Source organism: Ruegeria sp. CE6 (genome assembly GCF_056537485.1).
The window spans coordinates 113,071-208,371 of sequence record NZ_JBQFRR010000005.1; the positions used below are offsets into that span (position 1 = coordinate 113,071).

At 57.5% G+C, this 95,301-nt stretch carries 88 protein-coding genes, 3 tRNA genes and 1 pseudogene (1 of these 92 only partly in view); 60 read left to right on the forward strand and 32 right to left on the reverse strand.

Annotation, left to right across the window (positions count from 1 at the left end; translation table 11 throughout):
- A protein-coding gene (locus tag ACR0DK_RS18740; RefSeq protein WP_170398299.1) for a cytochrome c1 crosses the window boundary here: on the forward strand, positions 1-713 show its 3' portion. 73 nt of this gene lie to the left of the window's left edge; 713 of the gene's 786 nt are visible here — the last part of the coding sequence; its start codon lies beyond the left edge, outside the window; the stop codon is at positions 711-713.
- Positions 714-856: 143 nt separating this feature from the next.
- On the opposite strand, the gene mtaB is transcribed toward ACR0DK_RS18740, so the two are convergent.
- The gene (mtaB, locus tag ACR0DK_RS18745; RefSeq protein WP_223117376.1) at positions 857-2,113 is read right to left on the reverse strand and encodes a tRNA (N(6)-L-threonylcarbamoyladenosine(37)-C(2))-methylthiotransferase MtaB; all 1,257 of its coding nucleotides are present in this window, start codon (positions 2,111-2,113) and stop codon (positions 857-859) included.
- Positions 2,110-2,943: a diaminopimelate epimerase gene (dapF, locus tag ACR0DK_RS18750; protein WP_223117377.1), complete on the reverse strand. Its 834-nt coding sequence runs from the start codon at positions 2,941-2,943 to the stop codon at positions 2,110-2,112. Before dapF ends, mtaB begins: the two co-directional genes overlap by 4 nt.
- Before the next feature lie 218 nt (positions 2,944-3,161).
- Here dapF and ACR0DK_RS18755 point away from each other — a divergent pair.
- The 3 genes and pseudogenes from ACR0DK_RS18755 to ACR0DK_RS18765 all read left to right on the forward strand — a co-directional run bounded on the left by ACR0DK_RS18755 (position 3,162) and on the right by ACR0DK_RS18765 (position 6,153).
- Positions 3,162-3,237 (forward strand) — tRNA-Lys (locus tag ACR0DK_RS18755).
- A 460-nt stretch (positions 3,238-3,697) separates the two neighbouring features.
- A pseudogene (locus ACR0DK_RS18760) lies at positions 3,698-4,165 on the forward strand (CmcI family methyltransferase); the annotation flags it as partial.
- 131 nt (positions 4,166-4,296) lie between these two features.
- A complete protein-coding gene (locus tag ACR0DK_RS18765) occupies positions 4,297-6,153 on the forward strand; it encodes an SLC13 family permease (protein WP_170398548.1) in 1,857 nt (618 codons plus the stop codon).
- A 9-nt stretch (positions 6,154-6,162) separates the two neighbouring features.
- On the opposite strand, the gene ACR0DK_RS18770 is transcribed toward ACR0DK_RS18765, so the two are convergent.
- A complete protein-coding gene (locus ACR0DK_RS18770) occupies positions 6,163-7,263 on the reverse strand; it encodes a Gfo/Idh/MocA family protein (RefSeq protein WP_480588216.1) in 1,101 nt (366 codons plus the stop codon).
- A gap of 12 nt (positions 7,264-7,275) precedes the next feature.
- A complete protein-coding gene (locus tag ACR0DK_RS18775) occupies positions 7,276-7,986 on the reverse strand; it encodes a GntR family transcriptional regulator (RefSeq protein ID WP_170398311.1) in 711 nt (236 codons plus the stop codon).
- Positions 7,987-8,091: 105 nt separating this feature from the next.
- On the opposite strand from ACR0DK_RS18775, the gene ACR0DK_RS18780 reads away from it, so the two are divergent.
- From ACR0DK_RS18780 to ACR0DK_RS18805, 6 genes are read left to right on the forward strand one after another with little or no spacing between them, the layout of a single operon-like run.
- Positions 8,092-9,246, forward strand: a complete 1,155-nt coding sequence (locus tag ACR0DK_RS18780) for an LLM class flavin-dependent oxidoreductase (protein WP_480737579.1) — start codon at positions 8,092-8,094, stop codon at positions 9,244-9,246.
- Positions 9,246-10,136: an aldo/keto reductase gene (locus tag ACR0DK_RS18785; protein WP_170408178.1), complete on the forward strand. Its 891-nt coding sequence runs from the start codon at positions 9,246-9,248 to the stop codon at positions 10,134-10,136. The genes ACR0DK_RS18780 and ACR0DK_RS18785 overlap by 1 nt, the downstream gene beginning before the upstream one ends.
- Positions 10,136-10,651, forward strand: a complete 516-nt coding sequence (locus ACR0DK_RS18790; RefSeq protein ID WP_170408253.1) for a flavin reductase family protein — start codon at positions 10,136-10,138, stop codon at positions 10,649-10,651. The genes ACR0DK_RS18785 and ACR0DK_RS18790 overlap by 1 nt, the downstream gene beginning before the upstream one ends.
- A 53-nt stretch (positions 10,652-10,704) precedes the next feature.
- Positions 10,705-11,292, forward strand: a complete 588-nt coding sequence (locus ACR0DK_RS18795; protein ID WP_170398319.1) for a TRAP transporter small permease — start codon at positions 10,705-10,707, stop codon at positions 11,290-11,292.
- A complete protein-coding gene (locus ACR0DK_RS18800; RefSeq protein WP_170398321.1) occupies positions 11,293-12,582 on the forward strand; it encodes a TRAP transporter large permease in 1,290 nt (429 codons plus the stop codon). It abuts the gene before it with no gap.
- Positions 12,583-12,607: 25 nt separating this feature from the next.
- Positions 12,608-13,669 carry a TRAP transporter substrate-binding protein gene (locus ACR0DK_RS18805; protein WP_170408182.1) on the forward strand — a complete coding sequence of 354 codons (1,062 nt, stop codon included), beginning with the start codon at positions 12,608-12,610 and terminating at the stop codon, positions 13,667-13,669.
- Between the two features lie 30 nt (positions 13,670-13,699).
- On the opposite strand, the gene ACR0DK_RS18810 is transcribed toward ACR0DK_RS18805, so the two are convergent.
- Positions 13,700-14,170 (reverse strand): tetratricopeptide repeat protein, encoded by a 471-nt coding sequence (locus ACR0DK_RS18810; RefSeq protein ID WP_170408184.1) that lies wholly within the window; start codon positions 14,168-14,170, stop codon positions 13,700-13,702.
- Positions 14,171-14,185: 15 nt separating this feature from the next.
- Here ACR0DK_RS18810 and ACR0DK_RS18815 point away from each other — a divergent pair, with 15 nt between their 5' ends.
- The 3 genes from ACR0DK_RS18815 to ACR0DK_RS18825 all read left to right on the forward strand — a co-directional run bounded on the left by ACR0DK_RS18815 (position 14,186) and on the right by ACR0DK_RS18825 (position 18,087).
- Positions 14,186-15,454: a cytochrome-c peroxidase gene (locus tag ACR0DK_RS18815; protein ID WP_480737582.1), complete on the forward strand. Its 1,269-nt coding sequence runs from the start codon at positions 14,186-14,188 to the stop codon at positions 15,452-15,454.
- Positions 15,455-15,529: 75 nt separating this feature from the next.
- A complete protein-coding gene (locus ACR0DK_RS18820; RefSeq protein WP_480737584.1) occupies positions 15,530-16,915 on the forward strand; it encodes a bifunctional enoyl-CoA hydratase/phosphate acetyltransferase in 1,386 nt (461 codons plus the stop codon).
- Complete coding sequence (locus ACR0DK_RS18825; RefSeq protein WP_480737586.1) at positions 16,915-18,087, forward strand: acetate/propionate family kinase; 1,173 nt, start codon at positions 16,915-16,917, stop codon at positions 18,085-18,087. The genes ACR0DK_RS18820 and ACR0DK_RS18825 overlap by 1 nt, the downstream gene beginning before the upstream one ends.
- Positions 18,088-18,300: 213 nt before the next feature.
- Here ACR0DK_RS18825 and gph read toward each other — a convergent pair whose 3' ends face one another.
- Positions 18,301-18,963, reverse strand: a complete 663-nt coding sequence (gene gph / locus ACR0DK_RS18830; protein WP_170398355.1) for a phosphoglycolate phosphatase — start codon at positions 18,961-18,963, stop codon at positions 18,301-18,303.
- 225 nt (positions 18,964-19,188) lie between these two features.
- On the opposite strand from gph, the gene hemP reads away from it, so the two are divergent.
- Positions 19,189-19,356, forward strand: coding sequence for a hemin uptake protein HemP (hemP, locus tag ACR0DK_RS18835; RefSeq protein WP_223117384.1), 168 nt, complete (start codon positions 19,189-19,191; stop codon positions 19,354-19,356).
- On the forward strand, positions 19,353-19,829 hold the full coding sequence (locus ACR0DK_RS18840) for a hypothetical protein (protein WP_170398361.1): 477 nt from the start codon (positions 19,353-19,355) through the stop codon (positions 19,827-19,829). Before hemP ends, ACR0DK_RS18840 begins: the two co-directional genes overlap by 4 nt.
- 46 nt (positions 19,830-19,875) lie before the next feature.
- On the opposite strand, the gene ACR0DK_RS18845 is transcribed toward ACR0DK_RS18840, so the two are convergent.
- The 3 genes from ACR0DK_RS18845 to ACR0DK_RS18855 all read right to left on the reverse strand — a co-directional run bounded on the left by ACR0DK_RS18845 (position 19,876) and on the right by ACR0DK_RS18855 (position 24,729).
- Positions 19,876-22,941 (reverse strand): aminotransferase class III-fold pyridoxal phosphate-dependent enzyme, encoded by a 3,066-nt coding sequence (locus ACR0DK_RS18845; protein WP_480737589.1) that lies wholly within the window; start codon positions 22,939-22,941, stop codon positions 19,876-19,878.
- Positions 22,942-23,046: 105 nt separating this feature from the next.
- Positions 23,047-23,973, reverse strand: a complete 927-nt coding sequence (locus ACR0DK_RS18850) for an NAD(P)-dependent oxidoreductase (protein WP_480459897.1) — start codon at positions 23,971-23,973, stop codon at positions 23,047-23,049.
- Positions 23,974-24,087: 114 nt separating this feature from the next.
- A complete protein-coding gene (locus ACR0DK_RS18855; protein ID WP_480737591.1) occupies positions 24,088-24,729 on the reverse strand; it encodes a pyridoxamine 5'-phosphate oxidase family protein in 642 nt (213 codons plus the stop codon).
- Positions 24,730-24,948: 219 nt separating this feature from the next.
- Between ACR0DK_RS18855 and ACR0DK_RS18860 the strand changes: the two genes are divergently transcribed.
- Together ACR0DK_RS18860 and ACR0DK_RS18865 are read left to right on the forward strand one after the other, a co-directional pair.
- Entirely contained in the window at positions 24,949-26,106 is a 1,158-nt protein-coding gene (locus ACR0DK_RS18860) for an acyl-CoA dehydrogenase family protein (protein WP_170425647.1), read from the forward strand.
- A 216-nt stretch (positions 26,107-26,322) separates the two neighbouring features.
- Positions 26,323-27,075 (forward strand): nuclear transport factor 2 family protein, encoded by a 753-nt coding sequence (locus ACR0DK_RS18865; protein WP_170625426.1) that lies wholly within the window; start codon positions 26,323-26,325, stop codon positions 27,073-27,075.
- 7 nt (positions 27,076-27,082) lie between these two features.
- Here ACR0DK_RS18865 and ACR0DK_RS18870 read toward each other — a convergent pair whose 3' ends face one another.
- Positions 27,083-27,982, reverse strand: coding sequence for a LysR substrate-binding domain-containing protein (locus ACR0DK_RS18870; RefSeq protein WP_480737593.1), 900 nt, complete (start codon positions 27,980-27,982; stop codon positions 27,083-27,085).
- A 217-nt stretch (positions 27,983-28,199) separates the two neighbouring features.
- On the opposite strand from ACR0DK_RS18870, the gene ACR0DK_RS18875 reads away from it, so the two are divergent.
- The 3 genes from ACR0DK_RS18875 to ACR0DK_RS18885 are packed head-to-tail and all read left to right on the forward strand — an operon-like array spanning position 28,200 to position 32,736.
- Positions 28,200-30,392 (forward strand): dehydrogenase E1 component subunit alpha/beta, encoded by a 2,193-nt coding sequence (locus tag ACR0DK_RS18875; RefSeq protein ID WP_480737595.1) that lies wholly within the window; start codon positions 28,200-28,202, stop codon positions 30,390-30,392.
- Positions 30,389-31,423 (forward strand): ACP S-malonyltransferase, encoded by a 1,035-nt coding sequence (locus ACR0DK_RS18880; protein WP_480737597.1) that lies wholly within the window; start codon positions 30,389-30,391, stop codon positions 31,421-31,423. Before ACR0DK_RS18875 ends, ACR0DK_RS18880 begins: the two co-directional genes overlap by 4 nt.
- Before the next feature lie 41 nt (positions 31,424-31,464).
- Complete coding sequence (locus ACR0DK_RS18885; RefSeq protein ID WP_480737599.1) at positions 31,465-32,736, forward strand: NAD(P)/FAD-dependent oxidoreductase; 1,272 nt, start codon at positions 31,465-31,467, stop codon at positions 32,734-32,736.
- 2 nt (positions 32,737-32,738) lie between these two features.
- On the opposite strand, the gene ACR0DK_RS18890 is transcribed toward ACR0DK_RS18885, so the two are convergent.
- Positions 32,739-33,440, reverse strand: coding sequence for an SDR family oxidoreductase (locus tag ACR0DK_RS18890; protein ID WP_480737600.1), 702 nt, complete (start codon positions 33,438-33,440; stop codon positions 32,739-32,741).
- A gap of 103 nt (positions 33,441-33,543) precedes the next feature.
- On the opposite strand from ACR0DK_RS18890, the gene ACR0DK_RS18895 reads away from it, so the two are divergent.
- Positions 33,544-34,395, forward strand: a complete 852-nt coding sequence (locus ACR0DK_RS18895) for a LysR substrate-binding domain-containing protein (protein WP_480737602.1) — start codon at positions 33,544-33,546, stop codon at positions 34,393-34,395.
- Here the strand turns inward: ACR0DK_RS18895 and ACR0DK_RS18900 are convergent.
- Complete coding sequence (locus ACR0DK_RS18900) at positions 34,386-35,288, reverse strand: LysR family transcriptional regulator (RefSeq protein ID WP_480737605.1); 903 nt, start codon at positions 35,286-35,288, stop codon at positions 34,386-34,388. The genes ACR0DK_RS18895 and ACR0DK_RS18900 overlap by 10 nt on opposite strands.
- 77 nt (positions 35,289-35,365) lie before the next feature.
- On the opposite strand from ACR0DK_RS18900, the gene ACR0DK_RS18905 reads away from it, so the two are divergent.
- The 5 genes from ACR0DK_RS18905 (at position 35,366) to ACR0DK_RS18925 (ending at position 42,543) form a co-directional block, all read left to right on the forward strand.
- Entirely contained in the window at positions 35,366-38,578 is a 3,213-nt protein-coding gene (locus ACR0DK_RS18905; RefSeq protein ID WP_480737607.1) for a reductive dehalogenase, read from the forward strand.
- Between the two features lie 129 nt (positions 38,579-38,707).
- Positions 38,708-39,574, forward strand: a complete 867-nt coding sequence (locus ACR0DK_RS18910) for an FAD binding domain-containing protein (RefSeq protein WP_170398402.1) — start codon at positions 38,708-38,710, stop codon at positions 39,572-39,574.
- The gene (locus tag ACR0DK_RS18915) at positions 39,571-40,050 is read left to right on the forward strand and encodes a (2Fe-2S)-binding protein (protein WP_170408211.1); all 480 of its coding nucleotides are present in this window, start codon (positions 39,571-39,573) and stop codon (positions 40,048-40,050) included. Before ACR0DK_RS18910 ends, ACR0DK_RS18915 begins: the two co-directional genes overlap by 4 nt.
- On the forward strand, positions 40,050-42,305 hold the full coding sequence (locus tag ACR0DK_RS18920) for a xanthine dehydrogenase family protein molybdopterin-binding subunit (RefSeq protein ID WP_223117397.1): 2,256 nt from the start codon (positions 40,050-40,052) through the stop codon (positions 42,303-42,305). The genes ACR0DK_RS18915 and ACR0DK_RS18920 overlap by 1 nt, the downstream gene beginning before the upstream one ends.
- Entirely contained in the window at positions 42,298-42,543 is a 246-nt protein-coding gene (locus ACR0DK_RS18925; protein WP_170408213.1) for a MoaD/ThiS family protein, read from the forward strand. Before ACR0DK_RS18920 ends, ACR0DK_RS18925 begins: the two co-directional genes overlap by 8 nt.
- Before the next feature lie 28 nt (positions 42,544-42,571).
- On the opposite strand, the gene ACR0DK_RS18930 is transcribed toward ACR0DK_RS18925, so the two are convergent.
- A complete protein-coding gene (locus ACR0DK_RS18930) occupies positions 42,572-43,444 on the reverse strand; it encodes a LysR family transcriptional regulator (protein WP_223117398.1) in 873 nt (290 codons plus the stop codon).
- Between the two features lie 99 nt (positions 43,445-43,543).
- On the opposite strand from ACR0DK_RS18930, the gene ACR0DK_RS18935 reads away from it, so the two are divergent.
- From ACR0DK_RS18935 to ACR0DK_RS18960, 6 genes are all read left to right on the forward strand, one after another.
- The gene (locus ACR0DK_RS18935; RefSeq protein ID WP_480707415.1) at positions 43,544-44,986 is read left to right on the forward strand and encodes an aldehyde dehydrogenase family protein; all 1,443 of its coding nucleotides are present in this window, start codon (positions 43,544-43,546) and stop codon (positions 44,984-44,986) included.
- A complete protein-coding gene (locus ACR0DK_RS18940) occupies positions 44,986-45,963 on the forward strand; it encodes a membrane dipeptidase (protein ID WP_480737610.1) in 978 nt (325 codons plus the stop codon). The genes ACR0DK_RS18935 and ACR0DK_RS18940 overlap by 1 nt, the downstream gene beginning before the upstream one ends.
- A complete protein-coding gene (locus ACR0DK_RS18945; RefSeq protein WP_480737660.1) occupies positions 45,963-47,645 on the forward strand; it encodes a hypothetical protein in 1,683 nt (560 codons plus the stop codon). Before ACR0DK_RS18940 ends, ACR0DK_RS18945 begins: the two co-directional genes overlap by 1 nt.
- Positions 47,642-48,271: a DUF3726 domain-containing protein gene (locus tag ACR0DK_RS18950; protein ID WP_223117400.1), complete on the forward strand. Its 630-nt coding sequence runs from the start codon at positions 47,642-47,644 to the stop codon at positions 48,269-48,271. The genes ACR0DK_RS18945 and ACR0DK_RS18950 overlap by 4 nt, the downstream gene beginning before the upstream one ends.
- 13 nt (positions 48,272-48,284) lie before the next feature.
- A complete protein-coding gene (locus ACR0DK_RS18955) occupies positions 48,285-49,295 on the forward strand; it encodes an Ldh family oxidoreductase (RefSeq protein ID WP_223117401.1) in 1,011 nt (336 codons plus the stop codon).
- A 77-nt stretch (positions 49,296-49,372) separates the two neighbouring features.
- Entirely contained in the window at positions 49,373-51,190 is a 1,818-nt protein-coding gene (locus ACR0DK_RS18960; protein ID WP_170625441.1) for a BCCT family transporter, read from the forward strand.
- Between the two features lie 619 nt (positions 51,191-51,809).
- On the opposite strand, the gene ACR0DK_RS18965 is transcribed toward ACR0DK_RS18960, so the two are convergent.
- The 6 genes from ACR0DK_RS18965 to ACR0DK_RS18990 all read right to left on the reverse strand — a co-directional run bounded on the left by ACR0DK_RS18965 (position 51,810) and on the right by ACR0DK_RS18990 (position 57,182).
- Positions 51,810-52,424: a YidC/Oxa1 family membrane protein insertase gene (locus tag ACR0DK_RS18965; RefSeq protein ID WP_480737613.1), complete on the reverse strand. Its 615-nt coding sequence runs from the start codon at positions 52,422-52,424 to the stop codon at positions 51,810-51,812.
- 44 nt (positions 52,425-52,468) lie between these two features.
- Positions 52,469-53,917 carry a hypothetical protein gene (locus ACR0DK_RS18970; RefSeq protein WP_223117402.1) on the reverse strand — a complete coding sequence of 483 codons (1,449 nt, stop codon included), beginning with the start codon at positions 53,915-53,917 and terminating at the stop codon, positions 52,469-52,471.
- Positions 53,886-54,113 (reverse strand): hypothetical protein, encoded by a 228-nt coding sequence (locus ACR0DK_RS18975; protein WP_170398438.1) that lies wholly within the window; start codon positions 54,111-54,113, stop codon positions 53,886-53,888. Before ACR0DK_RS18975 ends, ACR0DK_RS18970 begins: the two co-directional genes overlap by 32 nt.
- Positions 54,106-55,602, reverse strand: coding sequence for a hypothetical protein (locus ACR0DK_RS18980; RefSeq protein ID WP_480737615.1), 1,497 nt, complete (start codon positions 55,600-55,602; stop codon positions 54,106-54,108). Before ACR0DK_RS18980 ends, ACR0DK_RS18975 begins: the two co-directional genes overlap by 8 nt.
- A gap of 814 nt (positions 55,603-56,416) precedes the next feature.
- Positions 56,417-57,028, reverse strand: coding sequence for a DUF6538 domain-containing protein (locus ACR0DK_RS18985; protein ID WP_170625443.1), 612 nt, complete (start codon positions 57,026-57,028; stop codon positions 56,417-56,419).
- 79 nt (positions 57,029-57,107) lie between these two features.
- Positions 57,108-57,182 (reverse strand) — tRNA-Thr (locus ACR0DK_RS18990).
- Positions 57,183-57,265: 83 nt separating this feature from the next.
- On the opposite strand from ACR0DK_RS18990, the gene ACR0DK_RS18995 reads away from it, so the two are divergent.
- From ACR0DK_RS18995 to ACR0DK_RS19040, 10 genes are all read left to right on the forward strand, one after another.
- Entirely contained in the window at positions 57,266-57,421 is a 156-nt protein-coding gene (locus ACR0DK_RS18995) for a hypothetical protein (RefSeq protein ID WP_170425679.1), read from the forward strand.
- A 6-nt stretch (positions 57,422-57,427) separates the two neighbouring features.
- Positions 57,428-58,696, forward strand: coding sequence for a UDP-N-acetylglucosamine 1-carboxyvinyltransferase (gene murA, locus ACR0DK_RS19000; protein WP_170398447.1), 1,269 nt, complete (start codon positions 57,428-57,430; stop codon positions 58,694-58,696).
- A complete protein-coding gene (locus tag ACR0DK_RS19005) occupies positions 58,693-59,169 on the forward strand; it encodes a DUF2948 family protein (protein WP_170408222.1) in 477 nt (158 codons plus the stop codon). Before murA ends, ACR0DK_RS19005 begins: the two co-directional genes overlap by 4 nt.
- The gene (locus tag ACR0DK_RS19010; protein ID WP_480737618.1) at positions 59,166-59,687 is read left to right on the forward strand and encodes a GNAT family N-acetyltransferase; all 522 of its coding nucleotides are present in this window, start codon (positions 59,166-59,168) and stop codon (positions 59,685-59,687) included. Before ACR0DK_RS19005 ends, ACR0DK_RS19010 begins: the two co-directional genes overlap by 4 nt.
- A gap of 60 nt (positions 59,688-59,747) precedes the next feature.
- Positions 59,748-61,049 carry a histidinol dehydrogenase gene (hisD, locus tag ACR0DK_RS19015; RefSeq protein ID WP_480737619.1) on the forward strand — a complete coding sequence of 434 codons (1,302 nt, stop codon included), beginning with the start codon at positions 59,748-59,750 and terminating at the stop codon, positions 61,047-61,049.
- 98 nt (positions 61,050-61,147) lie between these two features.
- Positions 61,148-61,627: a UPF0262 family protein gene (locus ACR0DK_RS19020; protein ID WP_170398457.1), complete on the forward strand. Its 480-nt coding sequence runs from the start codon at positions 61,148-61,150 to the stop codon at positions 61,625-61,627.
- Positions 61,628-61,630: 3 nt separating this feature from the next.
- Positions 61,631-62,083, forward strand: a complete 453-nt coding sequence (locus ACR0DK_RS19025) for an arsenate-mycothiol transferase ArsC (RefSeq protein ID WP_170398460.1) — start codon at positions 61,631-61,633, stop codon at positions 62,081-62,083.
- A 2-nt stretch (positions 62,084-62,085) separates the two neighbouring features.
- A complete protein-coding gene (locus ACR0DK_RS19030) occupies positions 62,086-62,484 on the forward strand; it encodes a ketosteroid isomerase-related protein (RefSeq protein ID WP_170398462.1) in 399 nt (132 codons plus the stop codon).
- Positions 62,477-63,070, forward strand: a complete 594-nt coding sequence (locus ACR0DK_RS19035) for a GNAT family N-acetyltransferase (protein ID WP_170408225.1) — start codon at positions 62,477-62,479, stop codon at positions 63,068-63,070. Before ACR0DK_RS19030 ends, ACR0DK_RS19035 begins: the two co-directional genes overlap by 8 nt.
- A 144-nt stretch (positions 63,071-63,214) precedes the next feature.
- A complete protein-coding gene (locus tag ACR0DK_RS19040; protein WP_170425690.1) occupies positions 63,215-63,964 on the forward strand; it encodes a hypothetical protein in 750 nt (249 codons plus the stop codon).
- Positions 63,965-64,032: 68 nt separating this feature from the next.
- Here the strand turns inward: ACR0DK_RS19040 and ACR0DK_RS19045 are convergent, their stop codons facing one another.
- Positions 64,033-64,806 carry a FadR/GntR family transcriptional regulator gene (locus tag ACR0DK_RS19045; protein ID WP_170408227.1) on the reverse strand — a complete coding sequence of 258 codons (774 nt, stop codon included), beginning with the start codon at positions 64,804-64,806 and terminating at the stop codon, positions 64,033-64,035.
- Positions 64,807-65,136: 330 nt separating this feature from the next.
- Here ACR0DK_RS19045 and ACR0DK_RS19050 point away from each other — a divergent pair, with 330 nt between their 5' ends.
- From ACR0DK_RS19050 to dld, 3 genes are all read left to right on the forward strand, one after another.
- A complete protein-coding gene (locus tag ACR0DK_RS19050; protein ID WP_170398473.1) occupies positions 65,137-66,189 on the forward strand; it encodes a TRAP transporter substrate-binding protein in 1,053 nt (350 codons plus the stop codon).
- A gap of 128 nt (positions 66,190-66,317) precedes the next feature.
- The gene (locus ACR0DK_RS19055) at positions 66,318-68,384 is read left to right on the forward strand and encodes a TRAP transporter large permease subunit (protein ID WP_480737623.1); all 2,067 of its coding nucleotides are present in this window, start codon (positions 66,318-66,320) and stop codon (positions 68,382-68,384) included.
- Between the two features lie 14 nt (positions 68,385-68,398).
- Positions 68,399-70,081 (forward strand): D-lactate dehydrogenase, encoded by a 1,683-nt coding sequence (dld, locus tag ACR0DK_RS19060; RefSeq protein ID WP_480737625.1) that lies wholly within the window; start codon positions 68,399-68,401, stop codon positions 70,079-70,081.
- Positions 70,082-70,114: 33 nt separating this feature from the next.
- On the opposite strand, the gene ACR0DK_RS19065 is transcribed toward dld, so the two are convergent.
- Positions 70,115-70,738, reverse strand: a complete 624-nt coding sequence (locus ACR0DK_RS19065; protein ID WP_170398478.1) for a DnaJ domain-containing protein — start codon at positions 70,736-70,738, stop codon at positions 70,115-70,117.
- 107 nt (positions 70,739-70,845) lie between these two features.
- Here ACR0DK_RS19065 and ACR0DK_RS19070 point away from each other — a divergent pair, with 107 nt between their 5' ends.
- The 8 genes from ACR0DK_RS19070 (at position 70,846) to ACR0DK_RS19105 (ending at position 80,920) form a co-directional block, all read left to right on the forward strand.
- Positions 70,846-71,100: a BolA family protein gene (locus tag ACR0DK_RS19070; protein ID WP_170398480.1), complete on the forward strand. Its 255-nt coding sequence runs from the start codon at positions 70,846-70,848 to the stop codon at positions 71,098-71,100.
- 162 nt (positions 71,101-71,262) lie between these two features.
- On the forward strand, positions 71,263-72,366 hold the full coding sequence (locus ACR0DK_RS19075) for a cytochrome c peroxidase (RefSeq protein ID WP_170625462.1): 1,104 nt from the start codon (positions 71,263-71,265) through the stop codon (positions 72,364-72,366).
- Between the two features lie 11 nt (positions 72,367-72,377).
- Positions 72,378-73,565 (forward strand): cytochrome-c peroxidase, encoded by a 1,188-nt coding sequence (locus ACR0DK_RS19080; RefSeq protein WP_255611992.1) that lies wholly within the window; start codon positions 72,378-72,380, stop codon positions 73,563-73,565.
- Between the two features lie 5 nt (positions 73,566-73,570).
- Positions 73,571-74,140 (forward strand): arsenate reductase (azurin) small subunit, encoded by a 570-nt coding sequence (locus tag ACR0DK_RS19085; RefSeq protein ID WP_170513820.1) that lies wholly within the window; start codon positions 73,571-73,573, stop codon positions 74,138-74,140.
- A 13-nt stretch (positions 74,141-74,153) separates the two neighbouring features.
- Positions 74,154-76,835 carry an arsenate reductase (azurin) large subunit gene (locus tag ACR0DK_RS19090; protein WP_170595222.1) on the forward strand — a complete coding sequence of 894 codons (2,682 nt, stop codon included), beginning with the start codon at positions 74,154-74,156 and terminating at the stop codon, positions 76,833-76,835.
- A 143-nt stretch (positions 76,836-76,978) separates the two neighbouring features.
- Positions 76,979-79,183, forward strand: a complete 2,205-nt coding sequence (locus ACR0DK_RS19095; protein WP_480737630.1) for a HEAT repeat domain-containing protein — start codon at positions 76,979-76,981, stop codon at positions 79,181-79,183.
- Positions 79,184-79,197: 14 nt separating this feature from the next.
- Entirely contained in the window at positions 79,198-79,683 is a 486-nt protein-coding gene (locus ACR0DK_RS19100) for a plastocyanin/azurin family copper-binding protein (RefSeq protein ID WP_170408233.1), read from the forward strand.
- Positions 79,676-80,920, forward strand: coding sequence for a molybdopterin molybdotransferase MoeA (locus ACR0DK_RS19105; RefSeq protein ID WP_480737633.1), 1,245 nt, complete (start codon positions 79,676-79,678; stop codon positions 80,918-80,920). The genes ACR0DK_RS19100 and ACR0DK_RS19105 overlap by 8 nt, the downstream gene beginning before the upstream one ends.
- Positions 80,921-81,073: 153 nt before the next feature.
- Here the strand turns inward: ACR0DK_RS19105 and ACR0DK_RS19110 are convergent, their stop codons facing one another.
- From ACR0DK_RS19110 to ACR0DK_RS19145, 8 genes are all read right to left on the reverse strand, one after another.
- Positions 81,074-81,592 carry an N-acetyltransferase family protein gene (locus ACR0DK_RS19110; RefSeq protein ID WP_480737635.1) on the reverse strand — a complete coding sequence of 173 codons (519 nt, stop codon included), beginning with the start codon at positions 81,590-81,592 and terminating at the stop codon, positions 81,074-81,076.
- Entirely contained in the window at positions 81,589-82,143 is a 555-nt protein-coding gene (locus tag ACR0DK_RS19115; protein WP_170513838.1) for a helix-turn-helix domain-containing protein, read from the reverse strand. Before ACR0DK_RS19115 ends, ACR0DK_RS19110 begins: the two co-directional genes overlap by 4 nt.
- A 116-nt stretch (positions 82,144-82,259) precedes the next feature.
- A complete protein-coding gene (locus tag ACR0DK_RS19120; RefSeq protein ID WP_170398498.1) occupies positions 82,260-83,276 on the reverse strand; it encodes a Fe(3+) ABC transporter substrate-binding protein in 1,017 nt (338 codons plus the stop codon).
- Positions 83,277-83,417: 141 nt separating this feature from the next.
- Positions 83,418-83,981 (reverse strand): hypothetical protein, encoded by a 564-nt coding sequence (locus ACR0DK_RS19125; protein WP_480737640.1) that lies wholly within the window; start codon positions 83,979-83,981, stop codon positions 83,418-83,420.
- 20 nt (positions 83,982-84,001) lie between these two features.
- Positions 84,002-84,523, reverse strand: a complete 522-nt coding sequence (locus tag ACR0DK_RS19130) for a hypothetical protein (RefSeq protein WP_170636915.1) — start codon at positions 84,521-84,523, stop codon at positions 84,002-84,004.
- The gene (locus ACR0DK_RS19135) at positions 84,513-84,899 is read right to left on the reverse strand and encodes a hypothetical protein (protein WP_170398504.1); all 387 of its coding nucleotides are present in this window, start codon (positions 84,897-84,899) and stop codon (positions 84,513-84,515) included. The genes ACR0DK_RS19130 and ACR0DK_RS19135 overlap by 11 nt, the downstream gene beginning before the upstream one ends.
- A gap of 185 nt (positions 84,900-85,084) precedes the next feature.
- The gene (gene ykgO / locus ACR0DK_RS19140) at positions 85,085-85,210 is read right to left on the reverse strand and encodes a type B 50S ribosomal protein L36 (RefSeq protein ID WP_005648635.1); all 126 of its coding nucleotides are present in this window, start codon (positions 85,208-85,210) and stop codon (positions 85,085-85,087) included.
- Positions 85,211-85,302: 92 nt separating this feature from the next.
- A tRNA-Val gene (locus ACR0DK_RS19145) sits at positions 85,303-85,377 on the reverse strand.
- Positions 85,378-85,526: 149 nt separating this feature from the next.
- Between ACR0DK_RS19145 and ACR0DK_RS19150 the strand changes: the two genes are divergently transcribed.
- Positions 85,527-86,399: an N-formylglutamate amidohydrolase gene (locus tag ACR0DK_RS19150; RefSeq protein WP_170398506.1), complete on the forward strand. Its 873-nt coding sequence runs from the start codon at positions 85,527-85,529 to the stop codon at positions 86,397-86,399.
- Positions 86,400-86,401: 2 nt separating this feature from the next.
- Here ACR0DK_RS19150 and ACR0DK_RS19155 read toward each other — a convergent pair whose 3' ends face one another.
- The gene (locus ACR0DK_RS19155) at positions 86,402-87,655 is read right to left on the reverse strand and encodes a DNA polymerase IV (RefSeq protein ID WP_480737643.1); all 1,254 of its coding nucleotides are present in this window, start codon (positions 87,653-87,655) and stop codon (positions 86,402-86,404) included.
- Positions 87,656-87,746: 91 nt separating this feature from the next.
- On the opposite strand from ACR0DK_RS19155, the gene ACR0DK_RS19160 reads away from it, so the two are divergent.
- Positions 87,747-88,145, forward strand: a complete 399-nt coding sequence (locus tag ACR0DK_RS19160) for an NUDIX domain-containing protein (RefSeq protein ID WP_480737645.1) — start codon at positions 87,747-87,749, stop codon at positions 88,143-88,145.
- Between the two features lie 257 nt (positions 88,146-88,402).
- Here ACR0DK_RS19160 and pyrF read toward each other — a convergent pair whose 3' ends face one another.
- Complete coding sequence (pyrF, locus tag ACR0DK_RS19165) at positions 88,403-89,107, reverse strand: orotidine-5'-phosphate decarboxylase (protein ID WP_170514647.1); 705 nt, start codon at positions 89,105-89,107, stop codon at positions 88,403-88,405.
- 141 nt (positions 89,108-89,248) lie between these two features.
- Here pyrF and ACR0DK_RS19170 point away from each other — a divergent pair, with 141 nt between their 5' ends.
- Positions 89,249-89,569: a hypothetical protein gene (locus ACR0DK_RS19170; protein ID WP_170398514.1), complete on the forward strand. Its 321-nt coding sequence runs from the start codon at positions 89,249-89,251 to the stop codon at positions 89,567-89,569.
- Between the two features lie 127 nt (positions 89,570-89,696).
- On the forward strand, positions 89,697-92,315 hold the full coding sequence (gene clpB / locus ACR0DK_RS19175) for an ATP-dependent chaperone ClpB (RefSeq protein WP_480737648.1): 2,619 nt from the start codon (positions 89,697-89,699) through the stop codon (positions 92,313-92,315).
- A 72-nt stretch (positions 92,316-92,387) separates the two neighbouring features.
- Here the strand turns inward: clpB and ACR0DK_RS19180 are convergent, their stop codons facing one another.
- A complete protein-coding gene (locus ACR0DK_RS19180; protein ID WP_480737650.1) occupies positions 92,388-92,765 on the reverse strand; it encodes a VOC family protein in 378 nt (125 codons plus the stop codon).
- Between the two features lie 40 nt (positions 92,766-92,805).
- Between ACR0DK_RS19180 and ACR0DK_RS19185 the strand changes: the two genes are divergently transcribed.
- The 3 genes from ACR0DK_RS19185 (at position 92,806) to msrQ (ending at position 94,995) form a co-directional block, all read left to right on the forward strand.
- Entirely contained in the window at positions 92,806-93,345 is a 540-nt protein-coding gene (locus tag ACR0DK_RS19185) for a winged helix-turn-helix transcriptional regulator (protein ID WP_480737652.1), read from the forward strand.
- Between the two features lie 131 nt (positions 93,346-93,476).
- On the forward strand, positions 93,477-94,376 hold the full coding sequence (msrP, locus tag ACR0DK_RS19190; RefSeq protein WP_480737654.1) for a protein-methionine-sulfoxide reductase catalytic subunit MsrP: 900 nt from the start codon (positions 93,477-93,479) through the stop codon (positions 94,374-94,376).
- Between the two features lie 4 nt (positions 94,377-94,380).
- Positions 94,381-94,995 (forward strand): protein-methionine-sulfoxide reductase heme-binding subunit MsrQ, encoded by a 615-nt coding sequence (msrQ, locus tag ACR0DK_RS19195; RefSeq protein WP_480737662.1) that lies wholly within the window; start codon positions 94,381-94,383, stop codon positions 94,993-94,995.
- The last annotated feature ends 306 nt before the right edge of the window (positions 94,996-95,301 follow it).

Here is a 95,301-nt window from a genome sequence, read left to right on the forward strand (position 1 = left end):
GCGGTGAGCAGCACATCGAAGATTTCGACTTCTCGTTCGAGGGACCGTTTGGAACCTGGGATCAGAACCAGCTTCAGCGCGGCCTACAGATCTATACCGAGGTCTGCGCAGCCTGCCATGGTCTGCAATATGTACCTCTTCGGACCCTTGAAGATTTGGGGTATTCGGAAGAGCAAGTCATCACCTACGCGGCCGACAACTTCGAGGTGTTCGATCCCGAGCTGGACGATTTCCGCCCGGCAATCCCGACCGACCACTTCCCGGCCAACAACGGTGTCGGCGCGCCTGACCTGAGCCTGATGGCGAAGGCCCGTGCCGGTTTCCATGGTCCTTACGGTCTGGGCATCAACCAGCTGGTCAAAGGCATGGGGGGCGCGGAATATATTGCCTCGCTTCTGGATGGTTATACCGGTGAAGAAAAGGAAGAAGCCGGTACTGTTCTCTATGAGAACAAGGCCTTCCCCGGTGGTTGGATTTCCATGGCTCCGCCGCTGGCAGAAGATCAGGTTGAATTTGCCGACGGACATCCTGCAACCGTTGAGGCAATGTCCGAAGACATAGCAGCCTTCTTGATGTGGAGCGCCGAGCCGAAAATGATGGAGCGCAAAAATGCCGGTTTCGTCGGTGTTCTGTTCCTGACAGTTCTGTCTGTTCTGCTGTACCTTGTGAACAAGCGCCTGTGGGCACCGATAAAGGGCAAACGTCTGGACTAAGGTCGACGTATAACTAAAAACTAAACCCCCGCGCCATCACGGTGACGGGGGTTTTTTTGTTGCGATGGTGTGGAAGGGGCCAGCCCCTTCTTGGCCTGCGGCCAATTCATCCCCGAGGTATTTTTGGCCAGATGAAGAACGGATCACACTTGTAATTGAGCTTTGCTGTGCCCCCGTATCGTCGCGATTACGATCTCGCCTTCGGGTTGGGCGTTGCCGAAGGTTACTTCGGTAAATTGTTCGGTGCGGCCCATTGTGGGATTTTCCATCAGGATATTGTGGGTTTTGCCGATCTGTGCCGTCAGATGCTTGATGACCTGTGCATCGCCGGCTGCACGCAGGCGCGCGGCGCGTTCTTTGATGACATTGCCGTTGATCTGTTGCGGTATGCGGGCTGCCGGAGTGCCTTTGCGTTTGGAATAGGGGAATACATGCAGCCAGGTCAGGTTGCACTCGGTGACGAGCTTGAGGGAATTCTCAAAATGAGTCTCGGACTCGGTCGGGAAGCCAGCGATGATGTCCGCGCCAAAAGTCATGTCGGGTCGTAGTTTGATGGCGTCTTCAGTGAAACGAATCGCATCTTCGCGCAGGTGGCGGCGTTTCATGCGCTTCAGGATCAGATCGTCGCCATGCTGCAAGGACAGATGTAAATGGGGCATCAGGCGCGGCTCGGTCGCGATAGCATGCATCAGGTTCTCGTCGACTTCGATCGAGTCGATTGAGCTGATGCGCAGGCGCGACAGGTCTGGCACCAGTTTGAGGATGCGCATCACGAGATCGCCCAGTTTCGGCTGAGCGGGCAGATCCGTGCCCCATGAGGTCAGATCGACCCCGGTCAGAACAACTTCGTTGTAGCCCCTATCGACCAATCGTTTGATCTGATCCACCACAACGCCCGCAGGGACGCTGCGAGAATTGCCCCGGCCGTAAGGGATAATACAGAAGGTGCAGCGATGATCGCAGCCATTCTGAACCTGTACATAGGCGCGTGAGCGGGTTCCGAAGCCATCAATCAGATGCCCGGCGGTTTCCGTGACAGACATGATGTCGTCAACCTGAATCGCCTCGGTCTGACCGATGAAATCGGCGGCCATGCCTTTCCAGGTATCCGGTTGCATCTTTTCGGTGTTGCCGATGACCGCGTCTACTTCGTCCATAGCAGCAAAGGTCTGCGGCTCGGTTTGCGCCGCGCACCCGGTGACGATCAGACGTGCCGAGGGGTTTTCGCGGCGCAGCTTGCGAATCTCCTGCCGCGCCTTGCGGACGGCCTCGGCGGTCACCGCGCAGGTGTTGACGATCACAGCATCCGTTAGCCCCGCCTGCTGCGACAGTTCTTTCATCGCTTCGGTCTCATAGGCGTTCAGGCGGCAGCCCAGAGTGCTGAACTTAGGCGGGTTCATTCCAGTGACCTCAGGTATTCAGGCGTCAGCGTGCCCGAAAACACATGGGCTGTGGGCCCCGTCATCCAGACCCCATCTTCGCGCCAGTCGACCCAGATCGTGCCGCCGTCCAGATCCACTTGCACCTTACGTCCAGTGAGGCCTCGACGTGAGGCAGCAACAGCGGTGGCGCAAGATGATGACCCCGAGGCCAGAGTGATCCCCACTCCTCGCTCCCACACCCGCATGCGGATGTGGTCGGGTGCGACTATCTGTGCGACCTGAACATTGGTGCGTTCGGGATAGAGTGGATGGTATTCGTAACGCGCGCCGAACTCTTCCATCGGAATGGCCTCGGCGTTGTCGACAAAGAAAGTGCAGTGCGGGTTGCCCATGCCGGTCGCTGTTGGACCACCTTCTATCGGCAGTTCCAGCGTGTCCATCTCTTCCGCCAGGGGAATCTCGTTCCAAAGGAGTTGGGGGTGCCCCATATTCACCGACGTTAGTCCATCGCCAGCGTCGCAGGCCTGCAGTGTGCCGCGTTCAGTTGTGAGCGTGAGTTCGGATTTGCCCGTCTCGTCCATCAGAAACCGAGCGATACAGCGCGTGGCGTTGCCACACGCAGCCGAAGTCGACCCGTCCACATTGTAGAACACCAGATGCGCATCCGCTTCGCCGCGTTCGATCACTGCCAACTGATCGAACCCCACGCCGAACTGCCGGTGCCCGATTCCCCTGGCAAGGGCTGGGGTGACCGGCACGGCATGCGCGCGCGCATCGACAACGACAAAGTCGTTGCCCAACCCGTGCATCTTCATAAAGGCCAAACCGGTGTCGAGTATCTGTTGCATGGCGGGCGTATAACGCCGGTCCGGACATGAATCCACCCTGTCGCGTAGATTCCTGAAAAAAGGGGTTGACCCCCCAGTTCCACCTGCCTAATTAGGCCGCCTATCGGGGCGCCGAACTCATACGAATGACGGCGAACTGAAGTACGAAATAAGGTCTTGAACCCGGTCGGGTATTTACCTTACAGAGTGCTGCGGATCGAAGAGATCCTAAAAAGAGTGGGCCGTTAGCTCAGTTGGTAGAGCAACTGACTTTTAATCAGTGGGTCGCAGGTTCGAATCCTGCACGGCTCACCACTTAAGCCAAGCAAATACAAAAGCTTAGAGTAGGTGGTGCCCGCCCTGCGGGGTGGTGTGTTTGCCCAAACCAGTACAATACAAGCAATGCGGCTTGCTGTGGTGACTCGCTCAGCAAAAGCGCCCCGGAACTCATGCCCCCGGGGCGCTTCACCGATGCAGGCAGCAAGGAGACACTGCCGAGGTTTGCTCTGTTGGATTTACGAGGGACGGTCTCCAATGCCTTGCGCGGCTGGCGAAACAGCTTGCCGTTACTCTGCCATCTCCTGCGGCAACGGCTATCGTGAATGACTTTGCAATCGGGTCGGCGTCTTGCAGTTATCGCGGATGCGAATCCCTATTGCAACCAAGCTCCATAACGGTTTCGTACAGTTCAGGCAGTGGTTCCAGCCTGTCTTCCTGACCACACGCGGCGGGGTGTGGTCCAAGTCCATGACATGTTCACGCCGCTTATGCGAGCACGACGCTTGATCTCGCTCGTCCCAAATGCAGGGTTCTTGGCGTTGACATTGGTACTCTCGCCCACAATCGTGCAGCCATAGAAGAGCATCCGATGGCCTCCAGAATCGAGATGATTCAAGGCTCATCTATCGACGAAGATATTTTGGACCAGGATCGAACTGCTGCTGAAGATTACCATAAGGTACTTGTTTGTCTCGACAGCAATCATACACCCGATCATGTGCTTGCTGAGTTATATGCGTATGCCCCGCTTGTTCCTTCGGGTAGCTATTGCATTGTGTTCGATACAATCGTTGAGGATATGCCTCCCACTAAGTTCACTGATCGTCCATGGGGACCTGGAGACAACCCAAAGACTGCAGTTCATGATTGGTTGAAAGTCAATCCTGATTTCGAGATCGACAAGAGTATCGATCACAAGCTGCAAATTTCGGTGGCACCGGACGGCTTCTTACGACGCCGGTAGTTTTGTCACGGTGGATTTCGACCAAACAGACAAAGTCCATGACAGGCCCGCGCTGATTGCCTAGAAATGCCTATTAGATTTGCTTTTGGAACCAGGTGATCCCAGTGGAGCAATTGGCGTTTACATACGAAATGGGTGTGGTCTCGGCGCTTTTGGCCTTCACGGTATTCTTGTTTGTGTCCGAGATTGTAAGGATCGATCTTTCGGCCATCCTGGTGTTGGTCATTGTGGGTCTGCTGAGTTATGCACCGGGTCTCGAAAATCTGGCAAATGTTCCTCATCTGTTTGACGGGTTTGCGTCCAATGCCGTGATTTCGATCATTGCGGTCATGATCGTAGGGGCGGGTTTGGATAAAACGGGGCTGATGAACAAGGTCGCGTCCGTCATTTTGAAATATGGTGGTAAGTCTGAAAACCGAGTGCTGCCGATCGTTTCGGGCACAGTCGGTGTTATCTCATCATTCATGCAAAATGTCGGGGCGGCGGCGTTGTTCCTACCGGTGGTTAGCCGTATCTCATCGCGATCGGGTATTCCGTTGTCACGTTTGCTTATGCCCATGGGGTTTTGTGCCATTCTGGGGGGGACAATGACAATGGTCGGGTCCTCGCCGCTTATTCTGTTGAATGACCTGATCCAAACTGCAAACGAAGGGCTGCCCGAAGCCCAGAAGATGGAACCCTTTGGTTTGTTTTCCGTTACCCCCATCGGTGCGGTGCTGATCCTGACGGGGATCGCATATTTCCTGCTGCTGGGACGTTGGGTGCTGCCGGGCGATTCAGGGTCGGAGAGTACGGGTACCGGGCGCGGGACTCAGGAATATCTTCAGCGGGTCTACGGGCTGAAGGCCGATGTGTTCGAGGTTGTGGTTCCGGCCGACAGCCCGCTGGTCGGGCAGATACTGGCCGACATCAACTTTGAAAATCATCTCTATATCATCTCGACCTTTTACCGTGGCAAGACCTCGATGGTTCAGGTGCTAACAGCCGAGATTGCTGCGCCTTGTCGTTTAGCGATTGTGGGTCGGCGCTGGGTTGTCGAAGAGTTTGCCGAAAAGTACGGGCTGACGGTGCTGCCTGATCTGGATGTGTTTGTCGAAGAGTTCGCACCCACGAATGCTGGGGTCGCAGAGGTGGTCGTGACGCCTGACAGCAAGCTGATCGGCAAATGCCCTCGCGAATTGCTGTTCCGTAAAACCTACGGAATGTCTTTGCTCGCCATCCACCGGGGTGAAGAGACGCTGAGTCATGTCGAGACTGAGACGCATGAATCCACCCAGATCGGGCTTGAGAAGTTCAAGGCTGGCGACATGTTGGTTGCTCATACCCGTTGGGACAACCTAATGCGGATAAAGCGTGATCCGGATTTTGTTGTGGTCACCTCGGACTTCCCGCAGGATGAATTGCGCCCGCAAAAGGTAGGCTGGGCGCTCTTGTTCTTCTTGATCTCATTGTCACTGATCCTGTTCACGGATGTGCGGTTGTCGCTCTGTTTGCTGACCGGAGCCGCAGGAATGATGTTGACCCGGGTGCTCAGTGTTGACGAGGCGTATCGAGCAGTTGGATGGAACACGGTCTTTCTGCTGGCGTGTCTGATCCCGTTGGGTCAGGCGGTGCAGAATACCGGGACTGCGGCATGGATTGCGCAACAGATCATGATCATCTTGGATGGATGGCCGAATTGGGCGCTACAGGCGGGCGTCGCCATTCTGGCGACGGCATTTTCTCTGGTCATGTCAAACGTGGGCGCGACGGTTCTGTTGGTGCCCCTTGCGGTTTCAATTGCGGTTGCGGCGGGTGCCAACCCGGCGGTCTTTGCATTAACCGTCGCGATTTCGACCTCGAACAGTTTCATTATCCCGACCCATCAGGTGAATGCGCTGATCATGGGGCCAGCTGGGTACAAAGTGACCGACTTCGTCCGTTCGGGCGGGATCATGACGATCATCTTCTTGATCGTCTCACTGTTGATGCTGAATGTGATTTTCTGACCCTGTTAATCACCCAGCTAGGCTGATCGTTTGGCCCTGCTCTGACGCCTGTTGTGCGGCAAGGCCGATACGCACGGCCCAAATCCCATCACGCAGTGAGACCTCGGGTTTGGCGCGCTCGCCCCTGACCAGCTCCAGAAAGCCTTTGTGCTGATAATAAGTCGAGCCATTGTGGTCGCCAGCCGCCAGCAACTCGGGATCAACGGGGATGTCGCGCTGGATTGGACCTTTCGGTGCGCGAGGGCTGATGATCAGCTGTGGTACAGGCGCGTCGCCCAGATGTTCAGGCCAGAAGCGGCCCGGGCCGGGCACAAGCGCTTCGATTTTGGTATCGCGCCCAATGGCCGAGATTTCTTCTTGATACCGCGAACCCTCGGCAAACATGCAAAGCTCGAGCATCGCGCGCGCGCCCGAAGCAAAATCGACAATGACATAGCCGTGGTCCAGAATATCTGGAGTATCGCCGTCATAAACTTCGTCCAAATGATTGACGGCTTGGCCACCGCTTGCGGAAACGCGAACCGGGTCTGATTGCAGGATCAGGCGCATGAGGTCGAAGAAGTGGCAACATTTTTCGACGAATGTACCGCCAGTGTTACGGTTGAACCGGTTCCAATTGCCGACCTTTTCGAGAAACGGAAAGCGGTGTTCGCGGATCGTGAGCATCTTGATCTCACCACCTGCGGTCGCTGCTTCATCGATCAGCGCCGTGATCGGGGGCATATAGCGATATTCCATCGCGACCCAGATCGGGTGCGGAAAATTGCGCTCTAACTCTTCAAGCCGTGCAAGATCGGCGGGATCAGTGAACAACGGTTTCTCGATCAACAGTGGCAGTGGGCGGGTTTCCGCAATCTCGGCCAGTTGATCAACATGCAGGTGGTTGGGGCTGGCGATGACCAGACAGTCCAGATCATTGACCGTCAGAAGGTCCTGAAGGGAAGACACCATCTGCGCGTCGGGTGCAATCGCCTGCGCCTTATGCGCCATCTCCGGGTCGGGTTCGAAGATTGCGGCGACTCGTGTGCCCTCAAGCAGAGCAATGTTGTGCAGGTGTTCCTGCCCCATCATGCCGCATCCGATCAGCCCGTAATTGGTGGTCCGGGTCATGCGCAGTTCCTTTTATTTCAGGCGTTGAACATATGTGGCTCGATCTGGATCAAACCATGTTTTTGAAAACTCGATAGGTTCAGCTTTCTCAGACCAACTGAACCGTTCGATATACCCTGCGGCTTGGCCCGCAGGTTTGGTGAAGCCTTCAGGTGTCCAGTCGGGCAGGGCACTGACAGAAACGCGATCCTCTGCCCGTGTGATCCAGAAGCCAAGTTGTTGCTGGTAATAGCGATAAAGCGAGTCGGACAGCAGGTTCTGGTCGATGGTCCCGGCTGATTCGTCCAGCCAGATTTCTTCGACCGCGATGATTGTGTCATTCAGATAACGCATCCGGCGTACACGCGAACCGCTATCAGACAGGCCGAACTTCGGCAGTTTCGCAGGCTTCTTGAGATGATCAACCGACAGGATGTCTGCACGCGGCAACCCGCCGCCTTCGGGCAGTTCCAGCCGGAACATAGCATAGACGCTGTTCTGCGTTCCGGTCTCGCGGATGTAGTTGCCCGAGCCCTGAATACGCTCCAACATGCCTTTTTTCTCAAGCTCGGCGAGCGATTTTCGCAAGGTCCCGACCGAGACATTTAGGTTCGAAGCCATGTCCCGTTCAGGTGGAAGACGCTCACCATCAATCAGACGGCCCGCAGCTATATCGCGGATCAGAAGCTCTGAGATCTGGACATAGATCGGCAGGGCATTTGGATTGCGGCTGTTGGCGGACATTGAGGGCGCTTCACTCGGTCGCAGGAAAAATTGATACACTATTGATCTACATCAATGCGCTTGCTACGCAAGAGGAAAGTCAAAGATGTACGGAGCGTGAATCAAATGACCATCGTCCCCATCACATCCCCCGACCTGGATGCGGCCGAGGTTTCGTGGTTTGCAGCGCTTTGCTCGGATGACTACCAGTTTCTGGGTGTGCCCGATGGTGAACTGCGATCCAGCTGGGAGCATTGTTCAGGCATCGTGAAAGAGGCCGAGGCGCAAGGGTTTCGCAACATCCTGTGTCCGTCATCGTATCAGGTCGGTCAGGATACGTTGAGCTTTGTTGCAGGCTGCGCCCCGATCACTGAAAAGATCAACCTGCTGGCCGCCGTGCGCTGTGGTGAAATGCAGCCCATCATGCTGGCCCGCACCATCGCGACGCTGGACCACATGCTTATGGGGCGGCTGACGGTTAACATCATCTCGTCCGATTTCCCGGGCGAGAAAGCCGACAGTGCCTACCGCTATCAGCGTTCGCGCGAAGTGGTCGAGATCCTGAAACAGGCCTGGACGCAGGACGAAATCAACCATGCGGGCGAGGTCTATAACTTTTCAGGCCTGACCACCGACCCGGCTCGGCCTTACCAGACCGGTGGCCCACTGCTGTATTTCGGCGGCTACTCGCCGTCTGCTTTGGACCTGTGCGGTGAACATTGCGATGTCTACCTGATGTGGCCGGAAACAAAGGATCAGTTGGCCGAGCGGATGAAAGCCGTTCATGCGGTTGCCGAGAATTACAATCGTACTCTGGACTACGGTCTGCGCGTCCACATGATTGTTCGCGATACCGAGGCTGAGGCACAGGAATACGCCGACTACATCGTCTCGAAACTAGACGACGAATATGGTCGCGCGATCCGCGAGCGGGCGTTGGACGCGACATCATTGGGTGTGGCGCATCAGTCCAAGAACCGCGATCTGGCCGACGAATATGGCTATGTCGAACCTGGACTGTGGACCGGCGTCGGACGTGCACGTTCGGGCTGTGGCGCTGCGCTGGTCGGTTCGACCGATCAAGTTATGTCTAAGATCGAAGAGTATCAGAAGATGGGCATCCGCGCCTTCATCTTCTCGGGCTACCCGCACATGGACGAGGCCAAGCATTTTGGCGCCCGTGTGATGCCCAACCTGAAAACCTGCTCGCTTCCCGAAGCCTACGGGCGCGTGCCAGCAACCACCCCGGCAACCCCGCTGGGCAACGGAGTTCGTCGCTGATGCAACGTGTGAAACTATCTGACACGCTGGAAATGAGCCGTCTTGTCTATGGCATGTGGCGCTTGGGTGATGACAGTGACACCTCGACTGCGCATGTTGAGGCCAAGATTCAGGCCTGTCTGGATCAGGGCATCACTACCTTCGATCAGGCCGACATTTATGGCGGATACGCGGCCGAAGCCGTTCTGGGCAATGCCTTGCGCACCAATCCCAGCCTGCGCCAGAAAATGGAGATCGTCACCAAATGTGACATCGTCGCGCCGATGGGGCGTTATGCCGAGGCCAAGGTCAAATATTACGACACGTCGCGTGCGCATATTCTGAAATCGGTCGATACATCTCTGTCGGAAATGGCGATCGACCACATCGACTTGCTACTGATCCACCGCCCGGATCCAATGATGGATCACCATGAAACCGGTGCAGCGCTGGATGAGGTGGTTGCCAGTGGCAAGGTCGGCGCGGTTGGTGTGTCCAACTTCCGCCCTTGGGACTGGTCTTTGCTGCAGTCGGCGATGAAAACCAAGTTGGTCACCAATCAGATCGAGATATCTCTGGGCGAGATCAGCCCGTTCACCAACGGCGATCTGGCGTTCCATCAGCAGCATGGTCATCCGCTGATGGCGTGGTCCCCACTGGGTGGAGGCCTTTTGATGGCCGGGAACCCTCCGGTTGGTGTTGTTGCGGATGAGATAGCCGAGGAATTCGGAGTGGACCGTGCCGCCGTCGCAGTTGCCTTCTTGCTTGCGCATCCGGCAAACATCCTGCCGGTTTTGGGCACCAACAATCTGGGCCGCATCAAGCGCGCCTCGGATGCGTTGAAGGTCAAGCTGGATCGTGAAAGCTGGTACCGCCTGTATGAGGCGGCGCTGGGACATGAGGTGCCATGATGAATGCAATCTCGCGCGATATGAACCATACATTCGTCCCGCATAAGGACGACACGCGAACCCTGCGCGATGCTTTTGGCCGTTTTGCCACCGGAGTTACTGTCGTGACCTGCGACAGTGAGGATGGGCCAATCTGCATTACCGCCAACAGCTTTTCGTCCCTGTCGCTGGATCCGCCGCTGGTGATGTGGGCGGGCGACCGCAATTCGCGCCGGTTTCGTTATTTTCACGCGGCGCGTCACTTCAGCGTGCATGTTCTGTCTGCTGAACAGGCCGAGCTGTGCTTTGGCTGTTCAAAAGACGCCCATGCGCTGCGTGATATCGAACATGACCGTTGTGAAAACGGCACCCCGTTGTTGCCGGGTAGTCTTGCCCGGTTCGAATGCGAGCAGCACGCTTATCACGATGCAGGCGATCATGTGATCGTGGTGGGCAAAGTTCTGAAAGTCAGCATGGCGGATGGAGACGCGCTGACGTTCTTTGCCGGAAAACTCGGCCAATTCGCGCAGAGCTAAGCGCGATATGAAGACTGCGGGTCAAACCCGCAGCTGACAGTGGGAGGATCCGCATGGGCGGACTGGCATCGGCGTTGACGCCGATTGCATTCGTGAACGAAACCGTGCTGCGTCTGGGCCGCGCGGTCGGTGTTGTTGCGATTGCAGTTATGGTTATCGCGATCCTGATTCAGGTGTTCTTCCGATATGTCTTGGGTAACGCACTGCCATGGCCGGATGAGGCTGCCCGGTTCTGCATGCTCTGGATGACGGGCCTGATGGCCCCCACAGCTTTCCGTCGCGGAGGGTTCGTCGCTATCGATATGCTTGCACGTTTCCTGCCGCGCGTGCTTGGTCAATCGCTTAATTTGTTCCTGCTGCTGATCTCGCTGGCCGTGCTGCTTGTTGCGGTCAATATCGGCTGGTCTGAGGTTACGGGCTTTGGTGGCCGGTTCGCCACTGCGGCGTTGTACCTGCCTACCTCTTTCGGGTTCGATGAATGGTACCGTATTCCGCGCAGTTGGATGATGGCCTCGCTGCTGGTTGGGATCATCTTGCTGATCTCGGTCAATATCGAACTGATCTTGCGGTCGATAGTAACCATGTTGGGCGGAGCACATCTTTTGCCTGAAATTCCCGAAGCTGCGGTGGGGGCTGAATAAATGCTGATTTGGTTCCTGCCCACCTTCCTGATTTTCCTGCTGATCGGCCTGCCGGTCTTTTTCGCACTGCTGGCAGCGCCCGGCATTCTGCTATGGCTCAGCGGTCAGACCAACGACATTACGCTGCTCTATCGCAATGTCTATAACGGTATGGATAGCTTCCCGCTGATGGCGATCCCTTTCTTCATGCTGGCCGGAGAACTGATGAACCGGGGCGGCATCACCATCCGACTTGTGGAGTTCAGCCAGGCCCTGATGGGCCACCTGCGGGGCGGCCTTGCGCATGTGAACGTCCTCAGCTCGATCCTGTTCGCGGGCCTTTCAGGGTCCGCTGTCGCCGATACTTCGGCGCTTGGGTCAATGCTGATCCCGGCGATGGAGAAGCAAGGCTATACCCGCAAATTTGCCGCCGCGATCACGGCAGCCAGTTCGGTGATCGGGCCGATCATCCCGCCCTCGGGCATCATGATCATCTATGCCTATGTCATGGGTGAAAGTGTGGCTGCGCTCTTTCTCGCTGGCATCGTGCCTGGGGTCATGGTCGGTGTCGGTTTGATGCTCATGATCAAGCTGATGGCGGATCGCTACGACTTCCCGGTCGCCAGCCGTAAATACACTTGGCCGGAACGCCGTCAGGCCAGCCTAAAGGCGTTCTTCCCACTGATGACCCCTGTGATCATCCTGGGCGGAATACTGGGTGGCATCTTTACCCCGACCGAGGCTGCCGCTGTCGCCGTAGGGTATGCCTTCATCATCGGTTTCTTCGTCCTGCGCACATTGACGTGGAAAGAAGTCCCCGAAGTGCTCAGCAACGCAGGCATGACCTCAGCTGTCGTCCTGTTGTTGGTCGGGGCGGCAATGGCCTTCAAGACGGTCGTTAGTCTTAGCCATGCGCCGGAGCAGCTGGCCTCGCTAATCCTCAGCCTGTCGGAAAACCCGCTGATCCTGCTGTTCCTGATCAACCTGCTGCTGTTCATCGTCGGAATGTTCCTGGATGCAGGCCCCGCTATTATCATCCTTGGCCCGATCCTCGGTCCGATCTTCACCAGCCTCGGTGTAGACCCGATCCATTTTGCCATTATCATGAGCGTCAACCTGACTGTCGGTCTGGCCACCCCGCCCATGGGGCTGGTGCTGTTCGTAGCCGCCGCCGTGTCTCGGGAACGGGTTGAAACCATCGCCAAGGCAATCCTGCCGTTTCTGGCGGTCGAAATCATCGTGATCTTCTTGATCACATACATCCCCGCACTATCCATGACGATCCCGAGGATAACGGGATTTGCAAACTGAACTGAGTATCACAGGGAGGAAACGCATGCTCAGAAGATTTATCAAAACCGCAGCGGTGGCCACGTCGCTAGTGGCCGCGTCTGCGATTGCCGCGGCAGCCGCCGACTACACGCTACGCGCCACAGCAAACTCGAATGAAAACGACGAAGACTATGACGGTCTGGTCGTTTTCAAGAACTACGTTGAGGCGGCCTCGAACGGAGCCATTGAGGTTGAGCTGTTCATCGGTACGCAGCTCTGCTCGAACGGTGCCGAGTGTCTGCAGGGCGTGGCAGACGGTACGATCGACATCTACATCTCAACCTCTGGAGGGGCCTCGGGCATCTTCCCTTACGTGCAGGTTCTGGACCTGCCTTACCTGATGGCCGATGACCGCATTGCCGAACATGTCCTATCTGGTGATTTCACCCGGCAGATGCGCGACATGGCGCTGGAGGATTCCGGCGGTGCGATCCGTCTGATGACAATCGGCAATACAGGTGGCTGGCGCAACTTCGCCAATACACAACGCCGTGTCGCCGAGCCGGCTGACATGGAAGGTCTGAAAATCCGCACCGTGGTTGCCGACCTGCCGCAGGAGCTGGTCAAAGCACTGGGTGCATCACCGACCCCGATCCCGTGGCCAGAACTGTTCACCAGCTTCCAGACCGGCGTGGTTGAGGGCTCGAAAAACGGCATCACTGACATCATGGGTATGAAGTTCCCTGATGCAGGCCTGCAATATGTCACGCTGGATGGGCATGCCTACATGGGTGCGCTGTGGTGGATGAACAACGCCAAGTTCCAGGAGATGCCAGAAGATATGCGCCGCGTGGTAGTCGACGGGTTTTATGCGCTGCAGCAGGCGACCTTTGCCTCACCCAAGCGCAAGTCGATTCAGGCTTATGAGGATTTCGTTGCCGGTGGCGGGGACCTCTATGTTCTGACACCCGACCAGAAAGCTGCGTTCAAAGAAGCCGCAACCCCGGTCTATGACTGGTTCCAGTCCAATGTGGCACGTGGTGATGAGATCTTTGTAGCGTTGACTGACGCTGTGGCAGCAGCCGAGGCGGATGTTAATGCCTCACGTGATGCGGATCTGAACTGAATTGCTGGGCCGGGCCCTGGGGTCCGGCCCTCACCGAAACGGGTACATCCACCCTTTGTAGTCGTTGACCAGAACATGCGCCTTCTCGATCTGCTCCGGCGACATTTTTTTGACCACTTCTTCAAGGCTGATCGCCGCATCGGGGTCGCCGCCGATGGCGCTGAGCGTATACCACATGTACGCTCGAACCAGATCAGGAGCGGGCATGCCCAGACCCAACTCGTAGTACCAACCGATACCGGATTGCGCCCCGGGATGACCTTTCATCGAGGCGCGCAAGTACCATTCAAACGCGCGTTCATAGTCCTGTTCGACCCCAAGGCCCAACCCGTACATCACACCGATCAATTCCTCGGCTTCGGCATTGCCGGAGCGCGCGGCGGGCAGCAATTCCTCACGCGCGGCTTCAAACTCTCCGGCCTCCATCAGATCGCGTGCTTGTTCCAGTTCAGCCAGCGCTGGGGTCGCGAGAAGGCACAGGGCAAATACAAACTGGCGCATGGGGTTGCTTTCCTCTTGGCAGGGGCTGCGGCAGCTCAGGAATTGCCGCGCCCGCTGACGGATGACGATTTCATCCCCTTTGATATGGAACAGGCCGCTATCGGTCATCAACTGTTTTACGATCCCATTTTGTCGGGAAACCGGAACATAAGCTGCGCCCATTGCCATCACCCGGATTTCGGCACCTCGGACGGCTTGTCGCTTGGCATCGGAGAAGGCGGGATGGGCTTGGGGCCAGACCGGACGCCGGGCATCGGAGCGGACAAAATCCGCAAGCGAATTCCCCGCAATTCGCCGGGGCTTTGGAACCTTGGTGCAAAGGAACTTCACACGGTTTTCCATGATGGCCGTCTGAGTATCTCTGACGTCTACGGTAACGGTTTCAACTCACCCGCGCAGGAGTGGTTGCCGGACGGCTTGAATTCGCTGCTGGCCGCGCAGGCGCTTTTCCCGCTGACTTCGCAGTTTGAAATGGCCGGGAATGTGGCCGAAAATCAAGTCACCGGCGCGGTGCATGACCGCATCGACAAGGGCTGGCCGATCCTCGCCAAACGGGTACGCACCGATCCGCGCTATGGGCCCGCCATGGTCAAGGCATTCGATGACATCGACACGACCGAGGACATCACGATCACCCAAGTAGCCAACGCGCTGGCGGCATTCATGGCGCTGGAATGGCGCAGCATGGACAGCCCGTTCGATCAATATCTGGCCGGAGATAACACAGCCCTGACGCCTCGGCAAAAGGACGGCATGACCCTGTTTTATGGTGAGGCAGGTTGCGCAAACTGCCATTCCGGCCCGTTGCTATCGGATCAAAAATTCCACGCGCTGAGCCTGCCGCCATTTGGACCGGGCAAGACCCGCCAATGGGACCCCTATGCCCGCGACGTGGGTCATATGGGTGAAAGCAACCGTCTTGAGGACGCCTATCGTTTCCGCACACCGATGCTGCGCAATGTGACAGAGACGGCGCCCTATGGTCACAACGGTGCCTTTCCCGATCTGGAAGGCATTATTCGCCACCACTTGAACCCATCTCAGAGCCTCGCTGCCTGGACCCCTGATTTGGCCGGGCTGCCCAACGTGCCGTGGCTTGAGTATGTGGATTTCATCGTCTGGCAGGACCGGTTTGAGATGGAGCGTCATCGCCAGAAAATTGACATCGAACCGCTGGAACTGACCGATGCCCAGGTCGCAGATCTGGTGGCGTTCATGGGAGCATTGACCGGGACCACACTGGATGCGCCACTGTTCGGTGTGCCAGATGGGTTTGAGCCCTAGAAACCCACCAAACGTCATTGGAAATTTACGTGAAATCTCATAATGATCGGTGCAAAACAGCCGCCGAGAGTTTCAATGCAGTATCACAACAAGCCCTTTGATCAGCTTCAGATCGGAGACACCGCCGAGTTGACCCGGTTCTGCACAGAGGATGATTTTTATGCCTTCGCATCGAATTCCGGCAACCATAACCCTTTGAACCTGGCCGACGAAGATGGGGACGGTGATAACGTAAACGAGGCGATCGCGCCCGAGATGTTTCTTGGGGCTCTGATCTCGGCCGTTTTGGGGAATATCCTTCCGGGCGCGGGTACGCTGTATAAGTCGCAAAGCTTGGATTTTAGCGCCCGGGCATATGCGGGTGAAGAACTGCTGGCCAGAGTTACGGTTATCAAAAAACGCGATAACCGCGAGGTAGTTCTGGAAACTCAGGTGATGCGCCCTAGTGATGCGGCGCTGATCGTGTCCGGCATCGCGGTCGTGATCGCTCCGGAGAAAGAACTGTCATTCAATGAGATTGAAGTGCCTGGTCTGGTCGTCGAGCGGCACCGGCATTTTGATGCACTGCTCGATCGCTCGCGCCCGCTGCCTCCGATCCCCACGGCAGTTGTCGCCCCAGAAGAGCCCAACTCGCTGGGGGGGGCCTTATTGGCGGCGCGTGAAACCATCATCAAGCCGGTCCTGATAGGTGACCCCGACAAGATTGCTGCAGCAGCGCGTGAGATTGAGTTGCCCTTGGGTGACGTTGAGATCGTTCCCGTTAAGGACCATCTGGACGCCGCCAACAAAGCGGTTGATCTGGTTGTCGAAGGACATGCCGAAGCATTGATGAAGGGGCATCTTCATACGGACGAACTGCTACGGGCGGCGTTGCGGCGGGATCGTGGACTTCGCGCGGGGCGCCGTTTTACGCATGTCTTCGTCATGGATATACCCGGCCAGCCGCATCCCTTGCTGGTGACCGATGCGGCCATCAATATCGAGCCGGATCTGGAAACCAAGATCGACATCACGCAGAACGCGATCGATCTGGCAATCTCAATCGGAATTGGCGCTCCGAAAGTGGGTGTTCTGTCGGCGGTCGAGACGGTGAATCCAGCAATCCGGTCGTCGATTGATGCCGCATTGCTGTCGAAGATGGCCGAGCGGGGACAGATCAGGGGTGGCTTGGTCGATGGGCCGCTTGCCATGGACAACGCGGTCAGCCTGGCCGCGGCGCGCACCAAAGGGATCGTGTCCGAGGTGGCCGGACGGGCAGACATTCTTGTCGTACCCAATCTGGACGCAGGCAACATGCTAGCCAAGCAACTGACGTATATCGCGCACGCCGAGGCTGCCGGGGTGGTGCTGGGCGCGCGCGTACCGATTATTCTGACCAGTCGCGCAGATGGCGAAAAGGCGCGACTGGTTTCCTGTGCCGTCGCGGCCCTGCATGCGGCGCGGATGTCGGGTAAGATCTGATGGACCATATCATCACACTGAATTCAGGCTCGTCCTCGCTGAAGTTTGGGTTGTTCTCCGCGGGCGAAGCAGATCCGACCCTTGTCTGTTCGGGAGAGGTGGAACGCATCGGCAGCCGCGCGGCGCGCATCAAAGCAGAGACCACGGATGGCCGTGTGCTGGCCGATACCACATCCGAGGCGCTGCGTGATCAGGCCAGCGCCCTGGACTATATTCTGGATTTGCTGGAACGGCAGTTCCCGTCGGCGCGTGTTGCGGCTGTAGGGCATCGCATCGTGCATGGCGGACCGGATAATGACAGACCCATTCTGCTGACCTCCGAAAGCTTGCAGATGCTTGAAAAGCTAGAGCCCTTTGCGCCCCTGCACCAACCTTACAATCTGCAGGGCGCACGTACTGCGATGGACAGGTTCCCCAATGCCAAGCAGGTTGCCTGTTTCGATACCGCTTTTCACCGCCACCACCCTTGGGTCAATGACACCTTCGCATTGCCGACCGAGTATTACGATATGGGCGTTCGCCGCTATGGCTTCCACGGTCTGAGCTATGATTACATCTCGGACCATCTGGCCAAGACTGCGCCGCTGATACATGGCGGACGGGTGGTTGTGGCGCATCTTGGCAACGGTGCCTCGATGTGCGCCATGATCGGAGGTCGCTCGGTCGGTTCAAGCATGGGGTTCTCGGCCATGGATGGTTTGCCGATGGGAACGCGTTGTGGCCAGCTGGATCCGGGCGTTGTGCTGTATCTGATGGATCAGCAAGGCATGAATGCGGATGAGATCTCGGACCTTCTGTATCGTAAATCCGGGTTGCTTGGCCTTTCCGGGATGACCAATGATATGCGTACGCTTGAGGCGTCGAATACGCCGGGTGCACGCAATGCCATCAACTACTACACGTTCCGGATACGCCGCGAGCTGGGCGCTTTGGCCGCTGTGTTGGGAGGTCTGGACGCCGTCGTGTTTACCGGCGGGATCGGAGAGAACTCGACCTATATCCGTGATCGTATCTGCACTGACATGGGGTGGTTGGGTCTTGAACTGGACCACGATGCAAACGCGGACAATCTGCGCGTCATCTCGACCGACCTGTCACGTGTGAAACTGATGGTCATTCCGACGAACGAGGAACTGGTGATCGCGCGTGCCGCGGCTGAGAAAGCCGCATAAATCCCAGTTTTTAGGCTTCTGCGCGCAAAATAATTTGGAAGATCGGGGAAAAAATCGCAGCACTACGGGAATCCCCCAATTTCGCGATCCGCGCAGGTGCGTTAACTTCTCATTAACTACCGGGCCAGTGCGCCCAATCCACTTTCACTAATTTCCCCCGATGAGGGGCTGGCTTCTTACCCCCTTGGCCGGCCCCTCGACCTTTTTTGGGGTCTATGCCTGCGTCAGGATTTTCCGAACAAGTGCAGGCAGTGCGGTACTGTTATCATAGCTGAGCGTGTACGGCATGTCCGAAACCGGCGACTTTCGATATCCCTGTTCAAACAGCAAAAACGGAACCTGAGCCCGTTGCGCAGTTTCGGCATCAACCTCACTGTCGCCAACGAAGATCTGTGGGCCTGCGGCTTGAAGGGTCTTGAAACAGGCGTGCAAGTGCTCTGGATCGGGTTTGCGTATATCCAGCGTGTCTCCACCAAAGACCGTGTTGAAATAGGGTAGCAGGCCAAGTTCGCCCAGCACATGCCGGGCAGGGGCTTCGGGTTTGTTGGTGCAGACCCCAAGCGCACAGCCCATATCGCGAAGCTCATCCAGCGCCTGGATCACGCCGGGATAAACTACGGTCTGATCGCAGGCGCCTGCATTGTAGTGCTTCAGAGTAAGCTGTGTCAGGTCCTTGTGAAGCGTTGGCTCCAGCCCGCAATGCGTCATCGCCCGCTCGACCAGCTTGGGTAATCCGTTCCCCACGAATCCCCGGATCGTATCCTGAGGCAAGGAGGGGTGCCCCTGATCGTGCAGCATTCGGTTTACCGCAGCTGCAAGGTCGGCAAGGCTGTCTATCAGGGTGCCATCCAAGTCAAATACGACAACTGCTGCCATCTGCGAATCCGCCTTTGTTTGTTGATGTCCAATGCCTAGGTCGTGCTGTGCGACGGCGCAATAGAGACCCGTGGGAGCGATTGAAAAAACAGCAGCTTGACAAACCTTACTATTTTTATCAGATTAATCACACGAACAGATAGCCAGCCCAAAACAGGGTCAGCCAGATCAAGCGAAACGAAGACAGACAAGGCCAAGTGCCACAGATGCTCTGGAGATGCCCCAATGAACGCGCAAACCCCTACCTCGACCCTTAGCTATGCTGTTTCGATGCTTCCGGCCCACAAGGCGGAAGACCTCACCAAAGGCGGCAATTTGGCCCATATCGAGCTGGGCGATCAGCTTTATACGCTGCGCATCACCCGCGCAGGCAAACTGATCCTGACAAAATGAGCGGACCTTCTTCGCGTGGCGGGGCGGCTGTTGGCCGTCTGGCTGACCTGAACCCCATTGAGGCCGGAGCCGTCATGTATCTGCGGCTTTGGGGTGATGGGGTCGAAGGCCGGGCAAATGCCGCAAGCGATTTTGACATCGCGCTGGGTGCAGATCAGGGACGCGCCACGATGCTGACGCTGGACCGGCTGTGTTCACTTTGTGCACATCACGGTCGCCGTCCGCTGGTGCGTCATGGGCTGGGATGTGCATGTCTGGGCGCTGATGAGAATTGTTTTGCCCAGATGATCGGTGCCGCCTCTGAAGGGGCGCGTGAAGATGCAATGATGATGGCCTCGCTGATCGTACGGCCCGATTTCGCCCCGGCACTGGCCTCGTTGTCCGAGGAACTGGGCTTGGCGTTACGCCGGATGACCGTTTCGATCCCTTTGCCGACGACCGGGCACCACCCCCCACATTCAGTGCTCCACTGATCGACGGCGACAAAACCCCAGCAATTTCGCTGGGGTTTTGTGTTTCTTAGCAGCAGCCGCAGCCCGCATGATGATGATCGTGATCGCACATGGGGGCAGGGCTGTAGTCACCCACTTCGCCAAGAACCTCCCGCATCGCCCAAAGAATCATGTCGACGTCCTCTGCTTCGATGGTTAGCGGTGGCCGGATTTTCAGGATATTGTCCTTGGGTCCCTCGCTACCGATCAGAATGCGATGATCGCGCATCCGATTCTTGACGTAGCTGCAAACCTCACCGCTTTCCGAACCGTCAGGATTGACCAGTTCCACCCCTAAAAACAGACCCATGCCGCGTACATCGCCAACGCAGGCAAAGTCCGCTTCGATCTTTCGGAGGCCGTCCATCAGACGAGCCCCCATCACACGGGCGTTCTCTTGAAGGCCTTCATCGTCGACGATGTCCAACACCTCTTTCCCGATTCTGCAGGACAAGGTTGAGCCGCCGAAGGTCGAGAAAAACTCGATCCCGTTGTCGAAGCTTTCGGCGATCTCTTTGGTAGTGACCAGCACACCCAGCGGGTGGCCGTTGCCGATGGGCTTCCCCATTACCACTATATCAGGCAGCGCGCCCTGATGTTCAAAGCCGAAGTAATAGTCGCCCAGGCGCCCGAGGCCGGTCTGGACTTCATCGGCAATGCAGACCCCTCCGGCGGCGCGGATTTTTTCATAGACCGCAGACAGATAGCCTTTTGGTGGAATGATCTGTCCCCCGACCGAGGGGAATGTTTCAGCGATGAACCCAGCTAGGCCTTGCCCTTTTGCCTGTAATGCCGAAATCGCCGGATCAATCAGGTCAGCAAACTTCCGTGCGCGCTCGGGGTCATCACGCCGGAACGAGCCGCGATAGTCATCCGCGACCTCAATCAGTTCCACCCAATCTGCCTGCCCAATACCGCCAGGTTTGTTGAATTTGTAGGCCGAGATCGCCACCGCAGCGTTTGTGTTGCCGTGATAGCCGTGATCGGGCGTCACGATCCCTTTTGCCCCGGTGTGCGCGCGCGCCAGACGCAGAGCCAATTCGTTGGCCTCTGTCCCTGAGTTGACGAAGAAACAGACTTCAAGGTGATCCGGCAGTTTCGACAATACCTTGTCGGCAAAAGCGGTTTGCGCCGGGTGCAGATAGCGTGTGTTCGAATTCATGCGCTTCAGCTGATCCGCTGCAACCGCCTGAATACGCGGATGCGCATGGCCTACATGCGGAACGTTGTTGTAGGCATCCAGATAGGGTCGCCCCCATTCATCGAACAGGTGATGCCTCCAGCCACGCACCAGCATGACCGGGTCGTCGTATGTCAGGCTGAGATTGCCGCCGAAGTGTTCGCGCCTGTCCTGTAGGATCGCCTGCTTGTCGGTTGGTCGATAGAAAACCTTTTCATCAGGCAAGTTCAACAGTGCAGCGGGGTTGGGGCAGACCGCGTGCCAAAGCTCGAGCTCATCAGGATCCGCTACGCCCGGCCAGTCGGCCTGCATACCGTCGGTTGTCAGCGCCAGTTGGAAATGCACATGCGGGGCCCATCCGCCATTCTGACTGGCATCGCCCAGACGGGCAAAAGCTGCACCCTGAGCCACCGGGTCACCCGGTTTCAAACGCTCGCTCACCTCAGGGTCCAGATGGCCATAAAGCGTGTAGAATGCATCCCCTTCGGGCGTTTCGTGGTGCAGGATCACAACCCCGCCATAGTCGAGATGCGCGTCCCTGTTTTCAACCGCTTCGACCCGACCGCTGAGAGGTGCATGCAGCACTGTTCCGGCGGGTGCAAACACATCCACGGCCAGATGCACTGTGCGCCGATCCGACGCTTTCCACGGTCCCATGCGAAACCCCGGCTCAGCATAGATCAGGCGTGGCTCGCTGTAATACCCAAGCCAGGGACCATCCCCAAACTCCTCACCAACCCGCGCCGCCTCGTCCAGCGGCATTTGGAACGGGTTTTGAGGCCAGGTTGAGTTTTCCACCGACAGCGAGCCCATCGGTGCGTCGCTCAGATTCTGCCCGAACATCTGCGCGAATTGTCCGCGATGGCCGGACAGGTAGGCGTGAATGCGCTCGGCCCCGTCCACAACGGGCAAGCCACACGCTGCGCGCAATCGTGCGGGCATGAGCGCGCCATTGATTGCCCCATTTTCGATCAACCGCCACGCCGGGGCCTGGCTGATCGTGACATACGGATCATCCGGGTTCTCAATCGCCATCAGGGTCGAATTCACCACGGACACCGCCAAACGTGCTTGCAACAAAGGCCAGATCAGGTCGATCTCATCCGGGCGCAACCGATTGGCGGCGTGATAACCGCGTACCAGCGCAGCCAATGCGCGCTCGGGTTTAGGGTGGTCCAGAACGACATAGGCCCCGGCAATAGCCAGATCGCAAACGCGCGGCGCCGCGCACATGTCGCCAAGATCGATCAGACCCGAGATGCTGCGTCGTTCGCCCAGATTGCCTTCGACAAGGATATTGTAATCATTGGCATCATTGTGAATCGCCTGCTTTGGCAATGCACCCAGTTGATCAGAGATCGCCTCAAAATCCGCAGCGATTTGTTGAACGCGCGCGCGTCTTGCCGGATCAGAGATGGCCTCTAGTTGGTCGACGATCCAACTCGCCCGCGTCAAATCCCATTTGAAATCGGCGCGCTGCAAACCCTCGTGGGTGAACCCCTCCAGCGTCCGGTCGGTTGCGCCCAGAACACGGCCCAGTTTTAGTATCAGGTCTTCGGTCTTGGGCGCGCTGCTTGCATAGCATGCCCCCGGCAGTCGTTCCTGCAGCCAGACCAGTCGCGGTTGCCCATGTGCGTCGGCAATCTCGGGCAACATCATCCCGTTCAAATCGGGATAAACAGCAGGAAAGGGCAATCCGGGCGCTGCTGCGCTGAGATGTTCCAGCGCCTTGATCTGCAGATCGACCAATGCCGCATCGCACCCCGCGCGCATCACCTTGAGCACATAATCCTGCCCGTTGGTGGCTTCGACCAGAAAGTTGAGGTCGTACTCCCCATCCAGACGCGTCAGACGGGCGTCCAGACCCCAGTGTTCACGCAGGCGACCAGCCCAGAAAGTGTTCAAGTCGCTCATGCGCTATCTCTTGCAACTGCCACGGTGATCCTCTTCATCTGGCCAAAAATATCTTCGGGCGGAGTCGCGCCCTGGCGCGATGGGGCAGACAGCCCCCCCCTTTGCTCAGTCCAGTGCTCGCAACCTTTTGAACAACGAGGACGTATCCCACCGGCCCCCGCCAAGTTTCTGCACGTCTTTGTAGAACTGGTCGACCAGCGCCGTCACTGGTAGTGAAGCCCCGGTCTCATTGGCGGTATCTAGACAGATTCCCAGATCCTTGCGCATCCAGTCGACTGCAAAGCCATGCTCAAAATGGTCATCCAGCATGGTCTCATACCGGTTCGCCATCTGCCAGCTGCCTGCCGCGCCTTGGCTAATCACCTCGACCACAGCCCGACCATCCAGCCCAGCCTTTTCGGCAAAATGTAATGCTTCGCTCAGGCCCTGCACCAGCCCTGCAATCGCGATCTGGTTGCACATTTTGGTCATCTGACCCGCGCCGCTGTCTCCAATGCGGCGGCAGATTTTGGAATAGACCTGCATCACCGGCTCAGCAGCACGATAAGCGTCCATGTCACCGCCGCACATGATCGATAGCACACCATTTTCGGCTCCCGCCTGACCGCCCGAGATCGGGGCGTCCACAAAAGCAACCCCCTGTGTCTTGCCAGCCTCGTACAACTCGCGCGTGACCTTGGCCGAGACGGTGGTGTGATCAACAAATACCGCACCCTTGGCCATTCCGTGAAAGGCGCCATCTTCACCTGTGCAAACCATACGCAGATCGTCGTCATTGCCAACGCAGGCCATCACGAATTCGGCCCCTTCTGCGGCTTGCCGCGGTGTCAGGGCCATCGCGCCGCCATGCTGGGCGACCCAAGCCTCGGCCTTGGATGCGGTGCGGTTGTAGACGGTGACTTCGTGGCCGGCAGCCTGAAGATGCCCGGCCATCGGGTAGCCCATGACGCCTAGACCAAGGAACGCAACTTTTGCCATGTGATGATCCTCTCTGTTATCCGCTCCTGCCTCGAGCGGACGGCAGGTCGTGATGTTTAGAAAGGACAAAGCAAAGCTTGGGCCAAAGGGCAACCCTGCGTCACAATTTGCTGCCCAGATCCATAGGGATCGCGCGCCATTCGTTTCACATCTGAACTGGCGCGGATTTCAGCTTCGTATATCGCCAGCAGCTTTGAGCTCCGCCAATTCCCGCAGCAAACGCTGGTTTTCTGCTTGCAGAACAGCCAGTTGCTGACCCAAATCATTCAGATGTGGCCGAAGCTCGGCCTCGGTAAAGCGCGGCGTGATGTGGCGGGGGCAATTCCAGTCAAACGCTTCAACTTTGATGATCGCGGCCCGTTCTGCCTCGGTCTCGGAGCCTTTGATGTAAAGATCAGTTGCTGCCGCGGCACCTTCCTTGAATGTCATCCGCCCAAGAATCTTGAGACGGCGCTGGTTCGCGTAATCCATCAAGATCAACGCCACATGGTCGTTTCCATCCAGGTTGCCGCGCGAGATATATTGTTTGTTACCAGACAGGTCCGCATAGCCGATGGTGTGCGGGTCCAGCACTTTCAGAAACCCTATCGGCCCACCGCGAAACTGCACATAAGGCCAGCCGGTTTCTGAGACGGTGGCCTGATAGAACCCGTCGCGGGCGCGAATGAACGCCTCTTCGGTCGGTCCGATTTGGTAGCCCTGTTTTGGTCCTCGGCTCAGGAATTTCGCGTAGGTCGCTGCGGATCCCATCCGCTCTTGATGGGCGCGAACGGCAGGTGTGAAGGTCAGTTCAGAAAAGGCGCGGGGCATTATGCTGTCTCCTGCGTCGTCCGGGGCGTATGCGCAATATGGTCGATGATGGCCTGCTCTGTCAGGCGTGGGAACACAGATGTGAACGTTTGGCCCCAAATTCGGCAACGGTGCCAAGGACGTTGCGTAGTATCTGTCCTGGACGCCACGTCACATGGATTGGAAGGAATCACACACCCGGCTAGTTTTGGGCAAACACCTGATCTGGAGAGCTATTTGATGTCGCTTTTTACCAGCACCGCCGCCTGGGTTACTGACGAACACCGAATGTTTGCTGAAATGGCGGGCCGGTTCATGGATGATGCCTTGGTACCCAATACCGAGAAATGGGCCGAGAACGGGGCGGTTGATCGTACTTTTTGGCTGCAGGCGGGAGAGACGGGTCTGATGGCCGGTTCGATTGCTGAGGAATATGGTGGCGTCGGCGGCGGGATGGGCTTCGATTCCGTTACTTTGTATGAGCAGACTGCGCGCGGGGACGCAGGATGGGGATATGGCATCCAGTCTATCGTGACCCACTACATCACCGCTTATGGCAGTGAGGATCAGAAACAGAAGTGGCTGCCGAAACTGGCCTCGGGTGAGATGATCGGCGCGCTGGCCATGACCGAGCCGGGCACGGGATCGGATGTGCAGGCGGTGAAGACGACCGCTGAGAAGGATGGCAATTCTTATCGGCTCAACGGGTCCAAGATATTTATCACCAACGGGCAATCGGCTGATCTGGTTATCGTGGCTGCCAAAACTGACAAGTCGTTAGGGGCGAAGGGTGTCTCTCTGATTGTGGTCGAAACCGACGGGGCTGACGGATTCCGGAGGGGGCGGAACCTCAAGAAACTGGGAATGAAGGGCAACGATACGGCTGAGCTGTTCTTCGAAGACGTAAAGGTGCCAATGACCAACCTGCTGGGCCCGGAAGAGGGGCAGGGGTTCTATCAACTGATGAAGCAGTTGCCGTGGGAGCGGCTGACCATCGGGATCATGGCGCTGGGCGCGATCGATTTCGCCATATCGCAGACGGTGGAATACGTGCAGGAGCGCAAGGCGTTCGGACAGCGGGTGATGGATTTCCAGAACACACGTTTCAAGTTGGCCGAGTGTAAAACCAAGGCCGAGGTGCTGCGCAGTTTCGTCAATGACTGCATTGGTAAACTGGAGGCCGGTGAATTGGATGCCGCGACGGCCTCGATGGTGAAATACTGGGGCTCTGAGGTGCAGAACGAAGTGATGCACGAATGCCTGCAACTGTTCGGCGGCTATGGGTTCATGATGGAATACCCGATCGCGCGGCTCTATGCGGATGCGCGGGTCCAGATGATCTATGGCGGGACGAATGAAGTCATGAAAGAACTCATCGCCCGTTCGCTGGACGTCTGAACCAAAACACTCCCGCCCGTCGTCCACATTCCTTACGGAACGTCTCCTCCCGTTGGGCCAGGCAGGCGCGGACGCAGCCCGCGCCTGCCTGGCCCCCTGCCGTCCGCAAGACGCAAGGCCGAAGGCCGCGCAGGGTTTGGCTGTTGCTGGCGTTGATGCCTGACACGTCGCCTGCCATTGTGATCACGGAGTAGTCAGACCTGAAGGGAACCCGGTATGGAGAAGTCCAACAAAGATCGCATATCTGCCCTGCTCAAAAGCATCGAAACGGGCGATCCGGGTCCGGTTTCGGTGGTAAATGAAGCACGATATATCCAGCACAATCCGCAAACCCATGAAGGCAGCGAAGGGCTTGCATCCCTATTCAAACGGCTGTCCCAGACCTCACCGCGCGTGAATATCGTACGCGCCTTTGAAGACGGCGATTTTGTCTTCGCGCATACGGAATATGATTTCTCACGGCGGAATATCGGCTTCGAAGTGTTCCGGTTCGAAGACGGGCAAGCGGTAGAGCATTGGGACAATATCCAGAAACGGATGGGGCCAAACGGCTCGGATCACAGTATGGTGGATGGTCCGACCGAAGTTCGGGATGTCGAGCAAACCGAGGAAAACCGGGCCTTTGTTCGCGCCTTCGTCGAAACCGCGTTGATTGCCGGGAACCTCGACCAGATAGAGGCCTGTATCAACACTTCCGCTTACGTAGAACACAGTCCGCAGTTCTCTGATAATTTGACTGCCTTGAGGACCGCATTGGCCGATAGGAACGCCCTAAACTATCAGCATCTGCATCGGGTATTGGCGGAAGGGGATTTTGTACTGACCGTGTGCGAAGGTGAATATCAGGGCACTCACAGCGCATTTTATGATCTGTACCGCGTTGCAGATGGCAAGATCGTCGAACACTGGGACACGGTTGAGTCCATTGCACCACGCAGCGAATGGAAAAATGACAACGGCAAGTTCTAAGGCCGCGTTAGGCGTGGGTGTCTGCCCCAATCTGTTCACTGATCCAGGCTTGGAAAGACCGTAGAGGCTCGGGCATCGAGCGGTCATTCGGCCAGACCAGATAATAGCTGCCAAGGCTCACGCGCGGCCCGTCCCATGCCTGGACAAGCCGCCCGGTGCGCAAATCATCCTGCACCAGATATGACGGTAACAGAGCCACGCCCAACCCATGAATCGTGGCCTGAATCATGGTCGAAAACTGATCGAACAGCATTCCCCGTAGGCCGGTGACGGGCTGGCCCTGTATCTCAAACCAGCGCTCCCAGGCATCCGGACGCGACTCCAGATGCAGCAGTGGCGCGGCGCGGAGAGCACCCAAGCTATTGAAATTGACAGCGGTAAGGGCAGGGGCGCAGACGGGCAGGACTTCTTCCCGCATGATCGGTAAATACTGAACGCCCGCCCAGTCTTGCTGACCGAAATGGATCGCGGCATCGAATGGTTCAGACATGAAATCAAACGGTTTGAGGCGGGTACCCAGATTGACGGTGACCTCAGGGTGCCGTCGCGCAAAATCCTGAAGGCGGGGTGCCAGCCAATGCATGCCGAACGCGGGAAGGATCGATAGATCAAGTGACCCACCCGCCGGGTTGGCTTTGAGTTTCAGTGCGGCCTGCGCCAGATCCTGAACAGCAGACCTTGCGGTTTGCACATAGTCTTTGGCTGCTGGCGTCAAGTGCAATCGCATCTGGCTGCGCTCAATCAATTGCACGCCCAGCTGATCCTCCATCGTCTTCAATTGCCGGCTGATCGCGCTTTGTGTCAAGGACAGCTCAGCCGCAGCAGCAGATGCGCTGCCCAGCCGATCTACGGCTTCAAGTGCAAGCAAGGACGAGATTGAAGGCAAGAAACGGCGGGGTGCAATCATATGACAAATCCTCATACCTATTGAACGCAATAGCACTGGTTTTTTCCTGCCGCCAGAGCGATGACTGGTGCGCCACATCACTTTTGTGGTCGAGCGGGTGCCGTACCATCCGCGATCTTGAAATTCACGTCGGAGCGCGGGACAAATCAGCAAGCGGGTCGCTCCCGCGCAGAGGTTCCCCAAGGCCGATGACACCAACAAGACAAAAGCGAGAGACATGGACCGCGCCCAGATCGTACATGAGAATTTCCTGACCCGTGTCGCAAATCGTGATTTTCCCGACGGAGCCCCGCCGCGCGTCGGTCTGGGCGATGCTGAAGCCGTTTCGCTTTTCCGGTCGCAAGTTCTCAGTCGCGCGCTGGATCGGACCAGCCGGGCGATGCAGAAGGCGGGGCAGGGGTTCTACACCATCGGCTCATCTGGCCACGAAGGGATGGCCGCCGTCGCGCACGCATTGCGCCCAAGCGATATTGCCTTTCTGCATTACCGGGATGCTGCGTTTCAGATCGCGCGTGCCGAACAGGTGCCCGGTCAGCAGATCGCGTGGGATATGCTGCTAAGCTTTGCGTGCTCGAAAGAGGACCCGACCTCGGGCGGGCGGCACAAGGTGTTGGGATCAAGGGCGCTGATGATCCCGCCGCAGACCTCGACCATCGCCAGCCATTTGCCCAAAGCCGTTGGTGCGGCTTATGCGCTGGGGGTAGCCCGGCGACATGCGCCCGAACATCGCGTGTTGCCGGAAGACGGGATTGCGATGTGTTCATTTGGGGATGCCTCGGCCAATCACTCAACCGCGCAGGGGGCGATCAACGCGGCAGGCTGGACCAGTGTGCAATCGACGCCGCTGCCGCTGCTGTTCGTGTGTGAAGACAACGGTATCGGGATTTCGGTCAAAACGCCCAAGGGCTGGATTCAGGCGTCGATGGAGCATCGTCCGGGGATCAAGTATTTTCAGGCCAATGGGTTGGACATTTATGAAACCCATGCGGTCGCGAAAGAGGCTGCAGATTATGTCCGCAAGCGCAGGAAACCGGCCTTCCTGCATCTCAGAACCGTGCGGCTTTATGGCCATGCCGGGGCGGATGTGCCCACGACCTATCTGCCGAAAACTGAGGTTGAGGCGGATGAGGCCAATGATCCGCTTTTGCACACCGTACGACTGCTGGATCAGGCGGGTGCATTGTCGCCGGATCAGGCGTTGAAAATCTACAGCGATACCTGCACCCGAACGGATCGTGTGGCTACAGAGGCTGCCAGCCGTCCCCATCTTGCCAATGCGACCGAGGTGATGGCAAGCCTGATCCCGCCTAAGCGCTCTTGCATACCGACCAACGGCCCGAGCGCTGAGGCGCGGGCTAAAGCCTTTGGTGGTGACTTGCGCGCGATGGCTGATCCGCAGCCGCTCAGCCGCCTGATCAACTGGGCGCTGACCGATCTGATGTTGGAACATGCCGAGATCGTTTGCATGGGTGAAGATGTGGGCCGCAAAGGTGGCGTCTATGGCGTCACACAAAAGCTGCAGCAACGCTTTGGTCCGGACCGCGTAATTGATACGCTGCTGGATGAACAATCCATTCTGGGTCTCGCGATTGGTATGGGCCATAATGGTTTCATCCCGATCCCCGAGATCCAGTTTCTGGCCTATCTGCACAATGCCGAGGATCAGATCAGGGGGGAGGCGGCAACCCTGCCGTTCTTCTCGAACGGGCAGTTCACCAACCCTATGGTGCTGCGGATTGCGGGGCTGGGATATCAGAAGGGCTTTGGCGGGCATTTCCATAACGACAACTCTCTGGCCGTTTTGCGGGATATCCCTGGTGTCATCATCGCCTGCCCGTCGACCGGGGCCGATGCAGCACTGATGCTGCGCGAATGCGTGCGGTTGGCGCGCGAAGAGCAGCGGGTCGTGGTGTTTCTTGAACCGATCGCACTCTACCCGATGCGCGATCTGCATGCGGCGCAGGATGGCGGGTGGATGACCACCTATCCTGCGCGGGATCAGAAATTTGCGCTGGGCGAGGTGGGAGTACACGGGGACGGCACCGATCTCGCCATCGTGACCTATGGCAACGGGCATTACCTGTCGCAACAGGCCCTGCCCGAAATTGAGGCGGCGGGTCTGAAAACCCGGATTATCGATATGCGTTGGCTAGCTCCTCTGCCGGTTGAGGCTTTGCGCGAAGCCACCAAAACATGCGCGCATGTTTTGATCGTCGACGAATGCCGCAAGACCGGCAGCCAGTCCGAGGCGCTGATGACTTTCTTCGCCGAAGAAAGTCCCTCCACCCCAACCGCCCGCGTTGTGGCCGAGGATTGCTTTATCGCAACCGGCCCGGCCTATGCCGCGCCTCTTCCTTCGAAAGACGGTATCTTTGCCGCAGCGCTGGCTTTGACAGGAGTAGCCTCATGACCCGCACCGCCGTTGTGATCTGCCCGGGTCGGGGCACTTATAACAAGCCTGAGCTGGGCTATCTGCACCAACATCATTCGGATCGTATGGACTTGTTCCGCAGCTTCGACGCTATTCGCGCCGGAACCGGACAGGATGCGATTACTGCCTTGGATGGGGCTGATCGCTTTAGCGTCGGGAAGTACTCGCGCGGCGATGTGGCCTCACCCCTGATCTATGCTGCCGCGTTGGCCGATGCGCAGGCATTGGCCAACGATATTGAAGTCGTCGCCGTCACTGGTAACTCGATGGGCTGGTATATTGCGCTGGCCATCGCAGGGGCATTGACCCCTGGGAACGGGTTTCGCGTGGTCAATACGATGGGCACGCTGATGCAGAAGCACCTGATCGGCGGTCAACTGGTTTACCCATTCGTCGATGAGACATGGGCGAATGATCCTGCCCGCAAAGCCGCATTGCTGGATGAGGTGGCGAGGATCAATGCGTTGCACGATCACACTCTGGCGCTTTCCATCGATCTGGGCGGGATGCTGGTATTGGCAGGCAATGAGGCGGGTCTGACGGCGTTTGAGGCGGCACACCTCACCGTGCAGGATCGGTTCCCATTGCGGCTGGCCAATCACGCCGCCTTTCATACGGCGCTGCAGGCCCCGGTGGCGGCGGAAGGTCGGGCGCAATTGAGTTCTGATCTTTTTGCTCAGCCCAAGTTCCCGATGATTGACGGGCGTGGCAAAATCTGGTGGCCCGGCGCAACTGACACGAGTGAGTTGTGGGACTACACGCTGGGCCATCAGGTGACCGAGACCTATGACTTCACCCATGCGATCCAGACCGCCGCACGCGAGTTCGCGCCCGATCTGTTCATCGTCACCGGCCCCGGTGCAACGCTGAGCGGCGCGGTGGCGCAGTCACTAACACTGGGGCGCTGGCGGGGCATGACCGACAAGGCGTCATTCCAGTCGCATCAGGAGGCTGATCCGTTCCTCATCGCCATGGGGCGGGCTGACCAGCGCGCCCTTGCAACCAACTGAGACCAGCCTGATGATCGGCGAAACTTTGGCGAGGCCCGGGCATGCGCGACTATGATCAATCGTTATGGCGGCAGACCTGTCGCGAGCGTATCGACACGCAAAAGCTGTCTGATGACGTAAGCGTTGATCTTGCCGTGATCGGCGGTGGTTACACCGGGTGTTCTGCGGCCTTGACCGCAGCAAAAGCGGGGGCTTCGGTGTGCCTGCTCGAAGCGCATCAGATCGGCCATGGTGGATCGGGGCGGAATGTCGGTCTCGTCAACGCAGGGCTTTGGCTGCCACCCGATCAAATTCGGTCGCATCTGGGGCAAATGGCGGGGGATCGGTTGATCGATCTGCTGGCTAACGCGCCGTCAGACGTGTTCGAGTTGATTGAAGCGCACGGGATTGACTGCGAGCCTGAGCGGCAAGGCACGTTGCATTGTGCTCATTCGGCCTCGGGCTTTGGTGATCTGCGTACACGCCACGCACAGCTGAGCGCTTCTGGTGCGCCGGTCGAATTGCTCGATCCTGATGCGTCGCGCCAGCGGACGGGCAGCCCGGCAGTCCACGGCGCATTGTTTGACCCCCGCGCGGGTACAATTCAGCCGCTGGGCTATGCGGTGGGACTGGCCCGCGCCGCACAGAATGCGGGGGCGCAGATATATACGCAAAGCCCGATTCGATCTTTGCGGCAGGAAGCCGGGGTTTGGGTGCTGCAGGGGGATGGTGGAACCGTACGCGCAAGATCGGTTATTCAGGCGACCAACGCTTATCATCAGGGCATTGCTGATACGGCACCAGACTATGTGCCGGTCTATTACTTCCAATACGCCACCGCGCCGCTGTCCCATAACCTGCGGGCCAGCATATTGCCTAAAGCAGAGGGATGCTGGGATACCGGCCTGATCATGACATCCTTCCGTTTGGACCAGGCAGGACGGTTTATCATTGGCGGTATGGGCGACCTAAGCAGCGCCGGAGGATTTGCACACAAATCCTGGATCAAGCGCAAAATGGCTGCACTTTATCCGCAATTGGCGGATCAGCCGTTGATTGAGGGCTGGCATGGGCGGATTGCCATGACTTCGGATCATATTCCCAAAATCACTCTGATCGGTCCAAATGCGTTAGCCGCGCATGGGTTCTCGGGGCGTGGGATCGGGCCGGGCACCGTGTTCGGGCGTTTGATGGCCAAAAGTCTGCTCAAGGACGATCCGTCCTTGCTGCCGGTTCCGTCAGTGGCTGAGTATAGCGAAAACTGGACTGGCCTACGCCGCGCTTTCTTCGAAACCGGCGCGGCGCTGACGCATCTTGTTAAGGCGCGGTTCTGAGTTCAGACAGACCGGGTGATACCGCCATCGACGCGGATGTTCTGCCCGGTTATGTAGCCTCCGCCTTCTGAGGCGAGCATAGCCACGACCGAGGCGATCTCATCATAGCTGCGCCCGTAGCGGCCCATCGGGATGCGTGTGCGGAACTCTTCTTTTTCCGGAAGGCTGTCGATGAACCCGGGCAAGACGTTGTTCATGCGGATGTTGTCGGCGGCGTATTTGTCCGAGAACAGCTTGGTAAACGCCGCCAGCCCGGCGCGGAATACGCCCGAGGTAGGAAAAACCGGGTCCGGTTCAAACGCAGCAAAGGTTGAGATGTTGATGATCGATCCACCGCCCTGCGTTTGCATGATAGGGGTCACTAGTCGCGTAGGTCTTACGGCATTCATGAAATAGACATCCATGCCGGTGTGCCAGTCCTCATCGGTCAGCTCCAGCACCGCAGCGCGGGGCCCGTGCCCGGCTGAGTTCACCAGCACATCGATCCGCCCCCAATGGGACATTGCTGCATCGACCAGTTTCTGCAGGTCATCATTCGACTGGTTCGAGCCCGTGATGCCCACGCCACCCAATTCATGTGCCAGCGCCTCGCCCTTGCCCGACGAGGACAGGATGCCGATTTTGAAGCCATCAGCCGCCAGTCTGCGCGCGGAATCCGCGCCCATGCCGCTGCCGCCTGCGGTGATCAAAGCTACTTTTTCCATCTTCACGCTCCTATGCATTATTTCGCAAGAAGATGGCGCAGCAACCTCGATTTGACCAATCAGTTCTGTTGCGCAGTGACAGTAGAAAATCTACAGTTTAGGTATGCCCGCTCTTCCACCTCTCAACGCGATGCGCGCCTTCGAGGCCTCGGCACGCCACCTGAATTTTCGTCTTGCTGCGGAAGAAATCGGCGTAACCCAAGGGGCCGTTGCGCAACAGGTGCGGGGCTTGGAAGCGCGGCTGGGGACGGCGCTGTTCGAACGCCTTCCGCGTGGGTTGCGCCTGACCGAAGCGGGGCGTCGGTTCCACGCGCCGCTGCGCCGGGCATTTCGGCTGATCGAAGAGGCTGTAAATGATCTGACCGACCAAAAGCAGATCACGATCTCGGTCACGCCCAGCTTTGCCTCAAAATGGCTGGTGCCGCGTCTGAATGATTTTGTGACCCGCCATCCCGATATCTCGGTGCAGGTTGACGCGCGCGAGCGGTTGGCGGATTTCCAGTCTGATGGAATTGATATCGCGGTACGCCAAAGCCGTTCACCGGTTGCGCGCGGTCTGCAAGCGACACCTTTGTTCTCGACCGAATTCGTTGTTGTGGGCAGTCCGGACCTCGCATCACAAATTTCTGGTCCAGACGACCTGATGCAACACGTTCTGCTCAGCGATTCCCATGGTCTGTGGCCTTTGTTTCTTGAACGCGCCGGGGTCGAAGGGAAGCCACGGATGATGAGTTTCAGCCAGACAAGCCTGGCGATAGACGCCGCTGTCTCGGGGCAAGGATTTGCGCTGGCCAATGCGCCACTTGTGTCTGCGGAACTGACTTCGGGTCGGTTGGTGCAGCCACTCTCTGAGGTGCTGGTTGACGATCTGAGCTTTTTCATTGTCACCCCGCAGAAACCGCGTCAGCGGGAGTTGGTGAAACAGATGCGCGACTGGTTGCTTTCTCAGGTCTGAAGCGAGGCCGCAATCGCGTCGATCCGGTCGCGTAACCAACGATGTGCCGGGTCGTTGGCCGAGCGCTGGTGCCAGACCATATAGATTGACACTGCTTCGCATTTGAACGGCAGTGGTGCGCTGTCCAGCGTGGCAAGCGGCCCGCGTTTCATCAGTGCCGTGTCGGTCGAGATCAGGTCGCTGCCTTTCACGAAAGGCGGGATCGCGTTGAAATGCGGCAGGGTTACGACGGGCGGTCTGATCTGGCTTTGATCCACGCCACGCATCACGGCACGGGCGTTGCGCCCGTCGGCAAATCGCACCTCGACATGATCGCTATTGCAATAGGATTGCCAATCCTCAGGCGGATCACGGTGAGCGGCATCATAGAATACCAACAACGGGCTGGTGATCAGCCGCTTCTGAAAGATATCCGGCCCATCCGGTGGCAGCGGGGTGAGCATCAATTGACACCGGTCGCTGCGCAGCAAGTCCGGGTCGGGAACACCCGACGGGATGAACTCCAGCCGCAACCTGACGCCTTCGGCGCGTGTCGCCCGCAGAAGTTCGGGAAAGATCAACTCACGCGGCATGTCGTTGGTGGCGATCTGAATGTCCATCTGTTCGGACAGCGGATCAAACGGGCGACCTTCGGTCAGGGCGCGCATGTTGTCCAGCACCTGTTGCACCGGCTCTTTCAACGACAAAGCGCGTTCGGTCGGGGTCAGCCCCTGTCCGGATCGGACAAATAGTGGATCGCCCAGCACTTGCCGCAACTTGCCCAGCGTATGGCTGATGGCCGATTGCGTCACCCCTAACCGGTCGGCAGCTTTCGACACCGAGCTTTCTTCGAGTATCGTCAGGAACACCCGTAGGACCTTGCCGTCCAGATCTGTGAAATCAATTCTGCTCATACCATTTATGATTATTCATGAATGGATTTGGTGTCCATGCCGGGGTAGGGGAAAGGGCAGCTAACTGGAGGCGCGCGATGGGGATCCGCTTTTTCTCGGACAAGAACAGACCTGTTCACATGGGTCCGTTCCCGCTGGAACGGCTGGCGCGGCTGGATCGGATGCCTGATCTGGCGCAGGTCGAACCGATGTGTGCGCTTAGCTTTCGCAGGCCCGAGCAGCCCGAAAGCATCGTGAATGCGATGGGCGAGTTTCAGGCGATGATGGACGCAATCCGGGATGGATTTGTGAACCCCGTCGCATCGGAAATTCCTGCCAACCCAGCAGATCGTGCCAACCATCTGAAAGCGTTTGGCTATTTCAACGATGCGTCGATGATGGGCTGCGGGCCGCTACCCGCGGAGGCGATGTTGGCTGAGCCTCGCCGCAACCCGGATATCGACCGGCTGGCTCATGCGCTTAGGACGCGGCAAACCAAAACGCTGGCCTCGGGCATCGATCTGATCATGGCGGATCTAAAAGAAAGCATGGAGGCCGCGCCACGCCCGATGGACCGTCATCGCCATACGCTCGTGTTTCTCTATGAGTTCAACCGCGATCCGGACCCCTCGGAGCCCGGGTCCGATTGGATCATGGATGCGCAGGATCACCTCGCCTGTTTGCTTGCCACCGAGAATGCTGTGGTCATTGCCAACTACATCCGCCTCCTGGGTTTCGATGCGCGGGCGCATACGGCGATGTCCTCTGAGGTTGATCTGGGCAAGCTGGCAGTTGCTGCGGGTCTGGCCTCGGTTGAGGATGGTGCGGTTGTGGTGCCTTGGTTGGGTAAGCGGTTCGGATTGGCCGCTGTGACCACCGAAATGGAGATCGCGCATGACCGACCCTTGCGACCGCTGGCCGAACAACCGTGGTTCCGCACGCAAGGACCTGCATGGTGGCTGGGTGCAGGCTTCGCCAAGAACGCTCTGAACCGGGATGCCTATGCCAAGCGGCGCTATGTGGACGGGGCACATCCTTTTGAAAACCTCAAACGAGTCGAAACACCGACCACCTATATCGACGAGCAAAACGTAGCCCGGGTGCCCAAACGCGCAGACATGTTTGCGCGGGCTCAGTTCGGCGACATGGGTAAGTCGCTGCAAGACGCGACCAAGGGCGGGCATTACGTGCGCAAATCCGCCCCCAGCTTCGCCCAACGCCGCGCGCTGGGCGCATTTGTTTTGCTGCAGGACGGTGACAGCGCCGAGGCTGTACAGCACACAGATACCGAAAGAAATGCCGCGAATATCAAGGCTGCAACCTATTTCCTTGGGGTCGATGCGGTCGGGCTCAGCCGGTGCCCCGAGTGGAGCTGGTATTCCCATGACGCCACCGGAGAAGAAATCGTTCCACCCCATGATCAGGCGATCAGCATGATCATCGACCAGGGCTATGAGACGATGGAAGGCGCCAGCGGGGATGACTGGATCAGCGTGGCCCAATCCATGCGCGCCTATCTGCGGTTTTCACTGCTGGGGGGCGTGATCGCGCAGCAAATCCGAAATCTCGGCTACAAGGCCAAGGCGCATACGGTGATGGATGGCGAGGTGCTGCAACCGCCGCTGCTGCTGTTGTCGGGGTTGGGGGAGGTCAGTCGGATCGGTGAGGTGATCCTGAACCCCTATCTTGGCCCGCGCCTGAAATCCGGTGTCGTGACAACCGACATGCCGATGACGCATGACAAACCCATCGATTTCGGCCTTCAGACGTTTTGCGAAAGCTGCAACAAATGCGCTCGGGAATGCCCTTCGGGCGCAATCACTGCCGGGCCAAAGCTGATGTTCAACGGCTATGAAATCTGGAAATCCGACAGCCAGAAATGTGCCACTTACCGTATCACCACGCCCGGGGGGGCGATGTGCGGACGATGCATGAAGACCTGCCCATGGAATCTGGAAGGTATATTCAAGGAACGCCCGTTCCGATGGGCCGCGATGAATATTCCGCAGGCCGCGCCTGCATTGGCCAAACTGGATGACGCCGTCGGTAATGGTGGTCTGAATGACACCAAGAAATGGTGGTGGGATATCGAACTGGAAGCCGACGGAGCCTATCGCCCGTCGCAGCACCCATTGAACCGGCGGGACCTACAAAAAGACCTCGATTTGAAGTACGAGGATCAGACGCTTGCTGTCTACCCCGCTCCGCTCGCTCCGCACCCATGGCCCTATCCCTTCAACATGGACCGGGAAGCCGGAATTGCCGCCTATGAGGCGATGGTCACAGCTGAAGACTACAAAGCGCGCAAAACGGCAGGCGATATGTCTGTGATCCACCGTTATCAGGTCGCCGGGGACGCCCCGGTGATGCGGGTGGAACTAACCAAGGTCGACAAGATGACCTCGGATGTCACCAAGTACGAGTTCTCAACCCTCGACGGTGCGCCCTTGCCGAAATGGACTGCGGGCGCGCATCTGGACGTGCTGGTTTCGCCCGAATTCCTGCGGCAGTACTCGATGTCGGGCGATCCCTCCGACCGCACCACATATCAGATCGGCGTGCTGCGCGAGGATGAAGGGCGCGGCGGCTCGGCCTTGCTGCATCGCATCTTCAACGAAGGGCGCAAGGTCTTCATCTCAAAGCCGATAAACCATTTTGAGCTGGACGAGACTGCAACCAAAACCTTTCTGATGGGCGGCGGTATTGGCATCACGCCGATGATTGCTTTTGCCCACCGACTACATGCGATGGGCAAACCGTTCGAGCTTCACTATTCCGCCAGCACACGAGCAGGTGCCGGATATCTGGATGATCTGGCGGCTGTGCCATGGGCCGATCACGTGCAATATTACTTCTCAGACGAGGGCACACGGGCTGATCTGGAGGCTGTTCTGGGCGGATATCAGGACGGATGGCACGTTTATACCTGCGGCCCCGACCGCTATATGGACGGCGTCATTCACGCTGCCGAACGGCAGGGGTTTCCGGAAGGTGCACGGCATCTCGAATTTTTCTCCGTGCCGGAACAGCCCGAATATGAGAACCATCCGTTCACTCTGAAATTGGCGAAATCGGGTCGGGAGTTGACTGTTCCCGCTGACAAAGATGCGGCGCAGGTACTTAATGAGGCGGGCTTTCACGTGGATGTGAAATGCGCTGATGGGATCTGCGGGGTCTGCAAATGTGACGTGATTTCAGGTGAGATCGAACACCGCGATTTCGTTTTGTCCAACAAACAACGCGAAGGTGCGATCATACTGTGCCAAAGCCGGGCGGCCCGGGCAGACGGGGTGATCGAGATCGATCTGTGATTGCTCTCGATAAAACGACATTTTGAATCCCAAAAATTGGTCGTTCCAGCCATGGACGCCGCCGACTTGCTGCACTAACGTCCCCGGCGAACCCCAGTCTATCCTGATCAACAGGTGCGAGGTACTTTCATGGATTATCACAGCCCCGCCAGCTTTGCCGAGGCGTCGGCTCTGGCCGCAAATGCAACGGGCATCACTCGGTTTCTGGCAGGCGGCACCGATGTGCTGGTGCAGTTGCGCTCGGAATTGGTGACGCCCGATACGCTGATCGACATCAAGAAGATCGACGGCGTTAGCGAAATTACCCGCAATGCCGATGGCAGCTGGACGCTGGGCGTCGCCGCGACCGGCGCCGAGATGAGCGAGCACGCCGCGTTGGGCCGCGATTGGCCGGGTGTGGTCGAGGCGATGGACCTGATTGGATCGACTCAGGTACAGGGGCGTGCGACGCTGACCGGGAATCTGTGCAATGGCTCTCCGGCGGCGGATTCGGTGCCAGCGATGGTTGCGGCAGGCGTTACAGTCACCGTGACGGGCCCGGACGGCACACGAGAGGTGGCGGTCGAAGACATCCCGACGGGACCCGGCAAGACCTCACTGGCCAAAGGCGAACTGATCTCGGCGGTCAACATTCCAGCGCGTGGCGACAACGCCGGTGACGCCTATCTGCGCTTTATCCCGCGCACCGAGATGGATATCGCGGTGGTTGGTGTGGGCGTAAACTTACGACTGGATGGCGATACCATCACCGAGGCGCGCGTCTCACTGGGGGCTGTCGCACCAACCGTCTTGCTGGTTGAAGACTGCGCCAAAGCGCTGATTGGCAGCGCGTTGGATGACGCGGCGCTGGACGCGCTGGCTGCAGCGGCCTCGGCTGCCTGCAATCCCATCGATGACAAACGCGGCACTATTGCATTCCGCACCGAAGTTGCTGGCGTTCTGGCCAAGCGCGCCGCAAAAATCGCCTATGCCCGCGCAAAGGGAGAAGACGTATGAGTAAGTTCCACGTATCCACCACCGTGAATGGGGACGCGGTCGAATACCTCTGCGACCCGCGCGAAACCCTGCTGGACTGTCTGCGCGACAAGCTGAACCTGACCGGCGCGAAAGAGGGCTGCGGCACCGGCGATTGCGGTGCTTGTTCGGTCAGCGTCGATGGCCGTTTGGTGTGTTCGTGCCTGATGCTGGGCGTCGAGGCTGAGGGCAAGCAGATCGAAACAGTTGAAGGGATCGCGGACGGCGACGTCCTGCATCCGCTGCAAAAGAAGATGATCGAGTATGCCGCCCTGCAATGCGGCATCTGTACCCCGGGCATTCTGGTGGCGGCCAAGTCGCTGCTGGAAAAGAACCCCAATCCCACCGAAGAGGAAACCCGGTACTGGCTGGCAGGCAATCTCTGCCGCTGCACCGGCTATGACAAAATCATTCGCGCCGTGATGGATACGGCGGCTGAGATGCGGGAGGCTTCGTAATGGCACTGGACGATCGCAAATCTGACTTCACGTTTGTCGGCACCCGCCCTGACCGCCCTGACGGTCTGGACAAGGTGACGGGCCGCGCCAAGTTCGGTGCGGATATCTCAGCCCCCGGCATGTTGCATGGCGCTATCCTGCGTTCACCCCATGCCCATGCGCGGATCGTCAAGATTGATGCTTCAAAGGCCGAGGCCCACAAAGACGTCAAAGCCGTTGTTACCCGCGCCGATTTCGCCGATGTCCCCTTCAAGCCGGGGCTGGAAGGCGAATTCTGGAACGTGCTGGAAAATGTCATGGCGGGCGAAAAGGCTCTGTATGACGGCCACGCGATTGCAGCAGTTGCAGCGACATCAGCCTTGGCGGCGCGCGATGCGCTGAAGCTGATCGAGGTTGAATATGAAGTTTTGCCCCACGTCACAGATGTGGACAAGGCGATGGCACCGGACGCGCCTGTCATCCGCGAAGGTGCGGCAGATTATTCGGTGCCTGAGGGGATGCACCCCAACGTGGTGCGCTATCACGAAAGCGGCCACGGAGATGTCGAAGCCGGATTTGCCGAGGCGGATCTGGTAATTGAGGACAGCTTCGTTACCGAGGCAACCCATCAGGGTTACATTGAACCTCATGCCTGCATGGGGTCTCTGGGTACTGACGGCAAAGGTGAGCTTTGGTGCACCACCCAGGGCCATTGGATCGCACAGAAAACCTGCGCGGCGTTGCTGGGCATCGAAACCTCACAACTGCGTGTGACCGCGTCTGAGATCGGCGGCGGCTTTGGTGGTAAGACCACTGTGTTCATCGAACCGGTTGCGTTGGCGCTCAGCCGCAAGGCCAACCGCCCCGTAAAGATCGTGATGACCCGGTCCGAGGTGTTCCGTGCGACCGGCCCGACCTCATCGGCGTCGATGGACATCAAGATCGGCATGAAAAAGGACGGCACCATCACAGCAGCCGAAGGCATCTTCCGCCTGCAGGGTGGTGCCTTCCCGGGTGCACCCGGCGACATGACCGCCATGTGTGCCTTTGCGCCCTACAACCTGACCAACGTTCGCCAGGTCGGTTATGACGTGATGGCCAACCGCCCGAAACAGGCCGCCTATCGCGCGCCAGGCGCTCCGATGGGTGCGTTTGCGGTCGAATCCGTTCTGGATGAGCTGTGCAATCAACTCGGCCTCGACCCGGTGGATGTGCGCCTAAAAAACGCCGCGCATGAAGGCACCAAAGCCAGCTATGGCCCGACCTATGAGCGCATAGGTCTTGTCGAAACGCTTGAGGCCGCCAAGGCGCATCCGCATTACTCGGCCCCGTTGAAGCCGGGGCAAGGGCGCGGGATTTCCTGTGGGTTCTGGTTCAACCATGGTGGTGAGACCTCGGTATCTCTGGCGCTGTCCGAGGACGGCTCGGCCCAAGTCATGGTCGGTACGCCGGATATCGGCGGATCACGCGCGTCAATGGCGCTAATGGCGGCCGAGGTTCTGGGCATTCCCTACGAGAACATTCGCGTCACCGTCGCCGATACGGCAACGCTGGGTTACAATGATGTGAGCCACGGCAGCCGCGTGACCTATGCCTCGGGTCTGGCGACAATCAAGGCGGCGCGCCACGCGGTCGAGCAGCTATGCGCCCGCGCAGCGTCCAGTTGGGGAATCCCGGTTGATGCGGTGAAATGGGAGAACGGCTGTGCCGTGCCCTCAGGCCCCAATGCCGGTGACTTCGATCCGCGCCCGCTGGCCGATATCACCGCCCATATGGGCGCGACCGGCGGCCCGATCTCGGGCCATTTCGAGGCCACGCCGGAAGGCGCGGGTGTATCCTTTGGCACCCATATCGTGGATGCCGAGGTCGACCCGGAAACCGGCAAGACCAGCATCACCCGCTACACGGTCATTCAGGACGCGGGCAAGGCGATCCACCCGACCTATGTCGAAGGCCAGTATCAGGGCGGAGCTGCGCAGGGCATCGGCTGGGCGCTGAACGAGGAATATATCTATGGTGAGGATGGCCGCTTGCAGAACTCGATCTTCCTCGATTACCGCATCCCGGTCGCCAGCGATCTGCCGATGATCGACACGGTGATTGTCGAAGTGCCCAACCCCGGCCACCCGTTCGGTGTGCGTGGTGTGGGAGAGACCGGCATCGTGCCGCCCTTGGCCGCCATCGCCAACGCGGTCTCCAACGCGGCCGGTGTACGCCTGAAGCAACTGCCAATGTCCCCGCCGCGCATTCTTGCCGCGCTCAAGGACAATGGTTGAGGTCCACCTCTGGTCTAGCCTCCGGTCTTTGACCGGGGGTCGCGAGGTGGTCGAGGTTGAGGCCGCCACCACGGGCGAATTGCTGCAGGAACTGGTGCGTATACATCCCCGGCTGCAGGCACCGATCGATGCGGGGGTCTCGGTGGCGTTGGACGGGCGCATCATCGCGACCGGACTGTCCGAGCCGATTCCGGAAGGTGCCGAAGTTTATTTAATGCAGCGTCTCAGGGGCGGTTGAAGGCGAAAGGTCTAGTTGGGCCCCGCCGTCACGCGAAATCACGGGACAGGATGAACGCGCAACACTGCTCGGTCAGATCTTGGAAGCGCGAACGCTCGCGGACATAGAGATACACTTGCCTTTTGTCGTGAAGGTCCGTGATCGGGCGGTAAGACACCGCCTCCGGCAAGAATTCGGCAACGGTTTGAGGAAGCACTGTGATCCACTCGCCCGATCGCACCAGCGTGATCAATGAATGCGTGTTGTGAATTGTGATCTCGGCGTTTTTGATTGCCGTATGGAAAGCCGGCGTTTGAATCAGATCGCACAACGTGTTTCGGACAAAGGGTGCGCTGGCGATGTCGGGGATATTCAGCGGTTCTGCGCGTGTGATCAGAGGATGATCCGAGGCCGCGACCAATCCAAAGGAGTCCTGAAATAGTGGAATGGTTTGGATGCCGTTCAGGGCGTGATACCCGGATGCGATTCCGATATCTGCCTGATCCTGAGCGATGGCATCCAACACCTGCTGCGTGTCGGTGTCGCGCAGCTCGATCTTCACCCCGGGGGATTCGCTGCTCATGTGGTGCAATAGTGGTGGAAAGATCAACGCGCCAACCGACGGGACGGATACGATCCGGATCAATCCCTGTTCAGCCAGCGCGGCGGCCTCGATATTCTGAACGGTCTGATCGAATTGGCGCACTTGCCGCAAGCCCAGATCGAGTACCTGCTCACCCAGCGGGGAAAGCTGGTTCTTGCGCTCGCCTTCGAACAGCTTTTTGCCCAGATGGTCTTCGAGCTGCTTCAATGTCATCGAGACGGCTGATTGCGTTCGACCAAGGCGGTCGGCGGCCTCGGACAGGTTCCCGGTCTGGGCCACCGTGCAAAAGCAACGCAGCATTTCAATCTTGATTGCCAAATTCAGTTTCCTTGAAGTTTGTTTAAGTTATTTGAGTTTGACTGATGTGCATCGGAAAATCCATCCTGTGACAAACGAATTCTGACTCTGGGGCGCATTGTGACCAAACTGAACCTGATCGCTGGCGAATGGCTGGCAGGCGAAAGCGAAATCGAAAACCGCAACCCTTCTGATCTGACTGACCTGGTTGGTATGTTCGCGCAAGCCAGCAGCGACCAACTTGAAGCGACGCTGGATCAGGCACGTGTCGCGCAAGCTGAATGGGCTGCCTATGGGCTGGAACGTAAGCAGGCAGTTCTGAACGCCATCGGTAACGAGCTGATGACCCGCGCCGAGGAACTGGGCACGTTGCTCAGCCGGGAAGAGGGCAAACCGCTGGCCGAAGGTAAGGGCGAGGTCTATCGAGCGGGTCAGTTCTTTACCTACTACGCCGCTGAATGTCTTCGTCAGATTGGGGAAAACGCCGACTCCGTTCGCCCCGACATCGAGATTGACGTGCGCCGCGAAGCGGTGGGTGTTGTCGCCATTATCAGCCCGTGGAACTTTCCCACCGCGACCGCTTCGTGGAAGATTGCGCCCGCGCTGTGCTATGGCAACGCTGTTGTGTGGAAACCGGCCAACATCACGCCTGCCTCGGCTGTGGCCCTGACCGAGATCATCGAACGTCAGGACATTCCCAAGGGTCTGTTCAGCCTGGTGATGGGCTCGGGCCGTTCGATTGGCCAACGTCTGGTCGAAAGCCCCAAGGTCAACGCGATTTCCTTCACCGGTTCGGTTCCGGTCGGCAAGGGCATCGCGGCGGCGGCGATCCAGAACCTGACCAAGGTACAGATGGAGATGGGGTCGAAAAACGCGCTGGCCGTGATGGACGACGCCGATCTGGATCTGGCGGTGACGCTGGCGCTGGGTGGTGCATTCGGCGGCACCGGTCAAAAATGCACCGCCTCGTCGCGGCTGGTGGTTCACGCGGGCATCCATGATGCCTTTGTCGAAAAGCTCGTCGCAGGTGCGCAGGCGATGAAGGTTGGTCACGCGCTGGAGCAGGGCACTCAGATGGGTCCCGTCGTAAGCCAGCAGCAACTAGGCGAGAACCTCGCCTATGTCGATCTGGGTAAATCTGAAGGGGCCGAACTGGCCTGCGGTGGACAGCGCCTAGAGATGCCGCATGAGGGCTTCTACATGTCGCCGGGCGTGTTCCTGAACACCACCAACGACATGCGCATAAACCGCGAGGAAATGTTCGCGCCGCTGACCAGCGTGATCAAGGTCGGCAGCTATGACGAGGCGCTGAGTGTGGTGAACGACACCAATTTCGGCCTGACCTCGGGCATCGTGACTAAATCGCTGGCCCGTGCCACCCATTTCCGCCGCAATGCGCGAACTGGTGTGGTGACGGTGAATCTACCTACGGCAGGCACCGATTATCACGTACCCTTTGGCGGTCGCGGCGACAGCTCGTACGGGCCGCGCGAACAAGGCAAAGCAGCGGCAGAGTTCTATACCACCGTCAAGACCGCCTATATCAGCGCAGGCCCCGTCTGATGCGTATCGACGCGCTGCAATATGCCAACTGGTCGGAGAAGATTTTCCGCCAACTGCGCGAAGGCGGCGTGGATGCGATCCACGTCACCATCGCTTATCATGAGAATTTCCGTGAAACCGTTCTGAACTTTGAGAAGTGGAATCGCTGGTTCGAGCAATACCCGGACCTGATCATGAAAGGCCGTTGGGCCAGCGACATCGACATCGCGCGCGAAACGGGGCGGACGGTTGTGTTCTTCGGGTTTCAGAACCCATCCCCGATCGAAGACGATATTGGTCTGGTTGAGGTTCTGCATGATCTTGGCGCCCGCTTCATGCAGCTGACCTATAACAACCAGTCGCTGCTGGCGACCGGCTGTTATGAGGCCGAAGACACCGGCATCACCCGCATGGGCAAGCAGGTGATCAAAGAGATGAACCGCGTGGGCCTTGTTGTCGATATGAGCCATTCGGCGGATCGGTCGACCATCGAAGCGGCGGAATTGTCCGAGCGCCCCATTGCCATCACCCATGCCAATCCGCACGAATGGTCACCTGCTTTGCGCAACAAGCGCGATGCGGTGATCCGGGCGGTGACGGAAAATGGTGGGATGCTGGGCTTTTCGGTCTATCCTCATCACCTCAAGGACAAGTCCGACTGCACGTTGGAGAGTTTCTGTGAGATGATCGCCCGAACGGCTGAGAAATACGGTGCCCAGCATCTGGGGATTGGCACCGACCTGTGTCAAGATCAGCCCGACAGTGTGGTTGAATGGATGCGCGTGGGGCGCTGGACAAAACAGATCGACTATGGCGAGGGTTCGGCCTCGGCCCCCGGTTTCCCGCCCATGCCGGGCTGGTTTCGGGACAATCGCGACTTCGGCAACATCGAGTCCGGCTTGCGCGCCACTGGCATGAACTCCGACGAGGTCGCGGGGATCATGGGCGGCAACTGGTACCGCTTCTTTGCCGATAATTTTAGGCCACAAGGCATATGATGGACCAAAGCCCGCATATCGCACGCCGCGACCCGGCCACTGTGATGCGCCTGTCCCGTCTAGGATCGTTGCATCAATGCCGTCTTAGTTTCATGCGGCAATTGACCCGTCGGATGGCTGCCGAAAACTGGACGTTCACCCGCCCAGTCTTCCAGATTGATGAAAAGGGCGTCGGTCACGCGGTCTACACTGCACAAGGTCCGAAACGCGCTTATTCGTTGGTGGCGTTTGCCCATGATCTGCCACCCGAGCAACGCTCGGATCGTGTGATCGCCGAGGCATGGGACGCGACCTTTGCGTTGTTTGACGGAATTCCTGACCCGGAAGACATTGAGCGGCTTTCGCAAAACGTACCTCTGCAAGAGGCCGGGCGTGTAAGCGAAAGCGAGCTGTCCTTGTCACGGGCCAACCGCTCGGTGCGTCTGTGGGCACATGTCGTGGATCGTCTTGCCACCGGTCAGCAGCCCGACCTCGAACAGATTTACAAGGTCGGTTACCTGATGCGGACAACCGCCGTGTATGGCTCGGGCAAGTTCGGCGCGGCAGATCGTGAGAGGATTGCAGACCGAGACGAAGTCAGCGCGCCATTTCAGGCCGAGATGCTTTCGGTCTACCTGACGCGGACCTTCGTGCGCGATCTGGTGCAACATATGGCCCGCACCAAGGGTGGCGACCAGACCGCAGAGTTGAACCCGGAAATCGCGCGTTGGCTGGGTATAGGCAATTCGACCGGGCTAGGTATGGCGCCTTTCATCGTCAATCACCCGATCCTGTTCAACAACTGGATCATGGTCCGGGAAGAGGCGATCTCGCGGGTTCGGTCCATTGAGACCGCAACAGAGGCAGAAGCGGCCAATTTTCGCAACATCTTCGCCAGTAGCAAATTGTCGATCTCGTGGTGGAAGTCCGAACATCCAATCCAGATCGAAAAGCTTGCGGCGCTGAATGCTGACTTGTGCGCAATATCGGACTATCTCGACAAGACCGATCTGACGGGCAATCAGCCGTGGGACCGCTTGATATTGTGGTCTCAGGCTACGCTCAGCGAAGAAGGGCAGGAGTTGTTGGCCTCGCTGATCCTTGAACCCTACGGTGAACTGGTCGATGGGCTGACCAGCTGTATGGCAGACAGCAACGGTGCGGCGCATGTGATTGATGGCACGATGACCGTTGGCGCGGTGCGCGACCTGATCCGCGCCAGCTTTGGCTGGGCAATGGATCTGGACTGGAACGCGCCCGAACACTGCGCGCGCGCTTGGTATGTGTCCGAGGAAAAGCTCGAGCCCCGGCTGGGTGAGCGGTTTGACGAACCGATTGCAGACTACGAACAGCCGCTAGCCCCGGCGCGCGACGCGGCTCTGGCCGAAAGCGCGCTTTCGGAATGGGCGGATGGTGCACCCATCGCCGAGTTCCTACTTGAACACCCTGAACACCGCCACACGATCCGTCGCGCGCAAATGAGCCGCGTAGCGCCTTACGGCGAAATTCGCGACAACACGATCAGCGCGGATGTTCTGCCGATCGACATGCTGCGTGCCAAACTCTCGTTCTTTGGTGCCACGCATTTCGATCCTCGTTCAGACCGCTGGGTACGTATCTGCATGTATGCTGGCGCGCCTTATCCCGAAGAGTTAAGCAGCAAGACTGCCGATCTGTGGGTCTATCCGGAGCTTGGACCGTGAACGTATCGCTGAATGAGGTCGAAGCCACGGCCAAACGCGCCGCGCGCGGAGCCGGATACCCCTGGGGACTGGCGGAAGAGGTCGGCAAAGCCACACGTTGGCTATGCGCACACGGGATTGATGGCACGAATTCCCTTGCGCAATTGTTGGAGCAAGGTCTGGCAGCCTCACTCAAGAATCACCGCCCGGTTGAGATGCAGTCGGCTTGGGCGGGGCAAGGCGTGCTTTGCCCGATCATCACGGGCGCTTTGCTGTCTGATCGGTCTGACCTGCTGCACGCAGGTCCCATACGTATCCAGAAGCTCGCAGTACCTGTTTTTCTGCTGCCCTTCGTAGCCTCGGCGGCACGCGCCCAGAATATCGTGATCACGCATACGTGCGATCTGTTCAGGGCCGCAACGGATGGCGATCGTCTGGAGGCGGGGCAGGATTGGCCATCGTTTTCTGATCACACCCAGATCACGCTGGGCGGCCAACTTACCACCCCTCGACCGCACGTGACCCGCGCAACCCCGGACCCGGCTTGCTGGGACACCCTCAACCGATTTGCCCATCGCACCTACGCGCCTGCTACCGAAGAATCCCGACTGTTGGGTGCTGGCGCTGGCCTGTCCGACAATGACTGAATGAGAGAGCGACATGATCGAAACCCGTACCCTTAGCCTAGCTGAAATCGAGGATCTTTCTTTCCGTGCGTTGGTGTCCGCGGGCACCAGCGAAGAAAACGCGCGCCCATTGGCAATTGCAACCGCCGCAACCGAGGCGGACGGGGTAGCGAGCCATGGTCTGGCCTATATCCCGATCTATTGCGAACATGTTCAGTGCGGCAAGGTAGATGGGCAGGCCACCCCTCAGCTGTCCCAGCCGCGCCCCGGCGTAGTGACGGTCGACGCGGCAACCGGGTTCGCCCACACGGCGATCGACGTTGGGTTCGAGGCATTGATCGCTGCGGCGCGCACGCAGGGCGTTGCGGTGTTGGCGATCTGCAACAGCTATAACTGTGGCGTGCTGGGGTATCACACCTACCGGCTGGCACAGGCTGGTTTTGTGGGGCTTGGGTTCACCAACGCGCCCGCCTCCATCGCGCCGTCCGGGGGTGCCAAGCCCGTGGTCGGGACCAATCCGTTCTCAATCGCAGTCCCCGGAAACTATGGCCAACCCGCATTACTGATCGATCAAAGTGCCAGCACCATCGCCAAAAGCGAGGTCATGAAACACGCGCGCGAAGGCAAACCAATCCCGGTTGGCTGGGCGTTGGACGCAGATGGCAACCCTACGACCGACCCGAATGTTGGGCTTAAGGGTTCCATGGCCCCATCGGGTGGGTACAAGGGGGTTGGCGTTGCCCTGATGACCGAGGTTTTGGCTGCAGCGCTGACCGGTGCCACGCTTGGGATACACGCCTCACCTTTTTCGGGAACCGCCGGTGGGCCTCCGAAAACAGGCCAATTCTTTATCGCAATTGACGCTTCTGCGACTGCGGATGACGCATTTTCTTCCAGAATTGTCGATCTTGTCGAAGCGATCCGATCTCAGAACGGCGCACATTTGCCCGGTGACGGCCGCCAGGCAAAGCGTTTGGTGGCCAAGAACGATGGTGTGGCTGTCAGTGTAGCGACCCTCGACAAAATAGAAGCTCTGCTGACGTAGGGCTCGATGGCGAAGCTCCGGGACGCTCATGAAGATCTTTCTGGAAATCAGGACACGTGCGAATAGGGAGGAAACACATGTCTATGAAGGAACCTTTTACCGATCTGGAGATCAAGCGATCTTCGGGCGGGTTTTATGAAGGGCACAGTGTTGAGATTGCCTTGCTGAGCAAGTCAATCATGGTCGCGCTGGTTATCTGGGCGCTTGTCTGGCCCGCAAATGCAAACGGAGTTCTTGGAAGCCTGAACTCGCGTCTGCTGGAAGATTTTAACGCCTTCTATATCATTATTGTCGGCTTTTTTGTCTTTTTCCTGTTTGTCGTGGCGGCGCTGCCGCAAACCGGTAAGCGGCTTATGGGCCCAGAGGGCGAAAAACCAGAATTCTCGGATTTCTCATGGTTTTCGATGATGTTTGGCGCGGGCTTGGGCGTCGGTCTCATGGTGTTCGCTACCGCTGAGCCTTTAGGGCTGTGGGGATCGAACCCGGTTGTCATCGCGGGCGATGTCGTCGGCAATAGCGAAGACGCATTGCAGTCGGGATATCGCTACACTTTCCTGCATTACGGGTTTCACGCCTGGGCGATCTATGTGGTGACCGGCCTGTCGCTGGCCTATTACGCCTACACGCGCAACATGCCCCTGACTATTCGCACCGCGCTGACACCTCTGTTCGGCAAGCTGATGAACGGCTTCCTGGGCCACGTCGTGGATGTGCTGGGCGTGGTAGCAACCATTCTGGGTGTTTCAGTTACCATCGGGTACGGGGTTTCGCAGTTCATCGACGGCCTATACGCCATTTCGGGTATGGAATGGATGATGGATCTGACCGGTGACGCACCAGCCCCCAGTACTGTTGGTCTGCTGGCTGGCCTCATTGTGATCATGGGCCTCTCGATCATCTCGGCTGTCTCTGGTGTTGGTCGTGGCGTCAAGTACCTGTCTAACCTGAACCTGGTGTTGTCGCTGATCCTGTTGCTGGTCTTTGTTGTCTTTGGGTCGTTCCTGTTCGCGATGACGACTTACGCAACTGCATTTGTCGATTACATCCAGCACTTCATTTCGCTCAGCTTTGGTGCTTTCAATCCGCAATCGGCGGCGGCGTTTGATGCTGCCCTGCCGAGTGAAGCAGCGCCGTTTGCCGATGCGCTTTATGCCGGTGCGACCAATCCTTGGGGATCGTTTGACGGGTTCAAATCTGGCCTGGAAGGCGACGCCGCCGCGCTGCCGGACTCTGTTCTGGCTTCGGTCTACGCCGCAGGTGATCCGGGTCGGCAGTTTGGCTGGCAAGCGGGCTGGACCACGTTCTACTGGGCCTGGTGGATCGCGTTTTCGCCTTTCGTCGGCCTGTTCCTGGCGCGCATTTCCAAGGGACGCTCGGTGCGTGAGTTCATCATCGGTTGTGTCTTTGCCCCTGCGCTGGTCTGCTTTGCGTGGATGACCATTCTGGGTGGCACCGCGATCGATCTCGAACTGAATGGCACCGCCGAAGGCGCCATCATCGGGGCGTCGAACACCGCCAAGCTGTTTGTCACCTTGCAAGAGATGATCACCGGTGGGCTGTTGTCTGGCATCACCGTGATGTGCGTCGTCCTGATCATGACCTTCCTGGTCACGTCGGCGGACTCGGGCATTCTGGTGATGAACACCATCATGTCTGGCGGAGATCAGAACATCGGTAACAAGCACAAGATCGTCTGGGGCCTTATCCTGACAGCGGTGATTGGCGCTCTGATCCTGGCTGCGGGTGAAAACAATCCGATGGACGCCTTGCGAAATGCGATGATCATCGGTGCGCTACCCTTTACGATGGTCATGGGCCTGATGTGCATAGCGCTCGCCAAGGCGCTTTATCGCGATGGTCTGAGGCAAAAGCAGACCACAGCACCTGCGGAATAAACCTAGGCACGGGCGGTTGTGATGCAACCGCCCGCTGTCATCAGGCGCTTGCGCGCGTCAACTTCAACTCAATTCAATGAAAATTCCAGTGGCAGAGACGCCACGTTATCGTGCACCATTCGAGGCATTATGTCGGACGTGAAGATGGTGTGCCCGGAGGGAATTGAATTTGGATGAAGGAGTGCCAATACATTGATTTAATGATATAAAACCATACGTAGAGCAGCTATATGTGGCGGTCCTGCGGAGGCGTATTGGCCAATATCATGACTAACATAAGCTACAATGTAACTTCGGCAATTGTTGAAGGAATATCCTTCGCAAGCTTCTCGATAGCCGAACACTTGCACCGACGCGTCCTCGCATTTAGTCAGGTTTTCGTGAATGCACCGGGCAGCCTTCAGCTCAAAGCAAAGTTACTCTACAATCTTTGCAGATTCTCAGATACGCACCAAACATCATTTCGCCAACGTTTCTACAGTGAACTTTATTGGTCAGCTAAATAATAGCTGCCTCCTGTAACCGTGAATTCGCTGCCGGACGACACTAGAGCTGTCTCCTAAAACGGGAGAGGCAATCTGGCGCGAGACACAGGATGTCGCCAACCGAAAGTTCACCTCTAACGAGGATTCTGGCTTCTCGCCGCAAAAAAGATGATCCCGGCACAAATGTTCATGCTAATCCAGTAGAGTATTAGTGCAGATGCAAGTGAATAGACCAACGCAAAAAGAACAACCGACACGATTAAGTAACGGATCAATTGATCCTTTTGGTTATGCCAGCGCAATAGGGCCTCGCTAATTCCAAGGAGCAACATTAAGATAGGGAGTAAATTTAATCCAAAAAACAGATGATCTTGTTCCGAAAGATCACTAATTAACAAAAAGCTAACGCCTTTCAAATCATCCGAGCCTCCAAAAATAAAGATCGCCGAAATCAGAAATGGAATCATAACAACGAACGAAGTTCCGGCGACGATCGATTTGATTGGATGATAGCCGTGTTTTTCATAAACTTTTTCAACTACTTCGAATCGTTTTTCGCCTTTTAGTCCAGCAGCTTGCTTTGCGATATCGATGTCGACCAACTGCTTGACCGCAAGAAATTTATCCTCGGACTTTTTCGCCCACTTCTTAAGCGGGATGGTCAAAATCGAGATCACCATTGCAAGCAGAATTATCGATAGCCCAGCAGAATTCGTTGCAGTCCACATCAAATCGAACAGCAAGTCCATCGGATATATAACCGGCAACAGGACCGTATAAACAACATCCCCTATCACTGTGGCTCAATATGGTAAATCACGCGCTTACCGCCTTTGAGGTCTTTGGAAGTACGCACTTTAAAGCGCTCTTTTAGCTCGTGCTCGAAGGCCACGCGGTCGTAATCCAGATACTGTTCCGTTTTGTTCTGCAGCAATTTGACGACCATCTCGTCGTGCCGATCAACGAACTCAATAACGATGTCGCAATTGAAAGACCGCAACCAGTCTAGGAACAATGCCATCGGGATATTGGCAGAAATCCGAATGTGGTGGACAAGGGCCAGAACCAGAATTGCATCTGGATTGGCGCGACTGTCGAATGAAGAGCGTTCCTTGCCTGCCCATCCCTGATTGGGGGAGACGTTGGACAAATCCAGCACTAACGGCAAGATGTTGTTGTGCACCGAGTGACCGGATTCATGCATAAACAGTTTCTGGACCGCATCGTGGTCGCCATCAGCTGCAATGACCAAGTCTGCATGTTCCGCAGCAATTTTTGAAAAAGTGCCTGTGTTGCAGCCGATATCCATTAGGCAATAAGGTTTCTTTTCTTGTACGAACTTTTGTACGAAACCTTTTTTCGCTTGGAGTTCCTCGTCATCGTAAGTGTGGGTTTTGTCGTATTCCGACCAGTCCGTGTGCTCGATGTTCACAGAGAGCGACTTGACCAGTCGCGTTACACTTTCAACAAGTGCCAGTACGTATTTTCGACTGACTTTGCGCTGACTTCGGTCCTGAGCGGGAACGGCATCGCGTTCACGCGCCTCAATCCGCTTTTCTACGCGAGCAGGTAGCATGATGTGGCTAGCGACACCGCGCTTGAAACGGGAGAAACCTCTGAAAAAGTTCGCAGCCTCAACCGGAGGTATACCGTCCAAGTAGGACCGTAATAATGGAAGGTGATTGATGCCCAGATGACTACGCATCATCAACGGCGTCAGAAAACAGCAACAAAACTGTCGGTATGCCAACCAGGGTTCGCCTTCCTGCCAAGGCACAAACGATGGGATGTCAATAAAGACTGGTGCCGTACCTTCAAACTGGATGTTAAAAGGTGTTGAGTCCTTAATGGTCCACCCAGCTTCCAGCGCGTCGGTCAAGATACGCAGATGCAATAGAGCCGCTCGTCTTAGCATGGCGAACGACCATTCGTAAGAGTAAGAAACGATCGAGACAGGCTCATGCTGCATCACACCTGCCCATCCGGCTTCTAGGATTTCCTTTGCAACAGGATCGTCAGGCGCGCAAAGCTTGGTTTTTACAACGCGCTTTTCGATCTCAAGTTGTTGGTAGAAGGGCTCAGTCTGGAGCTTTTTGAAGTTCTCAAGCGTTTTATTGTCGACGCCTCGAAAAATCGCAGAACTGCCATTTTCGGGTAAGTCAATTGTATATACACGGCTGCTGGGGTCACGAAAGGAGCCACTGTTTGCCTTAGTCATCGAGCGCTCGACTGTCTTCTTCATCGCTTTTTGTGCCAAATATCTTTCGCTTCAGCTTATAGAAGTACTTGCGGAACGTGTAAGCAATCGCTGCGAAGAACCCGAGAATTGTGGTTACAATGACGCTCCCCGAACCTGGATCCACGTATGCCAGAGCAACGGATGGGTGCACAATGGCAGCGGCAATGATGAGCAATGCCAATTTCTTGCGGCTATTCATATACATAGTCCTCGAATTTATCACTTACGCCGTCAACGCTTTGGTTGATTCTATAGACTTGATCCAGTTCCTGATAGCGACCCTCGGTCAGGCACTTTAAGATTGCTTCCGCACCTTGAACGCTCGTCGTATACGTCTGCTCATTTCTCAGGTCCACATAGGTTTTACAACGCCCCTTCGGAAAAACGCCCCCTAATATCCCAAAACGATCATGTACAAAGAACTCTGGGTCTTTCGCAAAACGGGTCTCCCAAGTTCCGCGGCTCCTCCATGGGCCGTGATCTCCAAAAATGTACAGAATCGCTGTCGGGTCCTCCCGTTCAAGTTGATCCAGCAGCCGTTTCATGGTTTGCTGTGCTTCCTTAGAGCGTTCCATATAGAAGTCATCAAATGCGGCGTCGGCATCTTCATCCTCGATGAAAAAGTCCTTGCCCGTGTGGCCGGGGGAGTAGATCGAAGCGAGCAAGAATTGCGGCTCCTTTTGACGTGACAGATAAGACACGAAATCAAGTACATGTGCTGCTTTGTCGACCTTTGTATCGGACTTGTTTTTGTCGATGAATCGGCAGAGACCAAACAACGACACCTGTCGAAACTTGCTATCATTGAATTCGCACGCGCCCGCTGTTCGCGACGGAATATGATACCGATCCACATAGCTGCCCTGTTCGGTCCCAAAGTATTTTCCGGCATAGGCCGTGTTGATTTCGTAACCATTGTTGCGGAAAATTGCGTTTAGTCGACCGTCGTACTTACCCGTATAGAGTTCAAAACTTTTACGTTTGCCGCGATCAAATTCATCAACCTCCATCCGTAGCATTAGATTCATCGCATATTTTGTGGGGACACGGACCGAAAACAGATTCTCGAACCTGTCCATTCTGGTATAAACCAGTTCGTGGAAAGCTGTCTCTTCAATGCCCATGTAGCGAGATGTCAGGCTTTTGGGGTGAATTGAGTCAAACGAGATAAGATAGACATTTGGTTTTGTATCAAACGTGATATCTTCGATGCTTGGAAACTCTGTGTTTTCAGCCTCTTCATTCGCATCCAGCATGTCCCGCCCAGGGACAAGGATGAAAATCACAGCCACGATTACAGCAACTATTGCCCGGCCCCGAACAGCCAAGCTCAGAACGATGTAAGTCAAATAGATCGCAAGGAAGCAAAGGCCAGCCATTGCTATCATCGGAAGCAATACGAATGCTTCGACCATCGACCAATTAATCGAAAAAACAGCGGCAGCGAAAAGCACACCCGTCAGAGCTCGGGCCGCTATTGCAAGCTTTGAAGGCAACAAATTTGCAACGACAACCATTGCAATAAGGGCGGAAGAACAGGCCAGAAAGGCTGTTCTGATGTAGTCCAACTCAACGGGGCGAAATTCATTTCTAGCGCTGAAAACTGTATCCAGCGTAAAAATCGATAGCGCTACAACTAATATGAATGCGCTTAAGAAAATACCCAGGAGTCTTTTGCGATTATTCATTGCAGAGAAATCAACTTTCGGTCTTCAGACGAGTGTTTAGAGAAAAGTACCATTTTCTTCAATTGCGGGTGGTTAAGGCTGGTTGAGAGCTCGAGAGGGACCGGTACTACACACTAGGGCTTTTGAAAAGTAGCTAGAGACAGTTCCGAGAGATTTTTAACGTGTTTTGCAGATCGGTCTTCGATGCAATCTGATTGGAACTGGCTCGCGGGCTCTAGTGATTTGGTTTTCTTCCGTTGGACTGGTCCTCCACTATGTTTAGGAAACCGGAGGAGGCACATGGCAGACAGGCGATCGAAGCCCGGGGAGGCAGTCACGAAATTGCGACAGATTGAAGTCCTGGCAGGGAAAGAGGTACCACTTTGCCTAACGTGAGGAGCATTGCACGTCAGAGCCACCCGTCTCGATGGTGACCAAAAGGTCCCGTAGGGATCACATTGAAATAGACCGGTCTGGCACCTTGACGGGAGATCTCAGCCCAGGCCCTGGCCATTCCGCAGCTGGTTCAAAGTCGTCATAATCGTCCACCACGTCATCACCCATGTGGACGTACCGCTTTAGTTCCATGAGGCGGCAGCGGCATGCATTAGTGCAAAGACAGAACTGCACCTCGTCGGTACCTAAAGGGCGCTTATTGATCGTCCATCGGTAGCTTCAATCCTTTTTCGTCTCGAAGGTAGTCACACTAATCTGCAATGTCCTTAGGCCTTACTCGAGAGATATCCTCGTGCTCCGGATAGGCAGCCAACGTGTCTTTCTTATGAGCGAAGTCTCAATCGTTGCATACATTCCCGTAGCTCAGGTGGTCTTTCTGTCACCGCTCCGTGAGATGGGTGAGTGCTGGGCCTTCTGCCGCCTTTTTTAATACGCCTTCGGGTTCCCATTCGGGGAAACGCATGACCTGAGGGTCCGGGGTGAAATCGCCTTCCGTTCTCTTCAACTGCTGGCTAGCCGCCTGCATCCAAGACCTGTGGACTTCACGTTGTAATCGCGCACGCGTCGGTTCGTCTACAGCAATACCTTCTTCCGCCAGTATCTCGTCAGCGACATCTCCGTACCATTTTTTAATGCCGCCTTCGGTAGCTTCCGCTTGTTGGCTCAGGTGCAGTACACGGTTCCATATCTCAGGTTCACCCGGTTCACTATCTAGCATTTCCATCAGGCGGAAATACACGCGACCAGAAAGAGCAACGATCTTTTTCAAAGGGAGGGTTTCAGGCTTTGACCGCGGGCACGCCCACTGCTTTTGGATTTTGGCGTATTCAGCCGCAAATCTCTCTTTGGCCTCTGCAGAGTCTCTGGTGCGGAGTGACTTTGACACCTCGGCACGGTCGAAGATTCCCTTAAGGTCCGCCGGAACTCGCACCCTGATGTAGTATATTCCGCTGTTTTTGTCTTTGCCTGGTGTAGGCATGATAAGCGTCACTGTGTAGAACTCCTATGTAGGAGACTGCAAGCGCAAGCCGCTGTTTTATCGTAAGTTTCTGATGAAGATAAGGAAATCATGGTGCTGCTGGAGAGAATTGAACTCTCGACCTCTCCCTTACCAAGGGAGTGCTCTACCTCTGAGCTACAGCAGCGCTGTGGGCGGGTGATTAGACTCAAACGAAACGCGGCGCAAGGGTGTCTGGACGGTTTTTTTCCACTCCTGTAGAGAAAGGCAATGGCAGACAAAAATTCACCTAAAAAACACGGCAAGTCCGGGGAAACGCGCGAAGACCGTCTAAAGGCGGCGCTAAAAGCGAATATGGCGCGGCGCAAGGCTCAGGCCAAGGCGCGGGCCACCTCCGGGGACAAAGCCGGCAAGGACGAGGGATAAGAGCAAATGGATTCGATTCTGGTAACGGGTAATGGCCCGCTGAACGGGCAGATTCCCATTGCGGGGGCCAAAAATGCGTGTCTGACGCTGATGCCTGCGACCTTGCTCAGCGAAGAACCGCTGACGTTGACCAATGCGCCGCGTTTGAGTGACATCAAGACCATGACGGCGCTGCTGCGGTCGCTGGGGGCCGAGGTGTCTTCGCTGCAGGATGGTCAGGTCATTGCGATGTCCAGCCATGACCTGAACAGCCACACAGCGGATTATGACATCGTGCGAAAAATGCGCGCTTCGAACCTGGTGTTGGGGCCGATGCTGGCGCGGCTGGGGCAGGCCGTGGTGTCGCTACCTGGTGGATGTGCCATTGGCGCGCGCCCGATGGATTTGCATGTCGAAGGGCTTGAGGCGCTGGGCGCCGAGATTGAGCTTAAAGATGGCTATCTGCACGCGAAGGCGTCGGGCGGGCTGAAAGGTGCAGTGCATGAGATGCGCTTTGCCTCGGTCGGCGCGACCGAGAACATCGTCATGGCCGCCACGCTGGCCAAGGGCACCACGGTGTTGAAAAACGCCGCGCGCGAGCCCGAGATTGTCGATCTGGTCGAATGCTTGCGCAAGATGGGCGCGCAGATTTCGGGTGAGGGGACCTCGACCATCGAAATTCAGGGTGTCGATCGTCTGCACGGCGCGACCCATCAGGTGGTGACCGACCGGATTGAGCTGGGCACTTATATGCTGGCCCCGGCGATCTGCGGGGGCGAGGTTGAGCTGCTGGGCGGGCGCATGTCGCTGGTCGAATCCTTCGCCGCCAAGCTGGATGCGGCGGGGATCAGTGTTTCTGAAACCGACAAGGGGCTGAAGGTTTCTCGTAAGAACGGGCGTGTGACCTCGGTCGATGTGGTCACCGAACCCTTCCCCGGCTTCCCGACCGATCTGCAGGCGCAGATGATGGCGCTGATGTGCACTGCCGAAGGTGTGTCCGTGCTTGAAGAGCGTATTTTCGAGAATCGCTTTATGCATGCGCCCGAACTGGTGCGCATGGGCGCGAATATCGAGGTACATGGCGGCACGGCCACCGTAACCGGGGTCGAACGATTGAAAGGTGCTCCGGTGATGGCGACAGACCTAAGGGCCTCGGTCTCGCTGATCCTTGCCGGAATGGCGGCGGAAGGTGAGACGGTTGTCAGCCGGGTCTATCATCTGGACCGCGGATATGAACATGTGGTGCGCAAGCTGGAAGGCGTGGGCGCAAAGATCGAACGGATTAAGGGTCAATGACAGACGCAAGTTTCAAAGATGGCCGCGAGGCACCGCTGAACCTTGGAGCCGAGGATGCCGATGACCTCCAGGTGATTGCGACCCTGACGCAGGATGCGGTTTTCCCGGTGACCGAGATGACATGGCAACCCGGCCAGCGCCGCTTTGCGCTGCTGCTCAATCGCTTTCGCTGGGAAGACAAGGATGCCGCTGCCCGGCGCGGTCGCGCCTACGAGCGGGTGCAGGCCGTTTTGATGTTCGGCTCGGTTCTGTCGGTAGCCAGTCAGGGCATCGACCGCAGCGACAAGGACATGATCCTGTCTCTGCTCTCGGTCGAATTCGAGCCAAGCGAGGATGGTGCGGGACAAATCCTGTTGACCTTGGCAGGCGACGGCGCGATCCGCCTGTCGGTTGAGGCCATCGATGCAACGCTCAAGGATGTGACGCGTCCCTACAAGGCGCCTTCTGGACAAGCGCCCCATCACCCCGAGTGAAGAATAAACGTGGCATCGCTCAGGCCTTCCCGAATCCGCCACGCGGCATCGCGGTGCGGCGGGCAACCGTGTTTGATGTATTCGACATCAGCCGTGTTCTGATCCGATCGATCCGTGACCTCTGTCGGGCGGATCATCTGGATAATCCCGAAAACCTTTCCCGCTGGTCTGCCAATAAGGATCCGGCTTCGGTCCGAAACTGGATCGATAGTGGAGCAATCCTTTGGGTCGCTACGCAAGTGGGAGTGGTTACTGCAGTGGGCGGTCTAAGTGGCGAGGGTGAGATATCTCTGCTCTATGTCGATCCCGATCACGCAGGGCGCGGACTCGGAACAGCGCTGCTGCATCGGTTGGAAGAGGAACTGCAGACACGTGGCGTCTCTGAGGCGCATCTGCACGCAACCAAAACGGCACATTCGTTCTATCTGGCGCACGGCTGGCATGATGTCGGCGACCCGACGGAATGGCACGGCATTCCCCAATTCCCAATGCGCAAATCGCTGCACCCAGTGGCCTAAGGGTTGAGGCCACCCGGCCCGGGCGATAAGACCCGTTGAAACGCTTCCGGAGTCTCTCACATGCCCGTTTTCCTCGATACGACCTCCGCCGATTTCGAAACTGCATTTCAGACGCTGTTGTCCGCCAAGCGCGAGGACAGCCCCGATGTGGATGCGGTTGTGGCGCAGATCATCGATGATGTGCGGACCCGTGGTGATGCTTCGGTGATCGAACTTACCGCGAAATTCGACCGGCTGGAGCTGACGCCCGAGACCATGGTCTTTTCATCCAATGAGATCGCCGAGGCCGTCGCGCAGGTCACGCCCCAGGACCGCGCCGCGTTGGAACTGGCAGCAGAACGCATTCGTGCATATCACGAAAAGCAGATGCCCGAGGATCATCAGTGGACCGATGAGGCAGGCGCTACACTCGGCTGGCGCTGGTCGGCGGTGTCGGCTGCGGGGCTTTATGTGCCGGGCGGATTGGCTTCATACCCGTCGTCGGTTTTGATGAACGCAATACCTGCGAAGGTGGCGGGCGTAGACCGGTTGGCCATTGTCGTCCCCACACCTGAGGGTCAGGCAAACCCGCTGGTCCTGCTGGCGGCACAACTGTCGGGCGTGGATGAGATTTATCGCATCGGCGGCGCTCAAGCTGTGGCCGCTTTGGCCTATGGCACCGATACGATTGCGCCGGTGGACAAGATCACCGGGCCGGGCAATGCTTTTGTCGCCGCTGCCAAACGTCGGGTTTTTGGCAAGGTCGGCATCGATATGATCGCGGGCCCCTCGGAGATTCTGGTAATCGCCGACAAGGATAATGACCCCGACTGGATCGCGCTGGACCTGCTCAGCCAGGCCGAGCATGACGAAAGCGCCCAATCCATTTTGATCACGGATGACGCAGAATTTGGTCAAGCCGTGACGCAAGCGGTGGAAAAACGTCTTGAGACCCTGCAACGCCGCGCCATCGCCCGGGCCAGCTGGCGCGACTTTGGTGCCGTAATCACTGCGCGCGACCTGGGCGAGGCTGCCGCGCTGTCCAACCGCATCGCGCCCGAACATCTGGAACTCTGCGTGGCCGACCCGGTGGCGTTAAGCCAGCAAACGATCCATGCCGGTGCCATTTTCCTTGGCCAGTACACGCCCGAAGCCATTGGCGATTATGTCGGCGGCCCCAATCACGTGCTGCCCACAGCGCGTTCGGCGCGCTTTTCGTCTGGCCTTAGCGTGATGGATTTTCTCAAACGCACAACGCTCAGCCAGATGACACCCGAAGCTTTGCGCGCCATCGGCCCGGCGGCTGAAACGCTTGCGCAATCCGAAAGCCTCGAAGCGCATGGCCTGTCCGTTTCGGCGCGCCTTAACCGGCTGAATGGCTGAAGTGACGCAATGACTTGGCACGCATGGCGCTTCTGTACGTTGCTCAATGAAAATCGTTGTTATAGGTCTGTGCAGACGCAAGGATTGTGACCGTTAAGATGACCCGTATTTCGCATATCGAACTGGACGACCGAAATCTGCCCCCGCCGACACCGGAGATCGAGCAGGAGCGGAAGGTCGCCATATATGATTTGCTTGAAGATAACTCGTTCACGCTGCCAGCGCGCGACGATCGGATGATCCCCGACGGGCCCTACCATGTGCAGCTATCAATCCGTGACAAGCGACTGGTTTTCGATATCGCCACCGAAGCCAGCGAGAAGGCGGCTGAGTTTCATCTGTCGCTTGGTCCATTCCGGCAGGTCGTAAAAGACTATTTTCAGATCTGCGAGAGCTATTTCGATGCGGTGAAAACACTGCCGCCCAGCCAGATCGAAACGATCGATATGGCTCGGCGCGGCATCCACAACGAAGGCAGCCGCGTGTTACAGGAAAGGCTGGAAGGCAAAGCTGAGGTTGATACTGATACTGCCCGCCGCCTCTTTACGCTCATCTGCGTCCTTCATTTTGGAGGCTAACGGGTGACGCCTCTGCCGCAGTCCATTCTGTTCTGTTGCGACCACAATTCGGTTCGATCACCCATGGCCGAAGGCATCATGAAGAAGTTTTACGGCACCGGCACCTATGTGCAATCCGCCGGTGTGCATAACGATCTTGAGATCGATGGGTTCTGCATCGCAGCCTGTCAGGAGATTGGCGTTGAGCTGTCCCGTCACCGCTCGCGTTCTTTTGACGAAATGGAGCAATGGGGCGATGACCTCAGTTCATTTGATCTGATCGTGGCCCTGTCACCCGCCAGCCAGCGAAAAGCGCTGGAACTGACGCGTTTTTTTCACCTCGATGTCGATTATTGGCCAATTATGGACCCTACCGGACTAGGTGAAACCCGCGAGGACAAGCTACGTCATTATCGACAAACCCGAGATCAGATCATCGCGCATCTGAAAGACCGCTGGGGCGAACCGACGGAGTGACCATGAACCCGACCGTGAAAACTTATTTTGATGCCTTCAATGCCGGTGATGTAGATGGCATGCTGGCCTGCCTGTCGGATGACGTGGCCCATCATGTCAACGAAGGTCAGATTCGCGTCGGCAAAGAGAAATTTGCCGCCTTCTGCGCGCATATGAACCGCTGTTACCGCGAGAACCTGACGGATATCGTGATCTTCGAGGCCGAAGGCGGTACCCGTGCTGCGGCTGAGTTCATCGTCAACGGAACCTATCTGGAAACTGATGAAGGTCTGCCAGAAGCGTATGGGCAGACTTACCGCTTGCCTGCGGGTTCGTTTTTTGACCTTAACGACGGCAAGATCACCCGCGTGACCACGTTTTACAACCTTGCGGACTGGACCAAACAGGTCTCGAATGGCTGAGATTTCGCAGGTCCGCGCAATGACCGGATCGACATTGGTCGACGCGTTGGATGAAGTCGCGCGCCTGCGGATCGACGTATTTCACGCTTGGCCATATCTCTATGATGGCGATCTGAAGTATGAGCGGAAATACCTGCAGTCCTACGTCGATAGCGCCAGGGCCATCGTTGTCGGAGCGTTCGACGGTGATACTTTGGTGGGTGCTTCGACGGGTGCACCTTTGACGGATCACGCCGACGATTTCGCGGCCGCGTTCGAAGGCTCGGGCCTATCGCTGGGCGATATCTTCTATTGCGCAGAATCGGTTCTGCTGCCGGAGTATCGCGGGCAGGGAGCAGGCCATACGTTCTTTGATCTGCGCGAAGCCCACGCCCATGCGATGGGATTCACCAAAAGCGCCTTCTGCAGTGTAGTACGCCCTGACGACCACCCCATGCGACCAGATCATTACCGCCCGTTGGATGCCTTCTGGCGCGCGCGGGGATATGCGCCGCTTCCTGGCGTCGTGGCGCTATTCTCGTGGAAGGATCGAGGCGACGATTGCGAAACCCAAAAGCCGCTTCAATTCTGGATTCGGGATTTATAAGCCATCCATGCGCGTCGCGCCGGGTGTTTAAAACGGGTTGTGGCATTGTGAGTTGGCGATGACATGTGCGGCCGAATTTGCCTGAAACACCCTATGATTGTATAGTTTCACCTATTCAATTGCGCGTTTTCATGGGGAAATTTGATGAAGTCCGTTTTCAATCGCCTGATTCCGGCCTTGGTGCCGCTGACTTTGATCACCGGTTGTGCCTACGAGAACAGGGCCTTTAATGCCGAGCAAACCGTGCTGTCGAATACATCGGGAGACGTTATCCAGCACGCTGTAGGGATCGGGGGTGCGTTTGAAACGGCACCAAAAACATTTCAGTCCACCAGCCTGTTGCTTGAACGCGGTCCTATTCGTACGTCGTATTACGCGCTGCAACTTTCAGATGCCTACAAAAGGCTGGGCGACGAAGCAGCGCGCAATCGGGACCTGACAGCGGCGGCACTGATCACTGTAGCAGGCGGTGCCGCGCTTGGAAGTGCGGCCTCGATCTCAGGGAAAGACCTGGCCTTGGTCTTGGCCGGTGGAGCTTTGATCAATGAAGGCGTTAAATACGTAAACCCTAACAGCGCGGCGCAGGCTTTCTACGTGGCATCCGAGTCAATGGCATGCGCAAGTACTGCGATTGCCGCCCATGTGCCTGTGGACACTCCACCTGACATTCGTGTGTCTTCTCTGACCCTTTGGTACATTCGAAAAATTGAGGTTTTGCTGCGCGCGGGATTGAAGCGGGACGTACCGGACTGGAACACGTTGCTCAAAAACCTTGGTTTGACGAGGCAAGGAGCCAATGACGTGGACGCTCTGCGAGCTGGAGACATAAACCTCAGTGCATTGGAAGTAGACTTGAAAAAGTGCCTGAGGCGAGAACCGGTCGAGAAAGGTTAAGCCAAGGCTCTGTACGTCGTGCGGTGGACTTTTCCGTAGAACAAAAAAATACGCCTCTGTTTTTGACCTCAATCCGAAAACTGCCGCCGTTTTGCCGCGCGGATCTCGCGAGCTTGTTGTTCTTGTCCAACGCGAAATGAATCCTCGACGAAATCCATATGCGTGCGTGCGGCGGTTTCTGCACGGTCCGGGTCGCCATCGATGATGGCCTGCGCGATTGCCTTGTGCTGATCAAGCAGTGCTTCACCCGTGCCGTCCATCGAGCGCAGGAAGCGGCGGTTGTAGAACACGCCTTGGCGCGTGAGGTCATAGATGGATGCCATCATGTGGATAAGGGTCGTGTTTTGGCTCGCATCGACAACGGCGGCGTGCAGTCGAAAATCAGCCTCTTCACTGGCATCCTGATCGTCATTCTCCCAGGCTCGCTGCATTTCATCGATGATTTCTGCAATCCGTTCCTTGTCGGACTGTGTGGCGCGCTGTGCGGCGAGGCGGCTGGCAAAGGCCTCTTGCTCGCGCCGGTATTCAAGATAATCGTAGAAAGCACTGCCGTGCCGGGCATAGAGAGACAGAAGGGCGGGCGACATGGCACGACCGGTCAGTGGGGCGATAAAGGTGCCCTCGCCATGTCGCACGGTCACCAAGCCGCGATTTTCGAGGATTTGGAGTGCTTCGCGCAGCTTGGGGCGTGAAACGCCTAGGGCTTCCGCAAGCTCCCGTTCAGACGGGATTTTGCGACCCTCTTTCAGGATTCCATCAACAATCATTGTCTCGATTTGTGCAACGACAGCATCGGCAATTGATTCGTGACCAACGGGATCAAAGAGGCTGTTCGTGCTCATAATTCCTGTCCGGTAGTTAGATTAAAGATCGTCGAAGTTGTTTATAATATTTACCACTAGCTTTCGACATTGCAAGAAAAACTACCCAAAAATACGGATGCTCGCTGCACGTATAAGCGTTTGTTTTTATTGAGTGTCGCAAAATTATTCGAAAATTTTGGGTTATGAAAGGTCAATCTTGGTTATGAGCCACACCACCGCGGCGTAGCCAAATTGGTAAATAAAATTGTTGACTGAATGACAAGGTAAATAATATTTACCACTTAAGCCGTGCTCGCGGCGAGAGTGACAGCCAGACCACCGGCTGATCTTTACCTTGGAGGAGAACCCATGAAGACCACCCTGACATCGCTTGCCGTTGCGGCCTCGCTGCTGGCAGCCCCGGTTGCCCACGCGGCGGATAAGATGCTGCTGAAAACCCCAATCGCGTTTTCAACCGCTCTACCGGGCCTCGGCTCGCCGATCCCGCGCGTGGCCGAACAGCTGGACCTGATGTCCGGCGGCACGCTGAAGATGAAGGTTTACGAACCGGGCAAGCTGGTCCCGCCGTTTGAAATTCTGGATGCGGTGTCTTCAGGCAAGATCAATTCGGGCTATACCACCGCCGGCTACTGGGCGGGTAAGATCCCGGCTGCACCGTTGTTCTCGGCCGTTCCGTTTGGCCCTGAGGCGGGTGAATACATGGCGTGGCTGTACTATGGCAACGGCATGAGCTTGTATCAGGAGATGTATGATCAGGCCGGTTTCAACGTCCATGTCATTCCCTGCGCCATTATCGCTCCCGAAACCTCGGGCTGGTTCGCGAATGAGATCAACAGCCCCGAAGACCTGAACGGCCTGAAGATGCGCTTTTTCGGTCTGGGCGGTGAAGTGATGCAGAAGCTGGGTGTGGCGACGTCACTGCTGCCCGGCGGCGAAATCTTCCCGGCACTGGAAAAAGGCGCGATCGACGCGACCGAATTCTCGATGCCTGCCATCGACGCACGCCTCGGTTTCCACAAGTTGGTCAAGTACAACTATTTCCCCGGCTGGCACCAGCAAGCGACGGTGTTTGAACTGATGATCAACAAGGACGTTTGGAACGAAGCCAGCGATCAGCACAAAGCGATCATCGAAAATGCCTGTAAGGCTTCGATGGCTGACAGCTTTGCCGAAGGTGAGGCGATCCAACACGCTGCGCTGCTGGACAACGTTGAAAACAATGGTGTTCAGATCAAGCAGTGGAACGACGAGATGCTGTCGACCTTCCGCGCGACCTGGGAAGAGGTTGCCGCAGAACAGGCCGCCAACGACGAATTCTTTGCCAAGGTTCTGGCCGACATGAACGAATTCCGTGACGGTTATGCGGTCTGGAAAGAGAACGCATTCCTCCCCCGCAAGTAAATTTGCCACTTGCGATTGTCCGGGGGCGGCTTCCTTCCGCCGCCCTCGGACCCTTCTGATTTTCTTTATTTTCCCCAACGACCCGGGCGCATTCACGTCCCCACTGCCAAACTCTTGAGGAGGAGACCATGGCCGAGACACAGCGTCATCAGGACGACCCGATTGAAGTCTATGAAAGTATCCTTGAGCATGGTGAGCCCGACCGTCAAAAGCTGGCAGTAGCGATCGACAACGGCGTCAAAGCGGTAGGTCATGTGGTCATGTGGGCTAACCTGTTGCTGGTTGGGGCCATCGTTTCACAGGTGGCGATGCGCTATCTACTGAACCAGAACTATCCCAAACTAGACGAGATCCAGTGGCATTTCTACGGGTTGGTGACGATGGTCGGCATCTCGTATGCGCTGGTCACCGACAGCCATGTGCGAGTGGACTTGCTGCATATGCAACTCAGCCAGCGTGCGCGGCGGATTATCGAGATCATCGGAATTTTCACCCTGCTCGTGCCGTTCATCTATCTGATGATCGATCAGGGCTATGACTATTTCTACGAAAGCTGGAGGGTCAACGAATCCTCGGACAGCCCCACCGGCCTGCCCGCGCGTTGGGCCTTGAAAGGTGTGATCCCGGCCAGTTTTGTATTGCTAGCATTGGCTGCAGCGGCGCGGCTGATTCACGACGTGCACGCGCTATTCATGAATTTGGATGAAGAGCGTCAGGGCAAGGGCCTGCGCCTGATCATCTGGGCCCTTCTGGGCTTTGCTGTGGTCGCAACAGCGCTGACCTTCCTGGTTGAAACAACCGAGGAAAAACTGGTCATCGCCATGTTCCTGACCTTCATCGCGTTGCTGTTCACCGGATTCCCGGTGGCGTGGACGCTGGCCGGGGTTGGCGTTGCCTATTGCGGTCTGGCCTATCTGTTCGACAATGGCATGATGAACTGGACCGGGCTTGAGGAAACGCTGACCGGTCTGGACTATCTGACGCTGGGCGCGGTGGTGAACCGGGTCTATGCCACCATGTCAAATGCGGTTCTGGTGGCGCTGCCAATGTTCATCTTCATGGGCCTGATGTTGGACGAATCCGGTGTGGCCGAGCGTTTGATGTCCTCGATGCAGCGCCTGTTCGGCACAGTGCGCGGCGGGCTGGCGATCACGGTAACGATGATCGGCATCATTCTGGCCGCCTCGACCGGGATCATTGGGGCGTCTGTGGTTCTGTTGGGTGTGCTTTCGCTACCGTCGATGATGGAGCAGAAATACAGCCCCTCATTGGCCGCCGGTGTGGTCAGCGCTTCAGGCACGCTGGGCATCCTCATCCCGCCGTCGATCATGCTTGTCATCATGGCGGACCAGATGGCGCTATCGGTCGGCGACCTATTTATGGCTGCAGTGTTCCCCGGCGTGATCATTGGCGCGCTCTACCTGACCTATATTTTTGTCATCGCCCTAATCAAACGCGACGTGGCCCCAGTACCCGAAGGCGCAACCCGTCCTGACTGGAACGCAGTCAAGGACGTGCTGATTGCAGTCCTGCCGACGCTGGCCCTTATCCTCGCCGTGCTGGGCTCGATCTTCGCGGGTTTGACCACACCGACCGAAGCCTCGGGCGTGGGCGCGTTGGGAGCCACTCTGCTGGCGCTGGGATATCGCAAGCTGACGTTGGCCAAGCTGGTGAATGTGCTGAAAGCAACGTTCAACACTACCGCCTATATCTTCGCGATCTTCCTTGGTGCGACGGTGTTCTCCTATGTCTTGCGCGAACTGGGCGGCGACGCGCTGATCGAGGATATGATCCACGGTACCGGGCTTGGCCCAAATGGCACTGTCTTCATGATCCTGTTCATCGTCTTCCTGCTGGGCTTCGTGCTGGACTGGATCGAGATCACGCTCATCGTTCTGCCCTTGATGCGCCCCATCGTGAACGGGCTGGGCCTGGATATCGACGGCTTCGGTGTCATCGATGAACCTGCGCTGGTGTGGTTCGTAATCCTTGTGGCGGTGACGTTGCAGACCTCTTTCCTGACACCTCCGGTTGGATTTGCGCTTTTCTATCTGAAAGGGGTCTGCCCGCCCGAGATCAAGCTGACTGACATCTACAAAGGGATTATCCCATTCGTGATCCTGCAGCTGACCGGCCTGTTCTTTGTCTTCTTGTGGCCGCAACTGGCCACGTGGTTGCCCTCGGTCGCGTATTAACGGAGGGTAGCGGGATGAACGATGCCGATCTGATCAAGCGTCTTCAGGCCATTTGTGGGCGGCGGCGCGTTTTGACTTCGTCGCGCAGCACCCGCCGCTTTCGCCGGGGGTTCAGATCAGGTGAAGGGGACGCGCTCGCGGTGGCTCAGCCCGCCACGCTGCTGGAACAATGGCAGGTGCTTCAAGCCTGCGTTGCCGCCGACAAAATCGTCATCATGCAAGCCGCCAATACCGGCCTGACCGAAGGGTCTACGCCCAAGGGTAGCTACGATCGTGATGTAGTGTTGATCAACACGCGGCGGATGGACGATCTGCATCTGATCAATGAAGGCAAACAGGTCGTCAGCTTTCCGGGCAGCACACTGTTTGCGCTGGAAAAGCTGCTGGACCCGATTGGCCGCCAGCCGCATTCGGTGATCGGATCTTCGTGCATCGGTGCCTCAGTCGTTGGCGGGGTGTGCAACAACTCGGGCGGTTCGCTGGTCGAGCGCGGCCCCTCCTATACCGAGCTGTCACTGTACGCGCGGATCACTCAGGACGGCGAGCTTGAGTTGGTCAATCATCTAGGCATGCAATTGGGTGATACACCCGAAGAAATCCTGACCCGACTGCAGAACGGTGATTTCTCAGCAACTGATATCGAGACCGACAATCGCAAAGCCTCTGACACCGATTACGCCCGTCGGGTGCGTAATGTAGATGCTGAAACGCCAGCACGCTTTAACGCTGATAAGTCGCGTCTATACGAAGCAGCGGGCTGCGCGGGTAAACTGGCGGTTTTTGCGGTTCGGCTGGATACATATGCCAAGAACGAAGCAGAACGTACTTTCTACGTCGGGGCGCACGACACCGAGGCATTCACGGAATTGCGCCGTCGCATCCTGTCCGACTTCAAAACCCTGCCGGTCAGCGCTGAATACATGCATGAGGAGGTATTCGATATCTCTGACCGCTATGGCAAAGACACCATGGTGATGATTGACAAGTTGGGAACCGACCGTTTGCCCACTTTCTTTGCGCTGAAGGGCGCGGTGGACGCGCGTTTAGAAGGCATTCCGGTTCTCGGCAATTTTACCGATCGTTTCATGCAGTTCGCGATGCGACTTTGGCCCGATATCCTGCCGCGCCGGATGCGGGCCTATCGGGATCGGTATCCGCATCACCTGATACTCAAAATGCGCGATGGCGGTATCGATGAAGCGCGCGATCTACTCAATGACATGACTGCCGAAGACAAGCTGGATTTCTTTGAATGCGACCTGCGTGAGGCAAAAATCGCTGGGCTACATCGTTTTGCTGCCGCAGGTGCAGCCATTCGTTATATGAAGGTTCATGCAGCCGAAGTGGAAGATATCATCGCCCTTGATATCGCGCTGCGCCGCAATGATGTCGACTGGTTCGAAGATTTGCCAGCTGAGATCGCGGATCAACTGGTCGGCAAGCTCTACTATGGCCACTTCATGTGTCATGTTCTGCATCAGGATTACATCGTCAAGAAAGGCGCGGACCCGAACGCGTTGAAGGCCGCAATGCTAAAGTTGCTGGACAAACGCGGCGCTGAATACCCGGCGGAACATAATGTTGGCCATCTCTATGCAGCCAAACCCGATCTGGCAGCTTTCTACAAGTCGATCGATCCCACGAACAGTATGAACCCGGGAATCGGAAAGATGTCCCGCAACAAGCACTATTCGTGAGACGGAACGCTGCTGACCCGTATCCGTTGGATACTACTTGAAGCTGCGGCTGTCCTTGATCTGATCCCAGGCCCAGACGACCTCTTGCAACTGCTCTTCCTGAGATCGGTCACCACCGTTCATATCCGGGTGCAGCACCTTGATCAGCTTCTTGTAGGCTTTGCGAATCTCTGCCTTCGACCAGCTATCTTGCGCTTCGAGGATCTCTATCGCGCGGCGCTCGGTCGGCGGCAGGCGTCGACCGCCGGAATTGGCGCGGCCGGGATTTTTGGTGGCGTTTTCGCCTAGAACCTGATGCGGGTCCTCGATCCCCAGACGTGCCCAGGCACGGGCCTCAGGGTCGCCCATCGGTTTGGTCTCACGCTCCCACACTTTGTCCTTCGAACGCTGCGCGTTCAGTTCGGCCTCGGTGGTGCCGTCGAAGAAATTCCATTTCTGGTTATATTCGCGCACATGTTGCTGGCAGAACCAGAAAAAATCATCCAGCACGTCCGGAGCTTTGGGTGCGCGAAACTTACCGGGTTCTTCACAGCCCTCATGATCACAGATTCGCACCGAAGTTTCGGACGCACCTGACATACCCCGACGGCCGCGCGGCTTCTTTTTCTTAGCGCTCGACACGGACATATCGAATCCGAAGGGATCTGACTTTACCATCTGCACAACCTCACGAAGGCATCTTTTCGACTCGGAGGCAGCAGTTTAATCTAAGCAGCCGAAAGTAGAAGAGGGGGACGGCAATTTATTTGCCGTTGAGCATAAAAATGAGCGTGACCGACGAAATCCGTGAACGATTGCAGGCAGCATTTAACCCGCGTGAGCTGGAGGTGGTTGACGACAGCGAGAGCCATCGTGGTCACGCTGGATATCAGGAGGGCGGTGAGAGTCATTTCAACGTCCTTATTCGTTCGGCGGCTTTCGAGGGGCAATCCCGCGTTGCCCGCCATCGCGCAGTACATACGGCATTGGGGGATATAGTCCCCCGTATCCATGCGCTTGCTCTGGATATCGACGTCTGACAGTCGCGGCCTTGGTTCAGATAAGCGACGATTACGTCGCCAATTCTCTGCGGATTTAATCTCGATCAAGGCATCGCGATACATGACCCTCTAACATTCGCCTCGTCGATCTCCGGTTAACCGGAGCGATCAGATTTGCGGATAATGAGGGCTTTTTAAATGATGACCAAAGCCAGAACGTGGTTCTCGGCACTGTCGACAGTTTCATTGCTGTCGGTGGGTGTTGCGTTCCCGGTTCACCATGCCCAGGCGGAACAGCCAGGCCCGGTAGAAGCCATTGAGTTCGACCAAGCCAAGGCGGCACTTGGCAAACGTTTGTTTTTTGACCCGCGCCTGTCTGGCGACACCGAACTGTCCTGCGCCAGCTGCCACCAGCCGGAAAACGGCTTTACCGACGGGCAGGCCCTATCGGATGCCTATGCCGGCAGCCTGCATTTCCGCAACGTGCCGACGCTGATTAACAGCGCCAAGCGCGCCGCGTGGTTCCATGACGGGCGCATTGGCACCAACCTCAACGACGCGACCCGCGAAAGCATCACCGAGACATACTCGATGAACATGGATATGCGTTTGATGCAGGAACGCATCAAGCAAGATCCGGTTTATGTCGAGATGTTCGAAGCCGCCGGATTTGGCGAGCCGTCGAACGGTGGGGTCCGTAACGCCATCCCGGAATATCTGAAAACGCTGATTTCGCGCGGCGCGCCGTTCGATACAGGCGAGATGTCGGAAGAAGCCAAGGCGGGCTATGAGCTGTTCAATGCCAGCGGCTGCAATTCCTGCCACTCGGGCGAGCGGTTCACGGATGATCTGCCGCACAATATCGGCGTGGGCGACAACCCCGATATCTGGGCGACCCCGGAACGTCACATCACCTTTGTGACCATGATGAAGTTCCTCGGCGTCGAGAATTACATGAACCTGCGCGCCGACCCCGGTGCGTATATCCGCACTCACACCGCCGATACATTCGGCACGTTCATGACCCCCACGCTGCGTGAGCTGACCTATACCGCGCCATATATGCATAACGGCTCGATTGCGACGCTCGAGGATGTGGTGGCCTTCTACAACGCCGGTGGTGGCGAAGATGAAAACAAGGATCCGCGCATCAAGCCGCTTGGCCTCAACGAGACCGAACAAGCACAGCTGGTGGCCTTCCTTAAGGCGCTGTCTGGTGAGCCGCTGACCGGCCCCGACTTCGTCGCCGAGGACATCGATACGGACTATGCGCCGATCGAAAACTGGCAAGACGCGACAAACTGAGGAGTGGACCCATGAAAGACCTTAAGTCTTACCTTTCAGGTACAATCGCCACCGCTGCTCTGGTTGCCGCCCTTGGTTCGCAAGCCTTTGCAGAAACCAGCATGGAGATTGAGGCCGGTATCGGCGGGGCAGACCCCGACCCCGATGCGCCATTGGTGGCACTGGGTGAGCCGCCCATACCGCTGGACAACCCCCAGACCGAGGCCAAGATCGAACTGGGCAAGATGCTGTTCTTCGATCCGCGTCTGGGCGGCAACCCGTCGACCCCCTGTTCGGCCTGTCACATGCCGGATGTGGGCTGGGACGTCGAAGCACCAATCTCGTTCGGCTATCCCGGCACGACCCACTGGCGCAACAGCCAGACGGTTGTGAACTCGGCTTATTACGGCAAGCTGTTCTGGGCGGGCTCGTCCAAGAGCCTTGAGAGCCAGGCCAAATCCGCCGCAGGCGGTGCGGTCGCCGGCAACGGCGAGGCCGACATGATGGAGGCGCGCCTGGCCTTCGTCCCCGAATATGTCGAACGCTTCAACGATGTCTTCGGCGATCAATGGCCGCGCATCAGCAACGCATGGCGCGCCATCGCAGCGTTTGAACGGACCATCGTTCAGACCGACACGCCCTTCGACAACTATCTGCGCGGGGATGATGCGGCGCTGACCGACGAGCAGAAACGCGGGCTGGAACTGTTCACCGGCAAGGCGCAATGTTCCGAATGCCACAACGGCGCGCTGCTGTCGGATGAGAAATACTACAACACCGGCGTACCCGCCTATGATGGTTGGCAGGACGATGGTCTGGCGCAGGTCACCTTCCGGTATGAGCTATATGCCAAAGGCTCGACCGAAGAGATGTATCGCCACACCAAGGACGACCCCGGCTTCTATTTCCGCACCAAGGAAAAGGCCGACAAGGGCAAGTTCCGCACGCCCAGCCTGCGCTACACCCTCTATACCGAACCCTACATGCACAATGGCATGTTGGAGACGCTTGAGGATGTGGTCGAGTACTACAACCAGGGCGGCGGCGAGAATGAGTTCGCTGAAAACAAATCCCCGCTGATCCAACCCCTTGGCCTGAATGATCAGGAAAAGGCGGATCTGGTGGCCTTCCTGAAATCCCTGTCCGGCGAGGAAATCCTGATCGAGGAACCCGAACTGCCGGACTACCAGCCGCTTCCTGCGGTTGCAGCAGAGGAGTAAGCGTCATGACAGATCATAACGCAACCGGATGCAGCTGTTCGGGCGACGCCAAAAAGGCCTGCACCGTGAACCGCCGCCAGTTCCTGTTCGCCTCGGGTGCCACCACCTTTGCCGTAATGGTGACCATGCCCACCCGCCATGGCCAGGCGGAACAGGTGCCCGCTTTGGTATCGACCTATCCGCGCAAGCTGATCGGCAAACTGTCCGAACTGGAACAGGATGTGCCGGTCGAGTTCTACTACCCGGACGAGGGCGACTATTCGGACTCGATCCTTGTGAAAACCGGCGTGGAAAGCGGCGGCGGCATTGGTCCGCAAAAGGATGTTGTGGCCTTCAACCTCACCTGCACCCATCAGGGCGGGTCGATGTATGACAGCTACAAGCCTGAACATAAGGTGCTGGGCCCGTGCCCGTTGCACCTGTCCACCTATGACGTGACACGGCACGGCATCCTCGTCTCGGGGCAGGCCTACCAATCGTTGCCACAGGTCCTTTTGGAACTGGATGGTGACGATATCTACGCCGTTGGCATGTTCGGCCTGATCTACGGCCGTTACGACAACCTCATTGCATAAGGGAAACGGAATCATGGCAACCCCGTATTACGTACCCGAAACCAACGTTCCGCTGCCGCCCAAAGGGGCCGAGGTCATCTCGACCGCCTGCGACTACTGCATCGTGGCCTGTGGTTACAAAGTCTACCGCTGGCCCGTGACGGCCAAACCCGGTGGCCCCACGGCGGACGAAAACGCATTTGGCGAGGATTTCCCCGTTGCACCGCTGGGTGCCTGGGTCGCGCCGAACCAGCACAATATCGTTCTGCACAAGGGCCAGCCGCACCACGTGGTGATCATTCCCGACAAGGACACGCAATACGTCAACACCGACGGCGACAGCTCCTTGCGCGGCGGGTGTATCGCGCAGAAATGCTATAACCCGCAGACACCGACACGTGACCGTCTGAAGACACCGCTGATGCGGATCTATGGCACGCTGATGCCGGTTCCGTGGGATCTGGCGCTGGATGTGGCGGCTGAGGTGGGCAACCACGTGATCGCCAAACACGGCACCAATGCCTATGGCGTAAAAACCTTCAGCTACCAGTATATAGAGAACACCTATGCGATCTCGAAATACGCGCTGCGCCATATCAACACCGCCAACTTCACCTTCCACGACACGCCGTCCGACGTGACCTCGACCCCCGGTTTCCGGGATGCGGGTTTCGACAATTTCGGTCCGTCTTATGAGGATTGGCGGGATGCGGAGACCCTTCTGGTCTGCGGCACCGACCCGTATGAGACCAAGACCATCCTCTATACCCAGTGGATGATGAAGGGGATGCAGAACGGTCAGAAAGAGATCTATCTGATTCCGCGCCGGTCTGCCGGTGTGGCCCATGCTGAAAAGATGGGTGGCCTGCATATCGACGTTCTGCCCGGCACCGACCTTCTGGTCGTCAACGCCATCGCCCGCGTCATCGTGGAAAATGGCTGGGAAGACAGCGACTGGATCAAGAAATGGGTCAACAACAAGTGGGAAAGCTCGTCCGGCTTCGGTCAGGGCACCCGGAACACGCCATGGCAGTGGCGTACGACCTGGGGCAAGTTCCAGACCAAAGGCTTTGAAGACTGGAAAGAGTGGTTGCTGTCGCAGGACGAATTCGCGCCTGAAACCGCTGCTGCTATGGCCGAAATCGACGTGCAGAAAATCTATACTGCCGCCGAATGGCTTGCCAAACCCAAGGCGGATGGCACCCGGCCCAAGACCTCGGTCATGATCGAGAAAGGGTTCTACTGGTCGAACAACACCGGCAACACGCAGGCGATCTCGGCTCTGGGCATCATCTGTGGCTGTGGCGGTCGTCCGGGTCAGGTGATTGGCCGGGCCGGTGGTCACCAGCGGGGCGGCGTGAAGGGCGGGAAATACCCGCGCAACAAGTCGCCCGAGAAACTGCCGGGTCGCCGTCGCCGCGCCATGGATACGGACCGGTATCTGATCGCAGGTCATACCCGTATGGCCCATGTGATCGGCACCACATGGATTCAGGCGATGTGTGGTTCGCAACAGTTAGCTGACAAGTTCGAGGAACTGACCGTCCGCAACCCGCATCAGATTGCGTCTTTCGACAAGCAAGAAATGATCGACACGCTGAAGGCCCGCGCCGACAGCGGCGGCATGGTGGTGATCAATCAGGACATCTACCTGCAAGATCCGATCGGCAACCGCTATGCCGACATCGTGTTCCCCGCAGCGACCTGGGGCGAAGAGGACTTTCTGCGCGCCAACGGCGAACGCCGCCTACGCCTGTACCAGAAGTTCTATGATGCGCCCGGTGCGGCCAAGCCCGACTGGTGGATCATTGCACAACTGGCACAGCGGATGGGCTTTGACGGGTTCGACTGGCAGAACTCGAACGAGGTTGCCGAAGAGGCCGTGCGCTTTACGCGCGGGTCGCGCAAGGACTTCCACGCGGTCTACCGTCTGGCAAAGAAAGAGGGCAAAGGTCTGCACCAGAAGGTCCGAGAATTCGGCACCGATGGTGTGCAATGCCCGGTCATGCTGGATGCCGACGGTGTCACGCTGATTGAAACCAAGCGTCTGCATGACACAACCCGCACGCTGCCTGATACCGGTGCGGCTGGTGCGGATGTATTCAACAAGAAGCTGACGCACTTCAACAGCCAAACCGGCAAGTGCAACATCCAGAAATCGCCGTGGGGCCTGTTCTCGGATTACTGGGAATGGCTGAAACCCAACAAGGACGAAGGCGAATTGTGGGCCACATCCGGTCGGATCAATGAACGCTGGCAGTCCGGTTTCGACGACCGCCGCCGCCCGTATATCGTGCAACGCTGGCCGGAGAACTGGGTCGAGATTCACCCCGACGATGCGGCCGAACGCGGCATCGAAAGCGGTGATTACGTGATGGTTTACTCGGAACGCGTTCCGGGCAACAAGCACACTTTGCTCGGTGTGGAAGGCGACGACTTCCAGTTCTCGAAACTGATGGAGAACGGGCATATCGAACTGACCAAAGCGGCGATCACCGCCGTGGCAATGGTTACGCCCGCCATAAAGAAAAGCGTCGTTTACATGGACTTCCTGCACATGCAGCAGCCTGCAAACGCGCTTGAGGGCCGGATCGTTGACTGGATCAGCGGCAACTACAACTACAAGATGGGCGTCGCCAAGGTCCGCAAACTGGGGCCGAGCCCCTACAAGACCTCGTTCCGCACGATGTCCTTTGCGCCGCGTGATATCGCCTGACGCTTTTCCGGGGGGCGGACGCCATGCCGCCCCTCGGGTCCGGTCCCACTGCAGAAGGGACCACCTGGAAGGCAGGCTTCGGTTGGGAAACCTGTCTTCCACTTTACCCAACCCGTCCCAACGCAAAACATGGCAGACCTGATATGAACATGCATTCCGATACCGACCTGCGTGACGAGGCCACCAGCCTGTTCTCCGACTACGCAAAATCTGATTATGACGTGATCCGCCTGCGCGCCATTCAGGCCCTGACCGCCATTGGAGCCAGCAACAGCCAGGCCTTGGTCGAGGCGTTGCTGGATGATGACGAAGACGTTCGTCAAGACGCAGCCCAAGCGCTGGGCGCGCTGGGCGTAACGGAGGCCGCGCCGCAACTGCTGGAAAACCTGATCCACGATCCCTGCGGTGAGGTGAAACTGGCCTGCGTCACCGCCTTAGCACAGCTGAACGCCAAGGACGCCACGCCGTACCTGCGCACCCTCGTCACTGGACGCGGCCAGGATATCACGTGGGACGAGGACGAGCTGCATCAGGATGAATGGGACGACTGGCTGGATACTCAGATCGCGGCGATCAAAGCGTTAGGTCGCATGGGCGATGCGGCTGCGATTGAACCCATTGTCATGGCCCTGATGGACGAAGACGGGCAGGAACTGGGGGATGTGGCCTGCGAAGCGCTGGGCCAGATCGGTACGCCGTCCGTGCCGACCTTGGGTGTGTTCGCCCAATCCTCGAACCGCCGTCTGCGTCACCGCGCTCTGCGCACGCTGGCCGGGATCGGTGGAGCCGAGGCCGAAGCCATCTTGCGCAAAGCCACCACCGACAAGGACGGGGCCGTGCGTCTGATCGCATATGAGGCGCTGATGCCGAACGACCCGGCGCTGGTCGAACAGGCCCTGACAGATGCGGTCGAGGATATCCGCAACGCAGCGCTGAACCAGTCCGGCCTTTCCGAACCCGAACTGCTGGACCGCATGATGCGCGACCCCGGCGCCAAGGTGCAACTGGCGCTGATCGACCGGCTGGACCGCAGCCAGCCTATCGTTGATCAAGACGACCTGCGCTGGCAGGTGCTGGATTTCCTCGCAACCGGACAACAGCCTGAGGTCTCGGCGCAGGCGCTGGGCCTGCTGGCGGCGTTGGCCCCGCAACTGGTGGCAGATCGGCTGAACGCGCTGTTCTCGGTCGAGGCGGACGACCTCAAGGCCGAGCGTATCCAATGGGCCATCGTCGACGCGCTGGCGACCTCGCCCCTGCGCGAGGCGGCAGAATGGCTGCAACGCGCCTGCCGCGCGCCCTTCCGGTCGGTGCGGCTGAAGGCCGTGGCCTCGCTGGCGATGATTGTTACTGACACCGACCGCCCGCATGTGAACCAGCAGCAGGGCCGCGAATTGCTGCTGTCCTTCGCGCTCGCCCCGATGAGCGTGGTCGAAGACGCGCACGAGGAAGAGGCCCCGCAAACCGACATCGCCGCGCTGGAAGAGGCAGGGCTGGATGTATCCGACGGTGGTGAAAACGGCCCTACCTCCAGCCTCGGCGCGATCCTTGGCCATGACGCTATCGCGGCAGAGATGAAGAAAGAGGCCGAGGATGATGACCTGCACCCCCTGACGCCACGCGAGCAGGCATTGTTGGTCAAGGCCACCCGCCATCCCAAACGCCGCCGCGTGGCGTTGGATGACAATGCCGAAGCCTTGGAGCGTGAGACCCGCATTTCGGCCATCCGCCTGCTGGGCGACGTCACAGGTATGCAGATCATGCTGGCCCAGATCGCGCAGGACCCCGAGACCGAGATCGCCGCGCAGGCGCTGGCGGCACTGGGCTTGTCGGTCGCGCGCAACGGGTCCGAACTGAACCAGTCGCATTTGATCGAGCTGATCACACAGGGGCTTTCGCATACCGATGCCAATCTGTCTCTGCAAGCGCTGAACCTGCTGCAACAGGCTGACCTGCCACCGCAGGATGCGCTGCGGGGCAAATTGCGGGCTATGCTGAAAACCGGAGATACTGCCTTTCGTATCGACGCCATGCAGATTCTGACCCGCTGGGACGGGACGGCCGATGTGGCGCGCAGCTTGCTGGACGATGTCTCGGCCCCGGTACGGCAGGCGGCGATGCGGCTTTTGTCTGAAACGGCCCCGGATCAGGCAGGTGCGGCCATCGTACCCTTCCTTCTGGCTAATCCTGAGCAACGGATCGTGACCTATATCAATGACAGCACCCCTGCCTTGGTGTCCATTGGGCGCGAATTGTTGGCCGGATTGCGCGACGAGAACCACCGCGCCCAGTGGCCGGTGTTGATCAGCGCTTTGGCCGACCTGTTGGGAGACCCCTACCGGGCGGTCTGAAACCGGAGGGATAGATGGCGATTTCGCTGAAACTAGGCGCGGCGATTCTAACGGGGGCAATGGCTTTTGGTAGTGTCGCACTGGCCGAGGAGATCCCCGAGGTTGCCGTAGTTCATCAGGTCATCGACCTGAACGCCGACACTCCGGCGCATGCATTTCGGTTCGAACCCAAATTCCTGCAGGTTCCCGCTGGGGCGACTGTGCGTTTCAAAGGCTCGACCGGGCGGCACACGGTCACTGCCATTCCTCGAATGATACCCGTGGGCGCGCGCGTCTTCGAGATTCGGGGCAAACCCGAACTGGATCTGACTTTCGAGAAAGAGGGAGTCTACGGCATCCGTTGCCGCGTTCATGGGCGTCACGGAATGGTCATGCTGCTGGTAGTTGGTGATCCAAGCTCGAATCTCGAAGAAGCCAAGGCCTATCTACCTAAACTTGGAGAGGCCGAGCGGGTCGGTTTCGAAGAGCTCTTTGCGTATATGGAGGCCCAAAATGGCTGATGGATGTGCCTGCGACCACCATGCTCATATGTACCTGACCGTAGATGACGCCCTGAGGCGCGGTTTGTCCGTGGCCAACCCCATCACGGATATCGAAACACTGCCGCTGGTGCAGGCCATTGGCCGGATATTGGCCGAGGATTGCTCTAGCAATGTAGACATGCCCGCCTTCGATAATTCGGCCATGGACGGCTATGCCGTTCGCAGCGCCGATCTGGGCGAGGGGCCTGTGTTCGAACTGCTAGTTGGCGGGCGCATAGCCGCCGGCGATAGCGGCGCACACGATGCGCCAGATGGCAGTGCCTTGCGTATATTCACAGGAGCGCCGGTGCCGTCCGAGTTCGATGCGGTATTAATGCAGGAAGACTGTGAGTTTCAGTCCGATCGCATCCGGTTCAACCGCCGTCCAAAATCCGGTCAGCATATCCGTCGCGCGGGCGAGGATTTGAAAGCTGGTGCCCCGATCCTGCGGCGCGGGTGTGAAATTTCCGCGCGCGAGGCTGCCGCGTTGGCCTCGGCTGGTTATGGCGAGGTGAAGGTTTTTCGCAAGCTCAAGGTCACGATCTTTTCGACCGGCAGCGAGCTGCGCCAGCCGGGTGAAGCGCTTGGCCCCGGACAGATCTACAACTCGAACCGCTACATGCTGTTGGCTTTGCTGGATAAACCCTGGATCGAACTAGCCGACCGAGGCCCGGTCGAAGATGATCCGGTGCTGCTGAAGCAGGTCTTGAGGGAGGCCTGTAATAGCTCGGACCTGATCATCACCACGGGCGGTGTTTCGGTCGGGGACGAAGACCACATGCCGCGCCTGTTCAGTGAAATCGGTGGCGAAACCGAGGTGATGAAAGTGGCGATGAAACCCGGCAAGCCGATCATGTTCGGTTGTCGGGGTGATGCGCTTTATGTGGGCCTGCCGGGAAATCCGGTTTCGGCCTTTGTGACGTGGCAGATCATTGGTGCGCGGATGATGGAACGCCGTGCCGGTCTGCATCGGAACGAACGCACCCCCGAGCAGGCGGTTTTGGCAGAACCTCTTCAACGCCGCGCGGGGCGGCGTGAGTACCGCCCGGTAAGCATCGACGGATGTACACCGAATGGCGCACCGCGATTGCGCCTGATGGCCGAGTCTTACAGCGGGCGCGTTGCCCTTCTGGCGCAAGCCAATGGGTTGGCGATCATTCCGGCGGAAACTGAGGTGTTACCAGCCGGGACAGTTCTGGAGTTCCTTCGGTTCTAGTAGGATCCCGATGCGCTTGCGGTATCAAATTCTTTAGTCAACGAGCGTCCTTTGCTGTCGATAACGCGCGGCTGTAGGTCTTTGGTGCCGACCTATGTCGGGACCTTCGGGGATCGCCGAATGCTCTGTCGCGAATGTGCGCGCGACGGGCAGCTAGGTGACGTCCTTGAACATGTAAGTGGTCGGCTCCAGCCGATCCTCAAACGGGTTTCGGCAATAGTTCGGAATTTCTCCGGCAATCTGAAAACCCATCGACTGATACAGCAAGCGAGAAGGATCGCTGCTACGGGTGTCCAGCACCAGCATCGTGCGTTTCAATTCCCGAGCACGCTCATGCAGTGCGTCCATCAGCGACCGACCCAAACCGCGACGGCGAGCCTGCGGATGAACCAGCAGTTTTGCCACATCCGCGCGATGCGGCTGGTTTGGCATTGCGGCGGGGATCAGTTGCACCGTGCCCAGAATGCGTCCGTCACCATATGCGACAAACAGATCGAGTGTCTCCGCGCGGAGTTCGGGCTGCACCCTGTCCCGCCAATAGGCGCGGGCATCGTCCCGCGAAAAAGGAAGGATGAACCCGATACTGGCACCGGTATGGACACAGCGGTGCAGGATATCGGTCAGATCCTCAAGCGCTTCGTCGAAATATTCCTGTGGCAATCGCGTAATCATATCAGCACCAACAGATAGCGCGCACCGCGTTTGGGTCCGGTTTCGAACTGCGTTGGCCCCGACAGGTGATAGCGAAGGCAGTCGCCGCCGCTGAGCGCATGGGCAATCCCGTCCACTGTCAACGTTAGCCCTCCATCAAGTAGGATCAGGTGGTGCTCCTGTCCCGGCTTGGGCGGAGTATCGTAGGTGATGACAGTACCTGGGGGCAAATGACCTTCCATTACTTCCCCACTGAGGCCAGTCGCCGGTGGTGAAACCGAACGGCGTGTAAACCCGCTTTCGGGGTCATGCCATTCAGGCTGCTTCTCGAAAGGTACTTTGGGATCGAAACTGTCTTCGACCATCATCAGCAGGCGTGACATGGGCAGGCCGTATGCCGCGCATAAACGGCCAAGCGTTTCAGCGGTAGGGCTGACATCACCGTTTTCCATTCGCGACAGTGTCGCCCGGCTGATCCCACTTTGGTCTGCCAGCTGCTCAAGCGACCAGCCATGACCCTGGCGCAGCTCGTTCAGACGCTTAGCGAGGCGGTTTGATAGTGTGTCGAGCATGGCTCACATATGGGAATCAGTTACGAATATGGGATTATTGCCTTGCTTTACTTCAAACACAATAGAAAAAGGGCGCAGAAATCTGCGCCCTTTTGCTGCTCGGGTATCGGACTGGATTACTTCCAGCCAACTTCGTTATAGATTTTCTGTGCCTCGGGGATGTTTTTGGCGGCCTCTGAGAGGTTCACCTCATCCGCTTTGAATTCCCCCAGAGCGGCCACGTTCTCAGCCAGCGCGACGCCTTCGACAGCGGGGTATTCATCGTTTCCGTTCGAGAAGTAGACCTGCGCCTGATCGCTTGCGAGATACTCAAGGAACTTAATCGCGTTTTCTTTGTTCGGCGCGTTTGCTGCAACACCCGCACCCGACAGGTTCATATGTGCACCTTCGGCGTCCTGTGCCGGGAACTGCACGCCAATCATCTCGATATCCGCGCTTAGACCTTTGACGTCTTTGCGCATAGCGCGGGCCATATAGTATGTGTTGGCAACCGCAATCTCGCACTCGCCTGACACGATGCCGCGCAGCTGGTCTGTGTCACCGCCCTGAGGTTCGCGTGCCATGTTGGCGGCGACACCTTCAGCCCATTTCCTGGCTTCTTCCGCGCCGTGATTTGCAATGATCGATGACAATAGTGTCTGGTTATAGATATTGCCGGACGAGCGAATGCAGATCTGCCCTTTATACTCCGGTTTTGCCAGATCCAGATAGGTTGCGGGTGGGTTGGCGACATCAGCCTTGTCAAAGAAGATGATCCGTGCGCGCTGAGAAAAGCCGTACCACTGATTGTCTTCGTCCTGAAGGTTTGCCGGAATACGTTCCTCTAAGATTGCGCTCTCGACCGGCTGCAGGATGCCTTCGCTCTTGGCGCGGGCCAGGCGCGAGCTGTCGACCGTCAGCAGGACATCAGCGGGCGAATTCGCGCCTTCTGCTTTCATCCGTGCGATCAGTTCGTCGGCCTTGCCTTCGATGCGGTTGATGGTGATGCCGGTGGCCTCTTCGAAGTCGGAATACAGGCGTTCGTCGGTGTCGTAGTGGCGCGAGGAATACAGGTTCAGCTCGCCCTCGGCTGCGGCAGAGGTGGCGATCAGGGCCGTCAGGGTGGCGGCAAAGCAGGTAGAGGATTTCAGCATCATTTGTCCCAACATTGAAAATCGTGACGGGAATTAACCCGACTGATTTGGTCAATTAAACGATTCTCGGTGGGATGCAAGGAAATCCGACAAAATTAGTTGGTCAAAACGTCGCTGAACTTACCTTGCCGGACGGCCCCTTCAGGATTGACGCCGCCTACTTTGTTTTCTTTCGGGTTGCGGTGGAGTGGGTGACGGTGCCGGCTCGGGGTCCGGATCGTCGCTGAGCACCGGTTCTTTGGTCAGCATAGCCTGTGTTACCGCTTCCATGTATTTCTGCAGCATGACCGGCGGATCGGCTGGGGCCAGTTTGATTGATAGCCTGCTTGCGCCTTCCTGATTATAGGCATAGCGCGAGGAATAACTTGCGTTGACCTGCGCCGCCACGGGTCCCCAGCCACCTTTGACCGATGCGCTGCCTGATTTCTCGGTCTGTTTGGTCATCGAGATCGCCATCTTTACCTCGATCTCGGCTTCTTGCACCGCATAGAACGCGGGCAGGAAACCCATCGACACGAGGCTGAATTCCTTTGGGGGACCATCGGGGTTGGATAGGTCGGGAAGCTGGATCTTCTGATCCGCCATGTATTTGGCGATATCAGTCGAATGTCTATCCAATTCAGTTTGCGACTCTGCCACGGAAATCGCCAGTTTCTGAACCATTTCCGCGAAAGGGACGTTTAGCAATTCCTGCCCGATACTCATTTCCAATCTCCTTTGTGAATTCAGTCTCTATCAATAATCTTCGTTGCGGACCGTCTTTTGACCGAGAACGAGACCTTCGCTGCGTTCTGGCTGACCGCCTGTTTCTTCGCGTTTGTAGCGAACTGGGCTTTGTCGCCATCCCGACCAAGCCCAACAAAGGCTTCGACCTGGACATTGTCGATGGTGAATTCGTCGCTGCCGTCGGATCCTGCAAGGATCTGTTCGCCCAGGGCCTGCGAAAAAACCTGCGCATCCACGATCTGCGTATCTTTGTCTTCAACCTCCATTCCGCTCTGGCCTCCGGCCATTGGGTTCACCACCGGAGAACCCGAGCCCATCAGCATGCCACCGCCTCCTTCTTCCAGATCGTCGATCTGGTCTTGCAGGTCCTGGATCGTCTCCAGCAACACGACCTCGCGCGCCTCCAGCGCGGTCAGGCGGTTTTCCAATGACTGAAGCAGTGTGGTGAAGGCCTCGGGCAGTTCGGTGATGCGCACATCTATAGGTTGTTTTTTGGGGGTCTTGTCCTTTTTAGTCGCCATCGACCCCTCCACCAGAACCACCTTCATCCACCGGTCCCGGCGCGAACCGCATCCGCATGGTCGACGCGCTGCTTGCATCGAGCGTATCTGTCTGCGTCAGTTTTGGCCCACACAGAAACGCGCCAATGATCCCGCGTTTGCCTTCTTCTGTGGTACTGGTCATCTCCATGACGACCTTCAATTCTACATCGACATCCTGCATGTGGTAAAAGACTGGCGGAATGCCCATCTCGCGCAGTTCCTGAGGATAGTTCTTCAGCGCGTTCAACTGATCCAGACTAAGCTGTTCGGCGGCTTGGGCCACGCTTCGGCCTATATCGGCCACCATCTCGGTCAGGGTTGTTCCTAATAGCGTATCCAGATCATCGTTGGCCAACCCGACCTCCCTTCTAAAAACAGGGAAAGCGTAGCACGAGACCGTCTCATAACAATACTAAATCTCAGAACCGGACTTTCGGAGCGATTTCCGGCACTTCCGCCGACACGAAAGGGCGCTAGAAGCAGGGCATAAAAAAACCGCGCTCGAAAGCGCGGTTTTTTTTAATTAGGTTCGTGCAGCCCTTAGCCCTGGCGAGCTTTGAACTTGCGCTGCGTCTTGTTGATCACGTAGACGCGGCCTTTGCGACGCACAACCCGGCAATCACGGTGCCGGTTCTTGAGCGAGCGGAGCGAGTTCTTGACCTTCATGGGTCTGTCTCCAATCTGCGGCGCCTTCATCAAAGACGTGGCCAGCGCCTGGGTTAATCGGGTGCCCCGGAAAGACCAGAGCAATGAATTCATGGTGGGCGGTACAAGGATCGAACTTGTGACCCCTTCGATGTCAACGAAGTGCTCTACCGCTGAGCTAACCGCCCATGAAACCGTTGCGTGACCTGCCCCATAACGAAATGGGGCGCGGAACCCCGCGCCGGTAGCGGGGTCTATAAAAGGAGTCGTTGGGGGGATCAAGGGGTTTGGCAGAACTATTTTACGGTCTATGTTGAGTGCGAACAACGGAGAGCCCATGCCCGACGCCGCCACCAATGCAGCCTATATTCTGGATATGCCCGCAACGCGTACGTCCTGCGTGGTATTTGCCTCGCCCCATAGCGGTCGGACCTATCCCGAGTCTTTGTTGAAGCGGTCTGTTTTGAACCGCAATATGATTCGGTCGTCTGAGGATGCGTATGTCGATCAGCTTTTTTCCTCAGTCGCTGAATTCGGTGCACCGCTGCTCGCCGCGGCCATGCCGCGCGCCTATCTGGACCTGAATCGCAATTCGGATGAATTGGACCCCGCTTTGATACAGGGTGCGCGTCGTCACGGACATAATCCGCGGGTTACCTCGGGCCTCGGGGTGATTCCCCGCGTGGTCGCCAACGGCAGGGCGATCTACAGCGGCAAGCTGACTATGGATGAGGCGCGCCTGCGGATCGATACCTATTGGCGTCCATACCATACTCGTCTGAAATCTCTGCTGGCGGAATCGCATCAGATGTTTGGGCAGGCCATTCTGATCGATTGCCACTCGATGCCGCACGAGGCGGTGGCGCTGGCCGGCGGCTCGCGCCGGGCCCGACCGGAAATCGTTTTGGGCGATCGGTTCGGTGCGGCCGCTTCCGGTGTGATCGTTGATCAGATCGAGGCCGCTTTTGCCGACGCGGGTCTGAATGTGGCGCGCAACACGCCTTTTGCTGGGGCCTACGTCACCCAGACCTATGGTCGACCTGCCCGCCATCAGCATGCGGTTCAAATCGAGATCGATCGGTCACTTTATATGAACGAGGAAACGATCCAGCCGAACGGCAACTTTGAGGCGTTGCGTGATGTGTTGCGTAAGGTCACCGCGCAGATCACCAGTATCGGGTCCGATCCAATGTCACTTGCCGCCGAATAGACCTAGCGCAGCGCACGACCTTTTACGATTGCATCACTGCCGAAACGGCGCCGGATTTCGTCCGTCGCACGTTCGGCCTGTGATCGGCGTTCTGCACCGGGATCCAGAAGGTCGCCCGAGATATCGGCCTGATCCTCTGAACACAGGTCAGACAGGCCGCATCCCAAAAGGCGATAGGGACCCTGATCGCCAACCTGATCAAATAGCCCACGAGCGGTGCGATAAATCCGATCCGCTATCTGAGTCGCATCGCGTAGTGATATCCGCCGGGTGATGATCTTGTGGTTGGCCTGTTTCAGCTTCAGCGTCACCACTCGCCCAGCCAATCCCTTGGCTTTGGCCCGGTCGGCTACCTTTTCAGACATACGCCACAGATGCCCTTCCAGAATTTCAAGACTGGCGGTATCCTCGAAAAAAGTGGTCTCATTACTGATCGACTTCATCGGCTCATGGGCCGATACGCGCCGTTTGTCCTGCCCTCGCGCCAGATGCCACAGACGGTAGCCCATTGATCCGAACCGCGCGGTCAGCGCCTCCTGATCCCAGCGCAGAAGATCAGCAAATGTGCGAATCCCTGCGCGATCCAGAGATTCCTGCGCCGCCGGACCAATTCCCCAGATTAATCGCACCGGCCGGTCATGCAGGAAATCAGCCGTCTCGGCCTTGCCGATCACTGAAAAACCCCGAGGCTTGTCGAGATCCGAGGCCACCTTGGCCAGAAACTTGTTATGGCTCAAGCCAATCGATCCCGTCAGGCCCAGCTCATCTTTCATCCTCTTGACCAGACGCGCAAGCATGACCGCTGGCGGTGCACCATGCAGCCGCTCGGTGCCGGATAGGTCCATGAACGCCTCATCCAGCGACAGTGGTTCAACATCAGGTGTCAACTCGTCCATCATGGTGCGTATCTCGCGCGAGACGCTGGCATAGAGCGACATACGCGGTTTGATCACCACCGCTTCGGGGCATAGTTGAAGCGCCTTGAACATTGGCATGGCTGAACGTACCCCGCGAACGCGGGCCACGTAACATGCAGTTGATACCACCCCGCGCTTGCCGCCGCCAATGATCACAGGCTTGTCGGCAAGTTCGGGATTGTCGCGCTTTTCGACCGAAGCATAAAAAGCATCGCAATCCATATGCGCGATCGTCAGGTCAAACAGCTCTGGGTGCGATTTGACCCTCGGGCTGCTGCAAGTTGGGCAGCGCGGCCCTTGCTTAATTTCCTTCAGGCAGTCGCGACAGATGGCGGGCATGATGTAGTTTCTTTCCGGCCAGCGGCGGATTGATCAAGACATTCGATAGGTTAATAAGTATCGCGAATGGATTAGGATAAAAAGAGGACCGATGGACTTCGCCCGGGCAAAAATAGCGTTGTTTCTGGGGCACAAGCTGCTGGTCATTCTAAGAGATGATCGATCAGATATTCCGTTTCCAGGGCATCTCGATTTTCCAGGCGGCGGGAAAGAGCCAGGCGAAACACCGATCGAATGCGCGTTGCGTGAAACAGATGAAGAGGTTGGACTGCGCCTGTGCGCAACCGATCTTGTCTGGTCACGGCAATATGGTCAAAGCTGGTTCTACGTCGCCCTGCGCCCGCCGGAAGATGTTGGCCTGATCCGTTTTGGAGACGAAGGGCAGGGGTGGAGGCTGATTTGTCCGCGGGATTATCTGTCGAATCCGTTGGCCATTCCAAATTTTGCAGATCGCCTTCGGGATTATTTGTCGGAAACGGCGCAGCTTTGAACGGGACTTCGAAAGAAAACCCCCCGCGCCTGCGGGGGGAGGTAACGAGCCTCAGGAAGAGATGGCCCGTTGGGGAGTGTCTTGTGTGTAGAATCGCCGAAAATGGCGTTTTTCGATAGCCACAAGCCGAACGCCATAAAACTCATGTTTTTCATGTGTGTTTTCGGGCACAGGGACGATTTGGCGCGGCGGCGCGAAAAATTGACCTAACGTCAATTGCTTGAGCACCGTTCCTTCCGCAATTTTTGGCTTTTCGCCTAATGGTGAGTCAATGAATTTAACTCGCTCAAAACTGCTTGTGCGGCGGCTTTGGGGTCATCCGCCTGATAAATCGGGCGGCCCACGACGATATGATCGGCCCCATCGCCGATTGCACTGGCCGGGGTTGCGACCCGCTTTTGGTCGCCCAAAGCTGCACCAGCAGGGCGTACCCCAGGGGTTACAATCAAACGACCTTCGGATTGGGGCAGGGCGCGGATTAGCGCGGCTTCCTGAGGACTGGCGATGACGCCATCAGCTCCGGCCTCGAAAGCCTTGGCCGCGCGTTCTACAACGAGGTCCTGTACGTCACCCGCTTTCAGAAGGCTTGCATCCAGATCGTCCCTGTTCAGTGATGTCAGGACTGTTACCGCCAGAATTTTCATGTCCTTGCCTGCAGCGCCCTCCTTTGCGGCGCGTACGACATGCGGATCACCATGCACCGTCAAGAAGTCCAGATCGAACTGAGCCAACCCACGCACTGCATTTTCTACAGTGTTGCCGATATCGAACAGCTTCATGTCCAAGAAAATGCGCTTTCCGTGATCCTGTTTCAACTCGTTGGCCAATGCCAGACCGCCGCCAGTCAACATACCCAGCCCGATCTTATAGAACGAAACCGAGTCGCCCAGCCGCTCGGCCATGGCTAGACCCTGCAGGGCGTTTGGGACGTCGAGGGCTACGATAAGGCGGTCATCGGACATGGGGCGCTCCTTTTTGGCAAACGTTTGCGTCCTAACGGGTTCAGGGCGATCTGTCCATGTGTGAAGCCCGAGGTGACGCAGTTCACTCACTATTTTGCGCAATGTGCTAAAGTGCCGACGTTCAGAACAGGGATAGAAACGATGAAAAAGGTAATTGTACTTGGCGCGGCACTGATGTTGGCCGCATGCGAAGACGCGCCTCAAAGCGATCCGCCCGAAACCGGTGTCGCGCCGGCTCCAACCAATGACAATCTTCTGTTAGTGCGTGGGTACCGATCGGAAGACGACTGGTGTCAATTGACCGGGGAAACAGCCTATACCGGCAACTTCCTCGATCATACAGCAGATCTGGTTTCATGCCCCACAGGCAGCAGTGCCGAGCAGTCTTTGGTCGAAATGTATAACGCTGAATTGATGGGAGAAACTGGCGGTTATTCCGTCTACTCGATTCCGCGCGGATGACGCCGATTTATATGCTCTAGCCCCTTGAATGGGAAAAGACATTTCCCAAATTGAATGTGAGGCCCAGACCGACGCGTGCCGCCAAGCGGGCGCATCAATACGGGGCGCTTAAGAAAAGGAGAATGCTATGGACTTGAACAAGTTCACCGAGCGGGCACGGGGTTTCGTGCAAGCCGCGCAGACCATTGCGCTGCGCGAGGGGCACCAAAGGCTGGAGCCCACACATATCTTGAAAGCATTGATGGACGACGATCAGGGGCTGGCCAGCAACCTGATCACACGCGCTGGCGGCGCACCGAACCGCGTGGTTGAGGCGTTGGACGCGGCCATGGGCAAAATCCCGAAGGTCAGCGGCGACGCGAGCCAGATCTATATGGACGGCCAGACCGCCAAGGTTTTGGACGAGGCAGAGAAGCTCGCCACCAAGGCGGGCGACAGCTTTGTGCCGGTTGAACGCGTTCTGATGGCGCTGTGTATGGTGAAATCCAAAGCCAAAGAGGCTTTGGAGGCCGGTGCTGTATCGGCCCAGAAACTGAACGAAGCGATCAACGATATCCGCAAGGGCCGCACTGCTGACACCGCATCGGCGGAAGAAGGCTACGACGCGCTTAAAAAATATGCGCGCGACCTGACCGAGGCTGCAGCCGAAGGCAAGATCGACCCGATCATCGGGCGGGATGAGGAAATCCGCCGTTCGATGCAGGTTCTGTCGCGCCGCACCAAGAACAATCCGGTACTGATTGGTGAACCCGGCGTCGGTAAGACCGCGATTGCCGAGGGCATGGCCCTGCGCATCGTCAATGGTGATGTGCCGGAATCATTGAAGGACAAGAAGCTTCTCGCGCTCGACATGGGTGCGCTGATCGCCGGTGCTAAATATCGCGGTGAGTTCGAAGAACGACTGAAGGCTGTTCTGACCGAAGTGACCGAAGCCGCCGGTGAGATCATACTGTTCATCGACGAGATGCACACGCTGGTAGGTGCAGGTAAATCCGACGGTGCGATGGATGCCGCCAACCTGATCAAGCCTGCGCTTGCCCGGGGTGAGTTGCATTGTATCGGCGCGACGACGCTGGATGAGTACCGCAAATACGTCGAGAAAGACGCAGCCCTCGCCCGCCGGTTCCAGCCGGTGATGGTCACTGAGCCGACAGTTGAGGACACGATCAGCATCCTGCGCGGTATCAAGGAAAAGTACGAGCTGCACCACGGTGTGCGCATCTCGGACTCGGCGCTCGTGTCGGCGGCGACCCTGTCGCATCGCTACATCACCGACCGCTTCCTGCCTGACAAAGCCATCGACCTTGTCGATGAAGCGGCTTCGCGTTTGCGGATGGAGGTGGATTCCAAGCCCGAGGAACTCGATCAACTGGATCGTCAGATCCTGCAGATGCAGATCGAGGAAGAGGCGCTGAAGCTTGAGGATGATGCGGCATCAAAAGATCGTCTAGAAACCTTGCAAAAGGACCTTGCCGATCTGCAGGAGAAATCCGCCGAGATGACCGCCCAGTGGCAGGCCGAACGTGACAAGCTTGCCGGAGCGCGCGATCTGAAAGAACAGCTCGACAAGGCGCGCGCTGATCTGGAGATCGCCAAGCGCGAAGGCAACCTCGCTAAAGCGGGTGAGCTGTCCTATGGCGTCATCCCCGAGCTTGAGAAAAAGCTGACCGAGGCCGAAAACGCCGAAAGCAACGCCATGATGGCCGAGGAAACGGTGCGCCCAGAACAGATTGCGTCGGTGGTCGAACGCTGGACCGGTATCCCGACCTCGAAAATGCTGGAAGGCGAGCGCGAGAAACTGCTGCGGATGGAAGACGATCTGCATTCCCGCGTGATCGGTCAGGATGCGGCGGTCACTGCTGTTGCCAACGCCGTGCGCCGTGCGCGTGCCGGTCTGAATGACGAGAACCGCCCATTGGGCTCGTTCCTGTTCCTCGGCCCGACCGGCGTGGGCAAGACCGAGCTGACCAAGGCCGTGGCGAACTTCCTGTTCGACGACGACAACGCGATGGTGCGCATCGACATGTCCGAGTTCATGGAGAAACACGCGGTCGCCCGTCTGATCGGTGCCCCTCCGGGCTATGTCGGCTATGACGAAGGTGGTGTGCTGACCGAAGCCGTGCGGCGCAGACCCTATCAGGTCGTGCTGTTTGACGAGGTCGAAAAGGCACACCCGGATGTGTTCAACGTGCTGCTGCAGGTCCTGGACGATGGCGTCCTGACCGATGGTCAGGGTCGTACCGTCGACTTCAAGCAGACGCTGATCATCCTGACGTCGAACCTTGGGTCTCAGGCACTCAGCCAGTTGCCCGAAGGGGCTGACAGTGCGCAAGCGCGGCGGGATGTCATGGACGCGGTCCGGGCTCATTTCCGGCCTGAATTCCTGAACCGTCTGGACGAAACCATCATCTTTGACCGGCTCAAACGGGCCGATATGGATGGCATCGTCGATATCCAGATGGCACGTCTGCAGAAACGTCTGGCTGCCCGCAAGATCCAGCTGGCACTGGACGATGGCGCGAAGGAATGGCTGGCCAATGAAGGCTATGATCCGGTCTTCGGTGCCCGCCCATTGAAACGCGTGATCCAACGCGCCCTGCAGAACCCGTTGGCCGAAGCACTGCTGGCCGGTGAGATAAAGGATGGTGAGACCGTTCCGGTGACCGCCGGAACCGATGGTTTGATCATCGGCGATCGGCTGGGAACGTCCGAGCGTCCGCGCCCGGATGATGCAGTCGTGCATTAAATCTCAGGTAATGAAGAGACCCGCCATCCAGGCGGGTCTTTTTTTGGTGGCTTGTATTGCGACTAAGAGCGTTTAGACCTGCCCGGTCAGATCCTGCGCCAGCATCATTGCGTTGCCGTCCGGGTCGTAAAATGTGGCAGTGCTGACCATCCCCTCAATCGTCTCGGTTTCGCCGTCAAACCGAACTCCAGCCCCTTCCAAAGCATCGCGTGCGCTTGCGATATCAGCAACACCAAAGACCGGAACGGAGTTTCCGGGCGCTGGTTCTGACTGCTCGCCCAAACCAAGGGTCACGCCTTCGGTTTTGGTGAGCATCTCGCTCCAACCCGCCTCATCAATATGATGGATCAACTCAAACCCGAGCTTGTCATTATACCAGCGCGCACTGGCGTGGCGATCTTTGACCGAAATGGCAAGAGTGATGGTGTTTTCTAAGGAAACGAGGGCCATGGAACTTTCCTTTTGTCCTAAAATAATGTAACTATACTTTATGGACATTAAATTACTTGTCAAGCTTACCTCTCGGGCCTGGTCGCTGAACATTCTTGCGCAGCTGCACCAGGGGGTTCCGGGCAGGCAGGCCCCATTGCACGCCGCGACCGGGGCAAGCCGGACGTCATTTGCGGCAAGTCTTGAGCATCTGGTCAGCCTTGGCTTGCTTGAACGGAACCCGGGCCACGGCCATCCTTTGCGCCCTGAATTCCGTTTGACCAAAGCCGGGGTTCAGGCGGCGGCTGTAGCGGCAGAAATCGTGGCCTTGGTGCCGCATGATACCGAATTGAAGCTACTGCGTCGTAGCTGGACGGTCCCTATTCTGGCGTTGACCCGCCAACCGCGGCGCTTTTCAGGGCTCAGGTCGGATCTTCGGGTGATCACTGATCGCGCATTGTCGTCCTCGCTCAAGCAGTTAGAGGCGCAGGATTGGGTTCGGCGCGATATCGAAATTTCGGCCCGGCTGCCTTTTCCGACCTATCAGGCGGTCAATCTTGGGTGCGAAATAAACCGTGTTGTCGGCTTGAACATCGGGTGACCGTTATCCTCGCGCCCAAGCGTACCTAATTTTCGTTACAATCTGTTCGCTCAATCGTGACGCCTGTTTCCTTGGCTCTGTGCTATCAGACCTTACCTCAGTTACGAGGTTAATGGATAACGGAGAACCAAATGGCGCATCGCTGGACCAACAAACTGACGCATGCGGACGTCACCCCAAGGGCGGCGTTTCTGAACCGGCGACAGGTCATGGCCGGTTTGGCGGGTGTCGGGCTGGCGAGCCTGGCGCGGCCAGCGGCGGCCGAGGCGCTTGAACCGAATACCTGGGAAGAGATTACTTCCTACAACAATTATTATGAGTTCGGGACACGCAAGGATGATCCGGCGAAATATGCACACACACTGGTAACCGAGCCCTGGAGTGTAACCATCGACGGTCTGGTCGACCGCCCTGGTGAATATGATTTCAAAGACATCATGTCTGAAATGACTGTTGAGGAGCGAATCTATCGGTTCCGCTGTGTTGAGGCCTGGTCGATGGTGATACCTTGGAACGGGTTTGAACTGGCAGATCTACTCGGCATGGCTGGCGTTCAGGACGGCGCGAAATACGTGGCGTTTGAGACCGCCTATCGTCCCGATGAGATGCCGGGTGTGGCGTATCCGATACTAGACTGGCCATATCGCGAAGGGCTGCGTTTGGATGAGGCGATGCATCCGCTGACCATTATGGCTACTGGGATCTACGGCAGGGACATCCCGAACCAGAACGGCGCGCCTTTGCGATTGGTGGTACCGTGGAAATACGGCTTCAAATCGATCAAATCGATCGTGCGGATTACCTTGACGGATACCCAGCCTCCGACAAGTTGGAACATGGCAGGTCCTAGGGAATATGGGTTCTACAGCAATGTGAACCCCAATGTGGATCACCCCCGCTGGTCGCAGGCTTCGGAACGTCAAATTGGCGGAGGTCTGTTTGCCAAGCGAATCCCGACGCTGATGTTCAACGGATATGAAGATGAGGTCGCCAGCCTTTACGAAGGCATGGATCTGGCGAAGAACTACTGAGATGATGCGGCGGCTCAACGACCTCTTGCGACGGCTTCCCAATTGGGCTGTTTATCTGCTGGGCGCACTGCCTGTGCCCTGGTTGTTTTATCAGGGCATGACCGGTGGTCTCGGGGTCGAGCCGATCGAGGCGCTCGAGCACGAGTTTGGCGAACTGGCGCTGCAGCTTCTGATTTTGGGTCTCGCGATTTCGCCCTTGCGTCGCTTCGCTGGCCTAAATCTGATGAAGTTCCGCCGCGCGATAGGTGTACTGACATTTTCCTATGTCGCATTGCACCTGTTGATCTGGCTGGTTCTGGATGTTCAGATTCCCAGCCAAATCTGGGCGGACATTATCAAGCGGCCCTATATCACGGTGGGCATGGCTGCCTTTGTACTGTTACTGCCGCTTGCAATCACGTCCAACAACTGGGCGGTTCGCCGTTTGGGGCCTCGTTGGCGCAAATTGCATCGTCTGGTCTACCCGGCAGCAATTCTGGGCGCGCTTCATTATGTGATGCTGGCGAAGGGGTTTCAGATCGAGCCATTGGTCTACCTGGCTATTATTCTGGGCCTTCTGGTCATGCGCCTGCCGGTCACATCATTCCTGATCCGGTTTAGGCAAGCCGATTCAGCCTGACTCGCAGGCGAGTCTGTGGGTAACAGTGTGAATAACATATCCATGGCGCTGATTTGCGATGGTCTGTGTCCGCGACTTCCGGGTTGAATGGCTGGATGCTATTCGTAACCATTTGTTTTAGCAATATAAAATTCTGCTTTTGCGTTTTTTTGCGTTTTTTTGATTTTTCCACTTGCGGCTTTTGGGCGATATACTTAGAACGCCCTTCACCGGCGCTGCTGAGGTGCTGGGACGCGGTGGAAGCTGCGGAGACGCTCGGGAGAGACTGGGGGCATCTGAGGTTTTTGATTGGGCGGTGGCGCTGAG

What these genes read in the sequence shown, in the direction of transcription:
- mtaB (WP_223117376.1), bottom strand. Translation starts at nt 2,113, where the DNA reads ATGAACCCGCCTAAGTTCAGCACTCTGGGCTGCCGCCTGAACGCCTAT.
- dapF (WP_223117377.1), bottom strand. Translation starts at nt 2,943, where the DNA reads ATGCAACAGATACTCGACACCGGTTTGGCCTTTATGAAGATGCACGGG.
- ACR0DK_RS18765 (WP_170398548.1), top strand. Translation starts at nt 4,297, where the DNA reads ATGGGTGTGGTCTCGGCGCTTTTGGCCTTCACGGTATTCTTGTTTGTG.
- ACR0DK_RS18770 (WP_480588216.1), bottom strand. Translation starts at nt 7,263, where the DNA reads ATGACCCGGACCACCAATTACGGGCTGATCGGATGCGGCATGATGGGG.
- ACR0DK_RS18775 (WP_170398311.1), bottom strand. Translation starts at nt 7,986, where the DNA reads ATGTCCGCCAACAGCCGCAATCCAAATGCCCTGCCGATCTATGTCCAG.
- ACR0DK_RS18780 (WP_480737579.1), top strand. Translation starts at nt 8,092, where the DNA reads ATGACCATCGTCCCCATCACATCCCCCGACCTGGATGCGGCCGAGGTT.
- ACR0DK_RS18785 (WP_170408178.1), top strand. Translation starts at nt 9,246, where the DNA reads ATGCAACGTGTGAAACTATCTGACACGCTGGAAATGAGCCGTCTTGTC.
- ACR0DK_RS18790 (WP_170408253.1), top strand. Translation starts at nt 10,136, where the DNA reads ATGAATGCAATCTCGCGCGATATGAACCATACATTCGTCCCGCATAAG.
- ACR0DK_RS18795 (WP_170398319.1), top strand. Translation starts at nt 10,705, where the DNA reads ATGGGCGGACTGGCATCGGCGTTGACGCCGATTGCATTCGTGAACGAA.
- ACR0DK_RS18800 (WP_170398321.1), top strand. Translation starts at nt 11,293, where the DNA reads ATGCTGATTTGGTTCCTGCCCACCTTCCTGATTTTCCTGCTGATCGGC.
- ACR0DK_RS18805 (WP_170408182.1), top strand. Translation starts at nt 12,608, where the DNA reads ATGCTCAGAAGATTTATCAAAACCGCAGCGGTGGCCACGTCGCTAGTG.
- ACR0DK_RS18810 (WP_170408184.1), bottom strand. Translation starts at nt 14,170, where the DNA reads ATGCGCCAGTTTGTATTTGCCCTGTGCCTTCTCGCGACCCCAGCGCTG.
- ACR0DK_RS18820 (WP_480737584.1), top strand. Translation starts at nt 15,530, where the DNA reads ATGCAGTATCACAACAAGCCCTTTGATCAGCTTCAGATCGGAGACACC.
- ACR0DK_RS18825 (WP_480737586.1), top strand. Translation starts at nt 16,915, where the DNA reads ATGGACCATATCATCACACTGAATTCAGGCTCGTCCTCGCTGAAGTTT.
- gph (WP_170398355.1), bottom strand. Translation starts at nt 18,963, where the DNA reads ATGGCAGCAGTTGTCGTATTTGACTTGGATGGCACCCTGATAGACAGC.
- hemP (WP_223117384.1), top strand. Translation starts at nt 19,189, where the DNA reads ATGAACGCGCAAACCCCTACCTCGACCCTTAGCTATGCTGTTTCGATG.
- ACR0DK_RS18840 (WP_170398361.1), top strand. Translation starts at nt 19,353, where the DNA reads ATGAGCGGACCTTCTTCGCGTGGCGGGGCGGCTGTTGGCCGTCTGGCT.
- ACR0DK_RS18845 (WP_480737589.1), bottom strand. Translation starts at nt 22,941, where the DNA reads ATGAGCGACTTGAACACTTTCTGGGCTGGTCGCCTGCGTGAACACTGG.
- ACR0DK_RS18855 (WP_480737591.1), bottom strand. Translation starts at nt 24,729, where the DNA reads ATGCCCCGCGCCTTTTCTGAACTGACCTTCACACCTGCCGTTCGCGCC.
- ACR0DK_RS18860 (WP_170425647.1), top strand. Translation starts at nt 24,949, where the DNA reads ATGTCGCTTTTTACCAGCACCGCCGCCTGGGTTACTGACGAACACCGA.
- ACR0DK_RS18865 (WP_170625426.1), top strand. Translation starts at nt 26,323, where the DNA reads ATGGAGAAGTCCAACAAAGATCGCATATCTGCCCTGCTCAAAAGCATC.
- ACR0DK_RS18870 (WP_480737593.1), bottom strand. Translation starts at nt 27,982, where the DNA reads ATGATTGCACCCCGCCGTTTCTTGCCTTCAATCTCGTCCTTGCTTGCA.
- ACR0DK_RS18875 (WP_480737595.1), top strand. Translation starts at nt 28,200, where the DNA reads ATGGACCGCGCCCAGATCGTACATGAGAATTTCCTGACCCGTGTCGCA.
- ACR0DK_RS18880 (WP_480737597.1), top strand. Translation starts at nt 30,389, where the DNA reads ATGACCCGCACCGCCGTTGTGATCTGCCCGGGTCGGGGCACTTATAAC.
- ACR0DK_RS18885 (WP_480737599.1), top strand. Translation starts at nt 31,465, where the DNA reads ATGCGCGACTATGATCAATCGTTATGGCGGCAGACCTGTCGCGAGCGT.
- ACR0DK_RS18890 (WP_480737600.1), bottom strand. Translation starts at nt 33,440, where the DNA reads ATGGAAAAAGTAGCTTTGATCACCGCAGGCGGCAGCGGCATGGGCGCG.
- ACR0DK_RS18895 (WP_480737602.1), top strand. Translation starts at nt 33,544, where the DNA reads ATGCCCGCTCTTCCACCTCTCAACGCGATGCGCGCCTTCGAGGCCTCG.
- ACR0DK_RS18900 (WP_480737605.1), bottom strand. Translation starts at nt 35,288, where the DNA reads ATGAGCAGAATTGATTTCACAGATCTGGACGGCAAGGTCCTACGGGTG.
- ACR0DK_RS18905 (WP_480737607.1), top strand. Translation starts at nt 35,366, where the DNA reads ATGGGGATCCGCTTTTTCTCGGACAAGAACAGACCTGTTCACATGGGT.
- ACR0DK_RS18910 (WP_170398402.1), top strand. Translation starts at nt 38,708, where the DNA reads ATGGATTATCACAGCCCCGCCAGCTTTGCCGAGGCGTCGGCTCTGGCC.
- ACR0DK_RS18915 (WP_170408211.1), top strand. Translation starts at nt 39,571, where the DNA reads ATGAGTAAGTTCCACGTATCCACCACCGTGAATGGGGACGCGGTCGAA.
- ACR0DK_RS18920 (WP_223117397.1), top strand. Translation starts at nt 40,050, where the DNA reads ATGGCACTGGACGATCGCAAATCTGACTTCACGTTTGTCGGCACCCGC.
- ACR0DK_RS18925 (WP_170408213.1), top strand. Translation starts at nt 42,298, where the DNA reads ATGGTTGAGGTCCACCTCTGGTCTAGCCTCCGGTCTTTGACCGGGGGT.
- ACR0DK_RS18940 (WP_480737610.1), top strand. Translation starts at nt 44,986, where the DNA reads ATGCGTATCGACGCGCTGCAATATGCCAACTGGTCGGAGAAGATTTTC.
- ACR0DK_RS18945 (WP_480737660.1), top strand. Translation starts at nt 45,963, where the DNA reads ATGGACCAAAGCCCGCATATCGCACGCCGCGACCCGGCCACTGTGATG.
- ACR0DK_RS18955 (WP_223117401.1), top strand. Translation starts at nt 48,285, where the DNA reads ATGATCGAAACCCGTACCCTTAGCCTAGCTGAAATCGAGGATCTTTCT.
- ACR0DK_RS18960 (WP_170625441.1), top strand. Translation starts at nt 49,373, where the DNA reads ATGTCTATGAAGGAACCTTTTACCGATCTGGAGATCAAGCGATCTTCG.
- ACR0DK_RS18965 (WP_480737613.1), bottom strand. Translation starts at nt 52,424, where the DNA reads ATGGACTTGCTGTTCGATTTGATGTGGACTGCAACGAATTCTGCTGGG.
- ACR0DK_RS18970 (WP_223117402.1), bottom strand. Translation starts at nt 53,917, where the DNA reads ATGAAGAAGACAGTCGAGCGCTCGATGACTAAGGCAAACAGTGGCTCC.
- ACR0DK_RS18975 (WP_170398438.1), bottom strand. Translation starts at nt 54,113, where the DNA reads ATGAATAGCCGCAAGAAATTGGCATTGCTCATCATTGCCGCTGCCATT.
- ACR0DK_RS18980 (WP_480737615.1), bottom strand. Translation starts at nt 55,602, where the DNA reads ATGAATAATCGCAAAAGACTCCTGGGTATTTTCTTAAGCGCATTCATA.
- ACR0DK_RS18995 (WP_170425679.1), top strand. Translation starts at nt 57,266, where the DNA reads ATGGCAGACAAAAATTCACCTAAAAAACACGGCAAGTCCGGGGAAACG.
- murA (WP_170398447.1), top strand. Translation starts at nt 57,428, where the DNA reads ATGGATTCGATTCTGGTAACGGGTAATGGCCCGCTGAACGGGCAGATT.
- ACR0DK_RS19005 (WP_170408222.1), top strand. Translation starts at nt 58,693, where the DNA reads ATGACAGACGCAAGTTTCAAAGATGGCCGCGAGGCACCGCTGAACCTT.
- hisD (WP_480737619.1), top strand. Translation starts at nt 59,748, where the DNA reads ATGCCCGTTTTCCTCGATACGACCTCCGCCGATTTCGAAACTGCATTT.
- ACR0DK_RS19020 (WP_170398457.1), top strand. Translation starts at nt 61,148, where the DNA reads ATGACCCGTATTTCGCATATCGAACTGGACGACCGAAATCTGCCCCCG.
- ACR0DK_RS19030 (WP_170398462.1), top strand. Translation starts at nt 62,086, where the DNA reads ATGAACCCGACCGTGAAAACTTATTTTGATGCCTTCAATGCCGGTGAT.
- ACR0DK_RS19035 (WP_170408225.1), top strand. Translation starts at nt 62,477, where the DNA reads ATGGCTGAGATTTCGCAGGTCCGCGCAATGACCGGATCGACATTGGTC.
- ACR0DK_RS19040 (WP_170425690.1), top strand. Translation starts at nt 63,215, where the DNA reads ATGAAGTCCGTTTTCAATCGCCTGATTCCGGCCTTGGTGCCGCTGACT.
- ACR0DK_RS19045 (WP_170408227.1), bottom strand. Translation starts at nt 64,806, where the DNA reads ATGAGCACGAACAGCCTCTTTGATCCCGTTGGTCACGAATCAATTGCC.
- ACR0DK_RS19050 (WP_170398473.1), top strand. Translation starts at nt 65,137, where the DNA reads ATGAAGACCACCCTGACATCGCTTGCCGTTGCGGCCTCGCTGCTGGCA.
- ACR0DK_RS19055 (WP_480737623.1), top strand. Translation starts at nt 66,318, where the DNA reads ATGGCCGAGACACAGCGTCATCAGGACGACCCGATTGAAGTCTATGAA.
- dld (WP_480737625.1), top strand. Translation starts at nt 68,399, where the DNA reads ATGAACGATGCCGATCTGATCAAGCGTCTTCAGGCCATTTGTGGGCGG.
- ACR0DK_RS19065 (WP_170398478.1), bottom strand. Translation starts at nt 70,738, where the DNA reads ATGGTAAAGTCAGATCCCTTCGGATTCGATATGTCCGTGTCGAGCGCT.
- ACR0DK_RS19070 (WP_170398480.1), top strand. Translation starts at nt 70,846, where the DNA reads ATGAGCGTGACCGACGAAATCCGTGAACGATTGCAGGCAGCATTTAAC.
- ACR0DK_RS19075 (WP_170625462.1), top strand. Translation starts at nt 71,263, where the DNA reads ATGACCAAAGCCAGAACGTGGTTCTCGGCACTGTCGACAGTTTCATTG.
- ACR0DK_RS19080 (WP_255611992.1), top strand. Translation starts at nt 72,378, where the DNA reads ATGAAAGACCTTAAGTCTTACCTTTCAGGTACAATCGCCACCGCTGCT.
- ACR0DK_RS19085 (WP_170513820.1), top strand. Translation starts at nt 73,571, where the DNA reads ATGACAGATCATAACGCAACCGGATGCAGCTGTTCGGGCGACGCCAAA.
- ACR0DK_RS19090 (WP_170595222.1), top strand. Translation starts at nt 74,154, where the DNA reads ATGGCAACCCCGTATTACGTACCCGAAACCAACGTTCCGCTGCCGCCC.
- ACR0DK_RS19095 (WP_480737630.1), top strand. Translation starts at nt 76,979, where the DNA reads ATGAACATGCATTCCGATACCGACCTGCGTGACGAGGCCACCAGCCTG.
- ACR0DK_RS19100 (WP_170408233.1), top strand. Translation starts at nt 79,198, where the DNA reads ATGGCGATTTCGCTGAAACTAGGCGCGGCGATTCTAACGGGGGCAATG.
- ACR0DK_RS19105 (WP_480737633.1), top strand. Translation starts at nt 79,676, where the DNA reads ATGGCTGATGGATGTGCCTGCGACCACCATGCTCATATGTACCTGACC.
- ACR0DK_RS19110 (WP_480737635.1), bottom strand. Translation starts at nt 81,592, where the DNA reads ATGATTACGCGATTGCCACAGGAATATTTCGACGAAGCGCTTGAGGAT.
- ACR0DK_RS19115 (WP_170513838.1), bottom strand. Translation starts at nt 82,143, where the DNA reads ATGCTCGACACACTATCAAACCGCCTCGCTAAGCGTCTGAACGAGCTG.
- ACR0DK_RS19120 (WP_170398498.1), bottom strand. Translation starts at nt 83,276, where the DNA reads ATGCTGAAATCCTCTACCTGCTTTGCCGCCACCCTGACGGCCCTGATC.
- ACR0DK_RS19125 (WP_480737640.1), bottom strand. Translation starts at nt 83,981, where the DNA reads ATGAGTATCGGGCAGGAATTGCTAAACGTCCCTTTCGCGGAAATGGTT.
- ACR0DK_RS19130 (WP_170636915.1), bottom strand. Translation starts at nt 84,523, where the DNA reads ATGGCGACTAAAAAGGACAAGACCCCCAAAAAACAACCTATAGATGTG.
- ykgO (WP_005648635.1), bottom strand. Translation starts at nt 85,210, where the DNA reads ATGAAGGTCAAGAACTCGCTCCGCTCGCTCAAGAACCGGCACCGTGAT.
- ACR0DK_RS19150 (WP_170398506.1), top strand. Translation starts at nt 85,527, where the DNA reads ATGCCCGACGCCGCCACCAATGCAGCCTATATTCTGGATATGCCCGCA.
- ACR0DK_RS19155 (WP_480737643.1), bottom strand. Translation starts at nt 87,655, where the DNA reads ATGCCCGCCATCTGTCGCGACTGCCTGAAGGAAATTAAGCAAGGGCCG.
- ACR0DK_RS19160 (WP_480737645.1), top strand. Translation starts at nt 87,747, where the DNA reads ATGGACTTCGCCCGGGCAAAAATAGCGTTGTTTCTGGGGCACAAGCTG.
- pyrF (WP_170514647.1), bottom strand. Translation starts at nt 89,107, where the DNA reads ATGTCCGATGACCGCCTTATCGTAGCCCTCGACGTCCCAAACGCCCTG.
- ACR0DK_RS19170 (WP_170398514.1), top strand. Translation starts at nt 89,249, where the DNA reads ATGAAAAAGGTAATTGTACTTGGCGCGGCACTGATGTTGGCCGCATGC.
- clpB (WP_480737648.1), top strand. Translation starts at nt 89,697, where the DNA reads ATGGACTTGAACAAGTTCACCGAGCGGGCACGGGGTTTCGTGCAAGCC.
- ACR0DK_RS19180 (WP_480737650.1), bottom strand. Translation starts at nt 92,765, where the DNA reads ATGGCCCTCGTTTCCTTAGAAAACACCATCACTCTTGCCATTTCGGTC.
- ACR0DK_RS19185 (WP_480737652.1), top strand. Translation starts at nt 92,806, where the DNA reads ATGGACATTAAATTACTTGTCAAGCTTACCTCTCGGGCCTGGTCGCTG.
- msrP (WP_480737654.1), top strand. Translation starts at nt 93,477, where the DNA reads ATGGCGCATCGCTGGACCAACAAACTGACGCATGCGGACGTCACCCCA.
- msrQ (WP_480737662.1), top strand. Translation starts at nt 94,381, where the DNA reads ATGCGGCGGCTCAACGACCTCTTGCGACGGCTTCCCAATTGGGCTGTT.